We start from the raw sequence: 110,483 nt of genomic DNA, 5'->3' as shown, positions 1-110,483 counted from the left end.
GTGCCGGAGGGTCTCCAGCTCGTCGGCGTCCGCGGCGGCGCCGGGCGCGGGCAGGGCGAGGTCGAGCAGGATGCAGTGGACGTCGTCGGTGAGGAGCCGCTCGGCCTCGGTGAGGTTGCGGGCGGTACGGACGCGGATCGGCTTGCCCGCCGAGTCGGTCAGTTCGGGCACGCCGAGGGACGCGGTGGGGTCGTCCTCGATGACGAGGAGCGTCAGAGGGCCACCTCCGCCGCTCTGGGCGCCGGAGGCCGTGGGCTGCCGGGGCAGCATGACGGGCGGTGTCGGCACAGTCGGAGCCTGACCACCTTCCACGGCCGGGATCGCTCTCTGCCGCGGTACGGGTACGGGCATCGCTCGGTTCCTTCCCTCCCCCCGAGGGCGTGGTGGAGCGAAGGATCGTCGCACCACCGACGGTGGACCTTAGCGGTAGGCGGCGTCGCAACGGAATGGTGCGAGGCAAACCGCCACTGTCATATGCCCTGTCAGTTAACGCAATTGAGCACGCCAGCGCCCCCTGCGGGCGTTTCGGGGATGACGAAGGTCACGTGGCGGGGCTGCAACCGGAGCCGTTTCAGTGCCGTGGGTCACGTGGCGCAGGTCACCGGACGGCATTCCGGCTCAAAGCTCACGCATCCGGGATCAAAGCTCACGCATCAGGGCGGACGACCCCGAGGATCGCCATCGAGCCGGCGCCCGCGATCGTGACGCTCCGGCCGGGCCGTGGGGCGTGCACGATCGCGCCGTCCCCTATATACATCCCGACGTGGCTGGCGTCGTCGTGGTAAATGATCAGGTCGCCGGGGCGCATGTCCTTGATGCCGATGTGCTTGAGCTGCTTCCACTGCTCCTGCGAGGTCCGCGGGATCGGCCGCCCGGCCGCCGACCAGGCCTGCGAGGTCAGGCCCGAGCAGTCGTACGAGTCGGGGCCCTCGGCGCCCCACACGTAGGGCTTGCCGATCTCGCCGGTGGCGAACGCGACCGCCTTCTTGCCCCGCGCCGACGCGCTGCTCTTGATGTCCTTGAGGACCCCCGAGCTGAGCCAGGCCGTCTGTGCCTTGTACTCGGCCTGCTGCTCCAGCTTCTTCAGGCGCTCGCGCTCTTCCTTCTCGAGCTGTGACTCGATCTTCTCTGCGGCCGCGATCCTGCTCTTGATCTTCTTCTGCGCGCGGGCCTTCTCCTTGCGGTTGGCCTCGAGCTTCTTCCAGTTCCGCGAGGCGTCCTGGGCGTACGTCTGCAGGTCCTCCTGCGTCCGGGTCATCTCGCCCATGAGCCCCTTGGTGGCGTGCTGCCCCTGCCGCATCCGGTCCGCGCCGTCCAGGAACCGCGAGGGGTCGTCCGAGAGCATCAGCCGCGCCTCCGGCGGCAGCCCGCCGTCGCGGTACTGCTGGCGGGCCGCCGCGCCCGCGCGGGACTTCAGGCGGTCCAGCTTCTTCTGGCCGGCGACGATGTCCTTGGCCAGCTGGACGATCTGTCCCGACTGCTTGTCGGCCTTCTCCTCGGCCGCGTTGTACGCGTCCGTGGCGACGGCCGCGTCGTGGTAGAGCCCGTCGAGCTGGGCGCGGACCGCCTCAAGGTCCTTGCCGCTGTCGGCCGTTGACGGCGGCGCGGGCCGTGCGGGACTCGCGTACGCGGCGCCTGGCGCCGTCAGTACGGTCATCGCGCTGACCAGCGCCACGGCCGCCATGACTGTCGTCCTCCGCTTGCTCATCGCGCTCCGCCCCCAAGCCGACAGTGGCCGCCGCCGCGGCCGCCACCAAAACTGATTTACCGTCAGTAACTTACGGATGCCCTGGGGATGGTGCCATGCCGGCGCCGAATACGACAGAGCCGGGCAACAACTCCCTATCCACTCCCGGCCCGCCCCCTCAGCCCCCTACGCCCCTGTCCCGCACCGTCTGACGTACGGCACCCGGAGATCGTTCCCCGCCGTCCACCGCGAAATCGTTCCCCGCGGTCCGTCAGCCTCGCGGGGCCAACGCCTCCCAGGCGACCGTCACTTCCCCCTGCCGCCACCGCGAGGGCCGGTCGAGGACCGGCCAGTCCGCGCTCAGCGCCCGCGCCGTCCGGATCCACCGCTGCCGCGCCCCGTACGAGGCGTAGGGGGCGGCAGCCGCCCAGGCGCGGTCGAAGTCGCGAAGGAACGCGTGGACCGGCTCGCCCGGCACGTTCCGGTGGATCAGCGCCTTGGGGAGGCGCTCGGCGAGGTCGGAGGGGCGGTCGAGGGAGCCGAGGCGGGTCGCGAAGGTGACCGTGCGCGGGCCCTCCGGTCCGAGTGCCACCCACACGTGGCGCCGGCCGATCTCGTCGCAGGTCCCCTCGACCAGGAGCCCGCCGGGCGCGAGCCGTGCGGTCAGCCGCCGCCAGACCTCGGCGACCTGGTCCTCGTCGTACTGCCGCAGCACGTTCGCGGCCCTGATCAGGAGCGGATCGTGGGGGAGGGGCACCTCGAACCCGCCGTGCCGGAAGGTGAGGCCGTCCCGTTCGTAGGGGAGGGCGGCGGCGACCCGCGCGGGCTCGATCTCGATGCCCACCACGCACGCGCGTGGCGCCCCGGTGCGCAGGCGCTGCAGCAGCTCGACCGCGGTCCAGGGTGCGGCGCCGTAGCCGAGGTCGACGGCGACGGGGTGGGTGGCGCGGCGCAGGGCGGCGCCGTGCGTGGCCGCGATCCAGCGGTCCATGCGGCGCAGGCGATTGGGGTTGGTGGTCCCGCGTGTGACCGTTCCCACGGCGCGGGACGGAGGGCGCGGGCTCATGGTTAAGAGGGTATGCGGCCGGGCCCGGAGGCCCAGGGTTGAGTCTCCGACGGTAATGATTCGGCAAAACGGAAATGGAGCGGAGTGCTCCGGTGTTGGAGGGGCTGAAGGAGGGTTCGTGCCCGGACTCCGTGCATGCGGTTGTCCGCGGTCGTGAGCCCCCCGACGAGTCGTGCCCGCAGCAAGGAGGACCGCCACGTGAGCCAGTACGTGTCCAGGCTCCGCCGTTCCGGGGCCTCGTCCCAGCGGCTCAGGTTCCCCGGCGCGCACCGCAGACCGCGTCGTGTCGCGATGCTCAGCGTCCACACGTCACCGCTGCACCAGCCCGGCATGGGCGACGCGGGCGGCATGAACGTCTACATCGTCGAGCTCGCCAAGCGCCTCGCCGCGATCAACATCGAGGTCGAGATCTTCACGCGCGCCACGACCGGCACGCTGCCCCCCTCCGTCGAGCTGGCGCCCGGCGTCCTGGTCCGGCACGTGGACGCGGGCCCCTACGAGGGCCTCGCCAAGGAGGAGCTGCCGGCCCAGCTCTGCGCCTTCACGCACGGCGTGATGCAGGCGTGGGCGGGCCACCGGCCGGGCTATTACGACCTCGTCCACTCGCACTACTGGCTCTCCGGTCACGTCGGCTGGCTGGCCGCCGAGCGCTGGGGCGTCCCCCTCGTACACGCCATGCACACCATGGCCAAGGTCAAGAACTCCGCGCTCGCCGAGGGAGACACCCCCGAGCCTGCCGCGCGCGTCATCGGCGAGACCCAGATCGTCCGCGCCGCCGACCGCCTCATCGCGAACACCGCGGAGGAGGCCGACGAGCTGGTACGCCACTACGAGGCCGAAGCGGGCAAGGTCGCGGTCGTCCACCCCGGCGTGAACCTGGACCGTTTCCGCCCCGCCGACGGCCGCGCCGCCGCCCGCAAGCGCCTGGGCCTGCCCCAGGACGCGCTCATCCCGCTCTTCGCGGGCCGCATCCAGCCCCTCAAGGCGCCGGACATCCTGCTGCGGGCCGTCGCCGTCCTCCTGGACGAGCGGCCCGAGCTGCGCTCGCGGATCGTCGTGCCCGTGGTGGGCGGCCCCAGCGGCAGCGGTCTGGCCAAGCCGGAGGGGCTGCAGAAGCTCGCCGCCAAGCTCGGCATCGCGGACGTCGTCCGCTTCCGCCCGCCCGTCGGCCAGGACCAGCTCGCGGACTGGTTCCGCGCGGCCTCGGTCCTCGTCATGCCGTCCTACAGCGAGTCCTTCGGGCTCGTCGCCATAGAGGCGCAGGCGGCCGGTACGCCGGTGATCGCGGCCGCGGTCGGCGGTCTGCCCGTCGCCGTGCGCGACGAGACGACCGGCTTCCTGGTCCCGGGCCACGACCCGGCCGCGTACGCGCACCGGCTCGGCGAGTTCGCCGACCGTCCACAGCTTGTGGACAGCATGGGCGCCGCCGCGGCGGCGCACGCGCAGGGCTTCGGCTGGGACACGGCGGCCTCCGCGACGGCCGACGTGTACACGGCGGCCACCTACGAGCACCGCCACCCCCGTCACGTAACCTCGCTGCATGGCTGACAGCACCATGGCCGGCGCGGCGGCCGTCATCGAGCAGGTCCTCACCGAGGCCGAGCTCGAATGGGAGAGCCCCGAGCCCGGTTCGTCGTACGTCGTGAAGCTGCCCGGGACGCGCAAGCTGTCGACGACGCTCTCGCTGCTCGTCGGCAAGCACTCGCTCTCGCTGAACGCGTTCGTGATCCGGCACCCGGACGAGAACGAGCAGGGCGTCCACCGCTGGCTCCTGGAGCGCAACCTCCGGCTGTACGGCGTGAGTTACGCGGTCGACCAGCTCGGCGACATCTACCTCACGGGCAAGCTGCCCCTCGCGGCCGTCACCCCGGACGGGGTCGACCGCCTCCTCGGCTCGGTCCTGGAGGCCGCGGACGGCGCGTTCAACACGCTCCTCGAGCTCGGTTTCGCGAGCGCGATCCGCCGCGAGTACGCCTGGCGGGTGTCGCGCGGGGAGTCCACGCGCAACCTCGACGCGTTCACGAATCTGACCCAGCGCCCCGCCGAATAGCGCACCAAGCGGCCCCCAAGTAGTTCTTCTCTCCTGCCCATTCACTGTTGCACCCGTTCGCTGTTGCGCGCCCCCTTCCGCCGCGGGGGTCGCCGTGGCATGCTCGCGGCCCACGCGGACATGAACACTGTTCATGTAGGTGAATGTGCTCGAAGCTGAATCGTGTGGAGGCGGCGGCGGTGGAGAACCTCAGCAGACGCGGGTTGTTGGGCAGCGCGATAGCGGTGGCGGCCGTGACGGTGACGGGAACCGGCGCGCGGGCCGCTACGGCGGGGTCCGGCGCGACGGGGTCCACCACGGCGCGCTCCGGTGAAGTGCCGTCCATCTGGCGCGAGTTCACCCGCACCCCCTACACGCACCCGCAGATCCCGTACGTCGGCCGGGCCGGGTACCGCGCCGGCCGCCACGACTTCGTCCGTCCCCGCGTCGTCGCCGACGTCGTACGCGACTACGGCGCCCGGCCCGACGGCTCGGCCGACGCCGCCCCCGCGATCAACCGTGCCCTCGCCGACGCCGGACAGGCCGGCGGGGGCACGGTCCACCTGCCCCCGGGCACGTACCGCATCGACGACCTCATCCGCATCGGCCACTCCGGCGTCGTCCTGCGCGGCGCGGGCAGCACCCGCACCAAGCTGTACGCGACCCGCAGCCTCACCGAACTCGTCGGTGTCTACGGCTCACGCTACGGCGGCGACAAGTCCAGCTGGTCCTGGGCGGGCGGCCTGATCTGGCTCTGCCCCGAGGACCGCTTCCGCACCCTCACCGACGCGATCAGGGCGAAGGCCTGGCCCTTCGAGGGCTGGACCGGCAACAAACGCGACGAGTGGGACACGCTGACGGCCGTCGAGCCCGCCACCCGCGGCTCCTGGACGGTGACCGTCGCCGACGCGTCCCGCCTCTCGCACGGCGACCTGGTCCTCCTGCGCCTCGCCGACGACCCCGGCCACACCCTCCTCGAACACATGGCGGGCGGCGGCCCTGGCCCCGAGGCGTACGTCTGGGACGACAAGACCAAGCTGACCTCGTACGTCCCCTACGAATGGCCCGTACGGATCGCCTCCGTGCACGGCCGCCGCGTCACCTTCGAACGCCCGCTCCCCCTCGACGTACGCCCGGAGTGGGACCCGCGGCTGACCACGCACGCCGGCGCCCTGACCGGCTCGGGCGTCGAGGCGCTGACGCTGGAAGCGGTCGAGACCCCGCAGTCGCAGCATCTCCTCGACAAGGGCTACAACGGCGTCGCGTTCCAGTGCGCGTACGACTGCTGGGCCGACGACGTCACCGTCCGCCACGTCGACAACGGCTTCGGCCTGGTCGCCGCGTCCGCCTGCACCCTGCGCCGCACGCGCGTCGCGGGCCGCGGCTCGCACCACCCGTACTTCTGCCGCGAGGGCTCCCACGACAACCTCGTCGAGTCGTTCACGATCGAGCAGCGCACCGTCCCCGCCCCCGCGGGCACGCAGCTGCACGGCATCAACGTCGAGGGCCTGTCGTCGTACAACGTGTGGTCGCGCGGTGAGATGGAGATGGGCACGTTCGACTCGCACCGCGGCATGCCCTTCGCGAACGTACGAACCGACATCACGGTGAACAACAACGGCCGGCACGGCGGCGACGCGTCTGCGGGACCGCTCTTCGGGGCCCGCTTCACGCACTGGAACATCCGCGTCACGAACCAGCGCGCCGGCCTGATGCGCATCGACGGCCTCGCGCCGTACAGCGCGACCGTCGCCGTCAACACGGTCCGCGAGTTCGACCAGACCGACGTCCCGGACTTCACCGGCGACCTGCACTCCCGCCTTGAGCTGTACGGCGACGGGGTGTCGGACACGGTCCGGCCCGGGAACCTGTACGAGGCGCAGCGGGGGGTCGGGTGAGGGGGCTGACGGCGCTGAGGGGTCGGGGCGGATACCTGACGTGGGCGTCTGGCGCTTCGCTTCAGGGCGGCATCTCATGCACTCCGTAGCGGGGCAACTGCTTACCTCTGTAACGGTCGGCCTGTGATGCCTGAGCGATCCCTCACCTCACGTGTCCCTACCGGACTCGACGAGGTCACGCCGCCTGAGTGACGGTGTTCGAGGGGGCAGCAGCCTTCGGCTCGGGCAACTCGGTCAGCTCGGGCAGCTCCGGTGGCGCGGGCGGCGTGGTCGGGGGCGTCGCCTCTGTCGGCAGCCCCCGCATCAGTACCCAGTAACCGAGTGCCGCGACCGTGCCGAGTGCCGCGCAGCCCGCCCACAGCCAGTTCGCGCCGAACCGGTCGATCGTGATGCCCGAGGCCAGTGGTGCGACCAGGGCCGCTACCGACCATGACATCGCGTACATGCCCTGGTAGCGGCCGCGTCCGTGGGTCGGGGCGAGCCGCGCCACCAGGCCGGACTGCGTGGGGGCGTTGACCATTTCGCCGAGTGTCCACACGACGACGATCAGGGCGTACGCGGCCATCGAACCGGCGAACGCGGTGAGCGCGAAGCCGTAGCCGATGAGGAGCGAGGAGACCGTCAGCAGGCGGCCCGCGTCGCGCTTCTCGATGAAGCGGGTCAGCGGGATCTGCAGTGCCACGATGACGATGCCGTTGACGGCGGCGACGAGTCCGACGTCCGAACTGCTCAGTCCCGCCTGCCCCATGACGATGGGCAGCCCGGACGAGGACTGGGTGAAGACGACGGAGATGAGGAACGACAGGCCCACCATCAGCATGTACCGGCCGTCGCGCACCACGGTCAGCATCGTCACGTCGGCGACGGGCGCCGCGTCGGGCTTCGGTTCGGCGCGCTCGGGCCGCGACTCGGGCACCTTCACGAACACCAGGACCGCGCAGGCCAGCGTCATCGCGGCCTCGACGAGGAAGCCGGCGGTGTAGCTGGTGGCGACGAGGAAACCGGCGTAGACGGAGGAGACGGCGAAGCCGAGGTTGATGGCCCAGTAGTTGAGCGAGAAGGCCCGCACACGGTCCTTCGGCGCGACGAGGTCGGCCATCATCGCCTGCACGGCGGGCCGCGACGCGTTCGAGGCGACGCCGAGCAGGAAGCCGGTCACCGCGATCCCGGCGGGGTCGCGCACGAAGCCGAGCACGGCGACGGTCGCGGCGGTCGCGAGCTGCGCCGCGAGGAGGGTGGGCCGCCGCCCGATCCGGTCCGCGAGCACCCCGCCGAGCAGCGACGCGATCATGCCGCCGAGCCCGATGAGCGCGGCGACGAGACCCGCGAACGACGCGGAGAAGTGGCGCTCCGTGGTCAGGTACAGCGCCATGAAGGTGAGGACGAAGGCGCCCAGGCGGTTGATCAGGGTGCTGGTCCACAGCCACCAGAACTGGCGTGGCAGACCGGACACACTCTCGTGTGCGGCCCGTCTGAGTGAGGTGACGGACATCGGGACGGATCCCCCCTGGGACATTCGGTGCTGTGTAAGCGGCGCTATTGCTACGCGTAACTTACGAGGGGTGGGGGCGGGGCAGCCACTCAATTGACGGCGACCGTCAATCGTCGGCGACCCGTCTCCGTACCGTCGGACCTGTACCGCGGACCTGTACCGCGGGCCCGTACCGTCCGGCCTGTGGCCAGGCGCGCGGGGCGCCGGAGGCTTGGATTAGGCTCGGAGCCATGGCCGACGCACCGTACAAGCTGATCCTCCTCCGCCACGGCGAGAGCGAATGGAACGCGAAGAACCTGTTCACCGGTTGGGTGGACGTCAACCTCAACGAGAAGGGCGAGAAGGAGGCAGTCCGCGGCGGTGAGCTGCTCAAGGACGCAGGCCTGCTCCCCGACGTCGTGCACACCTCGCTCCAGAAGCGCGCGATCCGCACGGCCCAGCTGTCGCTGGAGGCCGCGGACCGCCACTGGATCCCCGTCCACCGCTCGTGGCGCCTGAACGAGCGGCACTACGGTGCGCTCCAGGGCAAGGACAAGGCACAGACGCTGGCCGAGTTCGGCGAGGAGCAGTTCATGCTCTGGCGCCGCTCGTACGACACCCCGCCGCCGCCGCTGGCCCGCGACGCGGAATACTCCCAGTTCAACGACGCGCGCTACGCGACCCTCCCGCCGGAGCTGCGCCCGCAGACGGAGTGCCTCAAGGACGTCGTCGTCCGCATGCTCCCGTACTGGTTCGACGACATCGTCCCGGACCTCCTGGACGGCAAGACGGTCCTGGTCGCGGCCCACGGCAACAGCCTGCGCGCCCTGGTCAAGCACCTCGACGGCATTTCCGACGCCGACATCGCGGGCCTGAACATCCCGACGGGCATCCCGCTGTCCTACGAGCTCGACGCGGACTTCAAGCCCCTGAAGCCGGGCGGCACGTACCTGGACCCGGACGCGGCCGCCGCCGCGATCGAGGCGGTCAAGAACCAGGGCAAGAAGAAGTAGCTTTCGTGATCATGCCCCTGAGCTGCGCACACGGCGCGGCTCAGGGGCATTTTCATGGCCTGGGCCCTCTCTGGGCCCTCAGCTCTCCGGGTCCTGAGGCCGGAGAACTCGCCCCAGAGCCTTCCGGGCCCGGTCCCGGCTGCTTGGCATGAGGTGTGCGTACACCTTCAGCGTCAGGCCGGGGTCAGAGTGCCCGAGGTACTCCGCGAGGGCCTTGATGCTCTCCCCGGCATCCAGGAGTACGGACGCGTAGACGTGCCGGATGGCGTGCATGGCGTGTATGCCGTGCTCGGGGCGGCGGCGTGCTCGCGGCTCTTGGCCTTGGGGATGATGCCCGCCTTGGCGAGCCCGGGCTTCCCAGTGGTCTTCGTTCAGCGACGTACGCCAGACGTGCCCACCCTTGGGCGCTCGGCCTGCCACTGGCCAGTAGGCACTACCAGTAGGCACTGGCCAGTAGGCACTAACTAGGCCGATCAGGAGAAAACGCGGCTCCGATCGAGTGGTGGCGCGTATCCGCTTCCTCACGCGCCACCGAGGGGGCAATTGACTGAGGGTTACCAAGCCACGGTGCCCGCGTCACGGGGCGCCCTCGCACGACCGCGATGCCCGTGTGCGCCACCCATGGACTGCGCCCGGGCATCAAGAAGGGACCAACTGTATGCGGGTGCTGCGGAATTTCGTCTGGAGTGCGATCGCCTCGCTGCTCCTCCTGGTTGGGTTGTCACCGACGGCCGCCCACGCCGCCAACGGCGGCCACGCCCGCCCCGGCATCCACTGCCCGACCGATATCCGAACGCGCGGTATGAACGGCGCGCCCAACCCGGCGCTGGAACCGTACTACCTCGACGACTGGCGGCTCGGCCCCCGGAACCTTCCGAAGACCGGCGCCATCGGTGAGATGCTGCGGGGGTACCACCGCACGGGCCCGACCTCGGCGTACTGGTTCCTCGGGTGCTACTGGCAGACCAACCCGCAGACGGGGGAATCCGGTTGGTGGTACCCGGACGCCAACGGCTTCGTCCTCGACCGCCAGGGCAAGCCGGTGCAGAAGGCGCTGACCCTCCGCGTGGGACAGCTGGTCGATCTCTTCGGCAGCGGGCGTGGCAACTTCCTCGCCCCCGCCGGAACGCCGTACAGCAAGCGCGCCATCCCGCCCAGCAACCTCGACGAGTACACCAATGCCTATCCGTCCAGCTACCACCTGTACCGGGTCACCGAAGCGTTCACCGTGCAGGCCGGGCGCATCCGGCCGTGGTTCGGTCAGCCCGGGCTGGGGATCCAGTACATGACGGACAAGAGGATCCCGGACCTGGTCGCCGCCCAAAAGCTCGAAGCGCTGAACTGATCGTGGCCGCACGCTTCTGGGCGGGACCCGGCGTGGCCGGGTCCCGCCCAGAAGCGGGTCGATGGAGTAGAGCCGACGTAATGAACAGGACAGAACTTGCCGAGCGGCTCCGCCACGAAGGAGTCCCGGACGCCCTGTACGAGATCCGGGGTGTCCACAGCGTCCCCATCCAACTGGACGCCTACTACGTCCTGCGCCCGGAGGCGGACGCGTGGCTGGTCCTTCTGCGCCAACGGGGTCAGGACAGCGTCATCGCGCGTCTCGGGACCGAGGCGGAGGCGTGCCGCTTCCTGTACGACACGATCACTAAGCTTCCGCCGCCCGTGCCCGGCGGCGCGGAGCGGGTCGACCGGCTCCTGGCGAACAGCGACGAGATCCAGCGCCAGGCCGAGGAGGACTTCGAACGGGCTCCGCGCCACGGTGTCGACGACCACATGTCTCAGGACGGCGACGGACCGTCTGACGCCTCAGGGATGTCCCGTGGTGTCGTAGGTCTGCCATGGGGAGGTCGTCCACGGCGATGGCAGTTCGGTGGCGGCACGTGACGTGGTGCATCGGGTACCAACCCTCAGTCGTCGGACCGCTTGTCGCCTGCCTTGTCGCCCGGCTTGTCGCACCCCGCTGATCCACTCGTCACCCGTCCGGTCCGCACCGTGCAGCAGATGACTGTGTCCGAGTGCGGAGATACCGGATCGCACTCACGCTGGGACCGTCGGAGTCGTGACCAACGGTGAGGGCCATGATCGTAACGATGGTGTCGATGCCAGAGGTGACCGTCACGCGTACCGACGTGTCCGAGGCACGTGAGCGGCTCGCCGCGGCCCGCTTTCTGATCGTCGACATCGAGCTGCCGGAAGAGGCGCCGGCGGATGCGGATGCGGATGCGGATGCGGATGGCGCTGCGGATGCGGGGGGCACTGCGGATTCGGATGGCGAGGCTCTGGCGCGTCAGCTCGGTCTGGAGGCTGACGACTTGGCCTGGTTCGGCAGGAAGGGCGAGCCCGCGCGGGCCGATTTCCTGGGGAAGAAGGCCGGCTTCGTCATACCCGTGGTCCACGGCGACCAGGTCGCCTACATCCACGCGCTGGTGACCGAGCGGTTCCTGGTCACTGTTCACCGTGGCCAGGCGGGCCTGGCGTCGAACATCACCGCGCAGCTCCGGCACGAGAGTCCCCCCGACGTCGTGGCCGTGCTCTTCCTGCTGCTCCAGGAGGCGCTGGCTACCTTCCGCCGGGCCGCCGTGCGGGACCTGCTGCTGGCGGAGGAACTCGAGGACGACATGTTCCAGGAACGGCGCCCCGAGCAGGTCTACAACCTGTCGAAGCTGCGACGGCGCTCCGCCCTCCTGCACCACTCGCTGCTTCCCTACCTTCAGGCGGTGGACGAGGTCTTCACCCGCCGGATGCTGAACCCCAAGTTCCCGGAGGAGCGGCAAAGGCTCGCCCAGGAGTTCCAGAACGCGGCGAGGCTGGTCCTTACGGACATCGAGTCCCTCCAGGATGCCTCCCGTCGTGCTTACGCCAGCTACGCCTCCCTCGCCGCGGGCGAGCAGAACGGCGTGATCAACCGGCTGGCCATCGTGTCGACGATCTTCCTGCCGCTGACGTTCCTGAGCGGATTCTTCGGGATGAACTTCACCTACCTGACCGACGAACTGGAGAGCAGGGTCGTCTTCTGGCTGCTCGCCGTGGGGCTTCAGGTGGCTGTCCTGTGCGTGGCCTTCTACGTACTGCACCGCACCCGCATCTGGCGGCGGCTGCGGGACGAGGACCAGGTGCGGGACGAGGACCAGGGCTAGGGCCTGTCCGGCGGATCATGTCGGGCGGCCGGCGGTGGGTGGAGCAGGTTGGGCCCTCCGCGAAATGCCTCGACATCGGTCGGGGTGATCGGGGACGCTTCCCGCGATGACCAGAATCGACGACACGCCGCCCGCGTGGGACGAGCGTACTCAGCTGACCACGTTTCTCGACTACACACGGGACACCGCCCGCGCCAAGTGCGAGGGCGTCTCCGCGGAGAACGCCCGCAAGGCGCTCCTGCCGGGCTCACCGCTGATGACCATGAGCGGAGTGATCAACCACCTCCGCTGGGTCGAGTACTACTGGTTCCAGGTGGTCTTCCTCGGTGAGGAGGACCGGGGCCCCTGGACCGAGGAGGACCCCGACCGCGAGATGCGTATCGCCGTCGACTTCCCGCTCACGCAGCTGCTCGACGAATACGCGGAACAGAGCGCCCACTACCGCGAACTGGTCGCCGGGAACGGCCTGGACAAGCAGGCCCAGCGAACCATCCGCAACGGCCTCCACGTCGACCTGCGCTGGATCCTCCTCCACCTCACAGAGGAGACAGCCCGCCACAACGGCCACCTGGACATCCTGCGCGAGATTCTCGACGGCACAACCGGCTACTAGATCCGGCGGAGAGCATGGGCGGAGCCGGAGCCGGAGCCGGAGCCGGATCGAGGCGGCGGTGACGGTGCCGTGGAAGTGAAGAAGAAGGGTTCGTCACTTGGCCGCGGGCTGGGCCGGGAGGTTGAAGACGTTGGCCGGGGAGACGATCTTGGTGATCGCCTGGCCGACGAGGGTGCTCGGCTCCGAGTTGTCGTGGTTGGTGTCGGTGTTCAGGACCACCACGAGGGTCGCCTTGGCCGACGGCAGGTAGATCGTCAGGGTCTCGTAGCCCGGCAGGGAGCCGTTGTGGCCGATCCAGCCCTGGACGTTGAAGATGCCGAGGCCGTAACCCGCGCCCGGGATCGTGGTCTTCGGTGTGATGAGGCGCTGCTTCTGCGTGGCGGGGCTGATCATCGCGTCGCCGCTGGGGAACTTGCCCGTGGCGACCGTGGGTGCCCAGGTGCGCAGGTCGTCCAGCGTGGAGATCATCGCGCCGGCCGCCCAGCCCCAGGACGGGTTCCAGTCGGCCGAGTCCTCGGTCTTCCCGCTCGCGGTCTGGTCCGTGTAGCCCTGCGCGTGCGGCTTCGGGAACTCGCTGCCGGTCGGGAACAGCGTGTGGTTCATGCCGGCCGGGGTGAGGATGTTGTCCTTGATGTACTCGTTGAGCGGCCGGCCGCTCTCCTTCTCGACGACGAGGCCGAGCAGGATGAGGTTGGTGTTGCAGTAGTAGAACTTCTCGCCCGGCGCGAACAGCACGGGGTGCTTGAACGAGTAGTCGAGGAGCTGCTGCGGAGTGAACGGCCGCTCCGGATTCGACGTCAGTGCCTTGTAGAAGTCCTCTTCCTCCGAGTAGTTGAAGAGTCCGCTGCGCATCTCGGCGAGCTGCCGGATGGTGATCTTGTCCCCGTTGGGGACGCCGTCGATGTACTTGCCGATCGGGTCGTCGAGGCCGACCTTGTTCTCGTCGACCAGCTGCAGGATCGACGTGACGGTGAACGTCTTGGTCTCGCTGCCGATACGCGTGTACAGGTCGGGCGACATCTTCTGGCCCGTGCTCTTGTCGGCGGTGCCGAAGGACTTCACGTACTCGCCCTTGTCCGGCGTCCACACTCCGAACGTCACGCCCGGCACATCGGCCTCACGCATGACTTTCTGCACGGCCGCGTCGAGTTCCTTCTCCACGGCGGGAGTGAGCTTCTGGACCTGGCCCGCAGCTGCCGACCCGGAATCGGACGGTGAGGGCGGGTCGGTGGCGCGGAGTACGGAGGCGGAGCTGGAGGATACGGCGGCCGGTGTGGCGAACGCGGATCCACCCGCTATCGGCACCGCGAGCGTTCCCACGGCTACGGCGGTCACAGCCCCCCTGCGCAATCCTCGGTTCGAGTGCGTCATGAGCTGACTCCAACCGTATGAGACGAACCCACAGGAAGAACTCGGAACCATCGTAGGGCGGGTCCCCACTCGCCGCCTGTCCAGTGACGCAACAAGACCCTTCAGTCGACTCCACGCTGCCGCCCGAGGGGGTGAGCACGACGCATGCCGAGCGTGCCGACAGGCACAGAGCACGCAGCGCACCGCCGGTCACACGTCGCAGGGGAAGCGCCGAGAAGGGCCGTACCTTCATCGCGCCTCCCCCGATCGTGACGTTTACCCCAACCAGCGCATCACTTCGTGAAGTTGAGGTACTTCCAGGAGCCGTGCGTCGTCGAGTTGACGTTGTCGCCCGACGAGGCGTTGATGTACGAGGAGCGCATGCGGGCGCGGACTCCGGACTGGTCGGGGGCCGGGAGGCGGACCGCCGACCTGCCGTCCGTGGCGAGGGCGAAATACTCCGAGCCGGACGAGTACCACTTGCCGTTCGAGTAGACCTCGAGCTCGAAGCGCTGCTTGCGGCCCTTGTAGTAGGTCATCGTCGTCGTGAAGACCGGGTCCGTGGACTTGTGGAAGTAGTAGTACGTCGTCGAGCCGATCTTGCCCGTCTTGTAGTGCTTGGCCACCGACGTGGAGATCTTCACCTTGGCGTACGCGGTCGACTTCGCCGTCTTGGAACCCGTACGGGAGTCGCCCGCGAAGACCGCGGTCACGTCGGTGTCGCGCTTCATGTCGACGGTCGCGGACAGGTTCCCGGAGGAGTTGACCGTGCCCTTCTTGATCAGGGTGTTCGGCTTGTCGGAGCCGTACGGGTTCGCCCAGATCTCCACCGTGCGGTTCTTGTACGTCGAGCCGAGGTGCGCGGTGAACGAGACGTCGGCACCGTAGCCGTAGACGTTGCCGTTCTTGTTCAGGGTCAGCGACGCGGCGGTGCGGGAGACCGAGACCTTGTCGGACGCGGTGACCGCCGCGTGCTCGGCGTCGCCCGCGTAGGCGACCTGGTACGTGACCGTGCCGCCGGCCGGCGGGGTGTCGCTGAAGGAGTACGAGCCGTCCGCCTTCACCGTCACCGGGGCCAGCGCCTTGCCGTTCGGGCTGTCCAGGTCGGTGCGCGTGACCTTGAGCGCGACGCCGCCCGGCAGCGGCACGGTTGCCGAGAGCTTGCCGGACACGGTGAGCTTCTTGCCGCGCGTGGCGGTGGAGGGGGCGCTCGCCGTGAGGGTCGGCACGTTGAGCGTCGGGTCGGTGAGCGCCTTCAGCGTGTAGCCGCCGCTCGTCCCGACGAGCGCGAAGATCCGGGAGGCGTCCGGGGCCCAGGTCAGGTCGGCCGTGCCGGTCGTGCTCGTGGTGTACGTGCGCAGCGGCTTGGCCGCGCCGGGCCGGTAGACGGCCAGCTTGTCGCCGTTGGTCTGGGCGACCAGTCCGTTCGCGGCGACGTCCGCCCGCTGCCCGGAGGGGTACGCGCCGGAGGCGGTGAACTTCCCGTCGGCGTAGGCGTCCCGCTGGAAGCCGTTGACCAGGACCTCCGGGGCGCCGGGCACGAGGTCGATGTCCCCGATGCCGCTGTTGAGCGTGTAGTCGCCCTGGTAGAAGGCGCGCAGCTGCGGCGTGGTGCCCGAGACGTCGACGACGGCCATCGAGTCCGACGAGATGCCGGTCTGGCCGACCGCGAGGAGGCCGGGCGAGGCCGGGTCGGTGTCGAGGAGCGCCGGGTCGTGGATCATGGCGCCGGCGGGCAGCTGCCCCATCGCCACGGCGCCGTTCCCGCCCGCCGGGTCCGCGGCGGGGTCCGCGGTCGGGTCCACCGACCCCAGGTTGCCGTCCCACTGGTCGCCGTACGAGAACCAGGCCTTGCCGCCCGCGAAGGCAAGGTGGCGCGGGCCCTTGTCGGTGGCGACGGCGTAGCGGGACTTGATGTCGAGGGTGGCCGCGTCGAGCGCGACGACCTCGTGGCTGCCTTCGGCCGCCGCGTAGAGGGTGGCGCCGTCGTCGGACACCGCCAGGCCGGCGACCCCCGAGATGCCGCTCACCGAGTCGACGACCGCGCCCGTGTAGTCGGCGGCCACGATCTTCCCGGCCGAGCGGTCGCCGACGAACACCCGGTGCAGGGCTCCGTCGGCGACGATGCCGCCGGGCGAGGCGACCGTGGCGGTCGCGGCCGAGGCGGCACCGGCCGCGGCGACGCTGAGCGCCGCCGAACTGAAGAGGACCGCGAGCGCTGTCGCGGTCGAGATGCTGCGCGTACGCATGTGAGTCGTGCCCCCACGATGAGAAACCCGGTGGATGGCCGGGTGTTGATGAGAGTGAGCCGCCGCGCGGCACCCGCACGCCGGCGCCGGTGAGGGCGCGGCACGTGCGGGGCGCGGCTGCTTCGCGCAGCGTATGGCATGAACGGGGCAGGTGGGGAGGGGGTTATCCGTGGTGCGTCGTTCAGCTCGTGGCGTGGCGTGGCGTGCGCTCAGGCAGTTCGTGGGGTGCGCTCAGGCGACCGCCGTCACGCGGTCGCCGTCAAGCGCTCGCAGAAGCCGAGTCCGCCGGCACCCCCGAATCCGTGCCCGCCCCCAACTCGGCCCCCGCCTCCGTCACATCGCTCCCGTCCCGCGCCGCCACCCGCCGCGCCCACACGTAGTACACCGGCGCCGTCACCACCAGACCCACGAGCCAGGACAGGTCCGCGCCGCCGAGCGGAGCGACCAGTGGGCCCGTGTACAGCGACGTGGCGACGAACGGGAGTTGGACCGCGATGCCGATCGCGTACGACGTCAGGGCCACCGGGTTGAAGCGGCCGTAGCGCCCGCCGTCGGGCGCGAAGAGGTCGCCGAGCGCGTAGCGCCCGCGGTGGACGAGGTAGAAGTCGATGAGATTGATCGCCGTCCAGGGGACGAGGACGACGAGCAGGACGAGTACGAGGTTCACGAAGCTGGAGACGAAGTCGCTGGACAGCGCCGTCGCGATGACCAGCGCGCCCGCGAGGACCACCGCGGAGACGACGCCGCGGGCCCGCCGGCGCGGGGTCCACGCGGGCCGGAACGTCTGGCACACGGTGATCAGGGACAGCACCGCGCCGTAGAGGTTGAGCGCGTTGTGGTTGATGACCGAGAAGAGGAACAGGAGCAGGACGACCGGGCCGAAACCGCCCGCCGCGCTGTCGAAGCCCGCCACGGTGTCGTCCGTGCCGGGCGACGCGAGGCCGATCACCGTGCCCGCGAGGAACGACAGCGTGGAGCCGAGGCACGAGCCCCAGTACGTGGCCCAGAAGGTCGACGCCGTACGGACCGTGCGCGGCAGGTAGCGCGAGTAGTCGGAGACGTACGGGGCGAAGGCCAGCTGCCACAGGGCGCTCAGGGACACCGTCGCCAGCCAGCCCGCGAACGTGAAGGAGCCCGCCGAGAAGAAGCCGTCGGGCAGGCCGCGCGCGACCACCACGGCGAGGCCGACCAGGACGCCCGCCCCGAGCACCCACGTCGCGATCTTGTTGAGGGTGTGGATGAGGCGGTAGCCGACCCAGCAGATCAGGGCCGAGCCGAGCGCCCCGAGCACGATGCCCGCGTCGACCGGTACCGCGGGCGCGAGGCCGTGCAGGGACTTGCCGGCCAGGACGATGTTCGAGGCGAAGAACCCGATGTACATCGCCGCCGCGACGACCACGATGAGCAGCGCGCCCACGCTGCCGAACTGCGCCCGGCTCTGGATCATCTGCGGGACGCCGAGCTGCGGGCCCTGCGCGGAGTGCAGTGCCATGAAGACGGCGCCGACGAGCTGGCCGACCAGGATCGCGAGGACGCCGGACCAGAACGACTGGTGGAAGACCTGGACGCCCATGGCGCCGGTGACCAGCGGCAACGGCGCGATGTTCGTGCCGAACCACATGGTGAACAGGTCACGGACGCGGCCATGACGCTCGCTCTCGGGAACGTGGTCGATGGTGTGCTGCTCGACGGCCGGGGCCGCCTCGGGTGTGGCGGGCATGCGGACTCCCTGTCCGGAAAACGAGGGGGCGTTCGGGCGTGCGGGTCGGTTGGGGAGTCTCGCCACCCTCGCGTTCCCCGGTCAAACATCGATTTCCCGGGAGTTACATCTGTTTTCCCGATGCAGACAGACGGCGGACGCTGTGGGCACAATCCCGCCATGGCCAAGGACGCGAACTTCACCCTCGTGCAGCTGCGGTACTTCCTCGCCGCCGCCGAGCTCGGCAGCATGACCGCCGCCGCGCACCGCATCAACGTCTCGCAGTCCGCGGTCTCCACCGCCGTGCACCACCTGGAGCGCGAGCTCGGTGTGCAGCTCCTGATCCGCCGGCACGCGAAGGGTCTGGAGCTGACGGCCGCGGGGGAGCGGTTCCTGCACGAGCTGCGCGGCTTCCTCACGCACGCCGACGAGCTCGCGGAGTCGGCCAGGAGCCTGGGCGCCGACCTCGTCGGCGAGCTGGCCGTGGGCTGCTTCCAGACGCTCGCCCCGTTCTATCTGCCGCGCCTGCTGCGGGAGTTCGGCGAGCGCCAGCCCGCCGTACGCGTCGAGGTCGTCGAGGGCGACATCCCGGCCGTGCAGGAGAGCCTGCGCACGGGCGCCTGCGAACTGGCGCTGCTCTACGACATGGATCTCGACGCCGACATCGAGTGCGAGGTCCTCGCGATGGCCCCGCCGTACGCCCTGGTCCCCGAGGGGCACCGGCTCGCGGGCGGCGGCCGGGCCCGCCTCGCCGACCTCGCGGACGAGCCGATGATCCTCCTCGACCTGCCCGCCAGCCGCGACTACTTCCGCTCCGTCGCCGCCAAGGCCGGCGTCGAACCGCGCATCAGCCACCGCACCCGCAGCTACGAGACCGTGCGCGCCCTGGTCGCCGCCGGATACGGCTGGTCGCTGCTCAACCAACGGCCCGCGCACGACCGCACGTACGACGGTTCGAGCGTCGTCGCCCTGCCGCTCGCCGACCCGCTGCCCGCGCTCCCCGTCGTCCTGGCGAAGCTGCGCGGGGTGCGGCTGACGGGCCGCGCCCAGGCGTTCGCGACGGCGTGCCGGGAGGCCTTGCGCGCCTGACGACCAGCTCGGTCCCGAGCTTCTCCGGTATCTCAGAGCATCTCGGGCGTCTCCGGGCATCCCCAAATCAATGCATCCCAAATCAATGCATCTCCAAAACCAATGCAGTAGCGCTAAAAGATCTGTTGTACGGATGCAGGTCCCGGCTCCCATAGTGGTCGCATCACAGCCCACTCGCTCCGAGGGAGGCCGCTCATGACCATTGCTCCGGACCAACTCCTCACATCCCGCCAGGACTTCGTGGCCGCGATGGGGAACGCCGCGACGGGCGTGACCGTTGTCTCCACAGAAGGACCGGCCGGTCGCTTCGCCCAGACCGTCTCCGCCATGTGCTCCGTCTCCGCCGACCCGCCGTCCCTGCTGGTCTGTGTGAACGAGCGGAGCCCCCTCGCCGAGGCCGCCGTGCGCAACGGCGTCATCGCCGTGAGCGTCCTCGCCGCCGGCCAGGCCCACGTCTCCGACGTGTTCGCCGGCCGCCCCGCCCACGGCAGTGGTCCCTACGACTTCGCCAGCGCCGAGTGGGACGTCCTTGCCACCGGCGCCCCCGTCCTGCGCGGCGCGGCCGCCGCCTTCGACTGCCGCCTCGCCGACTCCGTCACGCAGGGCACCCACCAGGTCCTGTTCGGCGCGGTCGTCGCCTCCGCGGTGTCCGGCGCGCGCCCCCTCGTCCACCACGCCCGTACGTACGCCACCCCGAGCCCCCTCAACTCCCCCAAGGAGCACGGCGCATGATCCGCACCGGAGACCAGTACCGCGAGTCGATCCGCGACGGCCGCGACGTATGGATGAACGGGGAGAAGGTCACCGACGTGACCACGCACCCCGCGTTCAAGCCGCTGGTCGACATACGCGCCCGGATCTACGACATGGCCCACGACCCGGCGACCCGGGACTCCATGACGTACAAGGACGAGACGACCGGTGAGGTCAACGCGATCCAGCAGAAGCCGCCGCGCAGCCGCGAGGACTGGGACGCGAAGCGGGCCGCGACGGACGCGGTGCTGAGCGACGTCGGCGGTGTCGTCACCCGCGTCGGTGACGAGACGATCGGCGAGGTCTGGTCGCTCATCGACGGCCAGGACGTCCTGAACGAGATCAACCCGACGTACGCGGAGAACGTCAAGCGGCACATCGACCACGCGCTGTACGCCGACCCCTTCCACGTCTCGGCGAACACCGACCCGAAGGGCGACCGCTCCAAGCGCCCCCAGGACCAGGACCCGGACATGCTCCTGCACGTCGTGCGGGAGACGGACAGCGGCATCGTCGTGCGCGGCGCCAAGTACGAGACGGCCGCCGCCTACTCGAACCAGGCGTTCACGAAGCCGACCATCGCTAACTGGGGCGACTCCGAACTCTCCGACTACGCCCTCGGGTTCATCGCGGACATGGGCTCGCCCGGCCTGAAGTACATCTGCCGTACGGGCTTCGCCGGTACGAAGGCGCCCGCCGACTACCCGGTCTCCAGCCGTTTCGACGAGGTCGACACCCTGGTCGTCTTCGACGACGTCGAGATCCCCTGGGAGAACGTCCTCTTCTACCGGGACACCAAGGCCGCCACCTTCATCCGCGCCACGCTCCACCGCTACAGCGCGTTCGCGTTCACGCAGCGCAATCTGCGGCTCGCGGACCTGATGATCGGCGCCGCGCTGTGGAACGTGAAGCAGACCGGCCTGGAGAAGCAGCAGGCCGTGCAGGAGAAGCTGGCGACGCTGGCCTGCTACCGCGAGGGCATCAACGCGCACCTGACCGCGTCCATCGCGATGGCGGAGCCCAGCCCCGGCGGGCTCCTCATGCCGAACCAGTCGCTCCTGTACACCGGCCGCGTCCTGGCCTGCTCGCAGCTGCACGAGATGATGCACATCGCGCGCGAGCTGTGCGGCGGCCAGATCTGCATCACGCCCGACAAGGCGTCCTTCGACCACCCGGACACCAAGCCGTGGCTCGACAAGTTCTACTCGATCAACGAGCACTGGGTCGCCGAGGACCGCCGCAAGCTCCTCGCGTACGCCCGTGACCTGCTCAACTCGGACTACGCGGGCCACCGTCTGACGTTCCAGCTCTTCGCGCAGTCCCCGCCGTTCGCGCACCTCGGCGCGGTCTACCGCAACTTCGACTGGGAGGGGCCGCTCGACCTGGTGAAGGACGCGGCCGGCCTCAGCGACAACGTGCTGGGCACGCTGGGGAGGAAGGCCAAGTGACGACCCATCGGCGCATCCGTCCCTTCAACACGGCCGACACGTACCCCGAGCAGGACCTGTCCAACGACCTCGCGCAGGCGGTCGTCGCCGACGGCACGGTCTATCTGCGCGGCCAGATCGGCCAGGATCTCGACACCCGCGAGAACGTCGGCGTCGGCGACGTCGCCGCCCAGGCCGAGAAGGCCATGGCGAACATCGCGATGCTCCTGGAGGAGTCAGGCAGCCGCCTCGACGACATCGTCAAGATCACCGTCTATCTGACGGACATCCGCTTCCGCGAGCCCGTCTACCGCGTCATGGGCCACCGGCTGAAGGGCGTCCACTACGTCTCCACGGGCCTGGTCGTGTCGGCGCTCGCCCGCCCGGAGTGGCTCGTCGAGATCGACGCGACGGCCGTCATCCCGAAGGAGCGCCGATGACGTTCTCGATCGCCGCGCGCTGTCCGCGCACGGGCCGGTTCGGGGTGGCCGTCACCTCGTCCTCGCCGGCCGTCGCCGCGCGCTGCGCGCACGTACGGCCCGGAGTGGGTGCCGTCTGCTCGCAGAACGTCACCGACCCGCGCCTCGGCACCCGCCTGCTCGACCTCCTGGAATCCGGGGTGCCCGCGAAGACGGCCGTGCATGAGCTTGCGGCCCGACCTCAGGTGGAATGGCGGCAGTTGACGGCCGTCGGCGCCTCCGGTCCCGGTGCGGTCTTCTCGGGCGCGCGGACCCTCGGCACGTACGCGGAGGCGGTCGGCCCCGACGCCGTGGCCGCGGGGAACCTCCTGTCAGGACCCGGCGTCCCCCGGGCGGTGCTCGACGCGTTCACGGGCGCGGACCCCGAGGCTCCGCTCGCCCGCCGCCTCGTCGACGCCCTGGCCGCGGGCGCGGCGGTGGGCGGCGAGGCGGGCCCGGTCCACTCGGCCGGACTCCTGGTCGTCGACACGGTGCCGTGGCCGGTGACGGACCTGCGCGTGGACTGGACCGAGGGCGACCCGATCGCCGAGCTCGCGGACCTGTGGAAACGGTGGGAGCCGCAGGAGGAGGCGTACGTGCAGCGGGCGCTCGCCCCGGACGAGGCGCCGAACTACGGCGTGCCGGGGGACGAGTGAGGCCCGTGCGCGAGGCGGTCGCGAAGGCGGCGCCCGGACTCCTCGCCCTGAGCCACCGCATCCACGCGAACCCCGAGGTGGCGTGGGAGGAGGAGAAGGCGGCGCGCTGGACCGCGCACGCCCTCGACGGCCTCGGCTACGACGTCGTGACCGGCACCGCCGGCCTGCCCACCGCCTTCACCGCCACCCTCGGCAGCGGCCCGCTCCACCTCGCGATCTGCGCCGAGTACGACGCGCTGCCCGGCCTCGGCCACGCCTGCGGGCACAACGTCATCGCGGCTGCGGCGGTGGGAGCGGCGGCCGGGCTGGCGCCGGTGGCCGACGAGTTGGGCCTCAAGGTCACCGTCTTCGGCACCCCGGCCGAGGAGGGCGGCGGCGGCAAGATCCTCATGCTGGAGCGCGGCGCCTTCGACGGGGTGCACGCCGCGATGATGGTGCACCCCGGGCCGGCGGACGTCGCCGAGGCCGACCCGTACGCGGTCGCGCACCTCAAGGTCCGCTACCACGGCAAGGCGGCGCACGCGGCGGCCTACCCGGAGCAGGGCCGCAACGCGGCGGACGCGTTCACGGTCGCCCAGGTAGCCATCGGTCTCCTGCGCCAGCAGCTCCCGTCCACGACGCGCGTGCACGGCATGGTGACGCGCGGCGGGGAGGCCCCGAACGCGATCCCGGAGCTGACCGAGGGCCGCTGGTACGTGCGCGCGGGCAGCCTGGAGGAGCTGTCAGCGCTCCAGCCGCGCGTCGAGAGGTGCTTCGAGGCCGGCGCGCTCGCCTCGGCCTGCGACCTGGAGATCGAGCCGGAGTCCCGCCCGTACTCGGAGTTCCGCAACGATGCCGCGATGCTGGCCGCCTACCGCCGGGCGGCCGAGTCCCTAGGTCGTACGTTCGACATCTCCGGATCCCCGGCGGCCCGCATGAACCGCGCCTCCACGGACATGGGCAACGTCTCCCGCGTCCTGCCCGCCATCCACCCCTACCTGGGCATCAGCTCGCTGCCCGCGGTCAACCACCAGAAGGAGTTCGCGGAGGCGTGCGTCACCCCGGACGCCGACCGGGCGGTCCTCGACGGCGCGCTCGCCATGGCGCTCACCGCGGTGGCCCTCGCGGGCGACGACGGCGAGAGGGCCCGGCTCACAGCTCGGGGCAGCCGGTGACCGTCCGCGCGTAGCCGAGGAGCAGGCGCCGGGCGACGTCCGGCGTCAGCTCGGCGTTTCGGCTGACGATGTGCAGTCCGTAGCCGTCCTCCAGCGCGACGAGGTTGCGCGCGAGGTCGGTGACGGGTTCGGTCAGCGTGAACTCCCCGACAGCCGCGCCGACTTCGAGCACGGTCGCGTACAGGGCGACCTCGCGTGCGAAGAGCGACGCCATCAGCGTCGCGTGCCCGGAGCTGCGGTCGGCGCGCCGGTGCAGCTCGAAGAGCAGCCCGTGCACGGCGTCCCCCGAGCCGCCCGGCAGGCCGCTGCCCACGAGAGCCCGCAGCCGTGCGGCGGCCCCGGCCGCTCCAGTCGCCCCGTCCACCCCGTCCGCGGCCTTCTGCCGGGCGGCGAGATAGCGCTCCACGGCGCCCCGGTGCACTTCGAGGACCAGCTCGCCCATCTCCGGGTAGTAGTAGAGAACCGACCCCGCCGACATGCCCGCCTCGGCGGCGATGTCCTTGATGCGCAGCCCTTCCAGGCCCCGCTCGGCGATGGCGCGCCCCGCCGCGTCGACGAGGGCCTCGCGGCGCGCCGTCTGGTTCTTCGGTCTCCCAGGCTTGTTCCCCATGGGTTAATTCTCTGTTACTCGGTTCAAATAAATCAAGTTCCTTGCGTCCAGGGCATTGACGGCCCGGCACCCCATTGTTTGAATCCGATCTCAAAGAAGTAGAGGGGAGCAGCCGCCGCATGCACGCCTACGCAGACTGGCAGCGCCGAGCAGCAGAACTGACGCCCCGCACAAGGGCGTTCATCAACGGCACATGGACCGAATCCCGAACCCGGGCGACCTTCCCCACCACCGACCCGGCCACCGGCAAGGTCACCGCACACGTCACGCGCGGCGAAGCGCCCGAGATCGACGCGGCGGTCCGCGCAGCCCGCGCCTCCTTCGAGGACGGCCGCTGGTCCCGCACCGACCCGGCGGCCCGCAAGCGCGTCCTGCTCAGGCTCGCCGACCTGATCACCGCCAACGCCGAGGAGCTGGCCCTCTTCGACACCCTCGACATGGGCAAGCCGATCGCCGAGTCCTACGGCACGGACGTACCCGGCGCGGCCGGCGTCTTCGCCTGGTACGCGGAGGCCGCGGACAAGCTGTACGACGAGATCGCGCCGGCGCCACCCGGCAGCCTGGCGACGGTCCGCCGCACGCCGCTGGGCGTGGTGGGCGCCGTGGTCCCCTGGAACTTCCCGCTGGACCTGGCGAGTTGGAAGCTGGCCCCGGCGCTCGCGGCGGGCAACAGTGTCGTACTCAAGCCGGCCGAGCAGTCCCCGCTGTCGGCCCTGCGCCTGGCCGAACTGGCGGCGGAGGCGGGCCTGCCCGACGGAGTCCTGAACGTCGTCCCCGGCCTGGGCGACACGGCGGGCCGGGCCCTCGGCCTGCACGGGGACGTCGACACCCTGGTCTTCACGGGCTCGACGAAGGTCGCCCGCCTCTTCCAGGCCTACGCCGCCGAGTCGAACATGAAGCAGGTCTGGCCGGAGGCGGGCGGCAAGAGCCCGAACGTGGTCTTCGCCGACGCGGACCTGGACGCGGCGGCGGAGCGCGCCGCCTGGGGATTCGCGTACAACGCGGGCCAGGTCTGCTCCTCCAACACCCGCCTCCTGGTGGAGAGCTCGATCGCCGACGACTTCACGGCCCGCGTCGCGGAGCACGCGGCACGCTTCGTACCGGGTGACCCCCTGGACCCCGGCACGAACCTCGGTCCGCTGGTGGACGAGGCCCAGGCCGTCCGGGTCCTCGCGGCGATCGAGGCATCGGAGGGCAAGGTGATCACGGGCGGTACCCGCGACGGCGCCTACGTCACCCCCACGATCGTCACCGGCCTGCACCCCGACGCACCCCTGGCCCGCGAGGAACTCTTCGGCCCGGTCCTGACGGTCCACCCCTTCACCACGGAGGCCGAGGCGGTCGCGACGGCGAACGACTCCCCGTACGGACTGGCGGCCTCCCTGTGGACGAGGGACCTGGCCCGCGCCCACCGGGTGGCGGACGCCCTGCACGCCGGGACGGTCTCGGTGAACACGGTCGACGCACTGAGCCCGCTGACGCCGTTCGGCGGCTTCAAGCAGTCCGGCCACGGCCGGGACCTGTCGCTCCACTCCCTCGACAAGTACACGGGCCTGAAGACGACGTGGATCACGTACGGGTAGCGACGACTCGCCCCCATACAACCTCCCGAAGGGACGAACACACCATGACCCTCACCCCCGCACAGCAGCTGGCCGCCACGGACCGGGCGCACATCATCCACCCCTATCTCCCCGGCACGGCCGAGGAACGCGTCGTGATGACGGACGGCAAGGGCTGCCGCCTCACCGACGCGGAGGGCCGCAGCTACCTGGACGCGACGGGCGGGCTCTGGCTCGCGCAGGTCGGCCACGGCCGCAAGGAGATCGCGGACGTCGCGCACGCGCAGATGCAGCAGCTCGAATACTTCACGAGCTTCTGGGAGTTCTCGAACGACAAGGCGATCCAGCTGGCCGAACGCCTCGCCGGCCTGGCCCCCGACCACCTCAACCACGTCTACTTCACGTCGGGCGGCTCGGAGGGCAACGAGGCGGCCATCAAGATGGCCCGCTACTACCACCACCGCAGGGGCGAGGGCTCCCGCACCTGGATCCTGGCCCGCGACAAGGCGTACCACGGCATCGGCTACGGCGGCGGCTCTGCCACCGGGTTCCCGGTCTACCACGAGGGCTTCGCCCCGATGATGCCGCACGTCAGCCACCTGACGCCGCCGTGGCCGTATCGCACCGAGCTCTATGGCGGCGCCGACCCGACGGACTTCCTGATCGCCGAACTGGAGGGGCGCATCGCACAGATCGGGGCGTCCAACATCGCGGCGATGATCGGCGAACCCATCATGGGCGTCGGCGGCATGCTGGTCCCGCCGGCGGACTACTGGCCGCGCGTGCGCGAGGTCCTCGACCGCCACGGCATCCTCCTCATCTTCGACGAGGTGGTGACGGCGTACGGCCGCGTGGGCGAGTGGTTCGCGGCCCAGCACTTCGGCGTGCAGCCGGACATCATCACGACGGCCAAGGGCATCACGTCGGGCTACACACCGCTCGGCGCACTCCTGGTCTCCGACGAGGTGACCGAGGCGCTGCTCCAGGACCACGGCTTCCCGATGGGCTACACGTACAACGGCCACCCGGTGGCGGCGGCGGTGGCCCTCGCGAACCTCGACATCATCGAACGGGAGAACCTCCTGTCGCGCGCCGTGACGATGGGCGCACACCTCCACGCCCAACTCGCCGATGAACTGGGTGACTTGCCGATCGTCGGCGAGATCCGCTCGGTCGGCATGATGCTGGCGGTGGAACTGGTCGCCGACCGCGAGACGCGCACCCCCCTTCCCCTGAACCCGGCCCGCATGCCGCACGACGTGATCCGCAAGGAGACGGGCGTCATCGTGCGCGACTCGGCCCACAGCCTGGTCCTGTCGCCGCCGCTGATCATGACGGAGCAGGAGGCGAAGGAGGCGGCGACGGCGATGCGCTCGGTCCTCGAACGCACGACACCTACAGGTGAGATCACCGAGTAGTACCACGTAGCCCCTCGGGCCCCCGCACCACGTACAGCAGCGCGCCCCACAGCCACCCGCACCGTCCCACCCGTCCCGAGCCACGAGGACACAGACGTGCCCGACTACAAAGAACAAGCACCACCACCACCAAGCACCGCCACCGCGGAATCCGCCGCCACCGCGGAATCAGCCGCCACGGAGTCCACCGGCGAAGAAGTCACCCCCACCCCCACCTCCACAGAAGCCTCCGCCGCTTCGACATCACGGCGATGGCGGTGGCCGCGGTGATCTCCTTCGACACGGTGGGCCAGATCGCGACGGGCGGCGGAGAGGCGGTGACGTGGACGGCGGTCATCGCGGTCGCGTTCCTCGTCCCGTACGCGCTGCTCTTCGCGGAGACGGGCGCGGCCTTCCCCCAGGAGGGCGGCCCCTATGTCTGGGTGAAGCTGGCCTTCGGCCGGCTGACGGCGGCGCTCACGACGCTCTTCTACTGGGTGACGAACCCGATCTGGCTGGGCGGTTCGCTCGTGTTCATCGCGGCGCAGACCTGGGACGGCTTCGTGTTCCGCCTGGGCCAGGGCACGTTCGCGGACTACGCGTTCAAGACGGTGTTCATCTGGACGGCGATCCTCACGGCGGTGGTCTCACTGCGCAAAGGCAAATGGATCACCACGGCGGGCGCGGCGGCCAAGGTCCTCGCGCTCACTCTGTTCACGGCGACGGCGGTGGCGTACGGACTGGTGCACGGCTTCCAGGGCCTGACGGGAACGGCGGGCGACACCACCGCGACCGCCACCTTCAGCCCCACGACGGCCGGCTTCCTGGCCCTGGTCCCGGTCCTCCTCTTCGCGTACGTCGGCTTCGAGGCCCCCAACGCGGCGGGCGAGGAGATGCACGACCCGCAGCGCGACGTCCCCACCGCCCTCGGCCGCTCCGCGGCGATCGCGGCGGCCTGCTACCTGCTCCCCGTACTGGCGATCCTCTCCGTGGTCCCGCCGGGCAAGGTGACCGGCATCGGCGGCTTCATGGAGGGCGCCCGGACGATCTTCACGGTCTACGGAGGAGCGAGCGGCGCGCTCCTGAAGGTGACCGCGCTCCTGTTCGTCTTCGCGCTCCTCACCCAGGGCAGCGCGTGGATGATCGTCAGCGACCGGATGCAGGCGATGGCGGCGGCGGACGGCGGCTTCTTCAGCCGCAAGCTCGGCGCGTTCCACCCCACGCTGGGCACACCGGTGCGCACGAACCTGCTGTCGGGGGCGATCGCGACGGTGTTCATGGTGGCGGCGATGCGGCTCGCGGACGGCGACGCGGCGGCGGTGTTCTCGGTCGTCCTGACCGTCGCGGTGACGACCCTGCTGCTCTCGTACCTGACGGTGATCCCGGCCCTGGCGGTCCTGCGCCTGCGCCACCGGGACGTACCGCGCCCGTACCGGGTCCCGTTCGGGACGAAGGGGTTCATGATCTGCGCGGCGCTGGTGTACGCGTGGATCCTGACCGGCTCGTGGGCGGCCCTGTTCCCGGGCACGCTGGAGGCGCTGCTCGGCATCACGTACGACTTCCACGGCACGTGGGGGGTGACGCGGACGGCATTCGAAGCATTCACTCTGGGCACGGTCGTCGCCCTGCTCCTCATCGGCACCATCGGTCACAAGATGGCCGGCGTGGTGAACACCCGCGCGCGTGTGCGCCGTTGACGCGCCCGCCGGGCTGGGCATGAACTGGGGGACAGGCAGTTCGCCCCGAGGAGGGAACACCATGGCCGAGTCCCCCACCCCCGAAGCCAGCGCAGAGCAGCCCACGGAAGTCGCGGAGCCGCACCGGCTGGTCCTGCTAGGCGCCTGCGGCTGCGGCTCGGGCTGCGGCTGCGGCTGCCAGTCGGGCGCGCCGTGCCAGTGCGGCGGCTGACCGGGCTGACATGACGGAAAATGCCGGGGGCCCCGCACCACACAGGTGCGGGGCCTCCGGCGGACTGCTCCCCCCGAGAGGGGCCCGGGTCAGCTGCCGTCGACAGGCTGCGGCTGAGGCGCCTGGATGTCGTCGGCGTGCTCACCGGTCACGAGATACACCACACGCTTGGCCACGGACACCGCGTGATCGGCGAAGCGCTCGTAGTAACGGCCGAGCAGCGTCACGTCCACGGCCGTCTCGATGCCGTGCTTCCACCGGTCGTCCATCAGGTGCTGGAACAGCGTCCGGTGCAGCAGGTCCATCTCGTCGTCGTCCTGCTCCAGCTGGAGCGCGAGGTCGACATCCTTGGTGATGATGACCTCGGCGGACTTCGCCATGAGCCGCTGCGCGAGCTGCCCCATCTCCAGGACGGTCGCGTGCAGGTCGTGCGGAACGGCCTGGTCCGGGAACCGCAGCCGGGCGAGCTTGGCCACATGCTGCGCCAGGTCACCGCTGCGCTCCAGGTCCGCGCTCATCCGCAGCGAGGTCACGACGATCCGCAGATCCGTGGCGACGGGCTGCTGGCGCGCGAGCAGGGCTATCGCCCGCGCCTCCAGGTCATGCTGCAGATCGTCGACCTTCTGATCCGCCGCGATGACACTCTCGGCCAGCTTCAGGTCGGCGTCGAGCATGGCCGTGGTGGCGCGCCCGATCGCCGACCCGACAAGGCGGGCCATCTCGACCAGGCCCTCGCCGATCGAGTCAAGTTCCTCGTGGTACGCGTCACGCATACAACTGTCCCTCTCACTCACTACTGCGGGGCTGCTGTGCCCCACGCTCCCACGTTCGGCCCTGTACGCGTCCGTTTCCGTCACCCCAAATGAATCACCCCTGTATCCAAGGTGAACTCTGGGCGACGAGTGTTCGAGCTACCACTCGGACGGCTGTGGGCAGCCCTGACGAGGCGCATAACCTGGAGGCATGGACGTGAACGCGGCGGTCGCCGCAGCGGCAGCGATCGCCGGGGTGTGCACCGGGGTGATCGCCGTGCTGGCGTTTCGCTGGAGCGAACGCGACCAGAAACGACCCACCCGCACCTCCCTGCACACGGACCCGGTCCTTCCGCCCGGCGTCGACACCGTCCTCTCCGTACTGCGCTCCTCCGCCGTCGTCCTGGACGAGGCGGACAGCGTGGTCAAGGCAAGCTCGGCGGCATACGCCCTCGGCCTGGTCAGGGGCGGCAAGCTGGCCGTGGAGCCGATGCTCCTCATGGCCAGGGACACCCGCCGTGACGGAGAGATACGACAGGTCGAGCTGGACCTGCCCCGCCGCGGCACCGGCCGCGGGGACGCCCTCGCGGTCTCCGCACGGGTGGCCCCCCTCGGCTCCCGCCTGGTCCTGCTCCTCGTGGAGGACCTGACGGAGGCCCGCCGCATCGAGGCGGTCCGCCGCGACTTCGTGGCGAACGTCAGCCACGAGCTGAAGACTCCGGTCGGCGCGCTCAGCCTCCTCTCCGAGGCGGTCATGGACGCGTCGGACGACCCGGAGGCGGTGGAGCGCTTCGCAGGCAGGATGCAGATCGAGGCGACCCGCCTGACCAACCTCGTCCAGGAGCTCATCGACCTGTCCCGGGTGCAGAACGACGACCCGCTGGAGGACGCCGAGCCGGTCCGCGTCGACGAACTCGTCGCCGAGGCGATCGACCGCTGCCGCCATCAGGCCGGCACGAAGCAGATCACCATGGCCGCGGGAGGCACCGCGGACCTCCAGATCTGGGGCAACCGCGGCCAGCTCGCCGCGGCTCTCGGCAACCTCGTCGAGAACGCCGTCAACTACAGCCCGGCCCGAACCCGCGTGGGCATAGCCGCGCGCCGGGTCAGCGCACCCGGCGGAGACCTCATAGAAGTGGCGGTCACCGACCAGGGGCTCGGCATCTCCGACAAGGACAAGGAGCGCATCTTCGAGCGCTTCTACCGCGTCGACCCGGCCCGCTCCCGGGCCACCGGCGGCACTGGCCTCGGTCTCGCCATCGTCAAGCATGTGGCGGCCTCGCACGGCGGGGAAGTCACCGTGTGGAGCTCCGAAGGCCAGGGCTCCACGTTCACCCTGCGGCTGCCGGAGGCAGGCGCGACCCGCGACCGCGGCCCAGGACACGTAGGCGGCGACGCATACGGACACCACGACGGCAGCGACGCCGCCGGGCCCGACGAGACAACCGCATACGATCCCATTCCTGCCGCCCCGGAGGTCCTTCCGTGACCCGAGTGCTCGTCGTCGAGGACGAGGAATCCTTCTCCGACGCCCTGTCGTACATGCTCCGCAAGGAGGGTTTCGAGGTCGCCATCGCGGCCACCGGACCCGACGGACTCGACGAGTTCGAGCGCAACGGCGCCGACCTCGTCCTGCTCGACCTGATGCTGCCGGGCCTGCCCGGCACCGAGGTCTGCCGCCAGCTGCGCGGCCGTTCCAACGTCCCGGTCATCATGGTGACCGCCAAGGACAGCGAGATCGACAAGGTCGTGGGCCTCGAGATAGGAGCCGACGACTACGTCACCAAGCCCTTCTCGTCCCGCGAGCTGGTCGCCCGCATCCGCGCGGTCCTGCGCCGCAGGGGGGAGCCCGAGGAGGTCACCCCGCAGGCCCTGGAGGCCGGCCCGGTCCGCATGGACGTGGACCGCCACGTCGTCACGGTCTCCGGCTCCAAGGTCGACCTGCCCCTCAAGGAGTTCGACCTCCTCGAAATGCTCCTGCGCAACGCGGGCCGCGTCCTGACCCGCATGCAGCTGATCGACCGCGTGTGGGGCGCGGACTACGTGGGCGACACCAAGACCCTCGACGTCCACGTCAAGCGCCTGCGCGCCAAGATCGAGCCGGACCCGGGAGCCCCGCGCTACCTGGTGACGGTGCGTGGCCTGGGTTACAAGTTCGAGCCGTAGACAACCCGGGCCCGGAGCGTCCGGACGGAGTCCGGCACAGCGTCTGTTCGAGCCCTGAGCGGCCGGGTCACGGCGGTGACCCAGTCACGGAACGCCGAAGGGCGGGACTCCCACCGGGGGTCCCGCCCTTCGCCATTGCATACGTACGTGATCAGTGCTCGGAGGCGTTCTCCGAGGCGGTCGAGCCGGCGGCCGGGCTGCCCGAGGAGGACTCGGACGGAGAGCCGGACGGGGTGGCCGACCCGGAGGGCGTCGCGGAGCCGGAAGCGGACTCCGACGGCTCCGTGCTCGGCACGGCCGGGATCTCGCTCGGGCCCCACTTCTTGAAGTAGCTCTCGGCCGGCACGACGAACGACTGGATCTTGACGGCGCCCGTGGTGCTGAACGTGAAGGTCAGCGCCCGCACGTCACCGTCGAGGTCGGCGGTGCGGCTGTTGGGCAGCTGCGCGGACGCGTTGCCCTCCCCGCCGAGCACGAGGGAGCCGCCGGCCGGGATCTTCACAGTCTTCTTGCCGTCGGCGTCCGACAGCTCGGCCTTCTTGCCGACGCCGTCGAGGACGATCGAGTCGAGGGTCTGGGCCTTGGAGCCGTTGTTGAAGAGCGTCGCGGTCACGACGGCCGGACCCGTGGACTTCAGGTCGGGCTGCGTGATCACGGTGGCGTTCTGGATCCGGATGTCCCCGACGGAGGTCTCCGCGTTGTCGGGCTTGACCTCCAACGTCTGGGCGTTGTTTCCGGCGCCGCACGCGGCGAGCGAGGCGATCGAGAACGCGAGGGCGGCGGCGGCGAGGGCGCCGCGTCGAAGGCTGCTGCTCACGGCGGCGGCAACTCCTAGAACGTGGGCGGTAAGGGTCTGGACGCCCTGGACGGGTGTAAAGCCGCCCTAAGGGTCTGTCAGCGGGCTTAGGTTACCGAGCCGTTCACGCGCCGCTGCACCCGACCCGCCCCTAGGGAGTTTTGGATGGATCTCGGCCCCGGCCGATCCCCCGCTCCGATCGGCCCGAGCGCCACCCGCCCCACCCGTGATCACACCCCCACCGGTCCCTCCTCAGCCACTCCCACCTCACCAAACGCGACAGGTCACATTGGCCTCCCGTTCACCATTCACATAAGTGCCACGGGAGCGTCGCTGCGGATTTCCGGTAAGGAATGCATGGCGGTACGGAAAATTGATCACCCGCCACGGTGATCAATTCTGGATTCGGGTCGCACGCGCCTCCGAGTCACCGAACGGAGTAGCGGAAGTTCAGCGCTTCGAACCACGCAAAACGGGACGTTCAACCCCCTGCGGACCCTTGCGGGTAGGTGTAACGTGCGCGTTTCTTCTCCGCCGAAGAGCCGCTCCGACCTGCGGATACCCCTCTGTGCGGGCCCTCCGCAGCACGTTCCGGTTGTGGTTGTCAAGCCCCGAGATATGCCCTGACCTGCGAAAACGCCATTCAGAAGACGCCGTTTCCGTGTTACCCTGGATAGCCACGGAAGGGGTACCTGTCACATGACGTTCAAGGTTGGCGACACCGTGGTCTATCCCCATCACGGGGCCGCGCTGATCGAGGCTATCGAAACTCGCCAGATCAAAGGCGTGGACAAGACCTACTTGGTGCTGAAGGTCGCGCAGGGTGACCTGACGGTGCGTGTGCCAGCGGACAATGCGGAGTTCGTCGGCGTACGTGATGTGGTCGGTCAGGACGGTCTCGACCGGGTCTTCGAGGTGCTTCGCGCGCCGTACGCCGAAGAGCCCACGAACTGGTCGCGCCGTTACAAGGCAAATCTCGAGAAGCTCGCCTCCGGCGATGTCATCAAGGTCGCGGAAGTTGTCCGTGACCTGTGGCGTCGGGAGCGTGAGCGCGGACTGTCCGCAGGTGAGAAGCGCATGCTCGCCAAGGCACGGCAGATCCTGGTGAGCGAGCTCGCGCTCGCGGAGAACACGAACGAGGACAAGGCCGAGGCCCTGCTCGACGAGGTTCTCGCGTCCTGAAGCGTGCCCTGACCGGCACGCGGCTGCGACAAGAAGTCCCGGGCGAGAGCCCAGGCGCATGAATAATGCCGCGGTGCCCGCTGACCCTGATGGTGTCGCCGGGCGCTGCGGCATGTTCGTACCCGCACTCTGTGCCTACTCGGTGCCTCTTGTGGTGCGCACCCGCCTGACCCGCCTGGCGTGCCGGGCCCGGGCAGCTGGCTCGACCAGATGTCACGGAAGGGGTCCGGTCAAGGCGTCGCGCCCGGCACTGGTGTTGGCCATACCCACCTCGGTCGAGCACACAAACCTGAACGGAAGCGATGTCTGACGAAACGCGGCCCTCGCGCACCGCGGCCGTGATTCCGGCCGCCGGCCGGGGCGTACGCCTCGGCCCCGGCGCCCCCAAAGCGCTCCGCGCGCTCAACGGCACCCCGATGCTCATCCACGCCGTCCGGGCGATGGCCGCCTCGCGGTCCGTCTCCCTCGTCGTCGTGGTCGCCCCGCCCGACGAGGCCTCCGCCGCCGAGGTGAAGACCCTCCTCGCCGACCACGCGCTGCCCGAGAGGACCGACTTCGTCGTCGTCCCCGGCGGCGAGAGCCGCCAGGAGTCCGTGAAGCTCGGCCTCGACGCCCTGCCGCCCGGCATCGACGTCGTCCTCGTCCACGACGCGGCCCGCCCCCTGGTCCCCGTCGACACGGTCGACGCGGTCATCGAGGCCGTACGCGAAGGCGCCCCCGCCGTCGTTCCCGCGCTGCCCCTCGCCGACACCGTCAAGCAGGTCGAGGAGTCCCGCGCCGACGGCGGACCGGAGCTCGTCGTCGCGACGCCCGAGCGGGCCCGGCTGCGCGCCGTGCAGACCCCGCAGGGCTTCGACCGCGGCACGCTCGTGCGCGCCCACGAGACCGTCACGGACAACGTCACGGACGACGCGAGCATGGTCGAGCAGCTCGGTGAACCCGTCGTCGTCGTGCCCGGACACGAGGAGGCCTTCAAGGTGACCCGCCCCCTCGACCTCGTGCTCGCCGAAGCCGTCCTCGCCCGCAGGAGGGCCAACGATGGGTTCTGAGATGCCGGTCATCCCCCTCGTCGGTGTCGGGACCGACATCCACGCCTTCGAAGAGGGCCGTGAGCTGTGGTGCGCCGGACTGAAGTGGGAGGGCGAGGGCTCCGGCCTCGCCGGGCACTCCGACGCCGACGTCGTCGCGCACGCCGCGTGCAACGCGCTGTTCTCCGCCGCCGGGCTCGGTGACCTCGGCGCCCACTTCGGCACCGGCCGCCCCGAGTGGTCCGGCGCCTCCGGGCTCACCCTGCTCACCGAGGCCGCCCGCATCGTGCGCGAGGCGGGCTTCACCATCGGCAACGTCGCCGTACAGGTCATCGGCCCCCGGCCGAAGATCGGGAAACGGCGCGAGGAGGCGCAGAAGGTGCTGTCGGACGCGGCCGGCGCCCCTGTCTCCGTCTCCGGTGCCACCACCGACGGCCTGGGTTTCCCGGGACGCGGCGACGGACTCGCGGCCATCGCCACGGCACTGGTCGTCAGGACGGGCTGAAATACCGCTCCTGGGGCGGATGTTGGCGCAGTATCGGGTACTCGGGTACTCGTACCGGCATCCCCCAAGGAGTGAGGCTCCATGACCGCCCAGCTGTCCGACGACCTCAAGGCGCTGCTCGACACCCCGGTCTTCATCACGGTCGCCACCATCCAGCCCGACGGGAGCCCGCAGGTGTCGCCTGTCTGGGTGAAGCGGGACGGGGACGACGTGCTGTTCTCCACGACCGTCGGCCGGCGCAAGGAGAAGAACCTGCGCCGCGACTCCCGGGTCACCGTCGTCGTGCAGCCCACCGACAACCCCTACACGTACGCCGAGATCCGCGGCACCGCCGACCTCACCACCGAGGGCGGCCAGGAGCTCATCGACGAGCTGTCGCTCAAGTACACGGGCAAGAAGTACGCGGAGTTCAACCCGGGCTCCGCCGACGACGCCGAGCGCGTCGTCGTGCGGATCACCCCCCGCAAGGTCGTCGGCGGGATCTGAACGGCGGGCCGACAGCGCACAGAGGCCTGACGCACGTCACAACGTCACGGTTGCGCCCCGTGTCCCCCAAGGGGTCGCGGGGCACTGCCTCGGGGCCACTACCCTGGGGGAGTGACTATTCGCCTGCACGACACCAGCGCCCGGAAGATCCGTGACTTCGTCCCGCTGACACCGGGTTGTGTCTCGATCTACCTCTGTGGCGCGACCGTGCAGGCCGCTCCGCACATCGGGCACATCAGGTCCGGCCTCAACTTCGACATCATGCGCCGCTGGTTCACGTACCGCGGCTACGAAGTGACGTTCGTGCGGAACGTCACCGACATCGACGACAAGATCATCAAGAAGGCCGCCGAACAGGGCAGGCCCTGGTGGTCGATCGGGTACGAGAACGAGCGCGCGTTCAACGACGGCTACAGCGCCCTCGGCTGCCTGCCGCCCACCTACGAGCCGCGCGCCACCGGTCATGTCACCGAGATGGTCGAGATGATGCGCGGCCTCATCGAGCGCGGACACGCCTACGAGGCGGACGGGAACGTCTACTTCGACGTGCGCTCCTTCCCCGGCTACCTGGAGCTGTCGAACCAGGACCTCGACGAGCTGCGCCAGCCGTCCGGCGACGGCGAGACCGGCAAGCGCGACCCGCGCGACTTCGCCATGTGGAAGGCCGCCAAGCCCGGGGAGCCCAGCTGGGAGACCCCGTGGGGCCGCGGCCGGCCCGGCTGGCACCTGGAGTGCTCGGCGATGGCCCACAAGTACCTGGGTACCGCCTTCGACATCCACGGCGGTGGCATCGACCTGATCTTCCCGCACCACGAGAACGAGATCGCCCAGGCCAAGGCCTTCGGCGACGAGTTCGCCAAGTACTGGGTGCACAACTCGTGGGTCACCATGAGCGGCGAGAAGATGTCGAAGTCCCTGGGCAATTCGGTCCTCGTGTCCGAGATGGTCAAGGACTGGCGCCCGATCGTGCTGCGCTACTACCTCGGCACCCCGCACTACCGCTCGACCATCGAGTACAGCGAGGAGGCCCTGCGCGACGCCGAGTCCGCGTTCGCGCGGATCGAGGGCTTCGTGCAGCGCGTCGTCGAGAAGGCCGGGGGCGTCGTCGCCCCCGCCGACGAGGTGCCGCCCGCCTTCGCCGAGGCCATGGACGACGACCTGAGCGTGCCGCAGGCGCTCGCGATCATCCACACCGCCGTCCGCCAGGGCAACAGCGCCCTCGCCGCCGACGACAAGGAAGCCGCCGTCGCCCGCCTCGCCGAGGTGCGCGCGATGCTCGGCGTCCTCGGCCTGGACCCGCTCGACCCGCACTGGGCCGGCGAGACCGACCGCGGCGAGGACCTGCACGGCGCCGTCGACACCCTGGTACGGCTCGTCCTGGAGCAGCGCGAGTCCGCCCGCGCCCGCAAGGACTGGGCCACCGCCGACGCCATCCGCGACCAGCTCGGCCAGTCCGGGCTCGTCATCGAGGACAGCCCGACCGGGCCGCGCTGGACGCTCGGCCCGCGCTAGACCTGCGCGAATGTGCCGCTCGGGCCTCCGGGCGGCACACTTCATGTACGTACGCACATACGCATCACACAGACAGGTAGATCATGGCCGCGAACAACCGCCGCATGTCCGGCAAGAAGGGCGCGCAGGTCGGCAGTGGCGGCCAGCGACGCCGGGGACTCGAAGGCAAGGGTCCGACGCCGCCCGCCGAGGCGCGCAAGGGACACAAGAAGAACCGCATCGCGGGCGCCAAGGCCAAGCAGGCCACCCGCCGCCCCGCGACGCTGAAGAGCCGTGGCGGCAAGGGCACGTCCGAGATGGTCGTCGGACGCAACTCCGTCGTCGAGGCGCTGCGCGAGGGCGTGCCCGCCTCGATGCTCTACGTCCAGCAGTTCATCGACAACGACGAGCGGGTGCGCGAGGCGCTCCAGCTCGCCGGTGAGCGCGGCGGCATCCACCTGATGGAGGCCCCCCGCCCCGAGCTGGACCGCATGACGAACGGCCTCAACCACCAGGGCCTCGTCCTCCAGGTCCCGCCGTACGAGTACGCGCACCCGGAGGACCTCGCCGCCGGCGCGTACGACCAGGGTGAGGACCCGCTGATCGTCGCCCTGGACGGTGTCACCGACCCCAGGAACCTGGGCGCCGTCGTGCGTTCCGTCTCCGCGTTCGGCGGCCACGGCGTCGTCGTGCCCGAGCGGCGCGCCGCCGGCATGACCGCCGGTGCCTGGAAGACGTCCGCGGGCGCCGCGGCCCGTACGCCCGTCGCCCGCGCCACGAACCTGACGCGTGCCCTCGAGGGCTACAAGAAGGCGGGCATCGCCATCGTCGGTCTCGCGGCCGACGGCGAGCACACGGTCCATGACCTCGAAGCCCTCGGCGGGCCCGTCGTCATCGTCGTCGGCAGCGAGGGCAAGGGCCTGTCGCGCCTCGTCGGCGAGACCTGTGACTACCGCGTGCGGATCCCGATGCCGGGTGGCACCGAATCCCTCAACGCCGGTGTCGCGGCAGGCGTCGTCCTGTACGAGGCGGCCCGCCGCCGGTCCTGATCCAGGTGTCCGGGCCGCGATCTTGACGCGGTCCGGACATTTGCTCGCGGTCAAGGCAGTGTCCTAAACACACATCACTCGGTTAGATGAGTGTGGACACCAGAACACCCCGCACACCTACGGGGGACCGCTCGCCCGGATTCGGCCCTGGATTCGATTCCGGATTCGACGACGGTCCCGCGCTGAGCATGGTGAAGGTGCCGTGCGATCCCGCGCAGGTCGTCGTCAATCACGCGAGTTTCCGCGTGCAGCTCCCCCGGGCGCAGCAGACGCAGTCCCCCCGCATCGCCCGGCACCTGGGCCCGCAGGAGCAGACCGCCCGCATCCCCGTCGTCGGCGCCGCCGCCGCGCGCCGCCGCGCCCCCGTCGTCTGGAGCGGCCGGTCCGCGCCCGGCGACCCCGGGGCCACCGGCCTCCTGCAGGCGGCCCGCAGAGCAGGCGAAAGCACGCTGCCCCGCCGCGACTTCGAGGGCGGGGACGGCGGCGCCACCCAGGTCATCCCGCGCATCGACCTCGACAGCGGCTTCAGGGACGACGCCACCGGCGAACTGCCCACGGTCACCGCACAGGGCACCCGCCTCCTCCCGAAGATGCGCCAGTCCGGCAGCGCCTTCGAAGAGCCCCCGTACGAGGAACCCCCGTACTACGACGGTGAGTTCACCGACGACGAGCACGACGACGGGGAGGAGCGCAACGCCTCCCGGCGGCACGGTGCCGACCCGGTGCGGCACGCGTACTACCCCGGCCGCCGGATGAACCTCGGCGTCGTCCTCCTCCCGCTGCGCGTCTTCCTCGGCTTCATCTCCATGTACGCCGGCATGGGCAAGCTCTGCGACCCCGTCTACTTCGACGGCGGCGACCGTGGCTCCATGGTCAAGTGGCTCAACTCGCTGCACCCGTGGGCCCTCGCCGAACCCCTGCGCGACTTCGCTCTCCAGCACCCCGTCGGCGCCGGGCTGTGCATCGCCTTCCTCCAGGTCGTCGTCGGCGTGCTCACTGTGCTCGGCCTCTGGCAGCGCGTCGCGGCCGTCTTCGGCGTACTGCTCTCGGCCGCCCTCATCGTCACCGTCAGCTGGAAGACGGTGCCCGCCTACGACGCGCCCGACATCATCTATCTGGCCGCCTGGTCCCCGCTGATCATCGCGGGCGCGCCCGTCTACTCCATCGACGGACGCCTCGCGGGCGGCGCCTGGCGCCGGCTCGGCCCGCGCGCCGAACTGTGGGAGCTGCGGCGGTACGTGCTGCGTCGCGGCACCGTCGTGACGACCGTCGTCGTCGGCCTGACCCTGCTCATCGGCTCGCTGCTCGGCGGCGCCGTGCGCGACGCGAGCCGCGTCACCGCCCCGGGTCCCGGCGAGGCCCCGCGCAACGAGCTGCCCGGCTCCCCGCTCCCGTCGGAGCCCGGCCGCAAGCAGCACCGCTCGCAGAGCCCGTCGGCGTCCAACACGCCTACGCAGGGCGCCACTTCGGCGGAGCCGTCCGGCGCGGCGAGCTCGCCGGGGTCCGCCCCCGCGACGGGCACCGCTGGCGGCTCGGGCCGGCCCAGCCAGACACAGGGCACCGGCCAGGCGCCCCCGCAGTCGGCCCCGCCGGCCCAGCAGCAGCCCCCGGCGTCCAGCAGCGGGCCCGCCTCCAGCGGCGGTACGGGTACGGGCGGCGGCGACGGCACCGGTGGCGGCACCGGCGGTTCCGGCGGTTCCGGCGGCGGGGACAAGCCGGGGGGCCTCCTCGGCGGAGTGCTCGGCGGCTGACCGCGTCTCGTAGAAAGCTGAAGGGGCCCGCACACCTGGTGTGCGGGCCCCTTACTGCTGGAGGGAGTGGACGGAGACGGCCGGGCTCAACGCCTCAACGCCTCAACCCCTCAACCCCTCAACGCCCCAGCGCGGCAAGCTCCTTGGCCGCCTCGGTGAGGTCCTTCGCCGTGTCGATGGCCCTCCAGTACGCGCCCTGCGGGATCGGGAAGCCGGCCAGGCGCTTCGCGCGGGCCAGGCGGGGGAACGTGGTGCGCTCGTGGTCTCCGCGGTCCGGGAGCAGGCCCGTGAAGCCGGGGGAGAAGACGTAGACGCCCGCGTTGATCAGATACGGGGACGGCGGGGCCTCGATGAAGTCCGTGATGTGGCCGAACGCGTCGGTCTCCACGGCGCCCCACGGGATGCGGGGGCGGGCCAGGGCGAGGGTGGCGGTGGCGTCGCGCTCGGCGTGGAAGTCCGCCATCTCGCGCAGCGAGAACCGGGTCCAGATGTCGCCGTTCGTCGCGTACCAGGGGCGGTCGGGGTGCGGCAGGTGCGCGGCGGCGTACTTGAGGCCGCCGCCACGGCCGAGGGGTTCCTTCTCGACCACCGTGGTGACGCGCAGGGGGAGTTCGGCGCCGTCGAGCCACTCCTGGAGCACCTCGGCGAGATGCCCGCAGGAGACGACGGCGTCCGTCACGCCCTCTTCGGCGAGCCAGGCAAGCTGATGGCCGATGATCGGGGTCCCGGTGCCGGGGATCTCGACCATCGGCTTGGGCCGGTCGTCGGTATAGGGCCGCAGGCGCGAGCCCTGGCCGCCGGCCAGGACGACGGCCTGTGTGGGGTGGTGCTGGCTGTGCGGGTCCGGGGCCTGGGCGCTCGTCATGCCCGCACTGTACGTCGGCCCCTTCCCGGCCGGCTGTGAGGGCGTCAGCCGCGCGCTGCCGTGGCGACGCCCGTGGCGAACGCGGTGTCGCAGACGGGGCGGGCGAAGGACTGGGCCCGCGAGGGACCGTAGGCCTGCACGGCGGCACGGCCCAGGGCGCGGGCGATGTTGACGCAGTGCTTGGCGAGGGACGGCCGCTCGTGCATCTCCTGCTGGAGGTGGGTGAGCGCGATACCGGGGTCCTTGTCCTGGAGCTCGAGCAGCAGCTTGTCGCGCAGGACGTCCTGGGGGGCGCGCGACTTGGCGCGTGCGGAGACGTTCTGCGAGGAAGCGGTGAGGATCGAGTCCGGTGAACTGCCGGACCAGTTCACTCGGGTGACCGCGAGTGTGCCGGAGAGCACCAGCATCACCGGCAGGACGAGAGCGAGGGTGCGGCCGATGCGGCGGGCGGGGCCCCGGCCTCGGCGCGGCTTCTGGGTGTAGTTGGCGGAGTGCGTCACGCGAGTGAGCGTAGCGGTCGGTGATGATTTGGCGACATTTAGTCACTCGGTCGAGGGATGGGTAATCCGGTTTTGATTCATGCGTGTTGACGCACGGGGTGCGAAATGACCGGTGTGCCGGGGTATTTGTCGACAACGTGGCGTGTGCTTCGGTGGGGGAACGGCCTGGAACGCGAGGAGCCCCGCACCGAAGTGCGGGGCTCCACAGCGGAACTGGCGGGGTGTCAGTCGGTGAGGCGCTCACCGGTCGACGAGGAGAAGACGTGGGTCTCGCCCGGACGGGGCACGACGTGGAGCTGGGTGCCCTTTTCGGGGACCTGGCGGCCGTTGACCCGGACGACGAGGTCCTTGGCCTCGCCACCGACCTGCGCGGTGCCGTAGACGTAGCCGTCGGCGCCGAGTTCCTCGACGACGTTCACCGAGACGGCGAGGCCGGCGGGGGAGTCCTCGGTGTCCTTGGAGAGGGACTTCGCCGCCTCGCCGCCGCCCGCCTCGACGATGTCGAAGTGCTCCGGGCGGACGCCGACCGTGACGGTGCGGTCGCCGGCGTCGGAGGCGGCCTTCAGCGCCTCGCGGTTCACCGGGACGACCGAGTTGCCGAACTTCACGCCGCCGTCGGTGATCGGGACCTCGACCAGGTTCATGGCGGGGGAGCCGATGAAGCCGGCGACGAAGAGGTTGGCCGGGCGGTCGTACATGTTGCGCGGCGAGTCGACCTGCTGGAGCAGACCGTCCTTGAGGACCGCCACGCGGTCGCCCATGGTCATGGCCTCGACCTGGTCGTGCGTGACGTAGACCGTGGTGATGCCGAGGCGGCGCTGGAGCGAGGCGATCTGCGTACGGGTCGAGACGCGGAGCTTGGCGTCGAGGTTCGACAGCGGCTCGTCCATGAGGAAGACCTGGGGCTCACGCACGATGGCGCGGCCCATCGCGACGCGCTGGCGCTGGCCGCCGGAGAGGGCCTTCGGCTTGCGGTCCAGGTAGTCCGTGAGGTCGAGGATCTTCGCGGCCTCTTCGACCTTCTGGCGGATCTCGGCCTTGTTGACGCCGGCGATCTTGAGCGCGAAGCCCATGTTGTCGGCGACCGACATGTGCGGGTAGAGCGCGTAGTTCTGGAACACCATGGCGATGTCCCGGTCCTTGGGCGGCAGGTGGGTCACGTCGCGGTCACCGATGCGGATCGCTCCGCCGTTCACGTCCTCGAGACCCGCGAGCATGCGCAGGGAGGTCGACTTGCCGCAGCCGGACGGGCCGACGAGGACGAGGAACTCGCCGTCCTCGATCTCGATCTCCAGGCCGTCGACGGCCGGCTTGGTGGAGCCCGGGTAGATCCGGGTCGCCTTGTCGAACGAAACAGTTGCCATGGCTGTGAAGCCCCCTTCACCGGCAGGAACGTGCCGGACGATCCGAGTAAAGGTGGTGCGCCACCGCAGCCGTTTGCCGCAGTGGTGTAGTCCACAAGGGTGAACTGTTTCTGGACGGTACCCGTCCGGTGCCGGGTCTGTCAGTAGCCGGAGCGCAGTGACCTTCGACGAAATATTCGACGGGGCGCCGTCCGCCGTTGGTTACACTGATCGGGCTGCTGCCTCCTTAGCTCAGTCCGGCCAGAGCAACGCACTTGTAATGCGTAGGTCGTCGGTTCGAATCCGACAGGGGGCTCCATCGGAAACCCCAGCTCAGACATCGTCTGAGCTGGGGTTTCTTGGTTGACCGGATGCGGCGGCGGGCGCGGGCCGCGCGGCGGTCGGTGGTCTCGGTTGCGGTCTCGGACGGAGGCCGAGTTCCTGCAACTTCCGCCTGGGGAGTGGGTATTGGTCGACGCCTTCGGTCAGTGAGCCGGATCAGGCCGCATCAGGCCGGAGTGGTTCGGTGCGGGGCGTCGGGGGTGAAGGTGACGGGCAGGTGTTCGGGGCCGCGCAGGGCGCTGGGCCTCCAGCGCAGCTCGCCGGGCGGCACGGCCAGGGTGAGGCCGGGGAGCCGGCGCAGGGCGGTGCCGATGGCGACCTGACCCTCCAGCCGGGCCAGCGGCGCCCCCAGGCAGTAGTGGATGCCGTGCCCGAACGCGAGGTGGGCGTTGTCCCGGCGGGTGGTGTCCAGGCGGTCGGGGTCGGGGAACTGCGCCGGATCGCGGTCGGCGATGGCGGTGGCGATGAGCACGGTCCCGCCGCGTGGGATGGTCACGCCCGCGATGGTGAGGTCCTCGCGCGCGAAGCGGGCGATGCCGGGGTTGACCGGTCCGTCGTAGCGGAGGAACTCCTCGATCGCGTCCGGTAGCAGCGCCGGATCGTCCCGCAGCGTCCGCAGCTGGTCGGGGTGCGCGAGCAGCGCGGCGATGCCGCCGCCGATCAGGTTGACCGTGGTGATGTATCCGGCCACCAGCAGCAGGAACGACATGGCGATCAGCTCGTCCTCGTCCAGCTGCTGCTCCTCGTCCCGGGCGGTGATCAGCGCGCTGAGCAGGTCGTCACGGGGCTGGGCCCGTTTGGTCCCCAGGAGCTTGGTCAGGTACGTGCGCATCTGCTGCCACGCCGCGTCCACCACGGCCGGGTCCGGTGGCTCGGGCCCCTGGAGGATCATGTCGTCGGTCCACCGCTGGAAGTCGTACCGGTCCGCCGTGGGTACGCCGAGCAGCTCGCTGATCACGGTGACCGGAAGCGGCAGCGCGAAGTCCGCGACGAGGTCGGCGCGGCCGGCCGGCACGACCGCGTCGAGCAGCTGGTCGGTGACGGCCTGGATGCGCGGCCGCAGCTCCGCCACCCTGCGCGCGGTGAACGCCTTCGAGACCAGGCGGCGCAGGCGCGTGTGGTCGGGCGGGTCGGAGCGGAGCATGGTGCGCAGCATGGATTCGCGCTCCGTGGAGGGCAGCCGCTGCATGAGCCTGGGGTCCGAGGCGTCGCGGATGTCGCTGCTCAGCCGCGGGTCGGACAGCGCCGCCAGGCCGTCCTCGTACCGTGTGACCAGCCAGGCTTCCAGGCCGCCGACGATGACGGCGCGCCGCACCGGTCCTTCCTCGCGCAGCTGCCGGTACAGCGGGAAGGGGTCCGCCACGAACGCCGGGTCGGCGTAGGGCAGAAGGACCGGCTGCTGACTCATCGTGCCTCCCGGAATGTGCCTCATGCGGTTATATGTCCCAGTGTGATCGATCCCCGGGATTTCACCGAAGGGAGCGGATGCGATGGAGCGGACCACGTGCTGTGTGGTCGGCGGCGGCCCCGCCGGAATGATCCTCGGCCTGCTGCTGGCCCGGGCCGGCGTCGAGGTCACGGTCCTGGAGAAGCACGGCGACTTCCTGCGCGACTTCCGCGGCGACACCGTGCATCCGTCCACCCTGGCACTGCTGGACGACCTGGGCCTGGCCGAGCGGTTCGCCCGGCTGCCGCAGCGGCGGGTGACGGCGGTCCAGCTGCCGTTCGGCCCGGGCCGTTCGCTGGTCACCGTCGGAGACATCGGCGCGCTGCGGGGCACGTACAACTACATCGCGATGGTGCCGCAGTGGGACTTCCTCGGCCTCCTGGCGGACGAGGCCCGGCGGGAGCCGTCCTTCTCCCTGCGGATGAGTACCGAGGCGACGTCCTACCTGGTGGAGCGCGGGAGGGTCGCAGGCGTGCGGTACCGCACGTCCGAGGGCCGTACCGGTGAGCTGCGGGCCACTTTGACGGTGGCCTGCGACGGCCGCGGCTCGCTCGCCCGGTCGCTGCCCGAACTGGGACTGCGCAGCTTCGCCTGCCCGATGGACGCCTGGTGGTTCCGGCTGCCGCGGCGCGAGGGCGACCCGCACGGGCTCGTGGGAGCCGCCGGCGACCGGTTCATCGCGCCCATGATCGACCGCGGAGACTACTGGCAGTGCGGCGCGCTGATCCCCAAGGGAACCGACGCCGAGCGCCGTGCCGCCGGTCTCGAACGGTTCATGGCCGATTTCACGGCCGCCGTCCCGTGGCTCGCCGACCGGGTGCACACGCTGCGGTCGTGGGACGAGGTGAAGCTGCTCGACGTACGGCTCGACCGGCTCAGGCGCTGGCACCGCCCGGGGCTGCTGTGCATCGGCGACGCGGCGCACGCGATGTCGCCGGTCTTCGGCATCGGCATCAACCTCGCCGTCGAAGACGCCGTGGCCGCCGCCCGGTATCTCGTCGAGCCGCTGCTCGGGGGCGCGGTCGGCCTGCGGGACGTACGCGCCGTGCAGCGCCGCCGCTGGCCGACCGCGGCCGCGACGCAGGCGCTGCAGCGGATCGCCCATGCGCGGGTCATCGGACCGCTGCTGGCGGGACGTCCGCCCTTCGGCGACGCCAGGCGGGCGGAGCGGGTGACCGAGCTGCTCGCCACCTCGCGGTGGCTGAACCGGGTACCGGCGTACTTTCTCGCCTACGGCGCCGTGCGCGAACGCCCGCCGGCCGCGTCGATGCGGTGAGCGCACCTGCGCGGCTCGGCGGACTTCGCCGTGCGCGTGGTGGGGTCAGCCGCGCCCGGCCACCTTGTCCGCGGCGCGGGCCAGACGGGAGGAGTCCGTCGTGTGGGTGGTGAGTTCGCGGTGGTCGGCGGCGTTGTAGGTGGCGTACATGCCGTGGACGCCCAGCCAGCGGAAGGGCTCCGGTTCCCACTTGCGGACCTTGTGGTTGACCCACGGGAGGGTCGTGAGGTCGGTGGGGCCGGACTGGCCGGAGTCCTGCTGGACCAGGTCGCGCAGGGTGCGGGCGGCGAGGTTGGTGGTGGCGACGCCCGAGCCGACGTAGCCGCCCGCCCAGCCGAGGCCCGTCGCGCGGTCCAGGGTGACCGTGGCGCACCAGTCGCGCGGGACGCCGAGCACGCCGGACCAGGCGTGGGTCACGGCGACGCCGGCGAGCTGGGGGAAGAAGCGGGTCAGGAGCGCGGTGAGGGACTCGATGGTGGCGGGCTGGGTGCGGCCGTCGTTGTCGGTCTTCGAGCCGTAGCGGTACGGGACGCCCCGGCCGCCGAGCGCGATGCGGCCGTCGGCGGTGCGCTGCGCGTACATGTAGGCGTGCGCCATGTCGCCGAGGGTCTCGCGGCCCTCCCAGCCGATGGACTGCCACTGGGCGTCGGTCAGCGGCTCCGTGGCGATCATGGAGGAGTTCATGGGGAGCCAGGTGCGGCGCTGGCCCTTGAGGGAGGCGGTGAAGCCCTCGGTGCAGCGCAGGATGTAGGGCGCGCGGACGGTGCCGTACGGGGTGACGGCGTGCTTCGGCTTGATCTCCGTGACGGGCGTCGACTCGTGGATCGTGACGCCGAGGGCCTCGACGGCCGCGGCCAGGCCCTTGAGGAGCTTGACGGGGTGCAGGCGGGCGCCGTGCGGGGTCCAGGTCGAGCCGACGGCCCCGAAGACGCGGACGCGCTCGGCGGTCTCGCGGGCGCCGTGCAGCGTGCGGTCCTTCTCGCCGTACGCGAGCTCCGCCGCGTGGAAGGCCTTGAGGCGGGCCAACTGGGCGGGTGTGTAGGCGATTTCGAGTACGCCGCCCTGGTGGATGTCGGCGTCGATCTCCTCTTCGGCGGCCGCGCGGATCACCTCGGAGACCGTGTCGTTCATGGCTTCCTGGAGGCGGACGGCCGCGTCGTGGCCGTGCAGCTTCGCGTAGCGGTCGCGGCCCGCGATGCCGTTGTAGAGCCAGCCGCCGTTGCGCCCGGACGCGCCGTAGCCGCAGAACTTCTGCTCCAGGACGGTGATGCGGAGGAAGGGCGCGGCCTTCTTCAGGTAGTAGGCGGTCCACAGGCCCGTGTAGCCGCCGCCGACGATGACGACGTCGGCGGACGCGTCCCCCGGCAGGGGTTCGCGGGCGGTGGGGATGCCGTCGTCCGCGTACCAGAACGATATGCCGCCGTTGACGGTGGCCTGGGTGCCGTGGGTGCCGTTCTTGCTGCTCATGGCCCCGGACGTTAGCGCTCCGCAGGGGGGTTCGGGCAGGGGGGACGGCCTTCTTCCTGGGTTCGGGGGTGGTCGGTCCGCCTCGCCGGCCGGTTCCGCCGCCGCAGGAGCGCCAGCGGGTTCCAGGGCGCACCCCGGTCGCGTACGAGGGGATGGCAGGCCAGGCCGATGAGGACCGAGACGAAGTGCCCCAGGTCGGTGAAGGTGCGGCCGGTGACGAGCGGGCCGCCGTAGACGACGAGGACGACGGCCAGATAGACGTAGCGCCAGGGCGGTACGAGCCGGTACGTGAGGACGCCGACGACGCCCGCGAGCGCGTAACTCACCCCCACGTCAAGGGAGTTGACCGACGAAGGGGGCGCGTGGCCCTCGCGGATCGCCCACAGCAGGAAGCCCTGGCTGATCACGGTCGCGAGGACGTGCGCCGCCGCCACGACCACGAGCCAGCGCCAGGTGTCCAGCCAGCGCTCGGCCGGCGCGTGGAACACCGTGTAGAGGACGGCGTACGGCCACCAGCTGCTGCCGTCGATCCAGAACAGGGAGGCGACGAAGACACGGACCGGGTTCGTCGACAGCTCCTGCAGGTTCGTGGAGCGCTGCCGCAGGAACTCGTGCTCGAAGTGCGGGTCCATGTGGTGCATCGCGACCGTGGTGAGGAACAGGGCGGCGAGCCAGAGGTAGGTGCCGGGGGCGTGCCGTACGTACGACCACACGGCGTGGGGAAATCGACGCATGGACTGCATTCAGGCATGCACGTAGGGTCGTTCGGGTGATCGACATTCCGGACGGCCTGGTCGAGTCCCAGTACACCTACGCGGGTGAGGCCGGACGCGCGTTCATCGCGGGGCTCCCCGCGCGCGTGGAGGAGTTCGTCGAACGCTGGGATCTGCGCGTCGACGGGCCCGTGATGCACGGCATGGCGGCCCTGGTCCTGCCCGTGGTGGTGCGGGGTGACGGGACGCCCGCCGCGGTCAAGTTCCAGATCCTCGACGAGGAGACGGAGGGCGAGCCGGTCGCGCTGCGGGTCTGGGACGGTGACGGCGCCGTCCGGCTCCTCGATCACGACGAACCCACCGGCACGATGCTCCTCGAACGGCTCGACTCCGGGCGGATGCTGGACTCCGTCGAGGACTCCCGCAAGGCCGTCCTCGTCATCGCCGGACTCCTGGCCCGGCTCACCTCCGGGCCCGCCCCCCAGGGGATGCGGCGGCTGGCCGACATCGCGGGGGACATGCTCGCCCAGGTGCCCTCGGCGCTCGTGGCCGTGGCCGACCCGGCCGACCGCGCGCTGCTCGCGGACTGCGCGGCGGCGGTGCGCGAGGTCGCGGGCGAGGCGGGCGACCGGCTGCTGCACTGGGACCTGCACTTCGAGAACGTGCTGGCCGCCTCGCGCGAGCCATGGCTCGCCATCGACCCCAAGCCGCTCGCGGGCGATCCGGGCTTCGACCTGAAGCCCGCCATCGACAACCGCTTCGACGCGGACGAGGTGGTGTGGCGGTTCGACGCGATGAGCGGGGTCCTCGGGCTGGACCGGGAGCGGGCGCGCGCCTGGACGCTGGGGCGGGTGCTTCAGGACTCCCTGTGGGAGATCGAGGACGGGCGGCCGCTGGCGCCGGACCATCTGGAGACGGCGCGCAGGCTGCTGGGGCGGTGAGCCGGCTCGGGTGGTGGTCTGCTCGGGCGGTGGTCGCTGGTCGGCCGACCGGTGCGGGCCGCCCCGCGGTGACTCGTTAGCCTGCCGTCATGATTCGTACCGCCACGCCCGCCGATGTCCCCGTCATCCACGCCATGGTCCGTGAACTCGCCGACTACGAGAAGGCGCTGCACGAGGCGCGGGCCACCGAGGAGCAGCTGCGTGAGGCGCTGTTCGGGGAGCGGCCCGCCGCGTTCGCCCACATCGCCGAGGACGACGCGACGGGCGAGCCCGTCGGCTTCTGTCTCTGGTTCCTGAACTTCTCCACGTGGCGCGGTGTGCACGGCATCTATCTGGAGGACCTGTACGTGCGGCCCGAGGCGCGCGGCGGCGGCCACGGCAAGGCGCTGCTGACCGAGCTGGCGCGGATCTGTGTCGAGCGTGGGTACGAGCGCCTGGAGTGGTCGGTCCTCAACTGGAACGAGCCGTCGATCAACTTCTACCGGGCGCTCGGCGCGGCGCCGCAGGACGAGTGGTCGGTGTACCGGCTGACGGACGGGGCGCTGGCGCGGCTGGGGTCGTAGCGCGCCCGCGGACCCGCGCCCGCGGCGCCGGACACCGACCCGGGCCGCGGGTCACGGGATCAGGACCACCTTGCCGATCGTGCCGCGGTTCTCCAGGGCGAGGTGGGCCGCCGCCGCCTCGGCGAGCGGGAAGCGGGTCACCGCGGGCCTCAGGCGGCCGGCCTCGGCCTCCTTCAGGGCGGCGAGTTCCAGCGTGCGGATCGGGTTGTCGCCACCCGCGCGCTGCATCATCGGCGGCCCGAGGACCTGCTCCTGGGTGATGCCGCGCCGGGTGAGTTCGTCCTCGGAGAAGGTGAGGGGCTCGCCGTCGTGCAGGCCCTTGCCGGACCAGCCGAAGACGACGTGGACGCCGCCGGGGCCGAGCAGGCCGACGGCGGCCAGGCCCGCGTTGCCGCCCACCCCGTCGAAGACGACGGTCGCCGTGCGGCCGCCGAGGAACCGGCGGACCTGCTCGGGCCAGTCCGGGGCGGTGTAGTCGACGGCCAGGTCGGCGCCGTTCGCGCGCACGCGGGCCACCTTCTCGGGGCCGCCCGCGAGGCCGACGACCGTGGCGCCAGCGTTCTTCGCGTACTGGACGAGAAGGGTGCCGATGCCGCCGGCCGCGGCCGGGATCACGGCCACCGACGCGGGGCCGAGCGGCGCGAACTGGAGGATCCCCATCGCCGTACGGCCCGTGCCGATCAGGGCGACGGCCTCGGCGAAGTCCAGGTCCGGCGGGAGTTCGTGCAGGCGGGCCGCGTCGACGACGGCGAGTTCGGCGTAGCCTCCCGGGGCGAATCCGAGGTGGCCGACGACGCGCTTGCCGAGCCAGGACGCGTCGGTGCCCTCGCCGAGCGACTCGACGGTGCCGGCGACCTCACGGCCGGGAATGGTGGGCAGCGCCGGCGGCTCGGGAGCGGGGCCCTTCATGCCCTCGCGCAGGGCGGTGTCCAGGAGGTGCACGCCGGCCGCGGCCACCGCGATCCGGACCTGGCCGGGGCCGGGCTCGGGGTCGTCGGTCTTCTCGTGGACCAGGTTCTCGGCGGGGCCGAAGGCGTGCAGTCGGACGGCGTGCATGGTGGACTCCCTTGGGCGTACGGGCTCTTGCTGGGCCAGGTGTGCACCACCTTCCAACCTCAAGCTCACTTGAGGTCAAGCGTGAGGATCAGGCCGCGCGGAGACCCGGGCGGGACGCGATGAGCGCGAGCGTGGCCGCCTCGATGGCGCTGTTGAACGACACCTCGGAGAGCACCCCGGGCGCCGCGACCTGGTCACCCACCACGTACACGCCGTCCCCGCGGTCGATCGCGGGCCGGTCCCGCCAGGTCGTCCCGGGCCGGTCCACCGCGCCCGTACGCCCGTTGGCGAGCGCGTCCCTGCGCCACGTCACGCGGTCGCGCCAGCCGGGGAACCCCAGGTCGAGAAGGCGCTCGGCGCGCGCTGTGCCGTCGGCCTTCGACTCGTGCGGCGCCACGGGGATGTGGCCCTGGACCAGCTGCTGCCCGTGCGGCGCCAGGCTCCGGTCCTGGGCCGTGAACCGCTCGAGCCAGGCCGGGAAGTCGAGCCCGGACAGGGCGAAGGCGTCGCCGCGGCGGGTGCGCACGGCCAGGTCGATCAGCGCCGTACGGCCGCTGTCCCACGTCAGCGACGAGTCCCCGAGGAGACGGCGCGCAGAGTCGAGAGACGTCGCCACGATCACCGGGCCGCCGCCCGTGGGGAGGGTGTCGACGCGGGACAGCGTCTCCACGCGCACGCCCAGATTCCAGGCGCGGGCCGCCATCCGGTCGATCACACAGGCCCAGCCGCCACGCGGATAGTGCGCCTCCGGCGGCACCTTCGCGGTGCGGCGCAGGCGCTCCTGGACGAAGGCGGCGGACAGGGAGCCCGGGTCGTGGTGGAAGAGCGCCACGGACGTGAAGTGGGCAGCCGCTCGGGCCCCCTCCTCACCGACGTGCCGCGTCGCCCACGTCATGAAGTCCAGGTCCACGGGCGCGTGTTCGGACCGGTGGCGAAGCAGGCGCAGGAGAGCCAGGGGCGGGGTGCGGCGCAGGGCTCCGCGGTGGTGGAAGCGCAGGCGGGAGCCCTCGACGGGCGGGACCGGCGCGAGCGGGCCGAGCAGGTCGCGCTGTTTGAGCCAGGTCCAGTGCGGTCCGCCGCTGTAGAGGGCGTGCGGTCCTTCGTGCGTGCGGTACGGGCCTTCGGCGGTGCGGGCGCGGCCACCGAGGGTGTGGTGCGACTCGTGGACGGTGACGCGCGCTCCGGCCTCGGCGGCGGTGACCGCCGCGGTGAGGCCGGCGAATCCGCCGCCGATGACGGTGAGGTCGGGGGTGGTCCTTGCCATGCCGTCTCTCCCCTTCGGGTTGCCTTTGCCCGTACGACGGCTGCGAGTGGCGGAATGTGACATGGGCGGGGGAGATGCGGCGGTCACCGATTGTCAGTGGGGGCGGGCAGCATGGGGGCATGGTGGAGAAACGAGTGGCGAGGCCGGCGAAGTCGTCGTCGGCGAGGCCGGCGGTGAAGAAGGCGCGGCGGCCCGAGGTGCGGCTGCCCCCGCTGGCGCCCTGGACCGGCGGCGAGCTGGAGCCGGACGGGGACTACGACGGGGTGGAGTTCACCGCGGCCGACTTCACCGGGCAGGACGGCGGAGGCGCCCGCTTCATGGACTGCGCGCTCGAAGGGTGCGGACTCGACGAGACACGGCTGACGCGGGCCCGGATCCTCGATTCCACGCTGACGGGGATACGGGGCGTGGGCACGGACCTCGCGGAGGCGACGCTGCGGGACGTCGAGGTGGCGGACGCCCGGCTCGGCGGGGTCCAGCTGCACGGGAGCGTGCTGGAGCGGGTCGTGGTGCGCGGCGGGAAGATCGAGTACCTGAATCTGCGCAAGGCACGCCTGAAGGACGTCGTCTTCGACGGGTGCGTGCTGGTGGAGCCGGACTTCGGGGGCGCGCGGCTCGACCGGGTCGAGTTCCCGGGCTGCGTCGTGCGGGGCGCGGACTTCACGGGCGCTGTGCTGGCTGACGTGGATCTGCGGGGCGTGGCCGAGCTGGGGATCGCGCGGGGGGTGGACCGGCTGGCCGGGTCCGTGATCAGCCCGGCCCAGCTCTTCGACCTGGCACCCGCGTTCGCGGCGCAGATCGGGGTGCGGGTGGAGTAGCGGGGCCGGCGTCGGCTGGGGGGGGCTAGCGCTCGTCCGGGATACGGGGGAAGCGGGCCTGGAGGTCCCAGATCGCCGGGTTCTCCGCCAGGTCGTCGTGCATGTCCGTGAGGTCGGCGATCAGGTCGTGCAGGAAGTCGCGGGCCTCGCGGCGCAGTTCGGTGTGGGAGAACGTCAGGGGCGGCTCGTCGGCCTCCATCCAGTCGGCCTCGATGTCGACCCACCCGAAGCGGCGCTCGAAGAGCATCCGGTCCGTCGACTCGGTGAAGTCGAGCTCGGCGTACTGCGGCCTGGAGGCGCGGCTGCCCCGCGGGTCACGGTCCAGCTGCTCGACGATGTCGCACAGCGCCCACGCGAAGTCCAGCACCGGAACCCATCCCCAGGCTGTGGACACCTCCCGGTCGGCCTTGGTGTCGGCGAGGTAGACGTCGCCGCAGAAGAGGTCGTGGCGCAGCGTGCGGACGTCCGCACGGCGGTAGTCCAGCTGGATCGGGTCAGGGAAGCGGCGGGAGAGGGCGTAGCCGATGTCGAGCACGTAAGTGATGGTGTCACGGGTGCGAGGGGGCGCCGGTCACGGGCGGGAGGGGGTGCCGGGTGCGCCCGGCAGGTCACCGCTGCCGTCACGTCGTTGCGTCGATCACGGTCGCCCCGGTGTCCGGCACTCGCTCAGCCCAGCAGCCGCTGTTCCTTCGCCACCGCCACCGCGCCCGCCCTCGTGTCCACGCCGAGCTTGTCGTAGATCCGGCCCAGGTGGGTCTTCACCGTGGCCTCGCTGATGAACAGGGCGCGGGCGATGTCCCGGTTGCCGAGGCCCTGGGCGAGCTGGGCGAGGATGTCGCGCTCGCGGTCCGTGAGGGACGGGCGCGGGCTGCGCATGCGGGCCATGACGCGGCTCGCGACCGGCGGGGACAGCGTCGTACGGCCCTCGGCGGCGGCCTGGATCGCGGCGAACAGCTCCTCGGGGCGCTCCGCCTTGAGGAGGTAGCCCGTGGCGCCCGCCTCGATGGCCCGGGTGATGTCCGCGTCCGTGTCGTACGTGGTCAGCACCAGGACGTGCGGGTGCGGGCCCGCCTCGGGCGGTGCGGTCGTGATGCGGCGCGTCGCCTCCACGCCGTCGATGCCCTCGCCGAGCTGGAGGTCCATCAGAACGACGTCCGGCGTCAGCTTCGCGGCGAGCGCCACCGCCTCGTCGCCCGTGCCCGCCTCACCGACCACCTCGATGCCGGGTGCGCTGCCGAGGAGGGCGAGCAGTCCCGCGCGCACCACCACGTGGTCGTCGCACACGAGCAGTCGTACGGGGTCACTCATGAGGCCTCCAGCGGAATCGCCACCGACAGCACCGTGCCCTCGCCCGGCGCCGACTCGATCGTCAGGGTGCCACCCAGCTGCCGCGTGCGCGCCCGGATCGCCGGGAGGCCGTGCCCGCGCACGCCGCCCTCCCGCGGGGGTTCGGGTGTGAAGCCGCGGCCGTTGTCCGCGATGTCGAGGACGACCTGGTCGCCGAGGTGCGTCAGCGTGATCGCGGCGGTCGTCGCGTCCGCGTGCTCCCGTACGTTCGCCAGGGCGCCCTGGGCGATCCGCAGGAGCGCGGACTCGACCCGGTCGGGCAGCGGGGCCGGGGCGCCCTCCGCGTGGAAGCGGACCGCGAGCCCCGCCTCCGACTCCCGCGCCGCCAGCGTCCGCAGCGCCTCGTCCAGACCGCCGCCCGCGAGGTCCGCCGGCGCCAGGTCGTGCACGAACCGGCGCGCTTCCACGAGGCCCCGCTCGGTCACCGACTCCGCTGTCCGCACATGGGCGCGAGCCCGCTCGGGGTCGGCGTCCCACAGCCGGTCCGCGGCCTGGAGCAGCATCTGCTGGCTGGAGAGGGACTGGGCGAGCGTGTCGTGGATCTCCATCGACAGGCGCTGCCGTTCGGCGAGCGTGCCCTCGCGGCGCTCCGTCGCGGCGAGTTCCCTGCGGGTGCGCCGGAGGTCGTCGATCAGGGCGCGCTGGCGTTCGGCCTGGCGCTCCATGTGGACGAAGACGGCGGTCGCCACGGCCGCGACGGCCGGCGGCGCGAGCAGCAGGTTCGGGTCGAAGTTCCCCGCGAGGCGCAGCTGCGCCCCGACGACGAACACCGTGAGTACGGCGATCAGGACGAGCGCGGCGCGGGCGGGCAGGGTGCGCAGGCCCGTGTAGAAGAGCGGGACCGCGCACCAGGCGAAGCTCGGCGCGAGGACGACGAGGACCATCCACACGGCGACGACCAGGGCCAGCCAGGTGAGGCGGCGCGGGGTGGGGCGCGCGCCGAGGCCCGTACGGGAACCCGCACCGAGGCCCGGGCCGAGCGCGGGGCCGAGCACGTACAGCGCGGCCAGGACGACGGACAGCGCGATGATCCAGGGGGTGCGGGCCTCGCCGGGGTGGCGCAGCAGGAAGCGGGCGAGGGCGCCGCCGAGCAGCAGGAAGAACGCGGTGTGCATCACCGCGGCCAGCCAGCGGGCGTCCGGATCCCGCGTCTCGTGCCCCACGCCATACCCCTCTCCGCTTCCGCTGTGCCGTCACCGCACCGCTCTCGCGCCGCTGAACTGGTCAAACACCCCCATTGTGGCCCCCTCGGGCGGTACGCGGGTCAGCCGATCGGCTGACCCGGACGTCAGCCGAGCCGCGCGCCGGTCACAGCCGGTACGTCGACGGTGCGGCCCGGTTTCCGGCTGGAGGATCGATACCAGAGCGACTCACCGGCCGCCTCTGACCGATGACCCGACCGCCTACAAGGAGCACCCGTCATGAAGAAGATCTCGAAGCGCGCCCGTGTCCTGACCGGTGGCGCCGTCCTCGCCGGCGTCCTCGCCGGTACCTTCGGCGCGGTCTCGGCCAGCGCCGACGCCCCGGCCGCGGCCCCCGCCGCCGTGACCGCGGACGCCCCGGCCAAGAACCTCACGCAGTCCACGCACCTGACCACGGCCGCCGCCACGAAGGCCGCGCAGGCCGCCCTCGACGCCGCGAAGAAGGAGAACCAGCGCGTCTCCGTCGCCGTCGTCGACCGCAACGGCAACACGATCGTCACCCTCCGCGGCGACGGCGCCGGCCCGCAGTCGTACGAGTCCGCCGTGAAGAAGGCGTACACCGCGGTGTCCTGGAACGCGCCGACGTCCGAGCTCGCCAAGCGCCTGGAGCAGGCCCCGAACCTGAAGGACATCCCCGGCACCCTGTTCCTCGCGGGCGGCGCGCCCGTCGCGGCGAAGGGCGCCCCGGTCGCGGGCATCGGCGTCGCGGGTGCGCCGTCGGGCGACCTGGACGAGAAGTTCGCGCAGGCCGGCGTCGCCGCGCTGAACCGCTAGTACCGCCGGTTACTGCCAGTACCGCCAGTACCGCCGTGACCACCCGTGGAGGCGCCCGCCGCCGGCAGGCGCCTCCACGGTGTTCGCCCCTACGATCGCTCTGTGCCCCGTAGCCCACGGATTGCCCCTGTCGCCCTCGGCCTCGCCCTCGCCGTCGGTGCGTGTTCCGCCGCCGTCGGTGTGAACGGCACGCCGGGCGCCGCGGGCGTGCACGACCCGTACTTCCACAAGCTGGGCAACGGCGGCTACGACGCCACGCACTACACCCTCACCCTCGATGTCGACGGGCACCGGCTGACGGGCACCGCCGACATCACGGCGAAGGCCACCCAGGACCTCAGCGCGTTCAATCTCGATCTCAAGGGCCTGACGGTCGACGGCGTCACCGTCGACGGGCAGAAGGCCCGGTTCGAGCGGGCCGGGCACGAGCTGACGATCCGTCCGCACGAGGAGCTGCGGAAGGGCTCCACGTTCCGCACGGTTGTGCGGTACTCGGGCAGGCCCGTGACCATCACCGACCCGGACGGCTCCGAGGAGGGCTGGCTCCCCACGAAGGACGGGGCCCTCGCGCTCGGCGAACCGACCGGGTCCATGGCCTGGTACCCCGGGAACAACCACCCCTCCGACAAGGCCTCGTACGACATCCACGTCACCGTCCCCAAGGGCGTGAAGGCCGTGTCCAACGGGGAGTTGACGAAGGAGCGGACGGCAGGCGGCCGGACGACGTTCGACTGGCATGTCCCGCAGCCCATGGCGAGCTATCTGGCGATGCTGGCGATCGGGAAGTTCGAGACCAAGGCCTACAAGACGCCCGGCGGGCTGCCCGTGTACACCGCCGTGGACCCGGTCGAGGCGGCCGCGAGCGCCAAGGTCCTGGCCAGGATCCCGGACGTCTTGGCGTGGGAGTCGAAGACCTTCGGCCCCTACCCCTTCTCGTCCACCGGCGCCGTCATCGACCAGAAGGGCGACGCCGGGTACGCCCTCGAAACCCAGAACCGGCCCGTCTTCCCCGGCACCCCGCCCCTGTCCACGCTCGTCCACGAGATGGCCCACGAGTGGTACGGCGACTCCGTCACGCCGGAGTCGTGGCGCGACATGTGGCTCAACGAGGGCTTCGCGACCTACGCCGAATGGCTCTGGTCGGAGCAGCACGGCGGCGACAGCGCGCAGAAGACGTTCGACCGCTACTACGCGAAGGACGGCGCCAACGCGATCTGGGCCTTTCCGCCCGCCGTTCCGCCGGGTGCCGCGCACATCTCGGCCCCGCCCGTCTACGAGCGCGGCGCGATGGTGCTGCACAAGATCCGCGAGACGGTCGGGGACGCCAAGTTCTTCGAGCTGCTCAAGAGCTGGCCCGTCGCGCACCGTTACGGCAACGCGGACACCTCCGACTTCACCGGGTACGTGGAGAAGCAGAACCCGGGCAAGGATCTGCAGCCGGTCTGGGACGACTGGCTGTACGGAAAGGGAAAGCCGGACCACCCGTAGCCCCGGATGGCCCGGCCGGACTCACCGGCGGGGTGCGCGCAGAGCGACACCGGGCCGGCGGGCCCCTTCAACTGCCGTGTGAACGTCAGACGTTCACGCCGAAGTCCTGCGCGATGCCGACGAGGCCCGACGCGTAACCCTGGCCGACCGCGCGGAACTTCCACTCCGCGCCGTTGCGGTACAGCTCGCCGAAGACCATGGCGGTCTCGGTGGCGGCGTCCTCGGAGAGGTCGTAGCGGGCGATCTCGGTGCCGCCGGCCTGGTTGACGATGCGGATGAACGCGTTGCGCACCTGGCCGAAGTTCTGCGAGCGGTTCTCCGCGTCGTAGATCGAGACCGGGAAGACGATCTTGTCGATGTCGGCCGGGAGCCCCGCCAGGTTGACGTTGATCTGCTCGTCGTCGCCCTCGCCCTGGCCCGTGACGTTGTCACCGGTGTGGACGATGGTCTGGTCCGGCGTCGCCTTGTTGTTGAAGAAGACGAAGTGGCCGTCCGAGTAGACCTTGCCCTGCGGGTTCACCGCGATCGCGGAGGCGTCGAGGTCGAAGTCGGTGCCGGTGGTGGTGCGGACGTCCCAGCCGAGGCCCACGGTGACGGCGGTCAGGCCCGGAGCCTCCTTGGTGAGCGAGACGTTGCCACCCTTGGACAGGCTTACAGCCATTGTTGGGAGTCCTTCCCTCGTGAGTGATGCGTGCGCTTCGTAGACGAAGCTACTCGTACCCCTATGAACGCCAAGGGGGGATCCAGGGTTCCAGGTGTCTTTACTTTCTTTACCCGCATTACCCGGGATGGGTGTGCCGCTCCGCCCAGGACGGGTGCGTCGCCGGGAAAAGGGGGTGACGCGGCGCGCGTCCAGGCGCGACCATAGAACCCATGTCCGGTCCTTATGTCATCCGCGGCTCGGTGGTCCTTCCGGAGGCCGAGCTTCTCTGGCGATTCTCGCGGTCGTCCGGGCCGGGCGGCCAGCATGTGAACACCAGCGACTCCCAGGTCGAGCTCCGCTTCGACCTCGCCAACACCGAGGCGCTGCCCGAGGTGTGGAAGGCGCGGGCCCTGGAGCGGCTCGCCTCCCGGCTCGTCGACGGTGTCATCTCCGTACGGTCCTCGGAGCACCGCTCCCAGTGGCGCAACCGCGAGACGGCCGCCGTACGCCTCGCGTCCCTCCTCGCGGAGGCCACCGCCCCGCCGCCCAAGCCGCGCCGCGCGACCCGCATCCCCCGGGGGATCAACGAGCGCCGCCTGCGCAACAAGAAGTCACGGTCGGAGACGAAGCGGGGCCGGTCGGGCCGCGGCTGGGACTGAGCGGCCCTGACGGAATGCGGGCTGTGGGGATGCAGGCCGCGGGGTCACCCCAACTGCCGGTACTTCCCCTTGAAATACGTCAGCGGGCCGCCCTCGGAGCTGGGCAGCGACGCCGTGAGCACCCGGCCGATCACCAGCGTGTGGTCCCCGGCCGGCACCCGCTGCTCCGTACGGCACTCCAGCGTGGCGAGCGCGCCGCCCATCAGGGGCGCGCCGGCCACCTCGCCGCGTACGTACGGGATGTCCTCGAAGAGCAGGCGGTCGCTGATGCGGCCCTTCATCGCGAAGCGGCCCGCGATGTGGCGCTGGCTCTCGGAGAGCACGGAGACCGCCCACAGGGGCTGCTCGTCGAGCAGGTCGTCCATGCGGGAGCCGTTGCGCAGGCTGACGAGGACGAGCGGCGGGTCGAGCGAGACCGACAGGAACGCCGTCGCCGTCATGCCGACGTCCTCGCCCAGGGGAGCCGACGGGTCGTCCGGGTCGAGCGGCACCTCGCGCGCGGTCACCAGGACCACGCCCGCGGCCAGTCGGGACATGGCGGCGCGGAACTCGTCGTTGCTCACCCCCTCAGCATGCCCGGCCACGGCGGGCACGGGGACGAAAGCGTCAGTGGGGGGTGTGGGGGTCGCGCGGGTGGTGGGGGAGAGCGGGGAATTCTTCAGCGGCGGGGGAGTCTTCAGCACGACTCGACGCTAGCTTCGGTGCCCTGCCCGCCACATCGGGCCTTGGGCCGAGGCAGGTCCTAGGACCTGTGGTGGATCTCGTCCGGATATAGAGGTGTTCGGGGGTGTTTTCCGTTCAGGAAGTGCAGGGGGCGTGCGCCGGAGCGCTCCTCAACCCTTCACCTCCTCCTGTGACTTGAGTCACAGGAGACATATTTTGTTGACCCTGTGTACCGGGTGGACAGCTCGCTGTGATTCAGTGGCGGAGACACTGCAACAAGAGCGTGCACACGCACGTGCGGAATCGGCGATCAGAATTCTGGAGTGCTGTCGAGGTCTCGGGGAGAGCTGAGCATGGAGACCGAGTCGGAGCCCTACGTCCGCCTTGCGACCCTGCGGCAGCTTCACCAGGTGATGGCGGACATGAACACCGCCCGCAGCCTGGCCGACACCCTGCAGACGGTCTCCGACGGAGTCGTGAACGGCCTCGGCTACGAGCTGGCCTGCGTCAATCTCGTACGCCCCGACGGTGACCTCGTCGTCGCCGCCTTCTCCGGCGACTCCTCCGCCGAAGCCCTCATCACCGGCCGGGTCGGCTCCCGCACCTCCTGGGAGCGCCGCCTGTCCATGGGCGAGGCCTGGGGCGACCTGCGGTTCATCCCGCACACCGAGGGCTGGGTCCTCGACGAGGACGACGTACCGCAGTGGTTCACCGACGGGCCGCCGCCCCGCTTCGAGGACGAGTGGCACCCCGCGGACCGCCTCTTCGCCCCGATGTACGCCACCGGCAGCTCCGGCGGCGAACTCCTCGGCGTGATCTCCGCCGACCGCCCGCGCAACGGCAGGCGCCCCGGCGCCTGGGGCCGCGAGGCCCTGCAGATGTACGCCTTCCAGGCCGCCATCGCCATCAGCAACGCACGGCTGCGCGCCAACATGCAGCGCGCCCTCGTCCGCCTCGAACGCGAGCAGCAGGCCCTGCGCGCCAGCGAGGAGTCCTTCCGCCAGGCCTTCGAGTACGCCCCCAGCGGCATGGCCATCGCCGAGATGGGCGGCGACCAGCACGGGCGGCTCCTGCGCACGAACGACGCGCTGTGCCGGCTGCTCAGCCGCCCGGCGTCCGCCATGCGCCGCTACTCGTTCTCCGACCTCGTCCACCCCGAGGACATCGGCACGCTGCTGCGCACCTCCGCCGAGGGCGGCCGGGCCGAGCTGCGCCTCGGGCGGCGTGACGGCACCTACGTCTGGGTGTCCCTGCGGAACTCGGTGGTGGCCGACGCCGCCGACGGGCCGCGCTTCCTGCTCACCCACGTCGAGGACATCGAGGAGCGCAAGCGCCGCGAGCTGCACCTCGCGCACCGTGCGTCCCACGACTCCCTCACCGGCCTGCCGAACTCGGCGGAGCTGCGCTCCCGCCTCTCGTCCCGCCTGTGCCGCCGCCCCCAGCTGCCCGAGCCGAGCGCCGTGGACTCCCTGGACGCGGCGTACGGGGACCGCTCCGGCGACTCGTACGACACGAACGGGCACGGCTTCGACTTCGGGGCCGCCGCAGCCGCCGCGGCCGGACAGCAGAACGGCGGGTCCGGGCCCTCCGGCGGGATCTACGACGACTATGGCTTCGATCACCACGTCCACATCGTCGCGCCCGAGGGTGAGACCGACGACGGGACGAAGGGCCTGGCGGTCCTCTTCTGCGACCTGGACGGCTTCAAGTCGATCAACGACCGGTTCGGGCACCACACCGGAGACGCCGTCCTGATCGAGGTCGCACGGCGTCTGACCAGCGGTGTCCGGGACGGGGACACCGTCGCGAGGCTCGGCGGCGACGAGTTCGTCGTGCTCGCCGACGGGCTCGGCCGGGCCGATGCACAGGACCTCGCCGTCCGCCTGCGGAACGCGATCATTCCGCCCATCCGGGTCGACGGAAGAGCGGTCCGGGTGGGCGCCAGTTTCGGCATCGGCTGGGCCCACTGCGGCATGACGGCCGACGAGGTGTTGAAATCCGCTGACCAGCGGATGTACATCGAGAAACGGTCTCGTGCCAAGCAGCACCGACGGGCCGGATGATCTCCTTCCGCAGGTATCGGTGAGGTCAACGCCACCCCTTCGGACCACTCCCAGCGGGTACGCTCGCCGGGTAAGCGATACGTAGGGAGTGATCAGGGATGGCGCCCGCTGACAACGGCGCGAGCACGCCCGAGGACGACGATCCGTTCGGCTATCTGTATGCCGACGGACAGGCGGCCGGGGCGACACCGCCCAGCGGGGGCGGCGGCTACGGCTATCCGGGTCCCCGGTCCTACCACCAGGTCAGGCCGGTCGGTGAGCGGCAGTACGGGCAGCAGTCCCCGTACGGGCAGCAGCCTCAGTCCGCGCAGACCGCCGCGTACGGGCAGGGGCCCGCGCAGCAGCAGCCCCAGGCCTACGGCCAGTCGAACGCGCACTACTCGGCGCCCGAGACGCTGCCCGGTGGCGCGCCGACCACGGTGACGCCCCCGATGGGGGGCGGCGACGGTGGCGGCCGGGGCCGCGGGCCCAACACCAAGGGCCTGCTGATCGGCGCGCTCGCCGTCGTGGCGGCCGTGGTCGTCGGCATCGGGGTCGCGGTCCTCGGCGGCGACAAGAGCGATGACAAGGGCGGCGACGCGGGCGGGCAGCCGTCCGGCGGCTCCCAGTCCGTGCAGCCGAGCGAGACGGCGACCAAGCCGGCCGACAAGCCGGTCGACCTGCCGAAGACCGACGCCAAGGCGCTGAAGCTCGAGGGCGGCACGGCCACCGCGTCGGACGTCCAGGGCGCCAAGGCCGACGGCGGCACCTATGTGGCGGGCTTCAACCAGGTGGGCGCCAAGCTCACCTGGACGGTCAACGGCATCCCGAAGGACGGCGCGTACAGCCTGCGCGTCAACTACGGAGTGCCCGGCAAGGACGCCAACGCGACCATCACGGTCAACGGCAAGGTGCAGACCCGCCCGCTGAACATGGAGAACTTCGCTCACGCCAAGGAAGGCGACTGGGAGAAGGGCTGGAGCAACACCTGGTCCGTCGTCCAGCTGAGCAAGGGCACGAACGCGATCACGATCTCGTGCGAGCAGAGCAACCAGTGCGACGCCAACTTCGACCAGATGTGGCTGGTCAAGGGCAGTAAGGGCTGAGCGACGCAGCCGGCGGCACAGGCGCAGCCGGCGAGACGGACACAGACGGCAGCGGCCGGGGCGGAAGCCCTAGGCCGCTGCCGTCGTCTGTTGCGTCACCGCGACCCGGCCCAGCAGCTCCTCGTACGCCGTGCGGTCGAACTCGCCCGCCACCGGGGCCAGTACCGTCGCCGCGGACAGGGCGACCGCGCGGGCCAGGCGGTCCGGCCACGGCAGGTCTTCCACGTAGCCCGAGAGCAGGCCGGCGACCGCCGAGTCGCCGGCGCCCGTCGGGTTGCCCTTGACGCGGTCGGGGGCGGGCGCGCGCCAGCTGCCGTCCGGGGTGACCGCGAGGAGGCCCTCCGCGCCGAGGGAGGCGACCACGGAGTGCGCGCCGCGGCGGCGGGCGTCACGGGTCGCGCGCAACGGCTCGTGGGAGCCGGTGAGTTCGGCGAGTTCGTCGGCGTTCGGCTTGATGATGTCGGGGCGGGCGGCGAGGCCGCGGCGCAGGGGTTCCCCGGAGGAGTCGAGGAGCACGGTGACGCCGGCGGTGCGGGCCGCGCGGACCAGCTGGGCGTACGCGCCGACGGGGACGCCGGGCGGGAGGCTGCCGCACAGGGCCACCGCGGACGCCGGCCCGAGGAGCTTCTCGTAGGCCTCGGTGAACGCGGCCCACTCGGCGGCGGCGACGTGCGGGCCCGGCTCGTTGAGCTGGGTCGTGTCGCCCGTCGTGGCGTCGACGACGGCGATGGTGCGGCGGGTGGCGCCCGAGACCGGGACGAGCGCGTCCCGGATGCCGGGGGAGTCCAGGAGCTGTTCCCTGAGGGCGCGGCCGGTGCCGCCGCCCGCGAAGCCGGTGACGGTCACGTCGTGGCCGAGCGCCGCGAGCACCCGCGCGACGTTGAGGCCCTTGCCGCCGGGGCGTTCGGTGACCTCGGTGACGCGGTGCGACGCGTGCGGGTGCAGCGCCGGCACGTCGTACGTGATGTCGAGCGCGGCGTTCAGTGTGACCGTGAGGATCACGAGACCCCAGCCCACCCCTCAGTTCGGGACTACCTTCAGTAACGCGGCCTGATCATGCCAAAGACCGGCCGGTAGGCCCAGACCTCAGGCGACCTGGGGTTCCACGATCCACCGGCCCTTGCGCATGACGCCCTTGAGCTCGAAGTCCTCGTCCAGGACGACGAGGTCGGCGTCCTTGCCGGGCTCCAGCGAGCCCACCTTGTCGTCCACGCCGAGGAGGCGGGCCGGGTTGGCGGAGATCGCGCGGACGATGTCCTCGACGGGCAGCTTGTCGATGGTGGCGGCGCGCTTGAACGCCCGGTCCAGGGTGAGCGTCGAGCCCGCGATGGAGCCGCCCTCGACGAGCCGCGCGACGCTGTCCTTCACCTCGACCTCCAGGGTGCCGAGCATGTAGCGGCCGTCGCCGAAGCCCGCGGCGTCCATCGCGTCGGTGATGAACGCGACGCGCCCGCTGCCCACGTGATGGAACGCCAGCTCCAGGGCGGCCGGGTGCAGATGCGTGCCGTCGTTGATGAGCTCGACGGTGATCCGCTCGTCCTCCAGGAGCGCCCCGATCGGGCCCGGGGCGCGGTGGCCGATGGCCGGCATGGCGTTGTAGAGGTGGGTGGCGACGGTGGCGCCCGCGTCGATGGCCTCCACGGTCTGCTCGTACGTGGCGTCGGTGTGGCCGATCGCCGCGATCACGCCGTGTTCGGCGAGGAGGCGTACGGAGTCGATCCCGCCGGGGAGTTCGGGGGCGAGGGTGAGCATCTTGGCCTGGCCGCGCGCCGCGTCGAGCAGCTTGCGGACCTCGGCCGGGTCGGGGTCGCGCAGGAGCGTTTCGTCATGGGCGCCCTTGCGGCACGGGGAGATGAACGGGCCCTCGAAGTGGATGCCCGCGATCTCGCCCTGCTCGGCCAGCTCGGACAGCAGGCCCGCGCGCTGGGCGAGGAAGTCCGTCTCGCCGGTGACGAAGGACGCGGCGACCGTCGTGGTGCCGTGCAGGCGGTGGGTGCGGACGCCCTTGAGGATGTCGTCGATCGACCCCGAGGTGAAGGAGGCCCCGCCGCCGCCGTGGTTGTGCATGTCGACGAAGCCGGGGACGACCCAGTGGCCGGTCAGATCGGTGGAGGGAGCGGCGGCCGGCGCGCCGGCGGCGATCCTCGCCCCGTCCACGATCACGCGTCCGTTCTCGACGACGCCGGTCGGCAGGACGACGCGGGCGCCGGAGAGAACATTCAGAGCGGCCATCAGGCGACTACCTCCGTGGAATCGGTGGACCGGGCGAGCAGGTCCCAGGCGAGCAGGCCCGCGCCCAGGCAGCCGGCGGTGTCCCCGAGGGCCGCCGGGACGATCGTGGGCAGCTTCTGGAACGTCACGCGTTCCTCGACGGCGGCCCGCAGTGGTGTGAACAAGGTTTCCCCCGCCTCGGCCAGACCGCCACCGATGATCAGGGTGCGCGGGTCCAGCAGAGTGAGCGCCGTGACGAGCCCGTCGGCGAGCGCGTCCACGGCCTCCTGCCAGACCCGCAGCGCCCGGGGGTCCCCGGACTCGACGGCCTTGGCGCAGTCCGCGGCGTCGGCCTCCGGGTCGCCGGTGACCTCGGCCCAGGCGAGCGAGACCGCCGACGCGGACGCGTAGCGCTCCAGGCAGCCGCGCTGCCCGCAGCTGCAGTCCGTGCCGCCGGGGCGTACGACGATGTGGCCGATCTCCCCGGCCGAGCCGTGCGCGCCGGGTTCGATGTGGCCGCCGATGCCGATGGCTCCCGCGATGCCCGTACCGAGCGGCACGAACAGGAAGCGGTCCGCGCCCTTGCCCGCGCCGAGCCGCCCCTCGCCGAGGCCGCCGGTGCGCACGTCGTGGCCGAGGGCGACGGGGATGCCGTCGAGCCGCTCGCTCAGCAGCCGCCGCATCGGCACGTCCCGCCAGCCGAGGTTCGACGCGTACAGGGCGATGCCGTGCTCGTCGTCGACGATGCCGGGCACCGCGACGCCGGCCGCGGCGGCCGGCTCCCCGAGGTGCTCCTCGCCGTACGCGCGCAGGTCGGCGGCGAAGCCGAGTATCGTCTCGACGATCGCGTCGGGCCCGCGCTCGCGGCCGGTGGCACGCCGCGTCTGATGGAGCAGGGTGCCGTCGGCCCCGACCAGGGCGGCCTTCATTCCGGTGCCGCCCACATCGAGGGCGATGACATGTCTCACGGGGGACAGTCTCGCGCGTATACCCGCGAGAGGTCTAGTCCACTTGCATGGATCTTGCGGCAATGTGTACGGATGGTGCGTTTTCCGGGTTCGCGGCGGAGGCCCGTTGCAGGTGCTAAACGCGCGTGGTGTAGACCTTGTGTCCGGACCTGAGCATTCCGGGTCCGAAATCCGGACGAGCGACTTCAAAGCGACTTCAAGAGGGTGGGAAACCGGCTGTGCAGCGGCGCATGACAGGTCTGACGGCGGCGATGGCCGCGCTCGGCATGGCGGCGACGCTGGCCGCCTGCGGAGGCCCCGGCTCCGACGACGTGACCCTGAAGCTGGTGGCCGCCGACTACGGCGACTCTCCGGCGAACAGCTCCCAGAAGTACTGGGACAAGCTGTCCGCCGCCTTCGAGAAGAAGAACCCCGGCATCAAGGTCGACGTCAGCGTCTACTCGTGGAGCGACGTCGACGCCAAGGTCAAGAAGATGGTCGCGGACGGCCACGCGCCCGACATGGCGCAGATCGGCGCGTACTCCGACTACGCCGCGAGCGGCAAGCTCTACAGCGCGAACGACCTGCTCTCCATCCCCGTGCAGTCCGACTTCCTGCCGCAGCTCGCCGACGCCGGTGAGGTCTCCCGCGTCCAGTACGGCATGCCCTTCGCGTCCTCCACGCGGCTGCTGTTCTACAACAAGACCCTCTTCGACAAGGCCGGCCTGACCCCGCCGCAGACCTGGGCCCAGCTCCAGGCCGACGCCAAGGCCCTCAAGGCCCGCGGCGTGAAGATCCCTTACGCGCTCCCGCTGGGCAGTGAGGAGGCGCAGGCCGAGACCATGATGTGGATGCTGAGCGGCGGCAGCGGATACACCGACGACGTCGGCACCTACAGCCTCGACTCCCCGCAGAACGTCAAGACCTTCGAGTGGCTGAAGAACGACCTGGTCGGCCAGGGCCTCACCGGTCCGACCCCGCCCGCCAAGCTCGACCGCAAGGAGGCCTTCGCGGCCTTCACGCGCGGTGACGTCGGCATGCTCAACGGACACCCGACGCTGATGCAGATGGCCGCCAAGAAGGGCGTCAGGTTCGGCACGGTGCCGATGCCCGGCATCCACGGCAGGGCCGCGTCGACCATGGGCGTCGCCGACTGGATGATGGCGTTCCGGCAGAACGGCCACCAGGAACAGGTCGGCAAGTTCCTCGACTTCGTCTACAGCGAGAAGAACGTCCTCGACTTCTCGCGCGAGTACGACCTCCTGCCGGTCACCAACTCCGCCTCGGACACGATGGCCGACGACCCGCGCGACCAGAAGCTCTCGAAGTTCCTCGGCGAACTGCCGAACTCGCAGCTCTACCCCGTCGGCAAGACGTCCTGGGCCCAGGTCAGCGCCGGTATCAAGCGCGAGATCGGCTCGGTCGTCGGCCCCAACGGCAACCCGGGCGCCACCCTCGGCCGGCTCCAGCGCGCGGCCGACACGGCGGAGAACGCGGAGTAGCGTCGCTGCCGTGAGCGAACCGCCGTACGCAGAGCCCGAGTCCTCGACCGAGCCCGAGCCGGAATCCGAGCCCGAGCCCGAGCCGGAATCCGAGCCCGAGCCCGAGCCCGTCGAGGATGCTGAGGGCGCCGACGACGCCGAGGATGCGCCGTCCGGCGGCCTGTCCCGCCGTGAGCAGGGCGTTCTCGCCCTGGAGCGGCGCGGATGGACGTCGGCCGGGGCCAAGGAGCGCGCCGTGCGCGAGGAGCTGGGCCTGGCCCCGGTCCGCTACTACCAGCTCCTCAACGCGCTCCTCGACGACCCGAGGGCCCTCGCCCACGACCCCGTCACCGTCAACCGGCTGCGCCGCGTACGGGAGGCCCGCCGCGAGGAGCGCTGACTCGCGCCCGGTCCGTCCCGCGCACCGTGAGTGCGGCCCGCCTGACGCGGATAGGCTCGGCGCATGGGCAGCCCACAGCAGCACGACCTGCCGTCGCCTGTGACCTCCGCCGGGCGTGACGGCCTCGACGCACTCCTCTCGGACCCCGAGCGGGCCGTGATCGCGCTCGACTTCGACGGCACGCTCGCACCGATCGTGCCCGACCCCGAACAGGCCCGCGCCCACCCCGGCGCCGTCCACGCGCTCGCCGCGCTCGCACCGCAGGTCGCCTCCGTCGCCGTGATCACCGGCCGCCCCGCGGGCGTCGCCGTCCGCCACGGCGGTTTCGCGGGCGTCCCCGGCCTCGGACACCTCGTGGTCCTCGGCCACTACGGCGCCGAGCGCTGGGACGCCGTCACCGGCACGGTCCACGCCCCCGCCCCGCACCCCGGCGTCGCGGCCGTCCGCGCCGAACTGCCCGGCGTCCTGGAGTCCGTAGGGGCCTGGCGCGGCACCTGGATCGAGGAGAAGGGCCGCGCCGTCGCCGTCCACACGCGCCGCGCGGGCGACCCGCAGGCGGCGTTCGAGGCGCTGCGCGCGCCCCTGTCCGACCTCGCGGCCCGGCACGGCCTGATCGTCGAGCCCGGCCGCCTCGTCCTGGAACTGCGCCCGCCCGGCATGGACAAGGGCGCGGCGCTCACGGCGTACGTACGCGAGGTGGGCGCGACGTCGGTCCTCTACGCGGGCGACGACCTCGGCGACCTGCCCGCGTTCGCCGCTGTCGACAAGCTCCGCAAGGACGGGGTGCCGGGCCTGCTGGTGTGCAGCGGCAGCTCGGAGGTCACGGAGCTGGCCGAACGTGCGGACGTGGTGGTGGACGGCCCGCAGGGAGTGGTGGGGCTGCTGTCCGGCCTGGCCCGCGCGATCAGCTCCCGGGGCCAGGCCGGCAAAAGCTAGTGCGGCACTAATTCCCCAGCGCCCGCAGCGCGTTGAGCTGGTCGAGGAACCACTGGGCGGGCGGCAGCGCGGTCGCCGCGGCGGCGAGCCGCTTCGCGCGCTCGGTGCGCTCCCCGCCGCCCATGACCAGCGCCGTGTGCAGCGCTCCTGCCGTCTCCGATACGTCGTACGGGTTCACGACGAGCGCGTCGTCGCCCAGCTCCTCGTACGCCCCCGCCTCCCGCGACAGGACCAGCGCGCAGCCCTCGTCGGAGACGACCGGGACCTCCTTGGCGACGAGGTTCATGCCGTCCCTGATCGGGTTGACGAGCGCCACGTCGGCCAGCCGGTACGCGGCCAGGGAGCGCGCGAAGTCATCCTTCACATGGAGCACGACCGGGGTCCAACTCTCCGTACCGAAGCGGGAGTTGATCTCCTCGGCGACCCGGGACACCTCGACGGTGTACTCCCGGTAGACCGCGAGGTCCTGCCGTGAGGGGTAGGCGAAGGCGACGTGCACGACCCGCTCGCGCCACTCGGGGTGCTCCTCCAGGAGGAGCCGGTACGCGTGCAGGCCGCGCACGATGTTCTTCGACAGCTCCGTGCGGTCCACGCGGACGATCACCTTGCGGTCCGCGCCGCCGATCTGCTCCCGCAGCGCCACGAGCCGCTCCTCGACGTCGGGGCGGTGCGAGCGCTCGCGCAGGAAGTCCGCGTCCGCGCCGAGGCCGTGCACCCCGATCTCCGTGCCGGACGTGCCGCCCACCACGGCCTCGCAGCACGCGGTGAACGTGTCCGCCCAGCGCCGGGTCAGGAACCCGAGCCGGTCCGCGCCCAGCATCCCGCGCAGCAGCTGCCCCGCGATGTCGTCCGGCAGCATCCGGAAGTAGTCGACCGGGGCCCACGGGGTGTGCGAGAAGTGCCCGATGCGCAGGTCGTCGCGCAGCTCGCGCAGCATCCCCGGCACGAGGGCCAGGTGGTAGTCCTGCACGAGGACCGCGGCGCCCGGCGCGGCCTCCGCGGCCAGCGCCTCGGCGAACGCCCGGTTGTAGGCCTCGTACGACGCCCAGCGCGCACGGAACCCGGGCCCGAACACCGGCTCCAGGGGCGTCTGGTAGAGCATGTGGTGGACGAACCAGAGGACCGAGTTCGCGATGCCGTTGTACGCGTCGGCGTACACCTCGGGGTCGATGTCGAGCATCCGCACCCCCGGCTCTCCGACGCCGCGCCGCACCGCCTCGCGGTCGCCCTCGCCGAGGGCCGCGCACACCCACACCGCGCTCGCGCCGTCCGGGTCCTGCCCGATCGCGGAGAGCCCGGAGACGAGCCCGCCGCCACCGCGCCGCGCGTCGAGCGTCCCGTCGGCCCCGATCTCGTAGGAGACCGGACCGCGGTTGGACGCGACGAGGATCTGTGCACCCTGCGTGGAAGCCATACGGGCAAACGTAGCCCGGCCCGTAAACGCTCAAACGTACGGCCGGGCTCAGTGGGAGCCCGGCCGTATACGATCCGCCGTCCGCCTGTCCTGATGGCTGCTCGCGCGGGTCAGTCACGCCGGCTGCGCGCCGCCGCCACCGCGAGGACGCCGAGCCCGCACAGGGAGGCCGCGAGACCGGCGTACAGGAGCGTGTGCGGCTCGCCTTCGTCGGTCTCGCCGGTGTCGGCCAGTTCCGTTCCCTGCGGCGGCCGTTGCGGACCGGGCGACTCCTGCGGCGGGAGCGGGCGGGCCTGCTCACGCCTGGCCGTGACGACCGACGTGCAGGGGTCGGCCCCGCCGCGCCGGGCGTCCTTCGGGCAGTTGGTGCGCGGCACGTCCGCAGTCACGGTGATCGCGCTGGCCTCGCCCGTCGTGCAGGACGCCTTCACGCGCTGGGTGATGACGACCTTGCCGTGGGCGGCGACGTCACCCTTCCAGACGTACACGGATCCCCGCTTCGTGACGGTCCCCGCGGAGGCGACCGGGGCCGAGCCCGCCGTCACGGGCCACTCGACGGCGGCGCCGGTGCGGTTCCTGGCCGAGAAGTCGGAGATCGTGATGGTGTTCCCGGTCTCCTCGCACGGCGGCACGGCGGCCCGCTCCGGCACGTTCGTGAGGTGCAGGGCGGGCGGGGGCTGGGGCTGCGGCTTCTCGATCCCGCGGAACGGGATCGTCACCTGGCCGGGGCTGGAGCCGTAACCGGCCGTCGTACGGACCACGTCCGTCGGGGTGGGGGCCGCGGCGCCGAGCGCCGTCAGTGCGGTGACCGTGGCGGCGAGCGCCCCGGCGGTGCGGGGCGCGGCTGCGCGCAGCCGCGCCCCGCACGAAACTTGTCTGAGCCACATAAAGGGCAATGTAGGCAAAACGTACGATTGCCCCCGGCTACGCCACGCGGCGCTCCGCGTACTCGGTGATTTCGGTCATCGGGGGGCGTTCCTCGGTGTCCACGTCGTGCGTGCGCGGCTCGAATCCCCGTTCGCCGCGCTCGAACTGGGTGAGCACGGGACGTACGAGATGCCCGCGCGCCAGCCGCAGCTGCGCGGTGCGGTAGATCGCCGCGGCCATCCGCCCCAGCGCCTGCCCGTCCTGGTGCCGGTGCTTGCGCACCCCGACGTCGACCTGCCCGAGCGCGTCCAGGCCCACCGTGTGCAGCGCGTCGACGAGAAGACCCAGCTCCACGCCGTAACCGACCGGGAACGGCAGGCGCTCGAGGAGCGACCGGCGCGCCGCGTACTCGCCGCCGAGCGGCTGCACGAACCCGGCGAGCAGCGGCCAGTGCAGATTCAGGACCGGGCGCGCCACCAGCTCCGTGACCCGGCCCCCCTGACCCGCGGCGGACCCGAGCGGACGGTCGTACATCGCCTTCACGAAGTCCACGCCGGGATCCGTGAGCAGCGGGCCCACGATCCCCGAGACGAAGTCCGCGGAGAACTCCTTCAGGTCCGCGTCGACGAAACAGACGATGTCGCCGCCCGTCACGAGCAGCGAGCGCCACAGCACCTCGCCCTTGCCGGGCACGGCCGGGATCCTCGGCAGGATCGCGTCCCGGTGCACGACCCGCGCCCCGGCCGCCCGCGCCACCTCGGCCGTACGGTCCGTCGAACCCGAGTCGATCACCACCAGCTCGTCGACCAGCGGCACCCGCTCCGTCATCAGGGCGCGCCGGATCTCGGCGACGATCTCGCCGACCGTCTCCTCCTCGTTCAGCGCGGGCAGCACCACGCTCACCGAGGTGCCCGCGGCGCGCTTCGCGGCGATCAGCTGAGGGAGCGGGCGATCGGTCACCGACCAGGAACGCCTGCTCAGCCAGCGCTCTACTTCTTCCAGCACAGTGCGCGGCTCCTCACTGTCGGCTCTGCCAGACCACTGACTGTGATCCATCTCGCGGTTCGGACGACTATCTCAAGCCTCCAGGCCTTCGGTTACAGTCTTGAACAACGCCGGTGACCATCGCATGTCGGGGTCACCGCGACGCTTGAGTGATCAAGCGACAGCTCAACAACCGAATAGCGCTCATCCAGAGGGACAGAGGGATACGGCCCGTTGAAGTCCCGGCAACCCTCCCGCCGACCTTGCCGAGGTCCAGGTGGGGAAGGTGCCAATTCCGTCTCGTGGCGAGATGCGCCGCGAGGAAGATGAGGAGAAAGGGCCTCGCCATCATGGCTGCGCAGACTGTCGCCACCACCACTTCCGTTGATCTCGGACCCGCCACGGCGCTCTCCTGCCGCGAGTGCGGCACCAGCTTCCCGCTCGGACCGATCTTCGCCTGTGCCGAGTGTTTCGGGCCGCTCGAAGTCACCTACGACCTGCCGCTCGGCGACCCCGAGTCGCTGCGCAAGCAGATCGAGGCCGGCCCCGCCAACATCTGGCGCTACGCCCCCCTCCTGCCCGTCCCGGCCGACGTCGCCGAGAAGCCGAACCTGAACCCCGGCTGGACCAAGCTCGTCAAGGCCGACAACCTCGCCCGTGAACTCGGCGTCGAGCAGGGCAAGTTGTTCGTCAAGGACGACTCCGGCAACCCGACGCACTCCTTCAAGGACCGCGTCGTCGCCCAGGCCATCGAGGCCGCCCGCGCCTTCGGCTTCACCACCCTGTCCTGCTCCTCCACCGGCAACCTCGCCGGCGCCGTCGGCGCCGCAGCGGCCCGCGCCGGCTTCCGCTCCTGCGTGTTCATCCCGCACGACCTGGAGCAGGGCAAGGTCGTCATGGCCGCGGTCTACGGCGGCGAACTCGTCGGCATCGAGGGCAACTACGACGACGTCAACCGCTTCTGCTCCGAGCTCATCGGCGACCCGCTCGGCGAGGGCTGGGGCTTCGTCAACGTCAACCTGCGCCCGTACTACGGCGAGGGCTCCAAGACCCTCGCGTACGAGATCTGCGAGCAGCTCGGCTGGCAGCTCCCGGACCAGCTGGTCATCCCGATCGCGTCCGGCTCCCAGTTCACGAAGATCGACAAGGGTCTCCAGGAGCTGATCAAGCTCGGCCTCGTCGAGGACAAGCCGTACAAGCTCTTCGGCGCCCAGGCCGAGGGCTGCTCGCCGGTCTCCGTCGCCTACAAGGGCGGTCACGACGTCGTCCGGCCGCAGAAGCCGAACACGATCGCCAAGTCGCTCGCCATCGGCAACCCGGCCGACGGCCCGTACGTCCTCGACATCGCCCGCCGCACCGGCGGCGCCGTGGAGGACGTCAACGACGAGCAGGTCGTCGACGCGATCAAGCTCCTCGCGCGGACCGAGGGCATCTTCGCGGAGACCGCGGGCGGTGTGACGGTCGGCGTGACGAAGAAGCTGATCGAGGCCGGCCTGATCGACCCGGCGCTCACCACCGTCGTCCTCAACACCGGCGACGGCCTCAAGACCCTCGACGCGGTCGCCGAGACGTCCCAGGCGACCGCCACGATCCGCCCGAGCCTGGACGCGTTCCGCGACGCGGGCCTCGCCCACTGACGACCCCGCGAAGACCCGCGAACACCCGCACGGAAAGGCTGCAGCCCCCATGAGCGTCAACGTCCGCATCCCCACCATCCTGCGCACCTACACCGGCGGCCGGGCCGAGGTGGCCGCCGAGGGCGCCACCCTCTCCGAGGTCCTCGCCGACCTGGAGAAGAACCACACGGGTATCGCGGCCCGCGTCCTGGACGACCAGGGCAAGCTGCGCCGCTTCGTCAACGTCTACGTCAACGACGACGACGTGCGCTTCGAGCAGGGCCTTGAGACGGCGACGCCGGAAGGCGCGGGCGTCTCGATCATCCCGGCCGTCGCCGGCGGCTGACCGTCGAGCACTGCGCCGGCGGCTGACCGCCCGGCGTACGCGCCATACGGAGTTACCTGAATTGCCCCCTTCGCGAGAGAAACGGAGGGGGCAATTCTGCAGGGTTGAGCGCGGTAGAGTTGGGAAGCGAGCTTCGCGCTTGTGCCGAGCGCATATATGAAGTCGGCCGCCGCCCGACAAGAAACAGCCAAAGTGCCCCGCCCTTATTGGGTGTTCGCGTCATTTGTCGGGCCCGAGTTGCCCCGGATTCCCATGACTCCGCCGCTTATTACCGCTCTGCCGTGCCCAGAATTCTCGTCCGATTGACCTGTTGCAGAGGGCAGTTGGGCAGATACATTCAGCCGCGGTCGACGCGTTCCGGCGCACACCCCCAACCAATGGGGGGTGAGGTCTGACCCGGGTCCGCGAAGTGCGGTCCTGTGCAAGGGCCAGTAATAGGGGAGTTAGCCATGGCTCAGGGCACCGTCAAGTGGTTCAACGCGGAGAAGGGGTACGGCTTCATCGCGGTCGACGGTGGTGCGGATGTTTTCGTCCACTACAGCGCCATCCAGATGGACGGGTACCGCACCCTTGAAGAGGGTCAGCGAGTCGAATTCGAGATCTCGCAGGGCCAGAAGGGTCCGCAGGCGGACATGGTCAAGCTCGCCGTCTGATCTCGGCGCGAACGGCCACCGACACACTCACGCCGAGAGGCCCGTACCCCGCGAGGGGTACGGGCCTCTCGTGCGTGCGCGCGCGCCCCGCGCACTCCGCCCGCGGGGACCGCGCGTCTGCCGGAGGCGCTTGCACTCTCCTAGGTCGAGTGCTAATCATTGCGTTAGCACTCTGAAGGTGAGAGTGACAGAACTTGGATCGGGTCGGTGAGGCTCGCAGGCCGGGTGGGGCAAGGAACCACACGGCATGCAGGCCGTCCGTCGCGGGCACCAGCACGGTCCGTTTGCATTTCCACCGCGTCCGGGAGGACCACTTCACATGGCCAAGATCATCGCGTTCGACGAGGAGGCACGGCGCGGCCTCGAGCGCGGCATGAACCAGCTCGCCGACGCCGTCAAGGTGACCCTGGGCCCCAAGGGTCGCAACGTCGTCCTCGAGAAGAAGTGGGGCGCCCCCACGATCACCAACGATGGTGTGTCCATCGCCAAGGAGATCGAGCTCGAGGACCCGTACGAGAAGATCGGCGCCGAGCTGGTCAAGGAGGTCGCGAAGAAGACGGACGACGTCGCCGGTGACGGCACGACGACCGCGACCGTCCTCGCCCAGGCGCTCGTCAAGGAAGGCCTGCGCAACGTCGCGGCCGGCGCCAACCCGATGGCCCTCAAGCGCGGCATCGAGAAGGCCGTCGAGGCCGTCTCCGCCGCCCTGCTCGAGCAGGCCAAGGATGTCGAGACCAAGGAGCAGATCGCTTCCACGGCCTCCATCTCCGCCGCCGACACGCAGATCGGCGAGCTCATCGCCGAGGCGATGGACAAGGTCGGCAAGGAAGGCGTCATCACCGTCGAGGAGTCGCAGACCTTCGGGCTCGAGCTTGAGCTCACCGAGGGCATGCGCTTCGACAAGGGCTACATCTCGGCGTACTTCGCCACCGACATGGAGCGTATGGAGGCGTCGCTCGACGACCCGTACATCCTGATCGTCAACTCGAAGATCGGCAACGTGAAGGACCTCCTTCCGCTGCTCGAGAAGGTCATGCAGTCCGGCAAGCCGCTGCTGATCATCGCCGAGGACGTCGAGGGCGAGGCCCTGTCGACCCTGGTCGTCAACAAGATCCGTGGCACCTTCAAGTCCGTCGCCGTCAAGGCCCCGGGCTTCGGTGACCGCCGCAAGGCCATGCTCGGCGACATCGCCATCCTCACCGGTGGCACCGTCATCTCCGAGGAGGTCGGCCTCAAGCTGGAGAACGCCGGTCTCGACCTGCTCGGCCGCGCCCGCAAGGTCGTCATCACCAAGGACGAGACGACGATCGTCGACGGCGCCGGTGACAGCGACCAGGTCCAGGGCCGCGTCAACCAGATCCGTGCCGAGATCGAGAACAGCGACTCGGACTACGACCGCGAGAAGCTCCAGGAGCGCCTCGCCAAGCTCGCCGGCGGCGTGGCCGTCATCAAGGCGGGCGCGGCCACCGAGGTCGAGCTCAAGGAGCGCAAGCACCGCATCGAGGACGCCGTTCGCAACGCGAAGGCTGCCGTCGAAGAGGGCATCGTCGCCGGTGGTGGCGTCGCCCTCCTCCAGGCCTCCGCGGTCTTCGAGAAGCTCGAGCTCGACGGCGACGAGGCGACCGGCGCCAACGCCGTGAAGCTCGCGCTGGAGGCCCCGCTCAAGCAGATCGCCGTCAACGGTGGTCTCGAGGGTGGCGTCGTCGTGGAGAAGGTCCGCAACCTTCCCATCGGCCACGGCCTGAACGCCGCGACCGGTGAGTACGTCGACATGATCGCCGAGGGCATCCTCGACCCGGCGAAGGTCACGCGCTCTGCCCTGCAGAACGCCGCGTCCATCGCCGCGCTGTTCCTCACCACCGAGGCCGTCATCGCCGACAAGCCGGAGAAGGCCGCCGCGGGCGGCGCTCCGGGCGGCATGCCGGGCGGTGACATGGACTTCTGAGCCTGACGGTTCAGCCTGTCCTTTCCGAGGGCGGCACTCCTCTTCACGAGGGGTGCCGCCCTCGGGCGTTCCCCCGGCCGATCTTCCTTGCCCGCCCGGTGATCACGGGTTAGGGTCCCCGGGCATATGTCAGGGGATCGGGGCGGGTGGGGGACATGGCCGACAGTGACGACGTGCCCAAGAAGGGCATGAACGCGTGGGGACAGGCGATATCGGCCGTGGCGCTGGTGGCCGCGCTCGCCATCGGGTTCTGGGCGATGGCGAAGAAGGACGCCGAGAGCAGCGCCGAGCCGAAGCCGGCCGCCTGCTCGGGCGGGGAGGCCGAGAAGGGCGCGAAGGCCGGTGAGGCGGCGGGGGAGGTCTCCGGCGCCCAACTGTGCGGAGTGCTCAACCGGCGTGACCTCGCCGAGCTGCTCGGCACACCGACGGAGATCGCGAAGTCCGCGTCGGGCAGCGCGAGTTCGATCAAGACGGCCGGTGGACGCGAGATCTCCACGCCCTCGGCGCGGGTCGAGTTCGAGACGTACACCGTCACGCTGGAGGGCACCTACGACGGCCATCCGGTCGCCGACACCGCCGGCCTCTTCGGGGACACACAGAAGCGGCGGACGTTCCTGGGCCACCGGGCGGTCCTCTACTCGGACCGCACCATCAGCATCAGGTTCCGCCTCGACGGCAGCGATTCGAGCAGCGCTCCCGGCGTCCCGGCCCGTGTGCTGTCCGTGGCGCAGGACCCGAAGGACAAGGGTGGCTCCTTCGAGCTGTCGCTGTGGCGCTCGGACGGCGCGGTGCCGGACGATACGACGCTGTTCCAGGTCGCCGAGAAGGTGCTGCCGGGGATCCCGGGGTGGGCGCCCGCCAAGTGACGGCCCGCGGCCCGGAGTGATCCGAACGAGGGGCCCGGTAGCCGGACAGGCCCTAGCCGCGCTCGACCGGCGACTCCTGGTAGCTGGTCCAGGCGTCGCGGCCGGCATGGGCCGCGCTCTGGGCTGCGGTCTGCGCCTGGTGGAAGGTGCGGGACGCCAGCTCGGTGGGCGGCACCTCCCAGCTGCCGGTCCAGGTGCGGCCCGCGCGGACCAGTTCGAACACGAGCACGCCGACACCGGCCGCGGCGACCAGCATCCCGGCGCCGGTCAGTACGGCCCCGGCGGTCAGCCGCCCCTGGTCGGGACGGAACTCGGACCAGGAAATCTTTGAGAACGTGCTGTCAGCCATAGCTCCAGAATGCGCGCGGGGCAGCGCGCACGCATGTGGAGCGGCGCGGGCGCCGTCAGGGCGCCCCAGTGGTCTCCCCAGGGCAGGTCCCGTCGTCGACGGTGAAGTCCACGGAGTCGTAGCCCATCGCCTTCGGCAGCTGCAGCGCATGCACGTGCAGGCAGAACGCGGTGTCGGTGCCGCGGGCCCTGACCGAGAAGTCGGCGTCCTCGGTACCGCCGTACCAGATCGTGGATTCGGGCGGGTCGGAGGCGAGCGTGACGGTGAGGCCGTCTTCCGGACCCTGTCCGTGCTGCGCGATGTCCTGCGTCAGGATGTCCTCGTACAGCCCGGTGTCGGTCCCCGGCCCGGACTTGTCCGCCGACAACTGCGCCGTCGCGCCGGTCACCGCGGTCCGCAGATCGTCACCGTCCCAGCCGCCCCGGAAGACGTCCGGGTGGTACAGCGCGTAGAGCGCGACCGCCGCGAACAGCAGCGAGCCGACGATGAGGACGCGGCCGACGGGGTTGTGCGGGTTGTAGACGTACCGGTTCGTGCCCCAGCTGCTCCGGACGAAGACGCGGTCGTCGTCCGGGTGTTCGCGGTCGTGGCTCATGTGGCCATTCTGGTACAGCAGTTGGGCCCGGTTCAGCCCTGTATCCGGGGGAGCACCGCGCGGAGCGCTGCCGCGCGGGCGTGGACCTGGGCGGCCGGCAGGTGGGCCGGAAGGCGGGCGGGCGCCCCGCTGCCGCTTCTGCTTTGCGGTTGTCGCCCACTGGCCGGGAGTGATCAACAGGGCCGGCGGGCGGTGGCCGCCTTCGCCCGCAAGGTGGATCTTGCAGGTCGGACCGCCCCGGGAACGACCGAGTCCTTCGTCGGGGCGGTGTGAGCCCGGCACGAGGTGGAGCCCACGCTCACCGTGCTCCAGTCGACCTACTGGCCTTGTTCACGGGAACGGGCAGCGGCTGGTCCGCCTCAGACGTCGAGCAGGTCCACGACGAAGATGAGCGTCGATCCTGCCGGGATCAGCGGGGAGGGGGACTGCTCGCCGTAGGCGAGGTGGGAGGGGATGGTGAGCTTGCGCCGGCCGCCGACCTTCATCCCCTCGACCCCCTGGTCCCAGCCCTTGATGACCCTGCCGCCCCCCAGAGGGAACCGGAACGTCTGGCCGCGGTTCCAGGAGGCGTCGAACTCCTCTCCGCTCTCGAAGTTGACCCCCACGTAGTGGACCTCGGCCATGGCGCCGGGCTTGGCCTCGGGGCCGTCTCCCACGACGATGTCCTCGATCTGCAGCTCGGCAGGGGCATCGCCGATGGGGAAATCGATTTCGGGCCTCGTCAGGCTCACTTCAACCTCATTCCTCCCCTCCGGAAGCCTCCGGCGGGGCGATCAAGCGCATGGTCGCTCCATGCAGTCAAGTGATTACTCTAACGAATCCGATCGGGGATCCTGTCCCACGTGCCGTCCGATGACCAGCGGCGGCGGCGCTCATGCACGGTCTTCCGGTTCCCGAACCGCTACGGCGGGTCCCGCCACGGGGCGCCTGTGCGGATCCCGGAACAGGGTTCTGTCGAGCGCCTTCCGGTGATTGCTCCAACGCCCGCCCCGCCCCACGACCAGGGCAATGATTCCAACGCGGGGCGGTCACCTGATCCGCCGGGCAGTGCCTAGCGCTCTCCCTTGAGATCCGCGATGAACGCGGTCCAGGTCTCCGCCCGGAGCACGAGCTTCGGGCCGTCGGGGTTCTTGGAGTCGCGGACGGGGACGAGGCCGGGGTGGTCGTGGGTGACCTCCAGGCAACTGCCGCCTTCGCCGCCGCTGTACGTGGATTTGCGCCAGGTGGCTGAGGCGAGGTCAAGCTCTGGGGGCGTGATCTTCATGTGCGTAATCCTCCGCCACTGCTGCGATCAGGGCCAGGGATTGCTTCGGAGTGAGTGCATCAGCCCTGAGCAGATCGTAGGACAGCTGATGCCGGGCGACGGTGGCCGGATCGTCCGTCAACTGGCCCGTACTGGGCGCTTCGATGAAAGCGAGCGGAGGTGCATCAGCGAAGTGGAGTAGCTGGAGGAAGCCGGTCATCGAGGCATGCGCCCCCGCAGAGAACGACACCACCTGAACAATCACCCGGCGCCTACGGATCAGTGCCGAGATGTGCCGCAGGGCCTCGGCCATCACTGCAGGTCCGCCGACTTCCCGGCGCAGGGCGGCCTCATCCAGAACCGCCCACAACAACGGCTTTGTTGGATCGTCGAGGAGGCGGGTTCGTTCCATCCGGGTCGCCACCAGTTTGTCGATCGCCTCTTCCGGGGCCGTGGGCTGGTAGGCCAGGAAGACCGCACGGGCGTATGCCGGGGTCTGGAGCAGGCCAGGGATCAGCAGCGACTCGTACTGCCTGATCTCGATCGCGACGGCCTCCGCCTCGGCCGCCTCCGCGAAGTGTTCCGGGTGCTTCGACTCGTTCGCCTTCGCCCCGTGCCGGACGAAGAACCCCGCCGTCCCCAGCGCCTCGTCCAGACGTTCCGCCATGTCCGGCAGGATCCGTCTCGTTCCCGCCTCCATCTGGCCGACGTACGACCCGCTCACGAACAGCAGCTCGCCCAGGGCCTGTTGGGTCAGGCCCGTCCGTTCTCTCGCGTGGCGGAGTTCCTCGCCGACCATGACGCGGCGGGAGGCGGGGTCGAGGTCCTTCGGTCCGGTCACGTGCATCGACTCCCAGAGCAACAAAGGGGTTTGTTGGGCCGGTGGCTCTGGAAAGCGTAGAGCCGTTCCCGTCACGCTGGGTGGTGAAAGCGGAACTTGACGTGAGGGAGCGGGCGATGGTGGTGCGGGACGCGGAGCGGCTTCGGGTGGTCGAGGAGACCGTCGCGCAACTGCGGGCCGAACTGGGGGTGTTGGGCGTGCTGTTGCCGTCCCTGCGGGTCGACCCCGTGTCGGCGGCGGGGGAGGTCGGCTATCCGCTGGTGGACCTGGGGTGCGTGAATCTGGATACGGCGATGCGGCTGGTCGCCGTACTGCACGACAGGCGTGGGGTGTGAACGTCGGCGTGTACGTGATCGACGTACGGGACGGGCGCGTCGGGCAGGTCATGGGGCGCGAGGGCGGTTACGTGCAGTTGCGGCCGCCGGGTGGCGGGCGCGAGTGGGACTGTCCGCCGGAGGCGGTGGGGGAGGCGCAGGCGGGGGAGGTGCTCCGGGAACGGGTGCGGGAGCTGAACCGGCAGGCTCAGGCGAGGCCGCGATGAGTGGATCGCCGCCTCGGTCGCTCGGTCGTGGGACGCTGGCAGAAAGCGGTCAACGACCGCAGGCTCGTCGATCTACGCTCACGCGCCGCAGGCTCAGCAGGCTTCAAGAGATAAGGACCCGCGATGACCGCAGCACTGGTCGAGCACGACACGGCTCCTGACCGCCGTTCGTGGGACCTCCTGCTCCAGGCATGGCGTGAGCTGGACACGTCGCGGAGCAACGCCAAGGACGGCCGCACCAAGAAGCTGTGGGCCTATGCGCATGCCCCGGTTCCGGTCTATCTGCTCGTGGACCGCTTCGATGAGCACGGCCCGGCGGCCACGTTGTTCACCGGCCCGCAGAACGGGGCGTACAGGCATGCCGAGCGGGTGCCGTTCGGGGAGTGCCTCAAGCTGCCGGATCCGTTCGCGGCGACCGTCGACACGGCCGGCTTTCCCGGCTGAGTCGACGGTCGCGTACGTCTGAAGGGCTTCAGGCCCTTGCCGGTTCCGTGGCCGGTTCTGTGGCCGGTTCCGTGGCCGAGGGCGGCTCGGCCGGGGAACCCGCGACGGTTTCCTGAGTGTCCACGTTCAGATCCACCAGCATCTGCTTGCTGAAGCCGAAGAAGTACGTGGCCGCGAAGCCCACGATGTAGCCGACCAGCAGGCCCGCGCCGTAGATCGAGACCGTCGTGCCCAGGCCCTTGTTGCCGTCGAGGAGGGGGAACAGGGCCCAGCCCGAGGGGCCGATCGCCGTCGAGCCGACCTTGTCGCCGATCATCGAGAAGAAGCCGACGAACGCGCCGCCCGCCGCGCCGCCCACGCACGCCGTGATGAAGGGGCGGCCGAGCGGGAGCGAGACGCCGTAGATCAGGGGTTCGCCGACGCCGAGGAAGCCTGCGGGGAGCGCGGACTTGATCGTCGTCCGGATCGACTTGTTGTGCTTGAGGCGCTTGTACACCGCGATCGCGCAGCCGACCTGGCCCGCGCCCGCCATCGCCAGGACGGGGAGCAGGACGGTGTAGCCCTGCTGCTCGATGAGTGTGGTGTGGATGGGGATGAGGGCCTGGTGCAGGCCCAGCATGACCAGGGGGAGGAACAGGCCGCCGAGGACCAGGCCCGCGAACGCGCCCGTGTTGTCCAGGAGCCAGTTCGCCGCGGTGCCGATGCCCGTGGAGATCTCGCCCGCCACGAACATCAGGCCGAAGATCGTGACCAGGCCGGAGATCAAGACGGTGAGGGTGGGGGTGAGGAGGACGTCGATCGCCTCCGGGACCCACTTCCTGCACCACTTCTCGACGTACGTGGCCAGGACCGCCGCGCCCAGTGCACCGAGGACGCCGCCCTGCCCGGGGGAGAGCTTCTGGCCGAACGCCTCGATGTTCGCGACGCCCGCGTACACGATGATCGCCGCGACCGCGCCGCCCAGGATCGGCGTACCGCCGAACTCCTTCGCCGTGTTGTAGCCGACGAACACCGCGATCAGCGCCATGAAGCCGGAGGCGATGGCGGCCAGGGCGGGGGTGACGCCCGGCAGCCAGTGCAGGTTGATCAGCAGGCCGTTGATGCCGGCGATGATGCCGCAGCCGATCAGCGCCGGGATCAGCGGCACGAAGATGTTCGCGATCCGGCGCAGGAACAGCTTGAACGGGGTGGCGTTCTTCGCCTTCCGGGCCGCCTTCAGCTCGGCGCCCTGAGCGGCGAGTTCGTCGGCCGTCACGGTGTGCGGCTCGGGCGCGGCGGGCCTGGCCTCGGCCACCAGCTCCCCGGCCACCAGCTCCTCGAACTCCGGGGTGATCCGGGCGACCTTCCCCGGGCCGAGGACGATCTGGTACGTCTCGTCGTCGACCACGCCCATGACGTCGGGCAGCGCCTTCAGCGCGTCCTCGTCGACGAGCGCGCGGTCGGCCAGGCCGAGACGGAGCCGGGTCATGCAGTGGGCTACGGACGTGACGTTCGATGCGCCGCCGACGAGGGGAAGGATCGCGGCGGCGATGGCGCGGTTCTTTGAGTCAGCCATGGTCGTGGTGCCTTGCTGTGCGTGGGGGGTGGAGCGATAGGGGACTGCGGGACTACGGGGTCGTGGTCGAGGCCTGGAGCGCGGCGCGCAGGTGGCCCTTGCTGTCGGTCAGGAGGCGGGCGGCCGTCGGGCCGTCGACCGAGCCGAGGATCACGAGGATGGCGTTCTTCACCTCTCCGTCCGTCGCGGCGAGCGCGGCCTCGATGGCGTCGTCGTCCGCGCCGGTGGCCAGGGCGACGATCCGGCGGGAGCGGGCGCGCAGCTTCTCGTTCGAGGCGCGTACGTCCACCATCAGGTTCCCGTACGTCTTGCCGAGCCGGATCATGGTGATCGTCGACAGCATGTTGAGGACGAGCTTCTGGGCCGTGCCCGCCTTCAGCCGGGTCGAGCCGGTGAGGAGTTCGGGGCCGACGACGACCTCGATGCCGTGGTCCGCGGCTGCCGCGAGCGCGCTGTCCGCGTTGCAGGACAGGCCGATCGTGAGGGCGCCCCGGCCGCGCGCGTGCTCGACCGCGCCGATCGCGTACGGGGTGCGGCCCGAGGCCGAGATGCCGACGACGACGTCGTCCGCCGTCAGGCCCAGCTCGTCCAGGTCCTCGGCCGCGAGCTCCTTGGAGTCCTCGGCGCCCTCGACCGCCTTGACCATGGCGCTCGGGCCGCCCGCGATCAGGCCGACGACCTCGCTCGGGTCGGTGTTGAACGTGGGCGGGCACTCGGACGCGTCCAGGACGCCGAGCCGGCCGGCCGTGCCGGCGCCCGCGTAGACGAGGCGGCCGCCGCGGGCCATCCGCTCGGCCGTGCCGTCGATCGCGGCGGCGATCTGCGGGAGCTGCTCGGCGACGGCGGTGGGCACGCTGGCGTCCTCGCCGTTCATGATCCGCGCGATCTCCAGCGTCGACTGCTGGTCGATCTCGGAGAGTTCCGGGCGGAACGCCTCGGTGGTGAGCGTGGCGAGCTGGGCGCGCAGTTCGCCGTAGTTGTCGGCGGCGGCGTCGGTCGTGGAGGTCATGACGTGTGCGGCTCTTTCCGGTGCGGCGGTGGGGCGGTGGGGCGGTGGGGTCACGGATTCACGGATACACGGATTCACGGAGTCACAGGGGAGGGCGGGGCGCGTCGCCTAGCGGGAGCCGCGCGGTGTGTGACGGTGCGCGAGCGCCTCGTACGACGCCGACAGGGCCGGGGCCGCCGTCTCGTACGTACGCTGCGCGACGCCCACGAACAGGCAGTCCACGACGAGCAGCTGGCTCGTACGGGACGACATCGCGGCCGGGCGCAGCTCGCTCTCGCGTGCCGTGGACGTGGTCAGTATGTGGTCGGCGTACTGCGAGACCGGGCCGTCGGGGCGGCCGGTGATCGCGATCGTGGCGGCCCCGTGCTCGAAGGCGACGCGGAGCGGTTCGATCACGTCTCCGGTCGATCCCGAGTGCGTGATGGCGATGGCGACGTCCTTGGCGCGCAGCTGCACGGCGTTGGTGATCGCCAGGTGCGGGTCGCCGTGGGCGTGCGCGATCAGGCCGATGCGCAGGAGCTTCTGGGCGAGGTCCTGGCCGACGAGGCTGGACGCGCCGATGCCGTAGATGTCGATGCGGCGGGCGCCGGCCAGCGCGTTCACGGCCGCGCCGAGCTGCACGGTGTCGAGTCCGGCCGCGGTGTCGGCGAGGGTCTGCTGCTCGTCGTACGCGAGCTTCGCGACGACGTCGGCGATGGGGTCGTCGACCGCTATGTCCGCGGTGACGGCGGGGGCGCGGCCCGACTGCTGCTGGGCGGCGAGCCCGGCGAGGGCGAGGCGCAGGTCCCGGTATCCGGGGTAGCCGAGGAGGCGGGCGGTGCGGACCACCGTCGCCTCGCTGGTGCCGGTGAGTTCGGCCAGGCCGGTGACCGTGAGGGCCGCGCAGCCGGCCGGGTCACCGGCGACGGCCTCGGCGACCCGCTGCATGGAGCGGGTCATCGACGGCGCGAGGGTGCGCACCTTGGCCGCGAGGGCGGCCGGGGCGGGCGGCGCGTCGCCTGCGAAAATTTCCTTCACGTTGCTGGTCACATTTGAAAGATATTTTCAGGGGGGTGCGGCGTCAAGAGTCCTTCGGCTGTGCTGTACGGCACGTCCGCCCGGGCCCTTCGGCTGTGCCGAGGGGTAGGTGGGTGCGTACGCCGAGGGAGCACAATGGCTACATGGAGATCAGCCCCCTCGAGCAGGCACTGCACGCGGCCCGCGCCCTCGTACTCGCCGACCTCGGATCCGGCGAGGTCGCCCACGCCGACGTCGTGTCCCTGGTCGAGGACTCGATAGCGCACCGCCGCTGGTGGGTCGAGCAGTGGCCGGAAGGGGTCGACTACGTCGCCGGGCTCGTCGCGCAGGACGTCCAGGACGGACTCCTCGAACGCAACGGCCGCTGGCCTCTGTGCCCGGTGTGCGGCTCCGGCGAACCCCATGCCCTCGATGTGGAACCGGAGTTGGGCCCCGACCCGCACTGGGTGTGCAGCGAGGCGGGCGTGGTGGTGGCGCCCGTGGGGTCCCTCGGCACCGTCGCGCGATGACCGTCTACATCGATCCGCCGACCTGGCCGGGGCACGGGCGCATGTGGTCCCACCTGGTCAGCGACGTCTCCTTCGGCGAGCTCCACCTCTTCGCCGAGCGGCTCGGCGTCCCGCCCCGCGCCTTCGAGCGCGACCACTACGACCTGCCGTCGCACCGCTACGAGGACGCGGTGCGGTCCGGGGCCGTGGAGATCGGCTCGAAGGAGCTGGTGCGCAGACTCACCGAGGCGGGGCTGCGGAGGCCGAAGGGGCGCCCTGCGGCGGGGAGTTGAGGTCCTTGGGGTCCTTGGGGTCCTTGACATCCTTGAGGACGGACGAGGCGATCACCTTCGAGGTCGACCGGTGCAGGCGCAGTGACACCGCCGTCGCGCCGATCGCCGTCACCGTCATCGCGGCGCCCGCCCACGCCGTCGCCGGGTAGCCGAGCCCCGCGTCGATCACCGCGCCGCCGAGCCACGGGCCGCCCGTGTTGCCCAGGTTGAACGCCGCCGTCGTCGTCGCGCCCGCGAGCGTGGGGGCCGCGCCCGCCACGTTGAACATGCGGGCGTTCAGCGCCGGCGCCGTGTAGAACGCCGAGAAGCCCAGCAGGAACGACAGCACCACCGCCGCCACCGCGGACCCGCCGAGCAGTGCCAGCGCCATCAGGAACACCGTGGACGCCGCGATCCCGCTCAGCAGCACCCCGAACAGATGCGCGTCCGCGACCCGGCCCCCGACCGTCGTACCCACCAGCGCCCCGACACCGAAGAGCGCGAGCACCGTCGGGACCCAGCCCTCGGCGAGGCCCGCCACATCCGTGAGCAGCGGCGACAGATAGCTGAACGCGCAGAACACACCGCCCGCGGCCAGCGCCGTCACCGTGATCGACAGCCAGACCTGACTGTCCCGGTAGATCGACAGCTCGCGCCGCGGCTGCGGCCGCTGCGCCGGGAGCGGGATCCGCGGGATCAGCGTCACCACCCCCACCAGCGCGATCGCCGAGGCCACGCCCACCGCCCAGAACGCCGCACGCCAGCCCAGACCGTCACCGAGGAACGCGCCCGCCGGGACACCCAGCACGTTCGCGATCGACAGACCGCCGATCATCACCGCCATGGCGCGCGCCCGCTGCGTCACCGGCACCAGGCCGATGGCCACCGCCGCGCCCACGGCCCAGAACCCCGCGCAGGCCAGCGCGCTCACGACCCGCGACGCGAACAGGACCGCGTACGTCGGCGCCAGCGCGCCCGCGACCTGGCCCAGGCCGAACACCGAGATCAGCGCGATGAGCGTGGTGCGGCGCGGCAGGCGCAGCGTCGCCACGGCGAGCAGCGGCGCGCCCACCACCATGCCGAGCCCGAACGCCGATATCAGCAGGCCCGCCTGCGGGATCGTGACGTCCATGTCGTCGGCGATGGCGGGCAGGATGCCGGACAGCATGAACTCGGACGTGCCGAGCGCGAACACCGCCAGGCCCAGAATGTAGACGGCCATGGGCATGCGGGTGGGGGCGTCCACGGGGGCAGCCGCGGTGGCGTCCGCGGTGGCGTCCGCAGCGACGTTCCCGGGGTCTTCGGCAGTGCCTTCGGGGTCTTCGGCGGTGTCGTCGGGAGCTTTTCGAGCAGAGTCAGGCATGACGTGACACAACGCGACGCAACATTGCTTAAATTCCCAACAGTTCGTAAGCGCAGAGGTCCTCAGTGGCCGGAATCCGGACGAATCCGGCCCGCTCCAGGACCCGTTGGGACGGTCCGTTGTCCAGGTCCGTGTTCGCCGTCACCGCCGTGACGCCCGGCTGCGACAGCGCCCACGCCGCTATCGCCCGCACCGCCTCCGTCGCGTAGCCCCGGCCGCGCGCCCCCTCCGTCACGTCGTAGCCGATCTCGACGCGGCCCTTCTCGTCCGGCGTGCTGTGGAAGCCGATCCCGCCCACCGCGCGTCCGTCCTCGCTCCGCACGATCGCGTACGTTCCCCAGCCCTCGCGGTAGGTGCCCGCCGCGTGCGCACTCACCGTGATCCCGGAGCCGGTCCGGGTGCCTTCCGGTGCGTCGCCGTCCAGCCAGGCGAAGCCGCCCGATCCGCTGTCCTCGTGCAGGTCCCTGGCCGCTTCCAGGGACAGTTCGTGCAGGCGTACGCGGGCGCCCGCGATGGTGAAGAGTGTCATGGGCCGAGGATGCGACAGCCGCTTGCGCCGATCAACCGGTTTGAGGTGTCAGCAGGGCCAACTCCGCATTGAGGTTCTCGCGGGCCGGCTCCTCCCAGTGCGCGGCGCCGTACGGGGTGCGGAACAGACGTGGCAGGGCGAGGAGTTGGCGCAGAACGGCGGCGCGGCCGTCGCGGAACGGTTCGTCGGGTACGAAGCCGTACTCCTCCCGGACCGCCGCCGCGTAGGCCGCGTACGCGTCCGGCGCCGCCGCCAGGATCGCCAGGTCCGCGTCGCACAGGACCTCGCCGTTGTGGTCGTCCTCGGCCGGGTCGTGGTCCACCGTGAGCAGGACCAGGCGGCTCACCTCGTCGATCTGCCGGTCCGCGAGGCCCGCTTCCGCCAGGGCCCGTTCCGCCAGCCGCGCCGAGCGTTCCTCGTTCGCCGAGCGCTCGGGCAGGTACACCGCGTCGTGGAACCAGGCCGCGAGGCGGACCAGCTCCGGGTCCTCGGCGTGGTCCTCCAGTACGTCGATGTGGTCCAGGACCGCCTTGAGGTGCGTCGTCGTGTGGTAGCGGCGCTGTGGCTCCGACCAGCGGGCCAGGAGGTTGTCCGCGAAGGCCTCCGGGTTGGTCTCAGGGGTGGCCTCCGGGCCGGTCTCCGGGCTGGTGGGATCCGTCGCGCCGGCTTCGGTCCGTGCTGTGCGCAGGGTCTGCGCCCACGCTGTCCTCAGGTCGTCCTGCATGCGGCGACCCTAGACCCTGCGGGGCTGTCCGGGCTCGGGCCGTACTCAGACCCTGTGGTTCCCGCCGGGGCTCGGGCGCCCGTACTCAGACCCTGTGGGTCCCGCCCGGACTTGGGCCGTACTCGGATGATCGTCGCTGCACGCCGGCCTCCTCGTCGTACTCGCCCAGAAGGATCACGCCGAGCGCCGAGGTCACGATGACCTTGGCGGCTCGCAGCGCGTTTCCCAGGCGGTGGGGGTGGTGGGTCTCCGTGACCGCGGTGGCACCGTGGGTGAAGGTCATGGTCGTCATGCCTCCATAGTGGAATACGGGCATTCCGCGCACATCGGTCCGGAGTTGTAGGTTGCGGGAGCGGGGGTGCGTCCTGGGGGTGAAGCCGCCCCTAGGGCCCGCCGAGGTTTGAATCCGGTCGTCCCCTAGGGCCCCGCCGGGGTTTAAATCTGTTGGACGTGTGCCGGGGCGGGAGTAAGGTGGTCCGCCTTTCCCGCCTCCCTCCGTGGAGCGCCGTCGGCCGGACGGAAACCGGTCGGCCGCCGTGTGTAACCGACCCCCGGAGCCCGGAGGCAGTGCCCGTGTCCCTCGACGACCCGCTCTCCCGTGAGCGCGCCCACCTCACGTCGTCCCGTGCCGCCCTGCGCGCCATGCGCGAGGACGTGGAGTCCCTGGACATCGCCGACGTCACCGCGAACTGGGTGAACGCCGCCGTCCTGCAGCGCCAGATCGACGACCGGATCAAGGCCCTGGCCGATCTGTCGCACACCCCGCTGTTCTTCGGGCGGCTCGACTACCTGCACGCCCCCGGCGCCGACCAGGCGGAAGGGGCCGAGGGGGAGCGGTTCTACATCGGGCGGCGGCATGTTCACGACGCGGTCGGCGACCCGATGGTCATCGACTGGCGCGCCCCCGTCTCGCAGCCCTTCTACCGCGCCTCGAAGAAGGACCCGATGGACGTCGGGCTGCGCCGGCGGTTCGGGTACACGGGCGGGGACCTCACCGCGTACGAGGACGAGCGGCTGTCGGATCCCGCCGAGACCGAGGTCGTGAGCGCGCTGCTCCAGGCCGAGATCGAGCGCCCCCGCGTCGGGCCCATGCGCGACATCGTCGCCACGATCCAGCCCGAGCAGGACGAGATCGTCAGGAGCGGGCTCTCGGGGTCCGTGTGCGTCCAGGGAGGGCCCGGTACCGGTAAGACGGCCGTCGGCCTCCACCGCGTCGCCTATCTCCTGTACGCACACCGCGATCGGCTCGCCCGTACCGGGACGCTCGTCATCGGGCCGAACCGGTCCTTCCTCCACTACATCGAGCAAGTGCTGCCCGCGCTGGGCGAGTTGGAGGTCAAGCAGGCCACCGTCGACGACCTCGTCGCCCACGTGGAGGTGCGGGGCGCCGACGCCGCCGACGCCGCCGTGGTCAAGGGTGACGCGCGGATGGCCGAGGTCCTGCGGCGGGCCGTGCGCTCGCACATCACCCTGCCCGTGGAGTCCGTCGTGGTCGTGCGCGGGTCCCGGCGGTGGCGGGTGCCCGCGTACGAACTGGAGGAGATCGTGCGGGAGTTGATGGCGCGCGACATGCGGTACGGCGCCGCCCGTGACGCCCTTCCGCAGCGCATCGCCCACGCCGTCCTCGTACAGATGGAGCGGTCGGGCGAGGCGCCCGACGACCGTGTGCAGGACGCCGTGGCCAGGAACGCGGCCGTCAAGGCCGCCGTGAAGGTCCTCTGGCCCGCCGTCGATCCCGCGAAACTCGTACTGCGGCTGCTGTCCGACGCCGAATTCCTCGCCGAGCACGCGGAGGGCGTGCTGAGCGAGGACGAGCAGAAGTGCGTGCTGTGGGAGCGGCCGGCGCGCAGCGTGCGGGCCGCCAAGTGGTCCTCCGCCGACGCCGTGCTGATCGACGAGGTCACCGATCTCGTCGCCCGCACGCACTCCCTCGGGCATGTGGTGCTCGACGAGGCGCAGGACCTCTCGCCCATGCAGTACCGGGCCGTCGGGCGGCGCTGCACCACCGGGTCCGCCACCGTCCTCGGCGACCTCGCGCAGGGCACGACGCCCTGGGCGACGCGCAGCTGGGCCGAGGCGCTGCGGCACCTCGGCAAGGAGGAGGCCGTGGTCGAGGAACTGACCGTCGGGTTCCGCGTGCCGCGCGACGTCATCGCGTACGCGTCCCGGCTGCTGCCCCACATCGCGCCCGGACTCGCGCCCGTCTCGTCCGTGCGTGAGAACCCCGGCGCCTTCGAGGTCAGGGAGGCGGCGAACGGGGCCGACGACGTGCTCGCCGCGTGCGCCGAGGCGCTGGAGCGGGAGGGGTCCGTGGGCCTCATCGCCGCCGACGCCCGCGTCCCGGCCCTGGCGTCGGCCCTCGCCGATGCCGGGATCACTTACCTGGGCCCCGGCGAGGAGACCACCGCGCAGACCCGCCTCACCCTCGTACCGGCCTCGCTCGCGAAGGGCCTCGAATACGACTACGTGGTCCTCGACGAGCCCGCCGCCGTGGTCGACGGCGAACCCGACGAGCGCACCGGACTGCGGCGTCTGTACGTGGCGCTGACCCGGGCCGTCTCCGGTCTGGTCGTGGTCCACGCCGCGGAGCTGCCGGAGCAGCTGGCGGGGTGACGGTCCTCAGGCCGGCAGGGCCTACGCCTCGGTCTGGTCGTGGTGCACGCCGCCGGGCTGCCGGAGCGGCCGGCGGGGTGACGCCCGCCTACGCCCCGGCGTCGACCGCCTCGCGCCACGTGCGGACCGCGTCCGCCGACACCGGGGCCGTCCAGCCCTGGGGGCGGGCCGCGCCGCCGATGTGGAAGGCGTCGATGCCCGCCGCCTTCAGGCGCGGCAGGTGGTCGAGGCGGAGGCCGCCGCCGACCAGGATCCGCTGCTCGTAGCCGGGTTCGCCCGAGCGGGCCGCCTCCGCCGTCAGGACGTCGAGCCCGGCGTCCACGCCGTCCGGCGAGCCCGCCGTCAGGTACGTGTCGAGGCCCGGCGCGTGGGCGAGCTGCTTGCGCAGGGCGTCGCGGTCCGCGGCCCGGTCGATCGCGCGGTGGAAGGTCCAGCGGCAGCCGTCCAGCTCCGCCGTGATCCGTTCGACCGCCGTCAGGTCGGGGCCGCCCGCCGGGTCGAGGAACCCGAGCACGAACTCGTCGGCGCCCTCCGCGCGCAGCCCCCGCGCGGCCTGCGCCAGCGCGTCCACGTCGCCCGCGGCGAAACCGTCCGCGAGCCGGATCATGACCCGCAGCGAGATGCCGACGGCCGCGCGGATCCGGCCGAACGTCTCGCGCGGCGGGGTGAGCCCGTCGGCCGCCATGTCGGTGACCAGCTCAAGGCGGTCGGCCCCTCCTGCCTGGGCCGCGACGGCGTCCTCGGCACCGAGCGCGATCACCTCCAGGACTGCACGCTTGCTCATGGGACCCCTTTGTCGGTTGCGAAGGCGGGTGCGGATGCGGTGGCGGCCGGGCCCCGGGCCTGTCGTCACCACAGGTGTCACAACAGGCCATAGAGGTCTAGTCCAATAGGTCAGCCTACGCGCAGACGGCCCGCGCCGACAGACGGTCAACCGACAGGCGGTCAGTGGCCGTGCTCCTCGGAATGATCACCCGAACTCTGCCCGGCGTGCACCGTGAATTCCGCCGTCCGCACCGTGCCGTTGTGCTTGAAGTCCAGGAAGAGGCGGTACGTCCCGATGCTGGGCGCCGTCGCGGTGAACGACACCTCCGGTCCGGGCCCGCCCTGGTTCGGGTGCACGTGCAGGTACGCGAGGTCGCCGGACCGCAGGGCGACCATGACGGCTCCTGGTGCGGTGTCCGGTGGCCGATAGCCGATAGCCCGACCATACCCCTAGGGGGTATCAAGTCAAGCGTCGGGAACGCTTGCGCCGGATACCCCCCATGGGTATAGATTGGATCTCGTAAGCGATACCCACCCCAGGTACCGAGCCGGACCGCAACCGAGGAGGCCTCATGTCGGCGCATCCAGCCACCGCCGCCGCCACCGCGCCCTCTGCCGCCCAGGCGGCAGAGGTGGAACTCGCCATCGGCGGCATGACCTGCGCCTCGTGCGCCGCCCGGATCGAGAAGAAGCTGAACCGGATGGACGGCGTGGCGGCGACCGTCAACTACGCGACGGAGAAGGCGAAGGTCACCTTCGCCGACGGGGTGGCGGTGGCCGACCTGATCGCCACGGTCGAGGCCACCGGATACACGGCCCAGGAGCCGCCGAGGGCCGCCGAGGGGAAGGCGGACGGGGCGCAGGAGGCGGAGTCGGACGCGTCGGCCGACGTGCTCGCGCCGCTCCGGCAGCGGCTGATCACCGCCGTGGCGCTCGCCGTGCCCGTCGTGGCGATGGCGATGATTCCCGCCCTCCAGTTCACGTACTGGCAGTGGCTGTCCCTCACGCTGACGGCGCCTGTAGTGACGTACGCGGCCTGGCCCTTCCACAAGGCCGCCGTCACGAACGCCCGGCACGGCGCCGCGACGATGGACACGCTCATCTCCGTCGGGACGTCCGCCGCGTTCCTCTGGTCGGTGTGGGCACTCTTCTTCGGAACGGCCGGCATGCCCGGCATGACACACGCCTTCGAGCTGACCATCGCCCGCAGCGACGGCGCCGGGAACATCTACCTGGAGGCCGCCGCCGGAGTCACCGCCTTCATCCTCGCCGGGCGCTACTTCGAGGCCAGGTCCAAGCGGAAGGCCGGCGCGGCACTCAAGGCGCTGCTCGAACTCGGCGCCAAGGACGTCACGCTGGTGCGTGAGGGCGGGCGTGAAGAGACCGTTCCCGTGGCCGAGTTGAAGGTCGGCGACCGGTTCCTCGTACGGCCCGGCGAGAAGATCGCCACCGACGGCGCCGTGGTCGAGGGCGCCTCCGCCGTCGACGCCTCGATGCTGACCGGTGAGTCCGTGCCCGTGGAGGTCGCCGTCGGGGACGCCGTCACCGGCGCGACGCTCAACGTCGGCGGACGCCTCGTCGTCGAGGCCACCCGCGTCGGCGCCGACACCCAACTCGCCCGTATGGCACGCCTGGTGGAGGACGCGCAGAACGGCAAGGCAGCCGCGCAGCGCCTCGCCGACCGCATATCCGCCGTGTTCGTGCCGGTCGTCATCGGGCTCGCGCTGGCCACGCTCGGCTTCTGGCTCGGCAACGGCGCCGGGATCACGGCCGCCTTCACCGCGGCCGTCGCCGTCCTCATCATCGCCTGCCCGTGCGCCCTGGGCCTGGCCACCCCGGCGGCCTTGATGGTCGGCACGGGGCGCGGCGCGCAGCTCGGCATCCTCATCAAGGGCCCGGAGGTCCTGGAGACCACGCGCGCGGTCGACACGATCGTCCTGGACAAGACCGGCACCGTCACGACCGGCCGGATGACGCTGCTCGCCACGCACGTGGCGGACGGCACGGACGTGAGTGAAGTCCTGCGTGTCGCCGGGGCGTTGGAGCACTCCTCGGAGCACCCGATCGCGCGGGCCGTCACCGACGGAGCCCGCGAGAAGGTGGGCGAGCTCGGCGTCGTCGAGGACTTCGCCAACCTCCCGGGGCTCGGCGTGCAGGGCGTCGTCGACGGCCACGCCGTACTCGTCGGCCGCGAGAAGCTGCTGAAGGAGTGGGAGATCCGGCTTCCGGTGGAGCTGGAGCGCGCCGAGGCGGAGGCCGAGGCGGCAGGGCGTACGGCCGTCGCGGTGGCCTGGGACGGTCAGGCCAGGGCGGTCCTCGAAGTCGCGGACGCGGTGAAGGAGACCAGCGCGGAGGCGGTACGGCGACTGCGGGCCCTCGGCCTGACGCCCATCCTCCTCACCGGCGACAACGAAGCCGTAGCGCGCTCGGTGGCCGCCGAGGTCGGCATCGACGAGGTGATCGCGGAGGTCATGCCGCAGGACAAGGTCGACGTGGTCAAGAGGCTTCAGGGCGAAGGGCGTTCCGTGGCCATGGTCGGCGACGGCGTCAACGACGCGGCGGCCCTGGCGCAGGCCGACCTGGGGCTCGCGATGGGCACCGGCACGGACGCGGCGATGGAGGCCGGTGACCTGACCCTGGTGCGCGGCGACCTGAGGGCGGCGGCGGACGCGATCCGGCTGTCCCGGCGGACGCTGGGGACGATCCGCACCAACCTGTTCTGGGCGTTCGCCTACAACGTCGGCGCGCTGCCGCTGGCCGCGGCGGGCCTGCTGAACCCGATGATCGCGGGTGCGGCGATGGCGTTCTCGTCGGTGTTCGTGGTGGGCAACAGCCTGCGCCTGAGGAACTTCCGGCCGCAGTCGTAGGAACGAGTAACCAGGAATGGGCAGCCAGGAATGAGCGACAGGGCCCGTCCACACCCGGTGGACGGGCCCTGTCGCCGAGGGTCAGCTGCCCTGCTCACCCGCGAGGAGTTCGTCCGCGTCCACGATGCGGTACGCGTAACCCTGCTCGGCGAGGAAGCGCTGGCGGTGGGCGGCGAAGTCCTGGTCGATCGTGTCGCGGGCGACGACCGAGTAGAAGTGCGCCTGGTGACCGTCCGCCTTCGGGCGCAGCACGCGGCCGAGGCGCTGGGCCTCCTCCTGCCTGGATCCGAAGGTGCCCGAGACCTGGATCGCGACCGTCGCCTCCGGCAGGTCGATCGAGAAGTTCGCGACCTTGGAGACGACGAGGACGCTCAGCTCGCCCTCGCGGAACGCGTCGAAGAGCCGCTCCCGCTCCTTGTTCGTCGTCTCGCCCTTGATCACCGGGGCGTTCAGATGCTCGCCCAGCTCGTCGAGCTGGTCGATGTACTGACCGATGACGAGGATCTGCTGCCCGGCGAACTTCTTCACCAGCGCCTCCGTCACCTTCCGCTTCGTCGCGGTGGTGGCACAGAAGCGGTACTTCTCCTCGGCCTCCGCGGTCGCGTAGGCGAGCCGCTCGCCGTCGGTCAGATTGACGCGCACCTCGACACAGTCGGCGGGCGCGATGTAGCCCTGGGCCTCGATCTCCTTCCACGGAGCGTCGAAGCGCTTGGGGCCGATCAGCGAGAAGACGTCCGACTCGCGCCCGTCCTCACGCACCAGCGTCGCGGTCAGGCCGAGGCGCCGGCGGGCCTGGAGGTCGGCGGTGAACTTGAAGACGGGCGCGGGCAGCAGATGCACCTCGTCATAGATCACGAGCCCCCAGTCACGGGAGTCGAAGAGCTCCAGATGCGGATAGATGCCCTTCCGCTTCGTGGTCAGCACCTGATACGTGGCGATGGTGACGGGCCGGATCTCCTTCCGCGTCCCGCTGTACTCGCCGATCTCGTCCTCGGTCAGGCTCGTCCGCTTGACCAGCTCGTGCTTCCACTGCCGGGCGGAGACCGTGTTGGTGACGAGGATGAGCGTCGTGGCCTTGGCCTCGGCCATCGCACCGGCGCCCACCAGCGTCTTGCCGGCGCCACAGGGCAGCACGACCACACCGGACCCGCCGTGCCAGAAGCCCTCGACGGCCTGCTTCTGGTACGGACGCAGCGCCCACCCGTCCTCCGCGAGATCGATCTGGTGCGCCTCGCCGTCCACGTAACCGGCGAGGTCCTCGGCGGGCCACCCCAGCTTGAGGAGCGTCTGCTTGATCTGGCCGCGCTCCGAGGGGTGCACGGCGACGCTGTCGGCGTCGATGCGGACGCCGACCAGCGGGGCCACCCGCTTGGAGCGGAGGATCTCCTCGAGGACCGGCCGGTCCGTGGTGGTCAGGACGAGGCCGTGCGCCGGGTGCTTGGACAGCGTCAGGCGCCCGTACCGGTCCATGGTCTCGGCGATGTCGACCAGCAGCGCGTGCGGGACGGGGTAGCGGCTGTACTCGACGAGGGCGTCCACGACCTGCTCGGCGTCATGGCCGGCCGCCCGTGCGTTCCACAGCCCCAGCGGCGTCAGCCGGTAGGTGTGGATGTGCTCCGGGGCGCGCTCCAGCTCGGCGAAGGGAGCGATGGCGCGACGGCAGGCGTCGGCCTGGTCGTGGTCGACCTCCAGGAGCAGCGTCTTGTCACTCTGGACGATGAGCGGTCCGTTCACGTCTATCCCTTCCACCGCGCTCCGCGAGGCGCGGGGCCAAACGTCCAGTGTGCCGCATGGCGCGTACGAACCGCGTACGCACGGAAGGGGAGGCGGGGACCGCCCAGCGGCGTCAGGCCTCGCCCTCCAGCTCGGCCACCCCGGTCACCCGGTGCAGCGGATACGTCCGGACCTCGTCCGCGGTGTGGTCGTACGCGGTGACGAACCCGCCCTCGACCCGGATCGGGGCGATGACGCGCTGGCTGGCGGAGCCCTCCGCGTTCACATAGCCGATCCACACGGCCTCACCGGTCAGGACGGCCGCCTGCATCGTGGCCAGCGTGTCCGCCGCGCTGGTACGGGGAAGCGCCCCGCTCTGCTCGCCCGGCGCGTGCTTGCGCGGGGTCGTGGAGGCGAGGTCACCCGCGCGGATCGCGCGCACCGCGGCGGTCAGGAGCGTGCCGTCCGGAACCGGCGGTCCCTCCGGGACGGGCTCGGGGGCGCTGCGCGGCGGAGTGCGGCGGGCGTGGGCACGCGTGATCAGCACATCGCCCTCGGGGGTCTCCGCGGCGGGCGCGAACCCCATCTGCCGCAGGCCCTCCAGCAGCGCCGAGGGATCGGCCTGCGCGGCGAGGACGGTCGGCGAGAGCCGTCGCAGACGCAGGGCGGCCGACCGCTTGTCGGCGAGGATCTCGCCGAGGAGGACGTCGTCGTCGCAGCGCACGTACGCGGAGGCGGCGCCGATGCGCAGATGCCCGTGCTTACGGGCCACGTCGTCGATGAGATACGCGAGGGGCTGCGGCACGGGCGTACGGGAGTGCGTGGTCAGGAAGTCGTGCAGGTCGGAGGCGGTACGCCCGGCGTCGAGGGCGCGCCGCACGGACCCGGGAGTGAACCGGTAGACGGTCGCCCCGCCCTTGGACTCCACGTCGGCGAGGACGGAGAGCGCCTCGGCGAGAGGCCGCTCCAGGGGCCCGGGCGCCACGGCGGTCAGATCCGCCTGAAGAAGGACGTGGTTCAGCGGCTCGGGCAGAAGGGGAGCGAGGAGAGCGACAGCGGCGGCCTCCGCGGGAGGAGTCTGAGCACCGTCGTCCAGGAGCGCCCGGCCGTGCTCCGACAACGCCCCCCGCCCCGTGACGCCGAGCAGTTCCGCCTCCGTGAGGGTCCACCGGGCGATGCGGGCGCGCAGGTCCTCGGGGTCACCGGCGTCGTCGGACGACGTGGCGGCGGTGCGCAGGGGCCGCTCCCAGCGCAGCCGGGCGAGGAGGGTCTCGGGATCGGGGGAGGCGCCCTCGGGGAGCCCGGCGAGGAGCGCGAGCACGCGGCGGCGGACCTCGGGAGCGGCCGAGCGGTCGAGGTGGGGCCCGAGCGCGGACAGGGTGCGCCCGGCGGAGGAGACGGCGGCAGCGCCGTCGCGACCGGCGACGAGCCCGGCCGTACGGGTGGCGGGCAGCCAGACGGCGACGAGCCGCGCCCAGCGCTCGGCGGCCGGCAGCTCCAGCCACGTGTCGTACGCGGGCGTCGCGGCGTACTGCTCGTCGGCCTCGCCGTCGGACGCGATGAGCCCGGCGGCGTAGGCGAGTTCGACCCAGAACGCGGCGAGGGGCTCGGTGGTGTCGAGGGCGGCGGCGGTGCGCTTGAGGTCCCGCATGCTGAGCCCGCCCGCACGCAGAACGGCGGGCCCGCCCTCGTCCCAGTCCTTGAGCAACTCCTCGACGGTGGCGAGCGCGGTGTAGGCCTGCCCGGCGGCGGTCGCGTTCACGACGGCGGCACGATGGGTGGCGGCCGGGGCGACGGCCGGGGGTACGGGTTCCAGGGCGCGGTGGGCGCGTCCGCCGCGCAGGTGGAGGGCGGCCTCGCGGGGCAGTACGACCGTGCCGGGGGCGGTCGGCAGGAGGAGCCCGCGGTCGAGGAGCCAGCGCAGGTGGGCGGCGGGTTCGGCGGTGACCTGGCCGAACGGCGGGCCCCAGACGAGCCGGGAAAGGACCTCGACGGCGTCGGCGGGCGCCTCGTCGAGGAGCGCGGACATCCGGGACCGGTCGGTGAAGAGCGCGGTCAGCGAGGCGACGGCGGACACCGGGTCGTGCGTGGAGGGCAGGCCCGCGGCCGTCACGATCTCCTGGAGCCGGCCGGGGGACATACCGGCGGTGGTTTCGGCGACCGTCGGGCCGAGGCCGGTGGGGGAGGGCCGCTGGGGCGCGGGGGCGAGCAGCTCACGGGCGGTGCGGACGAGGCGGAGTTGGCCGTCGGGCCCCCAGAGCAGGGCCTGTTCGCGCAGGGCGGCCACGGCGTGCGGCAGCGCCGTGAAGACGGTACGGGCGTCGGCGCCCTCGTCGCTGCCTTCGTCCCCGGCGAGCAGGGCGAGGAGGGTGTCGTACGTGGTGGGGTCCGGGGCGACGGCCAGCGCCTGCGCGGTCTGGAGCGTGAAGCGGTCCAGGTGTTCGAGGGCGCGGATCACGGAGGCGCGGGTGCCCGCGCGGGTCGCCAGCTGCGTGAGGTCGCCCGGGACGGGGTTGAGCAGATCGGGGCGGGCGCGCAGGAGTGCGCCGAGGGAGGCGTCGTCGCGGGCGCGCAACGCCTCGGCGAGGGACCGGGGGGCGCTACTCCCCGCCCCGCTCCCGTCCTCGGCGGCGCGGTCCGGCTCGTGAGTGCTCATCCGGGCCACGGTAGCGCCTGACCGGCCCGGCGGGCGGCGGCCCCGCTGGGCCCGGAAGAGGCCCCCGGTGCCGGGCCGGGCACGGTAACGTCGTAAAACGGGTGAACGAACCGTCAACACCACCACCCCGGAGGGGACTTCGTGGGGATCGAGAGCGATCAGCTCGTCTTCGACTATCTGAGCCGGGTCGGCGACCTGGCCCAGCAGCGTCAGCTGCCCTCAGGCACCCGGATGCGCCTGGTGTCGGAGCTGCGCAACGAGATCGAGGCGCGGCGCGCGAAAACGACGGTGGACAGCCCGGCCGCGGTGCGGCGGATCCTGGAGCGCCTCGGCACGCCGGACGACGTGGTGACGGGGGCGGGCGCCGGCGGACGTTCGGCGGTACCGGAGGCGCCGCGGGCGGCGGTTCCCGTGCAGAGGTCGAAGGAGCAGCGGCCCAAGGAGCCGCGCCCGAAGGGCTTTCGCAGGATCGTGCCGGGCCCGCGCCCGGAGCCGCGGGAGGACGAAGAACTGCGGGACGTGCCGTCGCCGCCGCATCTGGCCGGGACGGACGAGCTGGGGGAGCAGGGCCCGGAGCCGGACTGGTGGCGGGTGGACAGCAGCCCGTTCGGCGTCGCGGACAGCGTGCCGGGGTTCGTGGGCGGCGTGGAGATCCCGGAGATACTCAGGCCGCCGGGCAAGGACGGCCCGCACGTCCCCAAGGCACGCAAGGCCGAGGCCCGCACGGAGGAGGAACTCCCGGACGGCGAACCGGATACGGGCACGGAGGCAGGCGCTGAGGAGGGTACGGAGAAGGGCACTGGGAAGGGCTGGCGCAAGGGCCGGGGCGAGGCGTCCTCAGGGCGTCGCGGCCGCCTCCCGGCCCTGCCCGGCGGCTGGTCCAACCCGCTCCTGCTGCTCGCCGCCGCGCTCCTCGTGGCCGGCGCGATCCTGGGCAACTGGTTCGCGCTGGGCCTCGGCTGGATCATCGCGTACGCGTCGCGGCGTCTGAGCGAGGGCGAGTCGAAGGCGGCCGTGCTGTGGCTGCCGGGACTCGCGGTGACGGCCGGGCTCGTGTGGCTGTGGGGCCGTAACACTGGGCGGTGGGGCGAGCCGATCGCGCAGGGGCACATGAGCGACGCGATCGGCGAGACGTGGCCGTGGGTGGTGCGGGGGGCGGCCGTCGCCTCCGCGCTCTTCGTGGTGTGGAGATCGCAGCGGCAACGGCCGTAAGAGAGGAGCCTGTTACGCGGTCAGGGCCTGTTACGCGGTCAGGTCCTTCTGGAACTCGTCGAGGATCTGGTGCGCGGCGGTGTAGCCGATGCCCGCGATCCACAGGTTGTCGTCGACCTGGAAGACCTTGCCGTCCCTGGACGCCTTGAGGCTCTTCCACAGGCCGCTCTGCATCGTCCGGGTCGCCTTGGCCTTGCCCGGGTCGCCGTAGGTCGAGGTGAAGACGACGTCCGCGTCCGCGAGGTCGATCTTCTCGGGGCTCACGTCGTACGAGAACCCGTCCTTGGCCTTGTCGGTGACGGCGGGGCGGCCCACGCCCAGGTCGGCGAGGATCGAACCGATGTAGTTCTGCTTGCCGTAGATGCGGATGTCGGCGCCCTCGACGAAGCGGACGAAGTTGACGTCCGTCTCGGCGGCCTTCTCCTTGCCGCCGATCGCGGTGGTCACCTTCGCGACGTGCGCGTCGTAGTCGGCGACGACCTTCTTCGCCTCGGCCTTCCTGCCGAGCGCGTCGGCGTGGACCTGGAAGTTCTCCTTCCAGGCGGTGCCGGTGGACTCCGTCATCACGGTCGGCGCGATGGCGCTGAGCTGCTTGTAGCGCGCGCCGTCGCGGACCTTGCTGGTGAGGATGAGGTCGGGCTTGAGGGCGGCGACGGCCTCCATGTCGGGGTTGGCGATCTCGCCGACCTCCTTGATGCCCTTCACCTCGTCTCCGGGCAGGTACGAGGGGAAGCCCTCCTCCGTCGCCGCGTGGGTCGCGCCGACGGGCTTCACGCCGAGGGTGAGCGCGGAGTCGAGCTCGCCGGTGTCCAGGACGACGACGCGCGTGGGGTGCTCGGGCACCTTCACGGCGCCCATCGCCGTACTGACGGTGTGCGTCTTGCGGGAGTTCGAGCCGGCCGCGTCGGAGCCGGAGTCCCCGCCGGACGAGCCGCAGGCGGTCAGGGCCAGGGCGCCGGTCAGGACGAGCGCTCCGGCGGTGAGGGCGCGGTGGTCGCTGCGGATCATGAGGCTGCCTTCCGGGAGAGGGAGTCGGACGGGGCGCCGACGCGCTCGCCGGACCGGGCGTCGGCCTGCCAGGGCGCGCCGGGCACGATCAGCGGGGAGCCGGTCACGGGGTCGGGGACGACCACGCAGTCCAGGCCGAACACCTCCCGTACGAGGTCCGCCGTGACGACCTCGGCGGGCGGGCCCTCGGCGACGATGCGGCCGGACTTCATGGCCACGAGGTGGTCGGCGTAACGCGCCGCCTGGTTGAGGTCGTGCAGGACGAGGACGACGGTACGGCCCTTGTCGTGGTTCAACTGGCGTACGAGATCGAGGACTTCGACCTGGTGGGCGATGTCGAGATACGTCGTCGGCTCGTCGAGGAGCAGCAGTTCGGTCTCCTGGGCGAGCGCCATGGCGATCCACACGCGCTGGCGCTGGCCGCCGGACAGCTCGTCGACGGAGCGCTCCGCGAGGGCCGCCACGTCGGTGCGTTCCATGGCCTCGGTGACGGCGCGCTCGTCGGCGTCGGACCACTGCTGCCACCAGCGCTGGTGGGGCTGGCGGCCGCGGGCCACGAGGTCGGCGACGGTGATCGCCTCGGGCGCCACGGGCGTCTGCGGCAGCAGCCCGATCCGCTGGGCGATCTGCTTGGTGGGCAGCTTGGTGAGCGCTTCGCCGTCGAGGAGCACGGAGCCGCTCTTCGGCTTGAGGAGCCGGCCGAGGGCGCGCAGTGTCGTCGACTTGCCGCAGGCGTTCGGTCCGACGATCACCGTCACGCGGCCGTCGGGGACGGCGAGGTCGAGGTCGTGGACGACGGTGCGGTCCTCGTAGGCGAGGGTGAGCGCGCTGGTGCTGAGCCGGGTCACCGGTTTCCTCCCGTGCGGCTGCGGATGATGAGCCAGATCAGGTACGGCGCCCCGACGGCGGCCGTGAGGACACCCACCGGCAGTTCGGTGGGGGAGAACAGACGCCGGGCCAGCAGGTCGGCCACGACGACGATGAACGCGCCCAGGAGCGCCGAACACAGCAGCGGGATCTGCGCGGTGCGGATCACACGGCGGGCGATCTGCGGGGCCAGCAGCGCGACGAAGTCGACGGGTCCGGCGGCACCGGTCGCGACGGACGCGAGGACGACGCCGAGCAGGACGAGGCCGAGGCGCACGCGGCCGAGACGGACACCGAGCGCGGTCGCCGTGTCGTCGTCCAGGGAGACGGAGCGCTGGGCGCGCGCGGCCCACGCCACGAACGGGACGAGGACGAGGAGGGTCCAGCCGAGCGGGGCGGCCTCCGCCCAGCCGCGGCCGTTGAGCGAGCCCGTCATCCAGATCTGCGCCTGCTGGGCCACGAGGTAGTCGCCCTTCGTCATGAAGAGCGTCGTCACCGACCGCAGCGCGATGGCGAAGCCGATGCCGATGAGGACGAAGCGCGTCGCGTGCAGCCCGCCGCGCCAGGCGAACGCGTACACGAGGAGCGCCGCGAGGAGCCCGCCGAGTACGGAGAGGTAGGGCAGGACCGCGTACGACGTGACGCCGAACGTCATCGCGCCGACCGTCAGCGCGCTCGCGCCCTGGCTGATGCCGATGATGTCGGGGGACGCGAGGGGGTTGCGGGCGACGGTCTGGATGAGGGCGCCCGCGACACCGAACGCGGCGCCGACGAGGAGCCCGACGACCATGCGGGGGGCGCGCAGCGTGCCGACGACGAGTTCGTCCGCGGACGGCCGGCCGGTGATGACCTTGAGCACCTCGGCCGGGGCGATGAAGGACTCGCCGACGCACAGGTAGGCGAGGCAGGCGGCGGCGAGGAGGACCACGAGGGACACGGCGACGACGGCGGCCCTGCGGTGCAGCAGGAAGCGGGCGCGTCCCGCGCGGACGACGGAGTACCCGGCGGGGCGGACCCGGGGCGCGGTGGTCGTACTCATGCGGGGACCGCCTTGCGCCGGACCAGGGTGACGAGGAACGGGACCCCGATCAGCGCGGTCATCACGCCCGCGGGGACCTCGCTCGGCGGGAAGACGACGCGGCCCACGGTGTCGGAGACGAGGAGCATGACGGGGCCGATGAGAGCCGCCATCGGCAGGACCCAGCGGTGGTCGCTGCCCACGACGGCGCGGGCTATGTGCGGGACGGCCAGGCCGATGAAGGCGATCGGCCCGGCGGCGGCCACGCCGACGCCGGTGAGGACCGTCGCGCCGAGCCCCCCGACGATCCGTACGCTCGCGACCCGCCGGCCGAGCCCCTTGGCGACGTCCTCGCCGAGCGCGAGCGCGTCCAGACCGCGCGCGACGGACAGCACGAGGACCACACCCACGACGAGGAACGGCCATGTCTGGCCCACGATGTGGGCGTCCCTGCCGGACAGCGAACCCACCTGCCAGAACCTGAACTCGTCCATGGCGGACGCCTTCGTGGTGAGGACAGCCGTGGTGACGGAGACCAGGAGCGCGTTGATCGCGGCGCCCCCGAGCGCGAGCTTCACCGGCGTCGCGCCACCGCGCCCGCTGGAGGCGATGGCGTAGACGGCGACGGACGCGAGCGCGGCGCCCGCGAACGCGAACCAGACGTAGCCGGTGAGCGTGTGGATCCCGGCGAACGCGATCGCCAGGACGACACCGACGGACGCGCCCTGGCTGATGCCGAGGATCCCGGGGTCGGCGATCGGATTGCGGGTGATGCCCTGGAGGACCGTCCCGGCGAGAGCGAGCGCGGCGCCGACCATCAGGCCCACGAGAGTGCGCGGCAGCCGCAGGCCCCTGACCACCTCGGCGTCGTCGCTGTGACCGCCGTGCACGAGCGCGTCGAGGACCGCCGACGGGGCGATCGCGCGGGCGCCCACGGCGAGGCTGAACAGGACCGCCAGGACCAGGGCCACGAGCGCGGCCGCCGTCCAGACGATGCGTCGCCGCGCGGCGGGGGCGGCTGAGATCTGACCCATGGACCAATCCGAGGTTGGTAAGGCTTAGCTAAGCGGCAATCGTACGCCCAGGCACAATGGCTCTCATGGGTGCATACGAGAGCGCGAACGGATCAGCTTCGGGACCGACGGTCGGCTTCGACCTCGACATGACGCTGATCGACTCACGGCCGGGGATCAGGGACACATGGCTGGAACTCGCCGACCGTACGGGCACGCAGCTCGACGCCGACCTCATCGTGACCCGGCTCGGCCCGCCGCTGGAACAGGAGCTCGCGTACTGGTTCCCCGAGGAGCAGATCCCGCAGATGGCCGGCCTGTACCGGGAGCTCTACCCGGCGCACGCCATCACCGGCACATACGCGATGCCGGGCGTGCACGAGGCCATCGCCGCGGTGCACGCGGCGGGCGGCAGGGCGATCGTCGTGACGGCGAAGTACGAGCCCAACGCGAAGCTCCACCTCGAACACCTGGACATCGCCGCCGACGAGGTCATCGGCAACCTGTGGGCCGAGGGCAAGGCGACGGCGCTGCGCGAGCACGCCGCGTCCGTGTACGTCGGTGACCACACCGGCGACGTGCGCGGCGCCCGCGCCGCCGACGCGCTGTCCGTGGCGGTGACCACCGGGCCGTGCGACGCGGCCGAGCTGCGCGAGGCCGGCGCGGACGTGGTGCTCGCGGATCTGACGGAGTTCCCCGCCTGGCTGGAGGCCTACGTCGCCGAGCGGGCCTGACGGCGCTGCACGGCGATCCCGCGCAGCACTCCGGCCGCGGAGATCAGGAAGCCGACACCCATCAGCATGCACACCGCGTAGGCGACGGGCGGGAACGGGTCGGTTCCGAGGAACAGAGGGGCCATCGTGGCCAGAGTGGCCACGGCTCCGACGATGAAGACGATCCCGCCGGCCTTGACGAGACCGTCGCCGGGCCCGGCGGAATTCGCTTGGGTTTTGTCACGCACCCGACCAGGGTAGTTCCCAGCGCGAGGGAACTATCCGGGTTCCTCGGGCCGTCTTGTCACCGGCCCCTGGACCATTAGCCTGGTGCCGGCGGGCCGGGCGGCCCGCTGCAGTGCTATCCAGAGCCGTTTTCAGAGCCGTTCTTCATCGCACGAAGCGGCATGACGAGTACGAGGACGAGGACTTCACGTGCCTACCGGCAAGGTCAAGTGGTTCAACAGCGAGAAGGGCTTCGGCTTTCTCTCCCGCGATGACGGCGGTGACGTCTTCGTGCATTCCTCCGTACTCCCGGCCGGCGTGGACGTCCTCAAGCCGGGCCAGCGTGTCGAGTTCGGCGTCGTCGCGGGACAGCGCGGCGACCAGGCGCTCTCCGTGACGATCCTCGATCCGACCCCGTCCGTGGCCGCGGCGCAGCGCCGCAAGCCGGACGAACTGGCCTCGATCGTCCAGGACTTGACGACGCTCCTCGAGAACATCACGCCGATGCTGGAGAAGGGCCGCTACCCGGACAAGGCGTCCGGCGCGAAGATCGCGGGCCTGCTCCGGGCGGTCGCCGACCAGCTCGACGTCTGACCGCGTTACGGGAACGCGAGCGTGTCGGGGCCGAGGGCCGGTACGAGGCCCTCGGCCGCCGCGCGGGTCAGAAGGCCGCGGATCGCCGCGGCCCCTTCTTTTCCGCTGCCCTCGCGCTGCTTCGCGGGCTTCGAGCGGCTGTGCCGGACTCCGTCCGGCCGCTGTGTTCAGGGGAACGACAGGGCGTCCGGGCCAAGTGCGGGGACCAGGCCCTCGGCCGCCGCGCGGGTCAGAAGGCCGCGGATCGCCGCGTAGCCGCTCTCGCCCAGGTCGGCCGTGAACTCGTTGACGTACAGGCCGATGTGCTGGTCCGCGACGGCCGGGTCCATCTCCTGGGCGTGTTCCTGGACGTAGGGGCGGGAGGCCTCCGAGTCGTCCCAGGCCATGCGCACCGAGGTGCGTACCGCGTCGGCGAGCCGGCGCAGCCGGGCCTCGCCCAGGCTCCGCTTCGCGATGATCGCGCCGAGCGGGATGGGCAGCCCGGTGGTGTTCTCCCAGTGCTCGCCCATGTCGGCGAGGGAGTGCAGGCCGTAGTTCTGGTACGTGAAGCGGGCCTCGTGGATGACGAGTCCGGCGTCGACCTTGCCGTCCCGCACGGCGGGCATGATCTCGTCGAACGGCATCACGACGACCTCGCCGACCCCGCCGGGCACGACGTCCGCGGTCCACAGGCGGAACAGCAGGTACGCCGTCGACTTCTCGCTCGGGACGGCGACGGTCTTTCCGGTCAGGTCGACCCCGGGCTCGCGGGTGAGCACCAGCGGGCCGCAGCCCCGGCCGAGCGCGCCGCCGCAGGGCAGCAGCGCGTAGTCGTCGAGGACGTACGGCAGGACGGCGTACGACACCTTCAGGACGTCGAAGTCGGGGGAGCGGCGCTCGGCGACGCCGTTCGTGATGTCGATGTCGGCGAAGGTCACGTCGAGGGCGGGTGCGCCGGGGATGCGGCCGTGGGCCCACGCGTCGAAGACGAACGTGTCGTTCGGGCAGGGCGAGAAGGCGATCCTGAGTTCTTCGGGGTGCGTCATGTGCGGTTCCAACTCTCCAGTACGGGTGCGGACTTCCCGAACGCGTCGGTGAGTGCCGCGAGTGCGTCGCCGATGCGCCAGGCCGCGCGGTCGCGGGGGCCGACGGCGTTGGAGACCGCGCGGATCTCCAGGACGGGCACGCCGTGTGCGGCGGCGGCCTCGGCGACCCCGAAGCCTTCCATCGCCTCGGCGGCGGCACCGGGGTGGCGGCCTTGCAGCTCGGCTGCGCGGGCCGCCGTGCCGGTCACGGTGGAGACGGTCAGGACGGTGCCGGTGAGTGCGCCGGTGGCCGCGGCGACGTCCCGTACGAGGGAGGGCGGCGGGTGGTGCGTGACGGTGCCGAAGCCGAGTTCGGTGACGGGCAGGAAGCCGTCGGGGGTTTCGGCGCCGAGGTCGGCGGCGGTGAGGGCGTCGGCGACGACGACCGAGCCGATGGGGGCGTCCGGCTGGAATCCGCCGCCGATGCCGGCGGAGACGACCAGGCCGTACGGCCGCCCCGACAGGGCGGCGGTGGTGAGGGCGGTGGCGGTACCGGCCGCCGCGGCGGCGGGCCCGACGCCCACCGCGACGACATCGACGGCCTGGGGTGCGGCGCCCGCCTCGGACAGGCCCCTGGCCACCGCGTCCCGCTCCGCGGGGACGGCGGTGGCGATCAGGACCCGCCCGCGCTGCGTCAGGCGTCCTTCTTGAGCTTGAACGACCACAGGCCGGTCGCGCTCGAGCCGCTGCCCTCGACGATGGAGACCGTCGTGGAGCTGCCCGTGGCGCCGTACTGCTGGTTGAAGAACACGCTGCCCGGGACGGTGCGGTACGTCTTCTTGCTGGCGTCGGTCAGCGGCTGACCGTTCATCAGCAGGGTCCAGCCCTTGTCCGCGATCTTCGGGTCGACGCCGAAGCGGACCGTCGCGTCGGGGTCGACCTTGATGGACTTGATGTCCTTGTTCTTGAGGCAGTCCTTCAGCGCATTGGCGTTCAGGGTCTTGCCGTCGTTGTAGCAGGCGGCTTCCGACGTCACCGTGGAGCGGCCGACCGTGATGGTCGCCAGCGGCGTCGGCTTGTCGCAGGCCGAGAGGACGAGCAGCCCGGCAGCGACGGCGCCGGCGGCTGCCACGGTGCGGCGGTTGCGCACGGTGAAACGCAGGGAGGTCATGCGGGCAGGCTATCTGGCGGCCCGCACACACTCGCCATGCGGGTGCGGCGTGCCGCATGCTCACGCCATCCGGGGCGGATCTGAGGCTCTTCCGTGAGGTCCTCGCCGTCCTCACGCCACGCGGCTGTGTGCCTGTCCGCCGTGGCGCGCGGCGGCCAGCAGGCCTCGTACGGTCGTCAGCCAGCCCGTTCCGACGATCGCCGCGGCGACGCCGAGGCCCAGTGCTCCGTTCAGCGGCAGTGCGATGCCGATGGCGCCGCCGAGGACCCACGCCATCTGGAGAAGGGTCTCGGAGCGGGCGAACGCGGAGTTGCGGACCTGCTCGGGTACGTCGCGCTGGATCAGGGCGTCCAGGGACAGCTTGGAGAGGGCCTGCGCGAATCCGGCGACGGCCGCCAGGCACGCGGTGAGGGCCGCGGTGAAGAACAGCGTCGCCGTGATCGCCACGGCAAGGACCGCCGCCACGACCGTCACGATGATGATCTCGGGCGCCCGTGCTTTGAGCCAGGCTCCGACGGCTGTGCCGAGCGCGTTGCCCGCGCCCGCGGAGACGCCGACGATGCCGAGTGACACGGCGGCGCTCTGCCCCGACATGGGATGTACGCGCAGCAGGAACGCCAGGAAGAAGATCAGGAAGCCGGAGAGGCAGCGCTGGGAGGCGTTGACGAAGAGTGCGTGCGTCACGGCGGGGCCGACCGTGCGCAGGCCGGGGCGTTTCTGTTTGGTGGCCTGCTTGCGCGGGCCGTGCAGATGCTGTTCGTCGGCGGCGAGGAGCGCCTTCCCCTCGCCCTTCGCGGAGTCCACCTTGTGCGGCAGCTGGAAGGACAGGACCATCCCCGACATGAAGATCACGAAGGCGCCGTAGAGGGGCCAGCGCGGTCCGAGGAGCTGGAGCCCGGCGCCGATGGGCGCGGCCACGCCGGTGGCGAGGAGCCCGCCGAGCGTCACCCGTGAGTTGGCCTTGACCAGGGAGAAGCGGGGTGGCAGCAGGCGTGGCACGACGGCGCTGCGGACCACGCCGTACGCCTTGGACGCCACCAGGACGCCCAGCGCCGCCGGGTACAGCTGTACGCCGCCGCTGACCACCGCCCCCGACAGGACGATCGCGAGGAGTGCCCGCGCCAGCATCGAACCGGCCATCGCGGCGCGCCGCCCGTGCGGCAGCCGGTCCAGGAGCGGACCGACGACGGGCGCGAGGAGGGCGAAGGGTGCCATCGTGATGGCGAGGTAGAGGGCGACGCGCCCGCGCGCCTCGTCCGTCGGTACCGAGAAGAAGACCGTGGACGCGAGCGCGATGGTGATCATGACGTCGCCGGCGCCGTTCACCGCGTGCAGTTCGATCAGTTTTCCGAGACCCGACTCGCCCGCGCCGTGCGCGTGGGTCGCTTTGCGAATCCCGCGCGCCGTGCCGGTGAACGGCAGGTGCAAGGCGCGCCCGAGTCCGCGGACCGCCCCGTGTACCGGGCCCGATCCGCCTGCTGAGCGCGACGACGACCTTGCGGAGGTCACCCAGTCATAGTGCCCCCGGAAGGTGGCGACTAGTGCCGATATCGGCGGAGCGGGTCGCCGGTACGGCCCCTCGGAACCACCCCGCTGCGTGGTGCAGGACACAGCTACTTGTACGTCGGTGTGGGCGCACGGGCCGGGAGAAGGTAGCGTGCGTTACGCGCCTGCGGCAGCTGTTCTCGGCCGCGCGCCTCTCAGTCATCCCGCAGAATGGGTGACGTAGGTGCGCCCGAGGACGTTCGGGCGCGGACGTCGACGCGGCCCCCTGGTCCGCTCCGTCCGTACCCCCGCGCAAGGGTGGCGCACTCGTGAGACGGCGTAGGAGAGAAGCGATACCTGTGAGCGCAGCGACAACGCGAAGCCGCACCCCTGACCGTCTGTGCGCCGAGGCGGTAGGCCTCGCGCGGACCGCGGCCGAGGAGGCCGCCGCGCCAGGAGTCGTGGGCGAGCACGTCGACGTCGTGGTCGAGGGCGACCGGGTCGTCACGCATCTCTTCGAGTGCAAGGAGTTCGGCTACCGCGGCTGGCGGTGGGCCGTGACCGTCGCGCGGGCCTCCCGCGCCAAGGTCGTCACCCTGGACGAGACGGTTCTGCTGCCCGGCCCGGACGCGCTCCTCGCCCCGGAGTGGGTGCCGTGGAGCGAGCGGCTGCGGCCCGGCGACATGGGCCCCGGGGACCTGCTCCCGACCGATGCCGAGGATCTGCGCCTTGAGCCCGGCTATTCGGGTGAGGACGTTCCGCCGCCGAACTCCGCGGTGTCCGAGGAGATGGCGGAGCTCGTCGAGGCGGAGGACGCCGAACTGACCGTGGGGCCGCCCGCGGAACTGCCCATCGCGCCCGAGCGCGGCTCCATCGCCTCGGTCGCCGATGAGCTCGGCATGCGGCGCGCCCGCGTCCTGTCCCGGTACGGCCTCCACGTCGCGGCCGACCGCTGGGACGAGGCGT

General features: G+C 71.3%; 107 protein-coding genes, 1 tRNA gene, 3 pseudogenes and 1 riboswitch (2 of these 112 cut by a window edge). Of the genes and pseudogenes, 55 read left to right on the top strand and 56 right to left on the bottom strand.

Going from position 1 to position 110,483, the window contains the following annotated elements:
• The 3 genes from ACIPWY_RS17720 to ACIPWY_RS17710 all read right to left on the bottom strand — a co-directional run.
• Positions 1-270: the 5' portion of a PP2C family protein-serine/threonine phosphatase gene (locus ACIPWY_RS17720; protein WP_393701627.1), read on the bottom strand. 987 nt of this gene lie to the left of the window's left edge; 270 of the gene's 1,257 nt are visible here — the first part of the coding sequence; its start codon is at positions 268-270; its stop codon lies beyond the left edge, outside the window.
• A 376-nt stretch (positions 271-646) separates the two neighbouring features.
• The gene (locus tag ACIPWY_RS17715; RefSeq protein WP_362898244.1) at positions 647-1,708 is read right to left on the bottom strand and encodes an NlpC/P60 family protein; all 1,062 of its coding nucleotides are present in this window, start codon (positions 1,706-1,708) and stop codon (positions 647-649) included.
• Between the two features lie 250 nt (positions 1,709-1,958).
• Positions 1,959-2,753 carry a class I SAM-dependent methyltransferase gene (locus ACIPWY_RS17710; RefSeq protein ID WP_401533775.1) on the bottom strand — a complete coding sequence of 265 codons (795 nt, stop codon included), beginning with the start codon at positions 2,751-2,753 and terminating at the stop codon, positions 1,959-1,961.
• A gap of 198 nt (positions 2,754-2,951) precedes the next feature.
• Between ACIPWY_RS17710 and mshA the strand changes: the two genes are divergently transcribed.
• The 3 genes from mshA to ACIPWY_RS17695 all read left to right on the top strand — a co-directional run bounded on the left by mshA (position 2,952) and on the right by ACIPWY_RS17695 (position 6,680).
• Positions 2,952-4,301 carry a D-inositol-3-phosphate glycosyltransferase gene (mshA, locus tag ACIPWY_RS17705; RefSeq protein ID WP_362898240.1) on the top strand — a complete coding sequence of 450 codons (1,350 nt, stop codon included), beginning with the start codon at positions 2,952-2,954 and terminating at the stop codon, positions 4,299-4,301.
• A gap of 7 nt (positions 4,302-4,308) precedes the next feature.
• Positions 4,309-4,803, top strand: a complete 495-nt coding sequence (locus tag ACIPWY_RS17700; RefSeq protein ID WP_362898424.1) for a YbjN domain-containing protein — start codon at positions 4,309-4,311, stop codon at positions 4,801-4,803.
• A gap of 179 nt (positions 4,804-4,982) precedes the next feature.
• Positions 4,983-6,680, top strand: coding sequence for a glycosyl hydrolase family 28-related protein (locus tag ACIPWY_RS17695; protein ID WP_401533772.1), 1,698 nt, complete (start codon positions 4,983-4,985; stop codon positions 6,678-6,680).
• 175 nt (positions 6,681-6,855) lie between these two features.
• On the opposite strand, the gene ACIPWY_RS17690 is transcribed toward ACIPWY_RS17695, so the two are convergent.
• On the bottom strand, positions 6,856-8,172 hold the full coding sequence (locus tag ACIPWY_RS17690) for an MDR family MFS transporter (protein ID WP_390014104.1): 1,317 nt from the start codon (positions 8,170-8,172) through the stop codon (positions 6,856-6,858).
• Positions 8,173-8,402: 230 nt separating this feature from the next.
• On the opposite strand from ACIPWY_RS17690, the gene ACIPWY_RS17685 reads away from it, so the two are divergent.
• Entirely contained in the window at positions 8,403-9,164 is a 762-nt protein-coding gene (locus tag ACIPWY_RS17685) for a phosphoglyceromutase (protein ID WP_362898234.1), read from the top strand.
• 78 nt (positions 9,165-9,242) lie between these two features.
• Here ACIPWY_RS17685 and ACIPWY_RS17680 read toward each other — a convergent pair.
• Positions 9,243-9,569, bottom strand: a pseudogene (locus ACIPWY_RS17680) (tyrosine-type recombinase/integrase); the annotation flags it as partial.
• Between the two features lie 253 nt (positions 9,570-9,822).
• On the opposite strand from ACIPWY_RS17680, the gene ACIPWY_RS17675 reads away from it, so the two are divergent.
• From ACIPWY_RS17675 to ACIPWY_RS17660, 4 genes are all read left to right on the top strand, one after another.
• Positions 9,823-10,509: a TNT domain-containing protein gene (locus tag ACIPWY_RS17675; protein ID WP_393701285.1), complete on the top strand. Its 687-nt coding sequence runs from the start codon at positions 9,823-9,825 to the stop codon at positions 10,507-10,509.
• 80 nt (positions 10,510-10,589) lie between these two features.
• A complete protein-coding gene (locus ACIPWY_RS17670) occupies positions 10,590-11,054 on the top strand; it encodes a hypothetical protein (protein ID WP_401533769.1) in 465 nt (154 codons plus the stop codon).
• A 206-nt stretch (positions 11,055-11,260) separates the two neighbouring features.
• Positions 11,261-12,307 carry a CorA family divalent cation transporter gene (locus ACIPWY_RS17665; RefSeq protein WP_401533767.1) on the top strand — a complete coding sequence of 349 codons (1,047 nt, stop codon included), beginning with the start codon at positions 11,261-11,263 and terminating at the stop codon, positions 12,305-12,307.
• Between the two features lie 106 nt (positions 12,308-12,413).
• Positions 12,414-12,920 carry a DinB family protein gene (locus ACIPWY_RS17660; RefSeq protein ID WP_362898227.1) on the top strand — a complete coding sequence of 169 codons (507 nt, stop codon included), beginning with the start codon at positions 12,414-12,416 and terminating at the stop codon, positions 12,918-12,920.
• A 93-nt stretch (positions 12,921-13,013) separates the two neighbouring features.
• Here ACIPWY_RS17660 and ACIPWY_RS17655 read toward each other — a convergent pair whose 3' ends face one another.
• The 3 genes from ACIPWY_RS17655 to ACIPWY_RS17645 all read right to left on the bottom strand — a co-directional run bounded on the left by ACIPWY_RS17655 (position 13,014) and on the right by ACIPWY_RS17645 (position 18,239).
• Positions 13,014-14,291 carry a serine hydrolase domain-containing protein gene (locus tag ACIPWY_RS17655; protein ID WP_401533765.1) on the bottom strand — a complete coding sequence of 426 codons (1,278 nt, stop codon included), beginning with the start codon at positions 14,289-14,291 and terminating at the stop codon, positions 13,014-13,016.
• 272 nt (positions 14,292-14,563) lie between these two features.
• Positions 14,564-16,519 carry a YncE family protein gene (locus ACIPWY_RS17650; RefSeq protein WP_401533763.1) on the bottom strand — a complete coding sequence of 652 codons (1,956 nt, stop codon included), beginning with the start codon at positions 16,517-16,519 and terminating at the stop codon, positions 14,564-14,566.
• Between the two features lie 259 nt (positions 16,520-16,778).
• Positions 16,779-18,239 (bottom strand): purine-cytosine permease family protein, encoded by a 1,461-nt coding sequence (locus ACIPWY_RS17645; RefSeq protein WP_401533760.1) that lies wholly within the window; start codon positions 18,237-18,239, stop codon positions 16,779-16,781.
• Between the two features lie 159 nt (positions 18,240-18,398).
• Here ACIPWY_RS17645 and ACIPWY_RS17640 point away from each other — a divergent pair, with 159 nt between their 5' ends.
• The 6 genes from ACIPWY_RS17640 (at position 18,399) to ACIPWY_RS17615 (ending at position 23,755) form a co-directional block, all read left to right on the top strand.
• A complete protein-coding gene (locus tag ACIPWY_RS17640; RefSeq protein ID WP_326775143.1) occupies positions 18,399-19,307 on the top strand; it encodes a LysR family transcriptional regulator in 909 nt (302 codons plus the stop codon).
• A 195-nt stretch (positions 19,308-19,502) separates the two neighbouring features.
• The gene (locus ACIPWY_RS17635) at positions 19,503-20,039 is read left to right on the top strand and encodes a flavin reductase family protein (RefSeq protein ID WP_362898219.1); all 537 of its coding nucleotides are present in this window, start codon (positions 19,503-19,505) and stop codon (positions 20,037-20,039) included.
• The gene (locus ACIPWY_RS17630; protein WP_393701301.1) at positions 20,036-21,508 is read left to right on the top strand and encodes a 4-hydroxyphenylacetate 3-hydroxylase family protein; all 1,473 of its coding nucleotides are present in this window, start codon (positions 20,036-20,038) and stop codon (positions 21,506-21,508) included. The genes ACIPWY_RS17635 and ACIPWY_RS17630 overlap by 4 nt, the downstream gene beginning before the upstream one ends.
• The gene (locus ACIPWY_RS17625) at positions 21,505-21,927 is read left to right on the top strand and encodes a RidA family protein (RefSeq protein WP_362898215.1); all 423 of its coding nucleotides are present in this window, start codon (positions 21,505-21,507) and stop codon (positions 21,925-21,927) included. Before ACIPWY_RS17630 ends, ACIPWY_RS17625 begins: the two co-directional genes overlap by 4 nt.
• The gene (locus ACIPWY_RS17620) at positions 21,924-22,601 is read left to right on the top strand and encodes a DUF1028 domain-containing protein (RefSeq protein ID WP_393701304.1); all 678 of its coding nucleotides are present in this window, start codon (positions 21,924-21,926) and stop codon (positions 22,599-22,601) included. The genes ACIPWY_RS17625 and ACIPWY_RS17620 overlap by 4 nt, the downstream gene beginning before the upstream one ends.
• Positions 22,598-23,755, top strand: coding sequence for a M20 family metallopeptidase (locus ACIPWY_RS17615; RefSeq protein ID WP_393701306.1), 1,158 nt, complete (start codon positions 22,598-22,600; stop codon positions 23,753-23,755). The genes ACIPWY_RS17620 and ACIPWY_RS17615 overlap by 4 nt, the downstream gene beginning before the upstream one ends.
• Here ACIPWY_RS17615 and ACIPWY_RS17610 read toward each other — a convergent pair.
• Entirely contained in the window at positions 23,733-24,365 is a 633-nt protein-coding gene (locus tag ACIPWY_RS17610) for a TetR/AcrR family transcriptional regulator (protein WP_393701308.1), read from the bottom strand. The genes ACIPWY_RS17615 and ACIPWY_RS17610 overlap by 23 nt on opposite strands.
• 119 nt (positions 24,366-24,484) lie before the next feature.
• Here ACIPWY_RS17610 and ACIPWY_RS17605 point away from each other — a divergent pair, with 119 nt between their 5' ends.
• From ACIPWY_RS17605 to ACIPWY_RS17595, 3 genes are all read left to right on the top strand, one after another.
• Positions 24,485-25,948 (top strand): aldehyde dehydrogenase, encoded by a 1,464-nt coding sequence (locus ACIPWY_RS17605; protein ID WP_393701310.1) that lies wholly within the window; start codon positions 24,485-24,487, stop codon positions 25,946-25,948.
• A 44-nt stretch (positions 25,949-25,992) separates the two neighbouring features.
• On the top strand, positions 25,993-27,345 hold the full coding sequence (locus tag ACIPWY_RS17600) for an aspartate aminotransferase family protein (protein ID WP_362898205.1): 1,353 nt from the start codon (positions 25,993-25,995) through the stop codon (positions 27,343-27,345).
• Positions 27,346-27,494: 149 nt separating this feature from the next.
• A complete protein-coding gene (locus tag ACIPWY_RS17595) occupies positions 27,495-29,021 on the top strand; it encodes an APC family permease (protein WP_401533855.1) in 1,527 nt (508 codons plus the stop codon).
• A 300-nt stretch (positions 29,022-29,321) separates the two neighbouring features.
• Here ACIPWY_RS17595 and phoU read toward each other — a convergent pair whose 3' ends face one another.
• Positions 29,322-30,005 carry a phosphate signaling complex protein PhoU gene (gene phoU, locus ACIPWY_RS17590; RefSeq protein ID WP_362898201.1) on the bottom strand — a complete coding sequence of 228 codons (684 nt, stop codon included), beginning with the start codon at positions 30,003-30,005 and terminating at the stop codon, positions 29,322-29,324.
• 190 nt (positions 30,006-30,195) lie between these two features.
• On the opposite strand from phoU, the gene ACIPWY_RS17585 reads away from it, so the two are divergent.
• On the top strand, positions 30,196-31,473 hold the full coding sequence (locus ACIPWY_RS17585) for an ATP-binding protein (RefSeq protein WP_362898199.1): 1,278 nt from the start codon (positions 30,196-30,198) through the stop codon (positions 31,471-31,473).
• Positions 31,470-32,150, top strand: coding sequence for a response regulator transcription factor (locus ACIPWY_RS17580; RefSeq protein WP_111665435.1), 681 nt, complete (start codon positions 31,470-31,472; stop codon positions 32,148-32,150). Before ACIPWY_RS17585 ends, ACIPWY_RS17580 begins: the two co-directional genes overlap by 4 nt.
• A 151-nt stretch (positions 32,151-32,301) precedes the next feature.
• Here ACIPWY_RS17580 and ACIPWY_RS17575 read toward each other — a convergent pair whose 3' ends face one another.
• Positions 32,302-32,967, bottom strand: coding sequence for a DUF461 domain-containing protein (locus ACIPWY_RS17575; RefSeq protein ID WP_362898197.1), 666 nt, complete (start codon positions 32,965-32,967; stop codon positions 32,302-32,304).
• Positions 32,968-33,645: 678 nt separating this feature from the next.
• Between ACIPWY_RS17575 and ACIPWY_RS17570 the strand changes: the two genes are divergently transcribed.
• From ACIPWY_RS17570 to ACIPWY_RS17540, 7 genes are all read left to right on the top strand, one after another.
• Positions 33,646-34,128 (top strand): CarD family transcriptional regulator, encoded by a 483-nt coding sequence (locus ACIPWY_RS17570; RefSeq protein ID WP_003953493.1) that lies wholly within the window; start codon positions 33,646-33,648, stop codon positions 34,126-34,128.
• 302 nt (positions 34,129-34,430) lie between these two features.
• Positions 34,431-35,177, top strand: coding sequence for a 2-C-methyl-D-erythritol 4-phosphate cytidylyltransferase (gene ispD, locus ACIPWY_RS17565; RefSeq protein WP_362898195.1), 747 nt, complete (start codon positions 34,431-34,433; stop codon positions 35,175-35,177).
• A complete protein-coding gene (gene ispF, locus ACIPWY_RS17560) occupies positions 35,167-35,661 on the top strand; it encodes a 2-C-methyl-D-erythritol 2,4-cyclodiphosphate synthase (protein ID WP_362898193.1) in 495 nt (164 codons plus the stop codon). The genes ispD and ispF overlap by 11 nt, the downstream gene beginning before the upstream one ends.
• A gap of 81 nt (positions 35,662-35,742) precedes the next feature.
• A complete protein-coding gene (locus tag ACIPWY_RS17555) occupies positions 35,743-36,147 on the top strand; it encodes a PPOX class F420-dependent oxidoreductase (protein ID WP_393701321.1) in 405 nt (134 codons plus the stop codon).
• A gap of 111 nt (positions 36,148-36,258) precedes the next feature.
• Positions 36,259-37,659 (top strand): cysteine--tRNA ligase, encoded by a 1,401-nt coding sequence (gene cysS / locus ACIPWY_RS17550; RefSeq protein ID WP_362898189.1) that lies wholly within the window; start codon positions 36,259-36,261, stop codon positions 37,657-37,659.
• A gap of 83 nt (positions 37,660-37,742) precedes the next feature.
• A complete protein-coding gene (gene rlmB, locus ACIPWY_RS17545; protein WP_383882059.1) occupies positions 37,743-38,687 on the top strand; it encodes a 23S rRNA (guanosine(2251)-2'-O)-methyltransferase RlmB in 945 nt (314 codons plus the stop codon).
• Between the two features lie 92 nt (positions 38,688-38,779).
• Positions 38,780-40,438, top strand: coding sequence for a DoxX family membrane protein (locus ACIPWY_RS17540; protein ID WP_393701629.1), 1,659 nt, complete (start codon positions 38,780-38,782; stop codon positions 40,436-40,438).
• Between the two features lie 118 nt (positions 40,439-40,556).
• Here ACIPWY_RS17540 and ACIPWY_RS17535 read toward each other — a convergent pair whose 3' ends face one another.
• The 3 genes from ACIPWY_RS17535 to ACIPWY_RS17525 all read right to left on the bottom strand — a co-directional run bounded on the left by ACIPWY_RS17535 (position 40,557) and on the right by ACIPWY_RS17525 (position 43,167).
• Positions 40,557-41,303 carry a nucleotidyltransferase family protein gene (locus tag ACIPWY_RS17535; protein ID WP_362898185.1) on the bottom strand — a complete coding sequence of 249 codons (747 nt, stop codon included), beginning with the start codon at positions 41,301-41,303 and terminating at the stop codon, positions 40,557-40,559.
• Positions 41,304-41,347: 44 nt separating this feature from the next.
• The gene (locus ACIPWY_RS17530; RefSeq protein ID WP_362898183.1) at positions 41,348-41,803 is read right to left on the bottom strand and encodes a hypothetical protein; all 456 of its coding nucleotides are present in this window, start codon (positions 41,801-41,803) and stop codon (positions 41,348-41,350) included.
• 224 nt (positions 41,804-42,027) lie between these two features.
• A complete protein-coding gene (locus tag ACIPWY_RS17525) occupies positions 42,028-43,167 on the bottom strand; it encodes an ABC transporter ATP-binding protein (RefSeq protein ID WP_401533749.1) in 1,140 nt (379 codons plus the stop codon).
• Between the two features lie 220 nt (positions 43,168-43,387).
• On the opposite strand from ACIPWY_RS17525, the gene ACIPWY_RS17520 reads away from it, so the two are divergent.
• Positions 43,388-43,465 (top strand) — tRNA-Thr (locus ACIPWY_RS17520).
• A 189-nt stretch (positions 43,466-43,654) separates the two neighbouring features.
• Here the strand turns inward: ACIPWY_RS17520 and ACIPWY_RS17515 are convergent.
• Positions 43,655-44,896 (bottom strand): cytochrome P450, encoded by a 1,242-nt coding sequence (locus tag ACIPWY_RS17515; RefSeq protein WP_362898179.1) that lies wholly within the window; start codon positions 44,894-44,896, stop codon positions 43,655-43,657.
• A gap of 82 nt (positions 44,897-44,978) precedes the next feature.
• Between ACIPWY_RS17515 and ACIPWY_RS17510 the strand changes: the two genes are divergently transcribed.
• Entirely contained in the window at positions 44,979-46,211 is a 1,233-nt protein-coding gene (locus tag ACIPWY_RS17510) for an FAD-dependent oxidoreductase (RefSeq protein WP_401533747.1), read from the top strand.
• A 45-nt stretch (positions 46,212-46,256) separates the two neighbouring features.
• Here the strand turns inward: ACIPWY_RS17510 and ACIPWY_RS17505 are convergent, their stop codons facing one another.
• Positions 46,257-47,678: an NAD(P)/FAD-dependent oxidoreductase gene (locus ACIPWY_RS17505; RefSeq protein ID WP_401533745.1), complete on the bottom strand. Its 1,422-nt coding sequence runs from the start codon at positions 47,676-47,678 to the stop codon at positions 46,257-46,259.
• An 11-nt stretch (positions 47,679-47,689) separates the two neighbouring features.
• Positions 47,690-48,421 (bottom strand): rhomboid-like protein, encoded by a 732-nt coding sequence (locus ACIPWY_RS17500; RefSeq protein WP_362898174.1) that lies wholly within the window; start codon positions 48,419-48,421, stop codon positions 47,690-47,692.
• 26 nt (positions 48,422-48,447) lie between these two features.
• Here ACIPWY_RS17500 and ACIPWY_RS17495 point away from each other — a divergent pair, with 26 nt between their 5' ends.
• Together ACIPWY_RS17495 and ACIPWY_RS17490 are read left to right on the top strand one after the other, a co-directional pair.
• Positions 48,448-49,332, top strand: a complete 885-nt coding sequence (locus ACIPWY_RS17495; RefSeq protein WP_401533742.1) for an aminoglycoside phosphotransferase family protein — start codon at positions 48,448-48,450, stop codon at positions 49,330-49,332.
• An 89-nt stretch (positions 49,333-49,421) separates the two neighbouring features.
• Entirely contained in the window at positions 49,422-49,895 is a 474-nt protein-coding gene (locus ACIPWY_RS17490; protein ID WP_362898170.1) for a GNAT family N-acetyltransferase, read from the top strand.
• A gap of 51 nt (positions 49,896-49,946) precedes the next feature.
• On the opposite strand, the gene ACIPWY_RS17485 is transcribed toward ACIPWY_RS17490, so the two are convergent.
• Complete coding sequence (locus ACIPWY_RS17485; protein WP_362898168.1) at positions 49,947-50,951, bottom strand: zinc-binding dehydrogenase; 1,005 nt, start codon at positions 50,949-50,951, stop codon at positions 49,947-49,949.
• Positions 50,952-51,039: 88 nt separating this feature from the next.
• On the bottom strand, positions 51,040-52,215 hold the full coding sequence (locus ACIPWY_RS17480) for an FAD-dependent oxidoreductase (RefSeq protein ID WP_393701334.1): 1,176 nt from the start codon (positions 52,213-52,215) through the stop codon (positions 51,040-51,042).
• A 119-nt stretch (positions 52,216-52,334) separates the two neighbouring features.
• Here ACIPWY_RS17480 and ACIPWY_RS17475 point away from each other — a divergent pair, with 119 nt between their 5' ends.
• Entirely contained in the window at positions 52,335-53,033 is a 699-nt protein-coding gene (locus tag ACIPWY_RS17475; protein ID WP_362898164.1) for a pentapeptide repeat-containing protein, read from the top strand.
• Between the two features lie 25 nt (positions 53,034-53,058).
• Here ACIPWY_RS17475 and ACIPWY_RS17470 read toward each other — a convergent pair whose 3' ends face one another.
• From ACIPWY_RS17470 to ACIPWY_RS17460, 3 genes are all read right to left on the bottom strand, one after another.
• Positions 53,059-53,568: a hypothetical protein gene (locus tag ACIPWY_RS17470; protein ID WP_362898162.1), complete on the bottom strand. Its 510-nt coding sequence runs from the start codon at positions 53,566-53,568 to the stop codon at positions 53,059-53,061.
• A 131-nt stretch (positions 53,569-53,699) separates the two neighbouring features.
• On the bottom strand, positions 53,700-54,341 hold the full coding sequence (locus ACIPWY_RS17465) for a response regulator transcription factor (protein ID WP_362898160.1): 642 nt from the start codon (positions 54,339-54,341) through the stop codon (positions 53,700-53,702).
• On the bottom strand, positions 54,338-55,495 hold the full coding sequence (locus tag ACIPWY_RS17460; RefSeq protein ID WP_401533852.1) for a sensor histidine kinase: 1,158 nt from the start codon (positions 55,493-55,495) through the stop codon (positions 54,338-54,340). The genes ACIPWY_RS17465 and ACIPWY_RS17460 overlap by 4 nt, the downstream gene beginning before the upstream one ends.
• Positions 55,496-55,801: 306 nt before the next feature.
• Here ACIPWY_RS17460 and ACIPWY_RS17455 point away from each other — a divergent pair, with 306 nt between their 5' ends.
• Both ACIPWY_RS17455 and ACIPWY_RS17450 read left to right on the top strand, forming a co-directional pair.
• Entirely contained in the window at positions 55,802-56,356 is a 555-nt protein-coding gene (locus ACIPWY_RS17455) for a heme-binding protein (RefSeq protein WP_100595696.1), read from the top strand.
• A 102-nt stretch (positions 56,357-56,458) separates the two neighbouring features.
• Complete coding sequence (locus ACIPWY_RS17450) at positions 56,459-57,844, top strand: M1 family metallopeptidase (RefSeq protein WP_401533738.1); 1,386 nt, start codon at positions 56,459-56,461, stop codon at positions 57,842-57,844.
• 85 nt (positions 57,845-57,929) lie between these two features.
• On the opposite strand, the gene ACIPWY_RS17445 is transcribed toward ACIPWY_RS17450, so the two are convergent.
• Positions 57,930-58,505, bottom strand: a complete 576-nt coding sequence (locus tag ACIPWY_RS17445; protein ID WP_100595698.1) for a TerD family protein — start codon at positions 58,503-58,505, stop codon at positions 57,930-57,932.
• A gap of 203 nt (positions 58,506-58,708) precedes the next feature.
• Between ACIPWY_RS17445 and arfB the strand changes: the two genes are divergently transcribed.
• A complete protein-coding gene (arfB, locus tag ACIPWY_RS17440) occupies positions 58,709-59,146 on the top strand; it encodes an alternative ribosome rescue aminoacyl-tRNA hydrolase ArfB (protein ID WP_362898418.1) in 438 nt (145 codons plus the stop codon).
• 44 nt (positions 59,147-59,190) lie between these two features.
• Here the strand turns inward: arfB and ACIPWY_RS17435 are convergent, their stop codons facing one another.
• A complete protein-coding gene (locus tag ACIPWY_RS17435) occupies positions 59,191-59,682 on the bottom strand; it encodes a flavin reductase family protein (RefSeq protein ID WP_393701633.1) in 492 nt (163 codons plus the stop codon).
• Between the two features lie 480 nt (positions 59,683-60,162).
• On the opposite strand from ACIPWY_RS17435, the gene cdgB reads away from it, so the two are divergent.
• Positions 60,163-61,872, top strand: a complete 1,710-nt coding sequence (gene cdgB / locus ACIPWY_RS17430; protein WP_362898156.1) for a diguanylate cyclase CdgB — start codon at positions 60,163-60,165, stop codon at positions 61,870-61,872.
• Between the two features lie 98 nt (positions 61,873-61,970).
• On the top strand, positions 61,971-62,957 hold the full coding sequence (locus ACIPWY_RS17425; protein WP_362898154.1) for a carbohydrate-binding protein: 987 nt from the start codon (positions 61,971-61,973) through the stop codon (positions 62,955-62,957).
• 69 nt (positions 62,958-63,026) lie between these two features.
• On the opposite strand, the gene ACIPWY_RS17420 is transcribed toward ACIPWY_RS17425, so the two are convergent.
• From ACIPWY_RS17420 to ACIPWY_RS17410, 3 genes are all read right to left on the bottom strand, one after another.
• The gene (locus ACIPWY_RS17420) at positions 63,027-63,959 is read right to left on the bottom strand and encodes a 1-phosphofructokinase family hexose kinase (protein WP_362898152.1); all 933 of its coding nucleotides are present in this window, start codon (positions 63,957-63,959) and stop codon (positions 63,027-63,029) included.
• 84 nt (positions 63,960-64,043) lie between these two features.
• A complete protein-coding gene (gene nagA, locus ACIPWY_RS17415; protein ID WP_362898150.1) occupies positions 64,044-65,189 on the bottom strand; it encodes an N-acetylglucosamine-6-phosphate deacetylase in 1,146 nt (381 codons plus the stop codon).
• Positions 65,189-66,136 (bottom strand): ROK family protein, encoded by a 948-nt coding sequence (locus ACIPWY_RS17410; protein WP_393701344.1) that lies wholly within the window; start codon positions 66,134-66,136, stop codon positions 65,189-65,191. Before ACIPWY_RS17410 ends, nagA begins: the two co-directional genes overlap by 1 nt.
• Positions 66,137-66,366: 230 nt before the next feature.
• Between ACIPWY_RS17410 and ACIPWY_RS17405 the strand changes: the two genes are divergently transcribed.
• The 3 genes from ACIPWY_RS17405 (at position 66,367) to otsB (ending at position 68,932) form a co-directional block, all read left to right on the top strand.
• A complete protein-coding gene (locus ACIPWY_RS17405; RefSeq protein WP_393701346.1) occupies positions 66,367-67,617 on the top strand; it encodes an extracellular solute-binding protein in 1,251 nt (416 codons plus the stop codon).
• A gap of 10 nt (positions 67,618-67,627) precedes the next feature.
• Positions 67,628-67,996 carry a DUF3263 domain-containing protein gene (locus tag ACIPWY_RS17400; RefSeq protein ID WP_393701348.1) on the top strand — a complete coding sequence of 123 codons (369 nt, stop codon included), beginning with the start codon at positions 67,628-67,630 and terminating at the stop codon, positions 67,994-67,996.
• 63 nt (positions 67,997-68,059) lie between these two features.
• A complete protein-coding gene (gene otsB, locus ACIPWY_RS17395) occupies positions 68,060-68,932 on the top strand; it encodes a trehalose-phosphatase (protein WP_393701350.1) in 873 nt (290 codons plus the stop codon).
• A gap of 7 nt (positions 68,933-68,939) precedes the next feature.
• Here otsB and ACIPWY_RS17390 read toward each other — a convergent pair whose 3' ends face one another.
• The 3 genes from ACIPWY_RS17390 to ACIPWY_RS17380 all read right to left on the bottom strand — a co-directional run bounded on the left by ACIPWY_RS17390 (position 68,940) and on the right by ACIPWY_RS17380 (position 72,218).
• A complete protein-coding gene (locus tag ACIPWY_RS17390; protein ID WP_393701352.1) occupies positions 68,940-70,346 on the bottom strand; it encodes a trehalose-6-phosphate synthase in 1,407 nt (468 codons plus the stop codon).
• A 110-nt stretch (positions 70,347-70,456) separates the two neighbouring features.
• Entirely contained in the window at positions 70,457-71,233 is a 777-nt protein-coding gene (locus ACIPWY_RS17385; protein ID WP_401533733.1) for a hypothetical protein, read from the bottom strand.
• Positions 71,234-71,270: 37 nt separating this feature from the next.
• Positions 71,271-72,218 (bottom strand): glucosyl-3-phosphoglycerate synthase, encoded by a 948-nt coding sequence (locus tag ACIPWY_RS17380; protein WP_362898138.1) that lies wholly within the window; start codon positions 72,216-72,218, stop codon positions 71,271-71,273.
• A 180-nt stretch (positions 72,219-72,398) separates the two neighbouring features.
• A riboswitch (SAM riboswitch) is annotated at positions 72,399-72,530 on the top strand.
• Between ACIPWY_RS17380 and thrC the strand changes: the two genes are divergently transcribed.
• The 5 genes from thrC to ACIPWY_RS17355 all read left to right on the top strand — a co-directional run bounded on the left by thrC (position 72,524) and on the right by ACIPWY_RS17355 (position 77,623).
• Complete coding sequence (gene thrC / locus ACIPWY_RS17375) at positions 72,524-73,834, top strand: threonine synthase (RefSeq protein WP_401533731.1); 1,311 nt, start codon at positions 72,524-72,526, stop codon at positions 73,832-73,834. Its footprint overlaps the riboswitch before it by 7 nt.
• Before the next feature lie 49 nt (positions 73,835-73,883).
• Positions 73,884-74,159, top strand: coding sequence for a ubiquitin-like small modifier protein 1 (locus ACIPWY_RS17370; RefSeq protein WP_362898134.1), 276 nt, complete (start codon positions 73,884-73,886; stop codon positions 74,157-74,159).
• Between the two features lie 449 nt (positions 74,160-74,608).
• Positions 74,609-74,812, top strand: coding sequence for a cold-shock protein (locus tag ACIPWY_RS17365; protein WP_005315736.1), 204 nt, complete (start codon positions 74,609-74,611; stop codon positions 74,810-74,812).
• Between the two features lie 319 nt (positions 74,813-75,131).
• Positions 75,132-76,757, top strand: coding sequence for a chaperonin GroEL (gene groL, locus ACIPWY_RS17360; protein WP_116512355.1), 1,626 nt, complete (start codon positions 75,132-75,134; stop codon positions 76,755-76,757).
• Between the two features lie 155 nt (positions 76,758-76,912).
• Positions 76,913-77,623, top strand: coding sequence for a DUF6215 domain-containing protein (locus tag ACIPWY_RS17355; protein ID WP_362898132.1), 711 nt, complete (start codon positions 76,913-76,915; stop codon positions 77,621-77,623).
• A 52-nt stretch (positions 77,624-77,675) separates the two neighbouring features.
• Here the strand turns inward: ACIPWY_RS17355 and ACIPWY_RS17350 are convergent, their stop codons facing one another.
• The 6 genes and pseudogenes from ACIPWY_RS17350 to ACIPWY_RS17325 all read right to left on the bottom strand — a co-directional run bounded on the left by ACIPWY_RS17350 (position 77,676) and on the right by ACIPWY_RS17325 (position 80,651).
• Positions 77,676-77,972 carry a hypothetical protein gene (locus ACIPWY_RS17350; protein WP_362898130.1) on the bottom strand — a complete coding sequence of 99 codons (297 nt, stop codon included), beginning with the start codon at positions 77,970-77,972 and terminating at the stop codon, positions 77,676-77,678.
• Positions 77,973-78,027: 55 nt separating this feature from the next.
• Positions 78,028-78,567 carry a hypothetical protein gene (locus tag ACIPWY_RS17345; RefSeq protein ID WP_362898128.1) on the bottom strand — a complete coding sequence of 180 codons (540 nt, stop codon included), beginning with the start codon at positions 78,565-78,567 and terminating at the stop codon, positions 78,028-78,030.
• 87 nt (positions 78,568-78,654) lie between these two features.
• Positions 78,655-78,884 (bottom strand): annotated as a pseudogene (locus tag ACIPWY_RS17340) (IS5/IS1182 family transposase); the annotation flags it as partial.
• Between the two features lie 42 nt (positions 78,885-78,926).
• The gene (locus ACIPWY_RS17335; protein WP_362898126.1) at positions 78,927-79,298 is read right to left on the bottom strand and encodes an FKBP-type peptidyl-prolyl cis-trans isomerase; all 372 of its coding nucleotides are present in this window, start codon (positions 79,296-79,298) and stop codon (positions 78,927-78,929) included.
• A gap of 320 nt (positions 79,299-79,618) precedes the next feature.
• Entirely contained in the window at positions 79,619-79,831 is a 213-nt protein-coding gene (locus tag ACIPWY_RS17330) for a DUF397 domain-containing protein (protein ID WP_362898125.1), read from the bottom strand.
• A complete protein-coding gene (locus ACIPWY_RS17325) occupies positions 79,806-80,651 on the bottom strand; it encodes a helix-turn-helix transcriptional regulator (protein WP_362898123.1) in 846 nt (281 codons plus the stop codon). Before ACIPWY_RS17325 ends, ACIPWY_RS17330 begins: the two co-directional genes overlap by 26 nt.
• A gap of 41 nt (positions 80,652-80,692) precedes the next feature.
• On the opposite strand from ACIPWY_RS17325, the gene ACIPWY_RS17320 reads away from it, so the two are divergent.
• From ACIPWY_RS17320 to ACIPWY_RS17310, 3 genes are all read left to right on the top strand, one after another.
• On the top strand, positions 80,693-80,986 hold the full coding sequence (locus ACIPWY_RS17320; protein WP_362898121.1) for a hypothetical protein: 294 nt from the start codon (positions 80,693-80,695) through the stop codon (positions 80,984-80,986).
• Positions 80,983-81,192, top strand: coding sequence for a hypothetical protein (locus ACIPWY_RS17315; protein WP_362898429.1), 210 nt, complete (start codon positions 80,983-80,985; stop codon positions 81,190-81,192). Before ACIPWY_RS17320 ends, ACIPWY_RS17315 begins: the two co-directional genes overlap by 4 nt.
• A gap of 123 nt (positions 81,193-81,315) precedes the next feature.
• Entirely contained in the window at positions 81,316-81,636 is a 321-nt protein-coding gene (locus ACIPWY_RS17310; protein WP_401533726.1) for a hypothetical protein, read from the top strand.
• A gap of 28 nt (positions 81,637-81,664) precedes the next feature.
• On the opposite strand, the gene ACIPWY_RS17305 is transcribed toward ACIPWY_RS17310, so the two are convergent.
• From ACIPWY_RS17305 to ACIPWY_RS17295, 3 genes are all read right to left on the bottom strand, one after another.
• Positions 81,665-83,191, bottom strand: a complete 1,527-nt coding sequence (locus ACIPWY_RS17305) for a PTS transporter subunit EIIC (protein ID WP_362898117.1) — start codon at positions 83,189-83,191, stop codon at positions 81,665-81,667.
• Positions 83,192-83,243: 52 nt separating this feature from the next.
• Complete coding sequence (gene murQ, locus ACIPWY_RS17300; protein ID WP_362898115.1) at positions 83,244-84,200, bottom strand: N-acetylmuramic acid 6-phosphate etherase; 957 nt, start codon at positions 84,198-84,200, stop codon at positions 83,244-83,246.
• 108 nt (positions 84,201-84,308) lie between these two features.
• Positions 84,309-85,229, bottom strand: a complete 921-nt coding sequence (locus ACIPWY_RS17295) for a MurR/RpiR family transcriptional regulator (protein ID WP_116512367.1) — start codon at positions 85,227-85,229, stop codon at positions 84,309-84,311.
• Positions 85,230-85,360: 131 nt separating this feature from the next.
• On the opposite strand from ACIPWY_RS17295, the gene ACIPWY_RS17290 reads away from it, so the two are divergent.
• Together ACIPWY_RS17290 and ACIPWY_RS17285 are read left to right on the top strand one after the other, a co-directional pair.
• Positions 85,361-85,726 (top strand): hypothetical protein, encoded by a 366-nt coding sequence (locus tag ACIPWY_RS17290; protein ID WP_362898113.1) that lies wholly within the window; start codon positions 85,361-85,363, stop codon positions 85,724-85,726.
• Positions 85,723-85,998, top strand: coding sequence for a DUF4031 domain-containing protein (locus ACIPWY_RS17285; RefSeq protein WP_362898111.1), 276 nt, complete (start codon positions 85,723-85,725; stop codon positions 85,996-85,998). The genes ACIPWY_RS17290 and ACIPWY_RS17285 overlap by 4 nt, the downstream gene beginning before the upstream one ends.
• Here ACIPWY_RS17285 and ACIPWY_RS17280 read toward each other — a convergent pair.
• The 4 genes from ACIPWY_RS17280 to ACIPWY_RS17265 all read right to left on the bottom strand — a co-directional run bounded on the left by ACIPWY_RS17280 (position 85,946) and on the right by ACIPWY_RS17265 (position 88,885).
• Positions 85,946-87,205: a Cmx/CmrA family chloramphenicol efflux MFS transporter gene (locus tag ACIPWY_RS17280; protein WP_362898414.1), complete on the bottom strand. Its 1,260-nt coding sequence runs from the start codon at positions 87,203-87,205 to the stop codon at positions 85,946-85,948. The two genes, ACIPWY_RS17285 and ACIPWY_RS17280, sit on opposite strands and share 53 nt — an antisense overlap.
• A 163-nt stretch (positions 87,206-87,368) precedes the next feature.
• Positions 87,369-87,869, bottom strand: coding sequence for a GNAT family N-acetyltransferase (locus tag ACIPWY_RS17275; protein WP_362898109.1), 501 nt, complete (start codon positions 87,867-87,869; stop codon positions 87,369-87,371).
• A gap of 31 nt (positions 87,870-87,900) precedes the next feature.
• Entirely contained in the window at positions 87,901-88,593 is a 693-nt protein-coding gene (locus tag ACIPWY_RS17270; RefSeq protein ID WP_362898107.1) for a hypothetical protein, read from the bottom strand.
• 85 nt (positions 88,594-88,678) lie between these two features.
• Positions 88,679-88,885 (bottom strand): hypothetical protein, encoded by a 207-nt coding sequence (locus ACIPWY_RS17265; protein ID WP_362898105.1) that lies wholly within the window; start codon positions 88,883-88,885, stop codon positions 88,679-88,681.
• A 281-nt stretch (positions 88,886-89,166) separates the two neighbouring features.
• Between ACIPWY_RS17265 and ACIPWY_RS17260 the strand changes: the two genes are divergently transcribed.
• Positions 89,167-91,206, top strand: coding sequence for a HelD family protein (locus ACIPWY_RS17260; RefSeq protein WP_393701370.1), 2,040 nt, complete (start codon positions 89,167-89,169; stop codon positions 91,204-91,206).
• Positions 91,207-91,294: 88 nt separating this feature from the next.
• Here ACIPWY_RS17260 and ACIPWY_RS17255 read toward each other — a convergent pair whose 3' ends face one another.
• Positions 91,295-91,990 (bottom strand): copper homeostasis protein CutC, encoded by a 696-nt coding sequence (locus ACIPWY_RS17255; RefSeq protein ID WP_401533720.1) that lies wholly within the window; start codon positions 91,988-91,990, stop codon positions 91,295-91,297.
• Between the two features lie 161 nt (positions 91,991-92,151).
• Positions 92,152-92,367 (bottom strand): annotated as a pseudogene (locus ACIPWY_RS17250) (hypothetical protein); the annotation flags it as partial.
• Positions 92,368-92,543: 176 nt separating this feature from the next.
• Here ACIPWY_RS17250 and ACIPWY_RS17245 point away from each other — a divergent pair.
• Entirely contained in the window at positions 92,544-94,838 is a 2,295-nt protein-coding gene (locus ACIPWY_RS17245) for a heavy metal translocating P-type ATPase (RefSeq protein ID WP_401533718.1), read from the top strand.
• 81 nt (positions 94,839-94,919) lie between these two features.
• Here ACIPWY_RS17245 and ACIPWY_RS17240 read toward each other — a convergent pair whose 3' ends face one another.
• Positions 94,920-96,572 carry a DNA repair helicase XPB gene (locus ACIPWY_RS17240; protein ID WP_401533716.1) on the bottom strand — a complete coding sequence of 551 codons (1,653 nt, stop codon included), beginning with the start codon at positions 96,570-96,572 and terminating at the stop codon, positions 94,920-94,922.
• Between the two features lie 112 nt (positions 96,573-96,684).
• Positions 96,685-99,207, bottom strand: coding sequence for a helicase C-terminal domain-containing protein (locus tag ACIPWY_RS17235; RefSeq protein WP_401533714.1), 2,523 nt, complete (start codon positions 99,205-99,207; stop codon positions 96,685-96,687).
• A 141-nt stretch (positions 99,208-99,348) separates the two neighbouring features.
• Between ACIPWY_RS17235 and ACIPWY_RS17230 the strand changes: the two genes are divergently transcribed.
• Positions 99,349-100,419: a hypothetical protein gene (locus ACIPWY_RS17230; RefSeq protein WP_401533711.1), complete on the top strand. Its 1,071-nt coding sequence runs from the start codon at positions 99,349-99,351 to the stop codon at positions 100,417-100,419.
• A gap of 30 nt (positions 100,420-100,449) precedes the next feature.
• Here the strand turns inward: ACIPWY_RS17230 and ACIPWY_RS17225 are convergent, their stop codons facing one another.
• Genes ACIPWY_RS17225 through ACIPWY_RS17210 form a run of 4 tightly spaced genes read right to left on the bottom strand, consistent with a single transcriptional unit; the run spans position 100,450 to position 104,346 of the window.
• Entirely contained in the window at positions 100,450-101,427 is a 978-nt protein-coding gene (locus ACIPWY_RS17225) for an ABC transporter substrate-binding protein (protein WP_401533709.1), read from the bottom strand.
• Complete coding sequence (locus ACIPWY_RS17220) at positions 101,424-102,275, bottom strand: ABC transporter ATP-binding protein (RefSeq protein ID WP_401533706.1); 852 nt, start codon at positions 102,273-102,275, stop codon at positions 101,424-101,426. The genes ACIPWY_RS17225 and ACIPWY_RS17220 overlap by 4 nt, the downstream gene beginning before the upstream one ends.
• Entirely contained in the window at positions 102,272-103,333 is a 1,062-nt protein-coding gene (locus ACIPWY_RS17215) for an iron ABC transporter permease (RefSeq protein ID WP_362898088.1), read from the bottom strand. The genes ACIPWY_RS17220 and ACIPWY_RS17215 overlap by 4 nt, the downstream gene beginning before the upstream one ends.
• Complete coding sequence (locus ACIPWY_RS17210; RefSeq protein ID WP_362898086.1) at positions 103,330-104,346, bottom strand: iron ABC transporter permease; 1,017 nt, start codon at positions 104,344-104,346, stop codon at positions 103,330-103,332. The genes ACIPWY_RS17215 and ACIPWY_RS17210 overlap by 4 nt, the downstream gene beginning before the upstream one ends.
• Positions 104,347-104,402: 56 nt before the next feature.
• On the opposite strand from ACIPWY_RS17210, the gene ACIPWY_RS17205 reads away from it, so the two are divergent.
• Positions 104,403-105,059, top strand: coding sequence for an HAD family hydrolase (locus ACIPWY_RS17205; RefSeq protein ID WP_393701385.1), 657 nt, complete (start codon positions 104,403-104,405; stop codon positions 105,057-105,059).
• On the opposite strand, the gene ACIPWY_RS17200 is transcribed toward ACIPWY_RS17205, so the two are convergent.
• On the bottom strand, positions 105,038-105,286 hold the full coding sequence (locus ACIPWY_RS17200; RefSeq protein WP_116512380.1) for a hypothetical protein: 249 nt from the start codon (positions 105,284-105,286) through the stop codon (positions 105,038-105,040). The genes ACIPWY_RS17205 and ACIPWY_RS17200 overlap by 22 nt on opposite strands.
• Positions 105,287-105,473: 187 nt before the next feature.
• Between ACIPWY_RS17200 and ACIPWY_RS17195 the strand changes: the two genes are divergently transcribed.
• Positions 105,474-105,857 carry a cold-shock protein gene (locus ACIPWY_RS17195; protein ID WP_362898082.1) on the top strand — a complete coding sequence of 128 codons (384 nt, stop codon included), beginning with the start codon at positions 105,474-105,476 and terminating at the stop codon, positions 105,855-105,857.
• A 167-nt stretch (positions 105,858-106,024) separates the two neighbouring features.
• On the opposite strand, the gene ACIPWY_RS17190 is transcribed toward ACIPWY_RS17195, so the two are convergent.
• From ACIPWY_RS17190 to ACIPWY_RS17175, 4 genes are all read right to left on the bottom strand, one after another.
• Complete coding sequence (locus tag ACIPWY_RS17190; RefSeq protein WP_389539902.1) at positions 106,025-106,882, bottom strand: 1,4-dihydroxy-6-naphthoate synthase; 858 nt, start codon at positions 106,880-106,882, stop codon at positions 106,025-106,027.
• Positions 106,879-107,586, bottom strand: coding sequence for a futalosine hydrolase (locus ACIPWY_RS17185; protein ID WP_362898078.1), 708 nt, complete (start codon positions 107,584-107,586; stop codon positions 106,879-106,881). Before ACIPWY_RS17185 ends, ACIPWY_RS17190 begins: the two co-directional genes overlap by 4 nt.
• Positions 107,556-108,032, bottom strand: a complete 477-nt coding sequence (locus ACIPWY_RS17180; protein ID WP_362898076.1) for a DUF2771 domain-containing protein — start codon at positions 108,030-108,032, stop codon at positions 107,556-107,558. The genes ACIPWY_RS17185 and ACIPWY_RS17180 overlap by 31 nt, the downstream gene beginning before the upstream one ends.
• A 111-nt stretch (positions 108,033-108,143) precedes the next feature.
• The gene (locus ACIPWY_RS17175; RefSeq protein ID WP_362898074.1) at positions 108,144-109,541 is read right to left on the bottom strand and encodes an MFS transporter; all 1,398 of its coding nucleotides are present in this window, start codon (positions 109,539-109,541) and stop codon (positions 108,144-108,146) included.
• A 335-nt stretch (positions 109,542-109,876) separates the two neighbouring features.
• Between ACIPWY_RS17175 and ACIPWY_RS17170 the strand changes: the two genes are divergently transcribed.
• Positions 109,877-110,483: the 5' portion of a DUF3027 domain-containing protein gene (locus ACIPWY_RS17170; RefSeq protein ID WP_383881869.1), read on the top strand. Its footprint extends 317 nt past the window's final position; only the first 607 of its 924 coding nucleotides appear in the window; its start codon is at positions 109,877-109,879; its stop codon lies beyond the right edge, outside the window.

The organism is Streptomyces sp. NPDC090032, assembly GCF_044748025.1.
GTDB lineage: Bacteria > Actinomycetota > Actinomycetes > Streptomycetales > Streptomycetaceae > Streptomyces.
The sequence above is the reverse complement of the archived record's forward strand: the minus strand, read 5'-3'. Positions and strand labels throughout refer to the sequence as shown.

Excerpts from the sequence above, each read along its gene's own strand:
- ACIPWY_RS17715 (WP_362898244.1), bottom strand. The coding sequence starts at position 1,708 with ATGAGCAAGCGGAGGACGACAGTCATGGCGGCCGTGGCGCTGGTCAGC.
- ACIPWY_RS17710 (WP_401533775.1), bottom strand. The coding sequence starts at position 2,753 with ATGAGCCCGCGCCCTCCGTCCCGCGCCGTGGGAACGGTCACACGCGGG.
- ACIPWY_RS17700 (WP_362898424.1), top strand. The coding sequence starts at position 4,309 with ATGGCCGGCGCGGCGGCCGTCATCGAGCAGGTCCTCACCGAGGCCGAG.
- ACIPWY_RS17690 (WP_390014104.1), bottom strand. The coding sequence starts at position 8,172 with ATGTCCGTCACCTCACTCAGACGGGCCGCACACGAGAGTGTGTCCGGT.
- ACIPWY_RS17685 (WP_362898234.1), top strand. The coding sequence starts at position 8,403 with ATGGCCGACGCACCGTACAAGCTGATCCTCCTCCGCCACGGCGAGAGC.
- ACIPWY_RS17675 (WP_393701285.1), top strand. The coding sequence starts at position 9,823 with ATGCGGGTGCTGCGGAATTTCGTCTGGAGTGCGATCGCCTCGCTGCTC.
- ACIPWY_RS17670 (WP_401533769.1), top strand. The coding sequence starts at position 10,590 with ATGAACAGGACAGAACTTGCCGAGCGGCTCCGCCACGAAGGAGTCCCG.
- ACIPWY_RS17665 (WP_401533767.1), top strand. The coding sequence starts at position 11,261 with ATGGTGTCGATGCCAGAGGTGACCGTCACGCGTACCGACGTGTCCGAG.
- ACIPWY_RS17660 (WP_362898227.1), top strand. The coding sequence starts at position 12,414 with ATGACCAGAATCGACGACACGCCGCCCGCGTGGGACGAGCGTACTCAG.
- ACIPWY_RS17655 (WP_401533765.1), bottom strand. The coding sequence starts at position 14,291 with ATGACGCACTCGAACCGAGGATTGCGCAGGGGGGCTGTGACCGCCGTA.
- ACIPWY_RS17650 (WP_401533763.1), bottom strand. The coding sequence starts at position 16,519 with ATGCGTACGCGCAGCATCTCGACCGCGACAGCGCTCGCGGTCCTCTTC.
- ACIPWY_RS17645 (WP_401533760.1), bottom strand. The coding sequence starts at position 18,239 with ATGCCCGCCACACCCGAGGCGGCCCCGGCCGTCGAGCAGCACACCATC.
- ACIPWY_RS17640 (WP_326775143.1), top strand. The coding sequence starts at position 18,399 with ATGGCCAAGGACGCGAACTTCACCCTCGTGCAGCTGCGGTACTTCCTC.
- ACIPWY_RS17635 (WP_362898219.1), top strand. The coding sequence starts at position 19,503 with ATGACCATTGCTCCGGACCAACTCCTCACATCCCGCCAGGACTTCGTG.
- ACIPWY_RS17630 (WP_393701301.1), top strand. The coding sequence starts at position 20,036 with ATGATCCGCACCGGAGACCAGTACCGCGAGTCGATCCGCGACGGCCGC.
- ACIPWY_RS17620 (WP_393701304.1), top strand. The coding sequence starts at position 21,924 with ATGACGTTCTCGATCGCCGCGCGCTGTCCGCGCACGGGCCGGTTCGGG.
- ACIPWY_RS17610 (WP_393701308.1), bottom strand. The coding sequence starts at position 24,365 with ATGGGGAACAAGCCTGGGAGACCGAAGAACCAGACGGCGCGCCGCGAG.
- ACIPWY_RS17605 (WP_393701310.1), top strand. The coding sequence starts at position 24,485 with ATGCACGCCTACGCAGACTGGCAGCGCCGAGCAGCAGAACTGACGCCC.
- ACIPWY_RS17600 (WP_362898205.1), top strand. The coding sequence starts at position 25,993 with ATGACCCTCACCCCCGCACAGCAGCTGGCCGCCACGGACCGGGCGCAC.
- phoU (WP_362898201.1), bottom strand. The coding sequence starts at position 30,005 with ATGCGTGACGCGTACCACGAGGAACTTGACTCGATCGGCGAGGGCCTG.
- ACIPWY_RS17585 (WP_362898199.1), top strand. The coding sequence starts at position 30,196 with ATGGACGTGAACGCGGCGGTCGCCGCAGCGGCAGCGATCGCCGGGGTG.
- ACIPWY_RS17570 (WP_003953493.1), top strand. The coding sequence starts at position 33,646 with ATGACGTTCAAGGTTGGCGACACCGTGGTCTATCCCCATCACGGGGCC.
- ispD (WP_362898195.1), top strand. The coding sequence starts at position 34,431 with ATGTCTGACGAAACGCGGCCCTCGCGCACCGCGGCCGTGATTCCGGCC.
- ispF (WP_362898193.1), top strand. The coding sequence starts at position 35,167 with ATGGGTTCTGAGATGCCGGTCATCCCCCTCGTCGGTGTCGGGACCGAC.
- ACIPWY_RS17555 (WP_393701321.1), top strand. The coding sequence starts at position 35,743 with ATGACCGCCCAGCTGTCCGACGACCTCAAGGCGCTGCTCGACACCCCG.
- rlmB (WP_383882059.1), top strand. The coding sequence starts at position 37,743 with ATGGCCGCGAACAACCGCCGCATGTCCGGCAAGAAGGGCGCGCAGGTC.
- ACIPWY_RS17535 (WP_362898185.1), bottom strand. The coding sequence starts at position 41,303 with ATGACGAGCGCCCAGGCCCCGGACCCGCACAGCCAGCACCACCCCACA.
- ACIPWY_RS17525 (WP_401533749.1), bottom strand. The coding sequence starts at position 43,167 with ATGGCAACTGTTTCGTTCGACAAGGCGACCCGGATCTACCCGGGCTCC.
- ACIPWY_RS17515 (WP_362898179.1), bottom strand. The coding sequence starts at position 44,896 with ATGAGTCAGCAGCCGGTCCTTCTGCCCTACGCCGACCCGGCGTTCGTG.
- ACIPWY_RS17510 (WP_401533747.1), top strand. The coding sequence starts at position 44,979 with ATGGAGCGGACCACGTGCTGTGTGGTCGGCGGCGGCCCCGCCGGAATG.
- ACIPWY_RS17505 (WP_401533745.1), bottom strand. The coding sequence starts at position 47,678 with ATGAGCAGCAAGAACGGCACCCACGGCACCCAGGCCACCGTCAACGGC.
- ACIPWY_RS17500 (WP_362898174.1), bottom strand. The coding sequence starts at position 48,421 with ATGCAGTCCATGCGTCGATTTCCCCACGCCGTGTGGTCGTACGTACGG.
- ACIPWY_RS17490 (WP_362898170.1), top strand. The coding sequence starts at position 49,422 with ATGATTCGTACCGCCACGCCCGCCGATGTCCCCGTCATCCACGCCATG.
- ACIPWY_RS17485 (WP_362898168.1), bottom strand. The coding sequence starts at position 50,951 with ATGCACGCCGTCCGACTGCACGCCTTCGGCCCCGCCGAGAACCTGGTC.
- ACIPWY_RS17480 (WP_393701334.1), bottom strand. The coding sequence starts at position 52,215 with ATGGCAAGGACCACCCCCGACCTCACCGTCATCGGCGGCGGATTCGCC.
- ACIPWY_RS17475 (WP_362898164.1), top strand. The coding sequence starts at position 52,335 with ATGGTGGAGAAACGAGTGGCGAGGCCGGCGAAGTCGTCGTCGGCGAGG.
- ACIPWY_RS17465 (WP_362898160.1), bottom strand. The coding sequence starts at position 54,341 with ATGAGTGACCCCGTACGACTGCTCGTGTGCGACGACCACGTGGTGGTG.
- ACIPWY_RS17460 (WP_401533852.1), bottom strand. The coding sequence starts at position 55,495 with ATGCACACCGCGTTCTTCCTGCTGCTCGGCGGCGCCCTCGCCCGCTTC.
- ACIPWY_RS17455 (WP_100595696.1), top strand. The coding sequence starts at position 55,802 with ATGAAGAAGATCTCGAAGCGCGCCCGTGTCCTGACCGGTGGCGCCGTC.
- ACIPWY_RS17445 (WP_100595698.1), bottom strand. The coding sequence starts at position 58,505 with ATGGCTGTAAGCCTGTCCAAGGGTGGCAACGTCTCGCTCACCAAGGAG.
- ACIPWY_RS17435 (WP_393701633.1), bottom strand. The coding sequence starts at position 59,682 with ATGTCCCGACTGGCCGCGGGCGTGGTCCTGGTGACCGCGCGCGAGGTG.
- cdgB (WP_362898156.1), top strand. The coding sequence starts at position 60,163 with ATGGAGACCGAGTCGGAGCCCTACGTCCGCCTTGCGACCCTGCGGCAG.
- ACIPWY_RS17425 (WP_362898154.1), top strand. The coding sequence starts at position 61,971 with ATGGCGCCCGCTGACAACGGCGCGAGCACGCCCGAGGACGACGATCCG.
- nagA (WP_362898150.1), bottom strand. The coding sequence starts at position 65,189 with ATGGCCGCTCTGAATGTTCTCTCCGGCGCCCGCGTCGTCCTGCCGACC.
- ACIPWY_RS17405 (WP_393701346.1), top strand. The coding sequence starts at position 66,367 with ATGACAGGTCTGACGGCGGCGATGGCCGCGCTCGGCATGGCGGCGACG.
- otsB (WP_393701350.1), top strand. The coding sequence starts at position 68,060 with ATGGGCAGCCCACAGCAGCACGACCTGCCGTCGCCTGTGACCTCCGCC.
- ACIPWY_RS17390 (WP_393701352.1), bottom strand. The coding sequence starts at position 70,346 with ATGGCTTCCACGCAGGGTGCACAGATCCTCGTCGCGTCCAACCGCGGT.
- ACIPWY_RS17385 (WP_401533733.1), bottom strand. The coding sequence starts at position 71,233 with ATGTGGCTCAGACAAGTTTCGTGCGGGGCGCGGCTGCGCGCAGCCGCG.
- thrC (WP_401533731.1), top strand. The coding sequence starts at position 72,524 with ATGAGGAGAAAGGGCCTCGCCATCATGGCTGCGCAGACTGTCGCCACC.
- ACIPWY_RS17370 (WP_362898134.1), top strand. The coding sequence starts at position 73,884 with ATGAGCGTCAACGTCCGCATCCCCACCATCCTGCGCACCTACACCGGC.
- ACIPWY_RS17365 (WP_005315736.1), top strand. The coding sequence starts at position 74,609 with ATGGCTCAGGGCACCGTCAAGTGGTTCAACGCGGAGAAGGGGTACGGC.
- groL (WP_116512355.1), top strand. The coding sequence starts at position 75,132 with ATGGCCAAGATCATCGCGTTCGACGAGGAGGCACGGCGCGGCCTCGAG.
- ACIPWY_RS17355 (WP_362898132.1), top strand. The coding sequence starts at position 76,913 with ATGGCCGACAGTGACGACGTGCCCAAGAAGGGCATGAACGCGTGGGGA.
- ACIPWY_RS17350 (WP_362898130.1), bottom strand. The coding sequence starts at position 77,972 with ATGGCTGACAGCACGTTCTCAAAGATTTCCTGGTCCGAGTTCCGTCCC.
- ACIPWY_RS17345 (WP_362898128.1), bottom strand. The coding sequence starts at position 78,567 with ATGAGCCACGACCGCGAACACCCGGACGACGACCGCGTCTTCGTCCGG.
- ACIPWY_RS17330 (WP_362898125.1), bottom strand. The coding sequence starts at position 79,831 with ATGAAGATCACGCCCCCAGAGCTTGACCTCGCCTCAGCCACCTGGCGC.
- ACIPWY_RS17310 (WP_401533726.1), top strand. The coding sequence starts at position 81,316 with ATGACCGCAGCACTGGTCGAGCACGACACGGCTCCTGACCGCCGTTCG.
- ACIPWY_RS17305 (WP_362898117.1), bottom strand. The coding sequence starts at position 83,191 with ATGGCTGACTCAAAGAACCGCGCCATCGCCGCCGCGATCCTTCCCCTC.
- murQ (WP_362898115.1), bottom strand. The coding sequence starts at position 84,200 with ATGACCTCCACGACCGACGCCGCCGCCGACAACTACGGCGAACTGCGC.
- ACIPWY_RS17290 (WP_362898113.1), top strand. The coding sequence starts at position 85,361 with ATGGAGATCAGCCCCCTCGAGCAGGCACTGCACGCGGCCCGCGCCCTC.
- ACIPWY_RS17285 (WP_362898111.1), top strand. The coding sequence starts at position 85,723 with ATGACCGTCTACATCGATCCGCCGACCTGGCCGGGGCACGGGCGCATG.
- ACIPWY_RS17280 (WP_362898414.1), bottom strand. The coding sequence starts at position 87,205 with ATGCCCATGGCCGTCTACATTCTGGGCCTGGCGGTGTTCGCGCTCGGC.
- ACIPWY_RS17275 (WP_362898109.1), bottom strand. The coding sequence starts at position 87,869 with ATGACACTCTTCACCATCGCGGGCGCCCGCGTACGCCTGCACGAACTG.
- ACIPWY_RS17270 (WP_362898107.1), bottom strand. The coding sequence starts at position 88,593 with ATGCAGGACGACCTGAGGACAGCGTGGGCGCAGACCCTGCGCACAGCA.
- ACIPWY_RS17265 (WP_362898105.1), bottom strand. The coding sequence starts at position 88,885 with ATGACGACCATGACCTTCACCCACGGTGCCACCGCGGTCACGGAGACC.
- ACIPWY_RS17255 (WP_401533720.1), bottom strand. The coding sequence starts at position 91,990 with ATGAGCAAGCGTGCAGTCCTGGAGGTGATCGCGCTCGGTGCCGAGGAC.
- ACIPWY_RS17245 (WP_401533718.1), top strand. The coding sequence starts at position 92,544 with ATGTCGGCGCATCCAGCCACCGCCGCCGCCACCGCGCCCTCTGCCGCC.
- ACIPWY_RS17235 (WP_401533714.1), bottom strand. The coding sequence starts at position 99,207 with ATGAGCACTCACGAGCCGGACCGCGCCGCCGAGGACGGGAGCGGGGCG.
- ACIPWY_RS17225 (WP_401533709.1), bottom strand. The coding sequence starts at position 101,427 with ATGATCCGCAGCGACCACCGCGCCCTCACCGCCGGAGCGCTCGTCCTG.
- ACIPWY_RS17215 (WP_362898088.1), bottom strand. The coding sequence starts at position 103,333 with ATGAGTACGACCACCGCGCCCCGGGTCCGCCCCGCCGGGTACTCCGTC.
- ACIPWY_RS17210 (WP_362898086.1), bottom strand. The coding sequence starts at position 104,346 with ATGGGTCAGATCTCAGCCGCCCCCGCCGCGCGGCGACGCATCGTCTGG.
- ACIPWY_RS17205 (WP_393701385.1), top strand. The coding sequence starts at position 104,403 with ATGGCTCTCATGGGTGCATACGAGAGCGCGAACGGATCAGCTTCGGGA.
- ACIPWY_RS17190 (WP_389539902.1), bottom strand. The coding sequence starts at position 106,882 with ATGACGCACCCCGAAGAACTCAGGATCGCCTTCTCGCCCTGCCCGAAC.
- ACIPWY_RS17180 (WP_362898076.1), bottom strand. The coding sequence starts at position 108,032 with ATGACCTCCCTGCGTTTCACCGTGCGCAACCGCCGCACCGTGGCAGCC.